Genomic DNA, 113,640 nt, shown 5'->3' on the forward strand with positions numbered 1-113,640 from the left:
GATCGGTCAGACGGCGCACCCGAACTGGATCTGCCATCCGACCAGCCTCACGGCATAGCGGACACCAACCATGAACATCGACCGGCGTGTCGACCAACCCGGCCAACGTTCATGGACAGAGCACTAGACGCCGAGGGCGGCCCCGTACGGGCCGCCGACCAAGGGCGGGGTGCCGACCGGCACCCCGCCCTTCGACATTTCCAAGGGAAGTTCTCTGTCACCTCTTCGCCAGGTTGTTTCAAGCTCAATTCCGTGGAAACATTTAACTTGAGTTTGAGGTTAGTTCTCAGCAAGAGCCCAGGAACCTGGAGGTACCAGCCATGCTGCTGACGTCGATCGACCCGTTCATGCAGGAGTTCGAGCGCCAGTTCGACCGCTTCACCCGCCGGCAGCCCGCCGTCATGCCGATGGACGGCATCCGGCGTAAGGACGAGGTCGTGCTCCGCTTCGACCTGCCCGGCATCGACCCCGGCTCCATCGAGGTGACCGTGGACCGTGGCGTCCTCACGGTCGGCGCGCGCCGCGAGGAGGAGCTCGCCGAGGACGAGCAGCTCTTCGTACGGGAGCGCACGATGGGCACCTACACCCGTCGCGTCTACCTGTCCGAGCACCTCGACGCGTCGGCGGTCGACGCCGCGTACGAGGACGGCGTCCTCGCGGTCCGCATCCCGGTGCTGGAGCAGGCCAAGCCGCGCAAGGTCGAGGTCCAGACCCGCAAGGCGCTCCGCAAGTGAGTGTGACCACCCGGGCGGGCCGCTCCTGTTGGGGCGCCCGCCCGGGTGCGTGCATGATGGGACCGCCATGTCTTCACTGCCGATCGATGACAGCCGGGCCGCGCTCTACACCGTCGGCCAGGTCGCGACGATGCTCAGCGTGCAGCAGGCGTTCCTGCGCCGCCTCGACGAGCACGAGGTCGTCCGGCCCAGCCGCTCGTCCGGGGGCCAGCGCCGCTACTCCCGCCACGAGATCACACTCGTTCAGTACGTCGTGCGGCTCGCCGACGAGGGGATGACGCTCGCCGCCATCCGCCGTGTGCTGGAGCTCGAACGCGACCTGGAGGCCGCCCACCGGCGCATCGCCGAGCTGGAGGCCGAGCTCCGCCGCCGGTGAACCTCACGCGTCGCGGCGGTTCAGCACGAGCAGGCCGCCGGCCAGGGCGGCCGCGGTCCAGGCGAGAAGGATCCCCAGCGCCGTCCACGGGCCGAAACCGCGGTAGGTGATGAACGACGGGTCCGGCTTCACGACGCGCATCATCACGAGCCCGGCCTGGTCGGGCAGGAACTGCGCGACCGTACGGACCTTGGGCAGGTTGCCAACGCCCTGGGAGTCCAGGAAGAGCAGCGGGATCAAGATCCCCAGCGAGAGCGCCGTACCGCGCAGCATCGCCGCGACCCCCATCGCGAAGACGCAGATCAGCGTCAGGTAGACGCAGGCGAACAGCACCGCGCGCAGCACCCCGGGCGCGCCCAGGGACACGCCGTGCGGGCCGAGCGCGGACTGGGCCGTGAAGAAGGTCACGAAGCCGGTGACCAGCGAGAACACCAGAGCCGTCAGCGTCCCGGCCACGACCTTGGCCCCGTAGAACATGCCCCGCCGCGGCACCGCCGTGAGTGAAAGGCGGATCGAGCCGCCGCCGTACTCCCCGGTGACGAGCAGGACGCCGAACACCACGAGCGCGATCTGTCCGATGGTCAGGCTGTAGAAGCCGGCCACGACCGGGTCGAAGTTGGCCCGCGCCTCCTGGTCCATCCGGCCGAAGCCGCCGCGCAGGGTCAGCCCGAAGAGGAGGCCGAGCCCCGCGCAGAGCGCGAAGGCCGTCAGCAGGCTCCAGACCGTGGACCGGAGCGTGCGGATCTTCACCCACTCGGCGCGCAGCGCCGCCACCACCGCGCTCATCGCGGACCCCCGGTGAGCCGCATGAAGGCATCCTCCAGCGAGGCCGGGCGGACGGTGACCTCGTGCACCACCAGCCGGTGGGCGGCGGCCAGCTCGCCGACGGCCGCGGGTTCGGCGGCCTCCGCCTCGAGCGCGCCGTCCGGCGCCTGCCGTACGGTGAGGCCGGCCGCGGTGAGGACGTCGCGCATCCGCTCCGGCTCGGGCGTGCGGATCCGTACGTGGGAGCTCGTGTTGGCGCCGATGAACTCCGCCATCGAGGTGTCGGCGAGCAGCCGGCCGCGACCGATCACGATCAGGTGGTCGGCGGTCAGCGCCATCTCGCTCATCAGGTGGCTGGAGACCAACACGGTCCGGCCCTCCGCGGCCAGCCCCTTCATCAGGTTCCGCACCCACCGGATGCCCTCGGGGTCGAGCCCGTTGACCGGCTCGTCGAGGAGCAGCACCGGCGGGTCGCCGAGCAGGGCCGCGGCGATGCCGAGCCGCTGCGCCATGCCGAGCGACAGGCCCTTCGCGCGTTTCCGCGCGGCGCCTCCCAGCCCGACCAGGTCCAGCACCTCGCGTACCCGCGTCACCGGGACGCGGTTGCTCCGGGCCAGCCACAGGAGATGGTCGGCCGCGCGGCGGCCGCGGTGCGCGCCGGTGCTCTCCAGCAGCGCGCCGACCCGGGTGAGGGGCCGCGGCAGGTGCTGGAAGGGCTCGCCGTCGATCAGAACCCCTCCGCCGGCGGGACGGTCGAGCCCGAGCATGATCCGCATCGTGGTGGACTTTCCCGCGCCGTTGGGTCCGAGGAACCCGGTCACCTGACCCGGCCGCACCGTGAAGGACAGCCCGTCGACCGCGACCGTGCCGCCGTATCTCTTTCTGAGGTCTCGTACTTCGATCACCGGATCCACGCTAGGAACCGGGCCGGTCGCGGGACAGTCGGCGAAAGTCTCCGGCTTCGTCCACTTTCGTCGATCACCCACGCCGTAGCCTGCTGGGCATGGCCCGACACCTTCTCGCCGCCGCCGTGATCGCGGCCGAGACCGCCCTGTACGCGGCCGGAGGCTCGCCGCCCGTCTGGGGCGTCGTGGCGTACGCGTCGGTGGTCACTCTGGCCGTGGCGCTGGGCTTCCGGTATCCGGTGGCCGCCTTCGCGCTGACCGTGGCGCTCGCCGTGCCGGTCGGCGGAGCGTACGTCCTGCTGCTGTGGACCGCCTACCAGGCCGGTCGCCAGGTCGTCTCGGCGCGGGGCACGGCGATCGTCGCCGGCGCGGCGACCGGCGGCCTCGGCATCCTGCTCCTCGCGCGTCCCGGCGACACTCGCGCCGTTCCCAACCTCGTCTGCGCGTACGTCGTGTTCGTCGGGCTTCCGCTGCTCGTCGGCCGCTACCTCGCCCAGCACCGGCGGCTGCTGTCGGCGCTCGACCGGCACAACCGCCGGCTGCTGAGCGAGCGCGACCTTCTCGCCGAGCGGGAGCGGCTGCGCGAACGGCTGCGGATCGCCCGTGACATGCACGACTCGCTCGGCCGCCGCCTCAGCCTCGTGTCGATCCAGGCGGCGGCGCTGGAGGTGTCGGTGCCGGCCGAGCAGCGCGTCGCCGTACGGCGGCTGGCCACGGCGGCGGGCGGCGCGCTGGACGAGTTGCACGACGTGGTCGGCGAGCTCCGCGGCCGTACGCCCGGCGTCGAGGCGATCGAGGAGGTCGTCGGAGAGTTCCGCTCGGCGGGTGTGCCGGTGACGCTGCGCCGCGCCGGGGAGCCGCAGCCGGTCACCGCGGCCGCGGGGGAGACGGCGTACCGGGCGGTCGAGGAAGGGCTGACCAACGCGGCCCGGCACGCCTCCGGCGGGGACGTCACGGTGAGCGTCGGATGGGAGCCCGAAACGCTTCTGATCGGCGTCGTCAACCGTGTCCCACACGCCTCTGGGACACGTCCCGCGAGCGCCGGCCACGGCCTGGCGGGGCTGGAGGAGCGGGTGCGGGCGGCGGGCGGCCGGCTGGAGCACGGGCCGGGCGAGGGGGAGTACCGGCTCGCCGTGACGCTGCCCGTCACCCCGGCCGAGGACGACCTTCCGGAGGCCATCGGGATCCGTACGGCGGCGCTCGGGTTCGCCACCGCCGTGCTGATGTTCGTGGTGCTGCCCGCGGGAATGCTGGTGGGGGTGGGATGAGGTGATCCGGGTCCTGCTCGCCGACGACGAGCCGCTGATCCTGGCCGGCATCCGCACCGTGCTGGAGTCGGCGGGCGACATCGAGGTCGTCGCCGAGGCCGGCGACGGCCGGGCGGCCGTGGAGGAGGCGCTCAGGCACCGCGTCGACGTGGCCCTGGTCGACATCAGCATGCCGGTGCTCGACGGCCTGAGCGCGGTCGAGGAGCTCGCGCGGCAGGCACCCGGCGTACGGGCCGTCGTGCTCACGTCCTTCGGCGTGGAGTCCAACGTCCAGCGGGCGCTGGCGAGCGGTACGGCCGGGTTCGTCCTGAAGAACTGCCGGCCCGAGGAGCTCATCCGCGCGGTACGCGCGGCCTACGAGGGCGACGCGTACCTGTCCCCCGCCGTGACCCGCATGGTCCTGGGCATGGTGACGCCCGAGCCTCGGCGGGAGGCCGCCGAGCGGCTGGCGGCCCTGACCGTACGGGAGGCGGACGTCGTGCACCTCGTAGCGGAGGGACTGTCCAACGCCGAGATCGGCCGCCGGCTGCACATGAGCGAGGCGACCATCAAGACGTACGTGAGTCGCGTCCTCGCCAAGCTCGGCTGCGTCAACCGCGTCCAGGCGGCGCTCCTGGCCCGCGACGCCGGAGGACCCCCGCCGAGGCGGCGGCCACCAGAACGATGACGGCCGCGAGGACCAGGGCGTCCCGGTAGCCGTGGTGGAGCAGGGGAGTCACGATCAGCGGGCCGGCGATCTGGCCGGCGGAGTACCCCGCCGTCAGCAGCGCGACGGAGCGGGGGAACCGCAGGTCGGTACCCGCGCCGAGCGCCAGCGTGCTGACCCCGACGAACGTGGCGCCGAACAGGGCCGCCGAGATCAGCGCCGCCGCCACCCCGCCCAGGAGGGCGGGCGTGGCGATGCCGGCCGCCTGCACGACGAGCGCGGTGACCAGGAGACCGGGACGGGACCAGCGCCGGTGCAGCCAGGCCCACAGCGCGGAGGAGGGCACGGCCGCCAGGCCGACCAGGGTCCAGGCGGCGCTCCCGATCCAGGCGGGAGCCCGCTGCTCGATCGCGGCGACCAGGAAGGTGCCCGCGATGATGTAGCCGACGCCCTCCAGCGTGTACGAGACGAACAGCGCGGCGAAGAGGCCCTTCGCCCGGCCGTCTCCGCTGTCGGCCGGCCGGGGCGCAGGCTCCGGCTCCGGCCGCAGGTTCCACGAGGCGACGGCGAGCAGGACGGTCAGCCCCGCGGCGGCCCACCACGCCGCGCGCCAGTCCGCGACGGAGCGCAGGACCAGCACCAGCAGCCCGGACAGCGCGATGCCCGCGCCGATGCCGCCGAAGGCCCAGCCCGGTAGGTGCACCGGGTGGCCGCGCAGGTGGCCGAGCACCGAGCTCACGGCGATGACGAAGATCAGCGCGCTGGCCACACCGGCGAGCAGCCGGAGCCCCAGCCACACCGCGGTCGCGTGCGTCGACGGCATGGCGGCGAGGGTCGCGACGAGGACCAGCAGCGAGCAGCGCAGGACGGCAGGGGAGCGCACCAGCCGCGGGAGGAGGATGCCGCCGAGGGCGCCGGCCAGGTAACCGACGTAGTTGGCCGTCGCCAGGCCCGCGCCCGCCCTGGCCGACAGGCCGGCCTGGGCGGTCATGAGCGGAAGGATGGGCGTGTAGACGAATCGGCCGACGCCCATGCCCGCCGCGAGCACGGCGGCGGCCCGGACGATGTGGCCCCACGGCGCGCCGGCGAGGCCGCGTGCTGGGCGCATGGGGCTCCTCCGGCGGTGGGGGACAGGGGAACGACGTCCCGCCGCGGCCGGGGTGCCGGGGCGAGACGCCGTTCGGGGGCGGCTCTCCGCCCGGGGGGTACGGGGAAGGGACGTGCCGGTCCCGCGTCTCCACAATGCAGGTTCGGTCGGCGGTCATGCCAGGACGGAATTTCTCCCTGCTGGTAGGCGCGGTCTCCCAACGACCGGCGCGACGAAAAACGGCGCTGCCCTCCGCCGCTCTGTAGAGCGGGCGGACGGGCAACGCCGTTCTCTCCTCCGGTGCCCGGCCGGCGGGGGTCGTGCGGGGGCGGCACCGGAGGAGAGATGACGCGCCGGCCGGGCGGTGGCCGACGCCGAGGAGCCGAGGGCGGGGGATGGCGCCCCCGCCCTCAGGCTCATGGCTTACTCAGCCCACGAGCTTCTTCGGGTGGTAGGCGTGGTACTGGCTGCCCGAGGCCAGGCCGTAGGTACGGGTGCGGTGGTCGGTGCCGTAGCTGCCGCGCTGCTCGTACTCCCAGTAGGAGGTGTGCTTGCTGTTCGCCCACTTCTCGAAGATGACGACGTGGCGGGTGTTGCTGGTGCCGGTCGCGTCGATGATGAGGTCGCCCTGCTTCAGCGCCGACATCTTGATCTTCGTGGTGACGCTGGACTTGGCCAGGCCGACCGTGTTCAGGCCCGGCTTGCCGAGCGCGAGGGCCATGGAGGCGTAGCCCGAGCAGTCGGTGCGGTAGCCGCCGTGCGTCTTGGACTGGCTGTACGGAACGCGCGAGGAGGTGTGGGGGTGCCAGGTCTTCGCGTTGGCGATCACCTTCGCCCGCGTGATGGTCGCGGCGGCGAGGGGCGCCACGTTGTTCTGCGAGGCGGCCTGGACCGCGACGTTGGAGGAGTCCGGCTTGGCCGAAGTGGACGTCGTGGTGGCGGCGGTGACCCCGTAGACGGCCGCGGCCGCACCGGTCAGCGCGAGGGCGCCGGCACCGACGCGAACGGCGAGTTGCGTACGCATGTGTTTCTCCATCTGATCTCGGGTGGGGATGCGGCATTCCGTCAGGTCGTCGGTATGCCGCACGGTCCGAACGATGCATAAACGTAGATAGATGCGCCGTTGTCCGCCAGAGGATCCGTTGGTCCCGGGACGGAAACATCACCCTTCAGCGGGGCGAACAGGGCATACTTCTGCGACATGGGACAACGGTGGGACAGAGGGAGGTGGCTTCTGACCAGCGCCAAAGTAGACGGTTACCCCGTCGACCGGCGGTTTCACCATAACGACTACTCCGAGTATTCGCCCCGGTCGAGATCCGTGAAATCGGGCCTCCGGGGTGCCGGGCGTGCACTACAAACGTCGCGTCGGCAAACGTGGCGAAACTGCCGAACTGGCGGCATTGGAGATGCTTTAGCGGAAAGGTAGAGAGTGAGTCGTAGTCGACAACTCAGTCCGTTGCCGGACGAACTTCCTCATGCGGTTCGCACGCTTCTGGGCGAGCTCCGCCTCCTGAAGGATCGCTCCGGCTACGATCTGCGCGCGCTCGCGAGCAAGACCCACGCCAGCCGTTCCTCCTGGGGCCGGTGGCTCTCCGGCGAGACCTGGATCCCGCGTGAGGCCGTGGCGAACATGGCCTCGCTCTGCGCGGGCGACGCCGACCATCTGAACGCCCTGTGGCAGCGTGCCGAGGACGAGCGGCGGGCACGGCAGTTCGCCGACGCGGCCGTGGTCAACGGTGCCTCCAGCCAGGTGAACGGCGAGGCCGCCACAGACGGGGCGACCCGCACGATGAGGACGGCCGGCGCCACGCTCCCCGGGGACCTGACGGCGTCCGGCGGGCAGCCGCCGGCGAAGTCACGCCGGAGTTTGATGATCTTCACGGGCATCGTGGTGGGCTGCGCCATCATCGGCGGCGCCGCGGGACTCGGCATCGGCCTGTCCCTGAGGGGCGGCCCGGCACAGGGCCCGCGTCCGTACACCCAGTGGCTGGCCAGACCCGAGGTGCTCTCGCGGCTCCAGATGTGGCACCCGCACAGCGACCAGCGGGTCCCGTACAGTCAGAGCCGCTCCTTCCAGGGGTACCGCACGGACGGCTCCGGCTACGCCTCGATGGCCCTCGGCCTCCCGACGCCGGGCCCGAACTCCCCGGACCTCGCGTCGGGTCAGTACAGCCACCGGATCACGCCCGCCGAGCTCCTGTCGGGCGACCTGATCATCAATCCGACGGGCGACGCCGGGACCCGCCAGGTCATGATCTTCGACAAGTGGCTGGACGGCGACCGCAAGAAGTACTGGGTGTACCAGCAGAGACGCGGATACGGCACCGACCACCTGGCGGTTTCCTTTCCGCTGGACGGGAGCAGTCAGTACCACGCGTACCGTCCACTCAACATCCACGACGTCGGCACACCCGGACCGCCATGACGGTAATAGCGACTATGGTCGTTTATGGAATGCCGGGTTATGCTCTCGCTGCGATCGCGAAACGCACTTCTACGACTCCGCATAGGACGTCCGTCAATGGACCGCTCCCATGCCTATCCGCACTGTGAGTCAGGAGAGATGTCAATGCCTGTTTCCCTGCGATCGCGCATCCGGGGCCGCTGGGTCGCCAAGGCTTCGGCCGCGACGATGGCCGCCGGCCTGGCCGTCGGCATGTTCGCCGGTCCCGCCTCGGCCGCGAACAACTCCTACTGGAGCACCTACTCGTCATTGTCGGCCTGCCGTGCGGAAGGCAACTACCTGGTGGCGCACCACATCGCGGTGAGCTGGGATTGCGAGCACGAGACGTCCACCTATTACTCCCTCTGGTACACGCCCGCGTAGCATTTCGGAAATTGAGCGGTCGCGGGGAAAACCGCGACCGCTCATCCGGTCGTCATGACGTTCCGGTTCTGGAAGGCGAACGGCGCGAGCCCGAGCAGGAACAGAACGGCCGACTCGGGAATGTAGTCCAGGTCGGCCGCGACGGTGGCGGTACCCGCCAGAATCAGGACCGGGGCCCACCAGGGGGCGATCCGCGCCCGTGCGGTCGCCAGCAGGACGAGCAGCCCCAGCACGCCGACGTAGAAGAACACCGGCACGACGGTGTAGACGAGCGGTGTCAGCCCGGGGACGCCCTGGATCCGTTCGCTGTAGTGGTGCTTGGCCGCCGCGTCCTCGGACAGCAGGCCGACGACGATGTCGATGCCGAACTGCACGCACGTCGCGACCAGCCCGACGGCGCCGATCGCGGCGAGGGCGTTCGCCGCGAGTCCGGGCGGGGCGAGCCGTCGCAGCCCGGCGATCACCCAGGCGAACAGGACCAGGCCGGCCAGCATCAGCGAATGCCCGAACGTCCAGCCGAATCCCGGCCCGTGCTGACCGCCCATCAGCCGGACCACGCCGTACGCGCCCATCAGGGCCGGGGCGGCGAGGTAGGAGACCTTGGTGAGGTTCATGATGACTCTCCAGGAGGAACGAGGATCGATGCCCTCATCCTCGGGACGCGGCGGCCGCCTGTGATCGCCGGTGCGGGCGATCTTCGGTACTCCCTCGCGCGGGGGAGCCGGGCCGTTCTTCTCGTCGTGGGCGTGAATGAGATCGCAATGACCGGGGCCGCTCCACGCCTCTTGGTTAAAGAGCTCACAACCACAGGCGTGTGCGGGTCGTCGCCGGGCGCGGAGCATGCTGCGATGTCTCGCGCGATGCTCACCGACGAAGAACACCTGCCGCGCTACTCGGTCGGCCAGGCGGCACAGATGCTCCGTACCCGGCCCAGGTTCCTGCACCGTCTCGACAGCTACGAGGTCGTCCGCCCCAGCCGTACGCCGGGCGGGCACCGGAGGTACTCCCGCCACGAGATAGGCCGGATCCGCCGCGTGATCCAGCTTGCCCAGGAGGGCATCACGCTCGTGGCCATCCGGCACATCGTCGTGCTGGAGAGAAGGGTCCGCGAGCTGGAGGCCCAGCGCGACGCCGCCTGGGAACGACTCACCGAACGCGACTCCCGCCAGCCCAAGATGCGAAGATCGCGCGTCCCTCCGATCTGAGGCGGTGGGTCACGGGCGTCGCTCGGCGGGGCAGAGGTCGTGCCGATGCATCCAGCGATGGGCGCGACCGTACGGGGGTCCGTGATGACGCCGTGGCCACAGCCGGTCCGACTCGGGCGCGACGGCGGACGGCCGCGTGCTCGCCGGGCGGTTGTGCGCCATGATCACGGCGTTGAAGATCGGCCCGAGCGCCGTGATGACCGCGGTGACAATGACCAGAACGGCGCCATTGACGGCGCCTTTGCACGAAGTTGAGTCGTCGGGACCAGCCATCACGCTTCCTTGTACGGATTAGGATGGCCGATGATATCCAGCCGGTCGACTCTGTCGGCTGACGAACATCCAAACGCGTGGCATTGTACGAAAGATCGGTTATGTGTTGCCCAATTCATCCGATCTCGTCGCGCGGAAGGTATGTCCGACTACACCCCCAAGGGGGATATAAGCCAATAGGCTGCCGAAGAGTAGGAAGAACGCCCAGGTGGGAGCTTTTTGGCTGTACGCCAGGCACAGGCCGATCGTGGTGGAAACCGTCGCGCCTAACGTCAGGGCGTAGAAGATGGACCCGATTGTTCGCACTCGTGAGCGGCTCGCCATGGGCTCGACTTTCTGTCTCGGGGAGTGTGGGGGATTACACCTACATGGGCGGGCTTGACTGTAGTAGTGCTGAAGATCTTTAACGGCGAAAACGGCACATGAGGATGGCTTTATGCCGTGATTCGCGTGCGATGTCGCGGTTTTCTGGCAGAGGATCAGGGCGTACGGGACGCGTAGTGGCGGCGGGCCTTCGTGCGGTTGCCGCAGCGGCGCATCGAGCACCACTGGCGGTTGCGGGCCGGGGAGCGGTCGGCGAAGCGGATGCCGCAGTCGTCCGCCGCGCACACGCGGAGCAGCTCGTTCCCCGTCAGCAGGTCGATCGCGTCCAGGGCCACCTGGCCCAGGGCGCTCGCCGCCGACCACGACGGTGGCACCGGTACGACGCGGCTCTCGTTCACCGTGATCCGGGGGCCGCGCGGCGCGTCCGCCGCCATCGCGTTCACCACCGCCGCGTCGGCCTCTTCCGGCGTCGCGAACGCCAGCGCGTCGATCGCTGCGCGCAGCCGCCGGGCGGCGTTCAGGGCGGCCTCGTCGACCGGGGCGTCCAGCAGGTCCGCCTCGCGCAGCCACCGGGCGAGGTCCTCCGGCGTGCGCAGGGTCTCCCGTGGGCCGATCACCCGGTCGCGGGCGGTGTTGAGGAGGTCGATGCTCGGCCGGCCGCCGTCCCATACCCAGTCGCCCATAACCCCATCATAGGGTTAGGGTCACTTCTAACCGTATAAGGAGGTTAGCATGCCGATCGCCATCGTCAACGGGATCCGGATGTACTACCGGCAGCAGGGTGAGGGGCCGCTCCTCGTCCTCCTGCACGGCTGGCCGCAGACCGGGCACTGCTGGCGTCACCTCGTCGGCCCGCTCAGCCGTACGCACACCGTCGTCGTCCCCGACCTGCGCGGATACGGCCGCAGCGAGATGACGCGCGACGGCCACGACAAGCGCACCAAGGCCGAGGATCTCCATCAGCTCATCCGGGCGCTCGGCCACGAGCGGGCGACCGTCGTCGGGCACGACCGCGGCGCGCGCGTGGCGCACCGGTGGGCGCTCGACCACCCCGGGGACGTCGAGCGGCTCGTCGTGATGGACATCATCCCGACCCGCGAGATGTGGCGCCGCATGGACGCGGACCTCGCCCGCGGCACCTGGCACTGGCTCTTTCACCTGCAGCCCGACCTGCCCGAACTCCTCGCCGGCGCGAACGTCGGCGCCTACCTGAGGTACCTCATCGACGCCTGGTCCCACGTGCCGCTGCCGGAGGAGGACATCGCCGAGTACGTACGCGCGTTCGAGCGGCCGGGCGCGCTGCGGGCCGGCTTCGACGACTACCGCGCGGCCTTCCCCGCGGACGCCGAGCAGGACGACGCCGACCACGGAAGGAAGATCACCATGCCGCTGCTGGCCCTGTGGGGCGAGCACAGCTTCCTCCACTCGATCGACGCGCTGGAGGTCTGGCGCGACTACGCCGAAGACGTCAGCGGCGCGATGATCGAGGGCTGCGGCCACTTCCTCGCCGAGGAGCGCCCCGAGGCCGTGCTCGGGCGCCTGGAGGCGTTCCTCGGTGAGGAGTAAGACTCACCCGACCGTACGGTGGACGTTCTCGACCTCGGACGGGCCCGGCTCGGCCTCGGCGATCCACGGGCCCGGGATCGACGGGTCGATGACGCCCTCCTCCTGCCAGGTGTAGCGGCCCTCCATGACCTTCTTGGCCAGCTTGGCGTCGAGGTCGTCCGTGTTGTTCCAGAGCTGGTCGAACAGCCGGCCGACGCGCACCTGCGCCTGCGCGCAGAAGACCTCGGCCAGTTCGCATGCCTCCGGCCGGTCGTCGGCCTTGGCGCGGACGCAGACCGCACTCATCGCGAACAGCTCGGCGCCGATGTCGACCATCCGGCCGAGGAAGCCCTGCTTGCGCTCCAGCTTTCCCTGCCAGCGCCCGGCCGCGTAGAAGATCGAGCGCGCGAGCTTGCGCGAGGTGCGCTCGACGTAGCGCAGGTGCTTGGCCAGCGCCCCGAACTCGCCGTACGCGCCGGGCCGCTGCCCGGCGCCGGTGACCAGCGTCGGCAGCCACTTGGCGTAGAAACCACCCGCCTTGCGTACGGCCGCGGCCTTCTTGGGCAGGTCGGCGTCGGGGTCGATGATGTCGCCGGCCACCGACAGGTGCGCGTCCACCGCCTCGCGGGCGATGAGCAGCCGCATGATCTCCGACGAACCCTCGAAGATCCGGTTGATGCGCATGTCGCGGGCGAGCTGCTCGACCGGCACGCCGCGCTCGCCGCGGGCGGCGAGTGACTCGGCGGTCTCGTAGCCGCGTCCGCCGCGGATCTGGACCAGCTCGTCGGCGATGAGGAAGCCCATCTCCGAGGCGTACAGCTTGGCCAGCGCCGCCTCGATCCGGATGTCGCCGCGCTCCTCGTCCGCGAGCGTGCTGGACAGGTCGAGCATCGCCTCCAGCGCGTACGACGTCGCGGCGATGAAGGAGATCTTGGACGCGACCGCCTCGTGCTCGCCGACCGGACGGCCCCACTGGACCCGTACGGCGGACCACTCGCGCGCGATCATCGTGCTCCACTTGGCCGCGCCGGCGCACATGGCAGGCAGCGAGAGGCGCCCGGTGTTCAGCGTGGTCAGGGCGATCTTCAGCCCCTGGCCCTCCTTGCCGATGCGGTTCGCGGCGGGCACGCGCACCTTGTGGAGGCGCGTGACGCCGTTCTCGATGCCGCGCAGGCCCATGAAGGCGTTGCGGTTCTCCACGGTGATGCCCTCCGCGGTCGCCTCGACGACGAACGCGGTGATGCCGCCGCGGTGCTCCTCGGACTTGGGCACGCGGGCCATGACGACGAGCAGGTCCGCGACGACGCCGTTGGTGGTCCACAGCTTGACGCCGTCGAGCACGTAGTCGTCGCCGTCCGGGACCGCGCTCGTCCGCAGCCGCGCCGGGTCCGACCCGACGTCCGGCTCGGTGAGCAGGAACGCGCTGATCTCGTTCGCGCAGCGGGGCAGGTAGGTGCGCTTCTGTTCCTCGCTGCCGAACATCTTGACCGGCTGCGGCACGCCGATGGACTGGTGGGCCGACAGCATGGCGCCGAGCGCCGGGTGCGCGGACCCGAAGAGCATCAGCGCCCGGTTGTAGTAGAGCTGGCTGAGCCCGAGGCCCCCGTACTCCTCGGGGATCTTCATCCCGAACGCGCCGAGCGCCTTCAGCCCCTTGACGACGTCATCGGGGATGCGGGAGTCGTGTTCGATGATCCGGGCGTCCACCTTGGTCTCGCAGAACTCCCGGACGCGGGAGAGGTAGTCCTCTCCCTTGCGCCGCATCTCGTCCGAGCCCTCGGGATGCGGGTGGATCAGATCCAGCCGGAAGTCGCCGAGGAAGAGCTGCTTGCCGAAACTGGGCAGTTCCCACTCCGTCTGGCGGGCCTCTTCGGCCACACGCCGGGCGGTGCGTTCATCCACGTGTGTCACGACGATCACCTCACAAGGGAAGTTACTAGTCAGTACTTACCCGTGAGTAGCAAGAGCATGCGACAAACTCCTCCCATGGATGGGAAACGGGCAGAAGCCTTCAGTGACGGCGTGTTCGCCGTGGCGATCACCCTGCTCGTGCTGGAGCTCAAGGTGCCCGGCGGCGAGGGCACGCTGCTGCACCGGCTGCTGGAGATCTGGCCGTCCTACCTCGCGTACGCGGTGAGCTTCCTGACCGTCGGCATCATGTGGCTCAACCACCACACGATGTTCGCCCACATCGTCCGGGTGACCCGGCCGGTGCTGCTGCTCAACCTGCTGCTGCTCATGGTCGTCGCGATGGTGCCGTTCCCGACGGCGGTGATCGGCGAAGAGCTGGGCGAGCACCTGCGCGGCGACGACGCCAAGACCATCACGGTCGCGTACGGCCTGCTGATGATCGTCATGTCGATGTGCTTCTCCGCGGTGTGGTGGTACGTCGTGTTCCACCCGGGGATGCTCGACGAGCGGCTGACGCCGGAGGACGTACGCCGGTCGATCCCGAAGTTCGGATTCGGGCTGTTCGGCTACGTCCTCGCCACGGTCATGGGGCTCTTCTCACCGCTGACCTCGCTCGTACTCCTTGGTGTGCTCGGGCTGTACTACGCCTTCGAGCACCTGCCCACCCCGCGGAAGCTCGATCCGGACCCCGGTGCCGGTACCGGGTGAGGACCTGAGCCTGGCCCGCCCGCCGTGCGCCGCCGCGATTGCGGCCACGATCGCCAGCCCGAGCCCCGTACCCTCACCGCCCGACGTGTGGTGGAACCGGTCGAACGCGCGGGCGGCCTCGTCCGGCGCCATCCCCGGCCCCTCGTCCGCGACCTCGATGATCATCGTGGTCGCCGTCTGGGTGAGCCGTACGAGCGCCGGGGTCCCGGCCGGAGTGTGCGCCCGTACGTTGGCCAGAAGGTTGGCCAGCACCTGCCGGATCCGGCCCTCGTCGGCCATGGCGCTCAGGTGCTCGGGCGCGTCGAGCGTCAGCGGCCGGTCCGGCTCGACCGCCGCGGCGTCGGCCACCGCGTCACGCGCCAGCGCGGCGAGGTCGACGCGCTCCATCGTCAGCGCCGAGCCCTTGTCGAGACGGGCCAGTTCGAGGAGCTCCTCGACCAGCCGGCGCATCCGCTCACTCTCGGAGGAGATCCGGCGCATCGCCTCGTCGGCGTCGACCGCGCCCTGCTCGTACAGCTCGGAGTAGCCCCGGATCGTCGTGAGCGGAGTGCGCAGCTCGTGCGAGGCGTCCGCGGCGAACTCCCGTACCTTCGCCTCCGAGCGCACCCGCGCCACGAAGGCCTGCTCGATCCGGTCGAGCATGACGTTGATCGCCCCGGCCAGCCGCCCCACCTCCGAGTCCGACACCTCCATCCGCGCGCGCAGGTCACCGCCGCTCGCGATGCCCTGCGCGGTCGTGGCCATCCGCGACACCGGGGCGAGCCCGCGCCGGATCAGCCAGCGCCCGAGCAGGGCCAGCACACCGAGGATGAACGCGCTGGTGAGCAGCTCGCTGACGATCAGCCAGGCCAGCGAGGCGCGGATCTCCCCGAGCGGCGCCACGACGATCACGACCCGCCCGCGCGGACCCAGCCGGGCGACCGCGCGCATCGAGCCCATCGCGAACGGCCGCCCGCCGGCCGCCCGGTCGAAGAAGGGGCCGGGGCCCATGCGCCGCGCCTGCTCCAGAGCGGCGGCCGGGTCGGGGTCGTCGCCGCTGACCGCGCGCACGGTCCCGTCGGGGGCCATGTTGAGGATGATGTAGCGGGCCGGGGCCACGCTGTCACCCGTCCTCGCCAGGGCCGGCTTCTTCTGTACGGCCTGGAGCTGGCCGTTCACCCGGTGCATGAGGTAGCCGCGCAGCGCCGCCGTGCTGATCAACGCCATCAGCACCATGCCGATCGCGGTGACCGCGAGCATCCCCGCCATCAGGCGGGCGTTGAGCGACCTCATGACGGCGGCCGCAGGGCGTACCCGACGCCGCGCTGCGTGTGGATGAGATCCGGCCCGATCTTGCGCCGCAGGTAGCTGACGTAGGTCTCGACGACGGGGGAGGAGGGGGAGTGGTCCCAGCCCCACACGTTCTCCAGGAGCTGGACGCGCGTCAGCACCCTCCCCGGGTTGCGCATGAGGTAGGCCAGCAGGCGGAACTCCGTCGGGGACAGCTCGATCTCCGTACCCGCCCGCCGTACGGTCCAGCGCGCCTCGTCCAGCTCGAGGTCGGCGACACGGAGGATCTCCTCGGCCGGCCCGCCCCCGGCCCGCCGCAGCACCGCGCGTACGCGGGCGACCAGTGCGTCCACCGAGAAGGGCTTGGTGACGTAGTCGTCGCCGCCGAGCGTCAGCCCGGTGACGGTGTCCGTGGGCGTGTCCCGCGCGGTGAGGAAGACGACGGGCGTCTCGTCACCGCGCTCGCGCAGCCGCCGGCACACCTCGAACCCGTCGAGGTCGGGCAGCATGACGTCGAGCACGATGAGCCGCGGGCCGTCGTCCTGCGCACGCTTCAGCGCCTCACCGCCCGTACCGGCGGTGATCACCTCGAACCCGTGGAAGCGCAGCGCGACCTGCACGAGGTCCCGGATGTTCGGCTCGTCGTCGACGACGAGTACACGTGGATTGTCCATCGGTCCCCATCATGTACGGCGCGGCGCCCCCCGGGGATTCACCGGGGGGCGCCGCGTCCGCGCGGGTCAGCTCTTGGTGGGTGCCGGCGTGGGCGACTGGGTCGCCTTGGCCGGCACCTTCTTGGGCACGATCACGGCCCTGGCGCTGTGCTTGTTGCCGGGGCCGACCGTACCGGCGATGACGACGAAGTCGTTGCCCGCCAGGTTCGTGGTCGAGGACTTCTGCCCGTCCTTCCGGACACGCGTGTTCTTGACGGTCGTCCACTGCCACACCGTGCCGTCGAGGCTGCGTACGGTCAGGGTGCCACCGCTCTTGGCGGTCACCTGCCCGCGCTGCCACGCGATCTGGACGAAGCCCTTCTTCGTACGGACCGAGGCCTCGCCGTGCACGCCGCGCTGGGCCAGCCGCCTGATGCGGGAGCGCTTCTTCTGGCCGGGCTTCTGGCTCTTGTCCGCGGCCGGCCGGCCCGCCACTTGGTCCGCCACCTGCTGCGACGCCGCCGCGAGCTCGGTGTCGCCGCCCGCGGAGGCCGGACCCGCGAGGTAGATTCCGGTGCCGACGGCTCCGACCGCGAGCGCGGACGCGCCACCGATGACCAGCTTCTTCATCTTTGATTCCTCCTGAGGTCGACGCTCCTCACTCAAGCGGACCGATTTGTGGAAGCCGATGGAGAAGTCTGGGAGTTCGATGGGAGTGCGCGTTCGTACGGGCCGTACCCGGTCTGTGGATAGACTGACGGCCGCCCGCAGCCGTAGCCGGGATCCCGACGTCGTCGACATCAGCGAGTGATCGCATGCCATCAGGCCAGAAGAATTCCGTCGCCAGCTCTCTCCTCGGTCTGCTCGGCAGCCGCCGCCGGGACACTCCGGACACGTTCGACGGCGAGCACCAGCCAGCCGCCGGCGAGGGCCAGCTGGAGAACCACCTCGGCGGTGACGAGGCGCGCAACTACCGCCAGTACGAGTACGACATGGTGGCGCCGCACGTCGGCACGTCACTGCTGGAGGTCGGCTCCGGCCTCGGCCACTTCTCCGAGCAGTTCGCCGGGCGGCTCGACTACCTCGTCGTCAGCGACAACGACGCCTACTGCGTGGAGCAGCTGACCAAGCGCTACGCCGGCAACGACGACGTCGAGGTCCTCGACCTGGCCCTGCCCGCCGAGATCAACATCCGGCGCAAGGTCGACACGGTCGTGATGATGAACGTCCTGGAGCACATCAAGGACGACGTCCAGGCCCTGAAGGACCTCGCCTCCGTGGTGGAGCCCGGCGGCCGCATCGTGATCTGGGTACCCGGTTACATGCAGCTGTACGGCGACTTCGACCGCAAGGTCGGCCACGTGACCCGCTACACGCCGAAGACCCTGGAAGCCACGGTCACGGGCGCTGGGCTGGGCATCGACGTGCTGAAGCCGATCAACTTCCTGGGCGGCATCGCCTGGTGGGCCGCCGTCCGCCGAGGCGGCGCCGGCTACCCGGACCCGAAACTGGTAAAGATCTACGACCGGACCGTGGTCCCGACGACCCGGGCGATCGAACGCTTCATCCGACCCCCGTTCGGCCAGACCGTCTTCTGCGTCGCCCGCGTCCCGGAGTAGCCGGGGCCTAGGTGAGGCGGAGGCGGTGGGCGGTGGCGGCCGCCTCGCCGCGGCTGGACACGCTCAGTTTGGCCAGGATGTTGGACACGTGCACGCTGGCGGTCTTGGCCGAGATGAACAGTTCCTCGGCGATGTCGCGGTTGCTCCGGCCGTCGGCGACCAGGCGCAGGACCTCCTGTTCCCGCGTCGTCAGGCCGAAGGCCGCGTGGCCGGTCCTGGCGCCCGCCACCGTCAGCCGCGAGCGCCGGGCCACGAGGTCGATCTCCGCGCGCAGCGGCCGGGCGCCCAGGCGGTCGGTCAGCTCGGCGGCGCGGCTCAGCGAGACGGCCGCCGACTCCCGGTCGCCCTCCGCGACCGCGGCCTCCGCCGACCTCAGCAGCGCGTACGCCAGCGGATACGGATAGCCCAGCGCGTCCCAGGCCGCGACCGCCGCGGACCATGCCGGGCGGTCCACGGCCCCCTCGGCGCGGGTGGACTCGGCGATCACGGTCAGGCGGCGAGCCGTCATGACCGGGCCGTGGGCCGGGGTCGCGTCCGCGACGGCGCGTACCTTCGCGGCCAGGGCCGCATCGCGCTGGGCGGCGCAGGCCCGCATGCCGGCGACGAGGATCGGCCACGCGTGGCGGACGTCGCGGTGGAGGTCCTGCTCGGTGATGGCGCGGCGGGTGGCGTCGACCGCGCCGGGCACGTCGCCCTCGGCCAGCCGCCACTCGATCACCAGGCTGGCCAGCGGCAGGAGCTGCTGCGGGTACGGGTCGTCGGCCGCGTACAGCGCCCGGAGCTCCTCCACGATCGCCGCCGCGACCGCGCTCTCACCACGGGCGGCGGCGATCTCGCCGCGGTTCAGCAGGTGCTGGCCGCGCAGGCCGGGCGGCGGTGAGAGCTCCGCCGCCCGCTCGAACGTCTCGACCGCGTCGTCCCAGCGGCCCAGGGAGATCTGCGCCTCGGTCAGGTTGTTGGCCGCGAAGATCCCCTTCGTACGGGCGCGGCCGAGCGACTCGGCCAAAGTGAGCGTCCGCTGGGCGACCTCGAGGGCGGCCTCGGGGTCCCCGTACGCCTCCAGGGCGTCGGCCGTGTTGACCATCGACCGCAGGACGGTGTCGCCGTCGTGAGCGTGTTCGGCCTGGGCCCGTGCGGTCTCCAGCCGGGCCATCGCGTCGGTGAACCGGCCGTCGATCGACTCGGCGATGGCGAGGTTGTTGTGGGCGTCCGCGGCGGTGCACTCGTCGTCGAACCGCTCGGCCAGCTCCAGCGTCTCCTCGCTGATCGGGCGCGCCTCGTCGTGCCGCCCGAGCAGGACCAGCGCGCGGCCCAGCGGCGCCAGCACCTCCGCCCGTACGACGGAGGCCGACGGCACCAGGCTCAGCGCCCGGCGCAGGTCATCGACGCCACCGGCACGCCCCAGGACGAACACGAGCGCGGCGCGCCGGCGGAGGAGCAGCGCGACGCGTTCGGGGTCGGTCCTCTCGTCGGTCTCGGCGAGGGCGGCGCGTACGAAGGCGAGGCCACGGTCCGGTTCGCCGCAGGCGCCGGCGGCCTGCGCGGCCCGCTGCAGCACGCTGACGTGGTCGGTACCGATCCGGGTCTCGGCGTCGGGCACCCGGTCCCACAGCTCCAGCACGCGTTCGAGCATCTGCAGCTGCTCGGCGTACGCGAACGCCGAGGCCGACTCACCGGCCGCCTTCCACGCCGCGGGCAGGGCGCGTTCGTGGTCGTGCGACTTGGCCCAGTGCATGGTGATCTCGACGGCGGGACGCCCGGCCAGGCTCAGCGACGGGTTCGCCTCCAGTGCCTCGGCGAACCGCCGGTGGGCCCGTCCGTGCTCGCCGGGCAGCAGATCGTCGTGGATCGCCTCCCAGATCAGCGCGTGCCGGAAGGCGTACGCCTCCTCGTCGGCCAGGAGGACGTTCGCGTCGACGGCCGGGCGCAGCGCCGCGGACAGCGCCGTGTCGCTCAGGCCCGCGACCTCCGACAGCACCGTGTGCCCGAAGCGGACCCCGCCGGTGCTGGCCAGGCGCAGCAGGTCCTGGGTGTCCTCGGGCAGGCGGTTCACGCCGGCGAGGACCAGGTCGCGTACGGACTGGGGCATCCCGCAGTCCGGCGTCTCGGCGGTCGCCTCGATGAGCAGCGGGATGCCGGAGCTGCGCTCGTAGACCATCGCGATGAGTGTCGCGTCCGGAGCGTGCCCGATGATGCCGGCGAGCTGCCCGGCCGTCTCGGCACGGGTCAGGCGCGGCAGGTCGAGCCGTACGACGCCCTCGATGCGTTCGAGCTCGGCGATCACCGGCCGCATCGGGTGGCCGCGGTGCAGCTCGTCGGAGCGGAACGTGATGATCACCAGTACGGCGGTGTGCCGCAGGTTGCGGAGGAGGAAGACCAGCAGGTCACGGGTCGACCGGTCGGCCCAGTGCGCGTCCTCGATGACCAGGATCAGCGGGCGGCGTTCGGCGAGGCGTTCGAGCAGGACGAGCATCTGCTCGAACAGGCGGGCCCGCGCGGTGTCCGGGTCGCGGTCGGCGGGCGCCTCGCCGAACTCCGGGAGCAGCCGGGCCAGGTCGCGGGCGCCGTCGCGGGGCATCAGGGCGGCGATCTCGGCGGCGCCGGCCTCCCGTACGAGCTGGCGCAGCGCCGCGGTGAACGGGGCGTACGGGAAACCGGCGGTGCTGAGCTCAAGGCAGCCGCCGGCCAGGACGAGCGTGTCGTCGCACACGCGGGCGGCGAACTCGTCCACGAGCCGGGTCTTGCCGCCGCCCGCCTCGCCACCGAGCAGGACGGCACCGGGGGTGCCACCCCGCGCCCGGTCACAGGCGTCGGTGAGCGTCGCCAGCTCCGCTTTGCGGCCGACGAAGGCGGGGCTCACCTCATGTGCGCGCACGCCTCCCAGCATGCCAGGCATCGCGGGTCATACCGTCCTGGTCTTCCAGGCGGTACGCGGTCGCGCGTCGCGGAACGGCCACAGCGGCCGGCGAGTGCCGTGCTCACGCACGGCGGCGGACGCCTGGGCCTCGCGGACACGCTCGTTCATCAGTGCTCGGACGATCTCGGGATGCATGGTGTCCTCCTGCTTTCTTTACGACGCCCCTTACCTTCGCCGTAAGGCGGACCCCGCCACATCCGGCGAGTGCCCTATCTCCCGCCCCGGCGCGGCCCCGGCCGCCGTAAGCACCACCTGAGTGGCTTAGGGCGAGGTTTTCTCGGGAGGTTTCGCATGTAACGTCGGCCGTCTTGCGGCCACTTCGTGGTGTATCTGTCCCCGAAGACGGGAGAGCAAGTGGACGCCGACAAGGAACGGTTCACCGCCCTTTACGACGCCCACAGGACGCGGGTGTGGGCGTACGCCGCCAGCCGGGTCGGCGGTCAGGCCGCCGACGAGGTCGTGAGCGAGACCTTCATGGTGGCGTGGCGGCGCTTCGCGGAGATGCCGTCCGCGTCGCTGCCCTGGCTCCTTGGCGTGGCCCGCAACGTCATCCGGAACTCGGCGCGGGCGCAGACGCGACGCGACTCCCTCGCCGCCGAACTCCGTACCTGGACCGAGGGTGCCGAGTCCGATGTCGCCGACGGCGTCGTCGACCGGATCACGCTGCTGCGCGCCCTCACCAGGCTGTCCGACGCCGACCGCGAGGTGCTCACGCTCGTGGCCTGGCACGGGCTGAGCGCCAAGGAGGCCGCCCGCGTCGTCGGATGCACCACCGCGGCGCTGGGGGTCCGGCTGCATCGGGCGCGTAAGCGCCTGATGGACGAGGCACGGCGTCGCCCGAGCCTTACGAAGGAAATGGAGTGGTCGTGAAGGACATCATCGAGCAGTTGGCCGAGGCCAGGCCGGACCACCTCGACGGCACGGGCCAGGTCGACCGGTCCACCCGTACGAGCGAGCTGAACCGGGCGTTCGCCCAGCCCCGGACCGCCCGGCGGCGGAGGCGCGGGCGGCTGGTCCTGCCGCTCGTGGCGGTGGGCGCGGCCGGGGCGGTCCTGATCGCGGTCTCCGACACCAGGCCCGCCCGGACCGGCCACAACGCGCCCTCGCCGCGGGCGCTCAGCGGGATCCTGCTCGCGGCCCACAACGCGGAGGCGCTGCCGACGGGTAAGTACTGGTTCGCCGACGAGGTTCTGGCGGACTCCTACGTAGTGAAGGCCAAGACCGGTGACTACGCGGTCTCCGCGTTCGGCAGTGAGGACTTCCGTTGGACCGCGTCCACGGTCGGCGGAGGCGACGGCGGCGCCAGCCGTGACCTGCCGTTCCGGCCCGTGTCCGCCGCCGACGCCGCCGCCTGGCGGCGGGCCGGCTCGCCGGCGACCCTCCGGGTCCGGGTGGACGACCACTACGACACCCTGCGTTCGGTGACCGGCCGGTGGACGACGTGGAAGTCGAAGTTGCTGGGCGGGACCTCCGACTCGTCGGGCGGACGCTTCCAGCTGGGCCTGACCGTCGAGCAGCTCGAGAAGCTGCCCACCGATCAGGAGAAGCTGGCCACGCTGCTGTTCCAGTCGAAACGCCTTTTCGGGAAAAGGCTCATGTCCTCCGGCGAGTCAGCGAGCACGAAATGGGCCCCGCTGGACCAGCTCAACCTCGTACGGGCGCTGCTCAGCGGGCCGTTGCCGCCCCGGACGCAGGCGGCCTTGATGCGGGTGCTCAAGGCACGACCCGGGATCCGGGAGATCGGTGGCGTCACCGACCCGCTCGGCCGGAAGGGCGTCGCGCTGGCCGTCGAGTTCCCCGCCGAGATCCGCGGGAGCTCGGAGAAGATGCCCTGGGGTTCCCGGCTGCAACTGGTCTTCGACGTGGAGACCGGGAAGTACCTGGGCTACCAGGAGATCCTGACCCGGCCGGGCGACAGGTACGCCTCGACGAAGCCCGGCTTCGTCATCCGCTACGACGTGACGAGCGAATCCGGCTGGACGAACACGAGGCCGACGCCACCGGCCGGGCCGCCGCGCTGAGAGCACCCGCCGTAGGGCCGCCGCGGCCCGAACCTGGTCGGCAGGGAGGCCGGTCGTGGGTACTCCCGGACCTCGCGGTCCGGTCAGACCAGGCCCATCCTGTGCGCCGTCGCGGCGGCCTCGCCCCGGCTCGTCACCTCCAGCTTGGCCAGGATGTTGGAGACGTGCACGCTGGCGGTCTTGGCCGAGATGAACAGCTCGCCGGCGATCTCGCGGTTGCTGCGGCCGTCCGCCACCAGGCGGAGCACCTCGCGCTCGCGCGGGGTCAGGCCGAGCGAGTGGCCGCCGGCCAGGCCGCCGAGCGGGACGCGGGCCCGCCGGGCGGACGCCTCGATGCGCTCCCGCAGCGGCCGGGCGCCCAGGCCGCCGGCCAGCTCGGCGGCGCGCCGCAGGCGTACGGCGGCCTCCTCGCGGTCGGCCGCGGCGCTCGCGGCCCGCCACAGCGCGTACGACAGCGGGTGCGGCTCGCTCAGGTCCTCCCAGGCGGCGGCGACCTCGTCCCATCGTGCCTGCTCGGAGATGCCTTCGGCGCGGTCGGCCTCCGCCTCGAACACGAGACGGCGCGCGAGCTGGGGCCGCCCGCGCGCGGGCATCTTCTCCGCCTCGTCGCGCAGTAGGCCCAGCAGCCGGGCCGAACGCTCGCCGGGCGCCTCGGCGCAGGCGTGCGCCGCCGCGGCGATCAGCGGCCAGCCGTACCGGGCGTTGACCGACGGATGCAGCTCGGTGACCACCTGCTCCACGACGTCGAGCGCCCCGGTGAGATCACCCTCGGCCACCCGCAGGTCGAGCCGGAGCCGTACGGAGGGGAAGAGCTCCTGGGTACGGGAGAACGTCGGTGCCAGGACGGCGTCGAGCGCGGCGGCCGCGCGTGCGGCGGCGACGAGGTCGCCGCGGTTGAGCGCGATGTCGCCGAGCGCGTAGTGGAGAGAGGCGCGGGTGAGCGGCGGCGGCGACAGCTCCAGCGCGTGTTCGGTCATCTCCAGGACCTCGTCCCAGCGGCCCAGCGCGTGCAGCGGCTCGGTCACGTTGATCGTGAGGAACGCGCCGGACGTGCGGGCCTGGCCGTGCTTGCGCGCCAGGGCGATGCCGCGCTGGGCGGTCTCGATGGCGCGTTCGTGCTCGCCGATGCTCTCCAGGACGTGGGACTCGTTGGTCGCCACGCGCAGCATCGCGGAGTCGTCGGCGCCGCGCCGGTAGACCTCGGCCGCCTCGGCCAGGAGCTCCAGGTGGCGTTCGCTGTCGGTCTCGGTGAAGTCGCAGGCGGCGATCGTGGTGAGCGCGTGCGCCTCGACCGTGGCGTCGCCGGACTCGCGGGCCACCTCCAGCGCCTCGGCGGCCAGCGCCCGCCCCTCGTCCGCGCCGTTCGGCAGCAGGTAGAGGTGCTGCGCCAGCGTGGACAGCACGCGGGCGCGGGTGACGCTGGGCGGGTCGACGGGTACGAGACGGGCGGCCTCGCGCAGGTCGTCCAGCGCCGTACGGTGGCCGAGCCGGATCTTGAGCCGGCCGCGCTGCTCGAGTACGCCTGCGGCGCACAGCGGGTCGTCGATCTCCTTGAGCGCCTCCTTGGCGAAGGCCACACCGCGCTCGGTCTCGCCCGCGAGGTCGGCGGCCTCGATCGCCTTTTCCAGCACGTCGGAGTGGCCGACGCCGAGCCGCTCGGCCGCGTCGGGCACCCGGTCCCACAGCGTGAGGACACGGTCGATCATGCGCAGCCACTCGGTGTAGGCGGTCGCCTCCTTGGCCACCTGCGCCGCCTGCCAGGCGCTGACGAGCGCCCAGGTCATGTCGTGCGCGGAGTACCAGTGGTGGGCCAGCTCGGCGGCGGCACGACCCGGCGGCACGAGCGCCGGGTCGCCCTCCAGCGCCTCGGCGAACCGCGTGTGCGTACGGGTGTGCTCGCCGGGCAGCAGGTCGCCGTGGATCGCCTCACGCATGAGCGCGTGCCGGAAGGCGTACGCCTCGCCGTCCACGACCAGGACGTTCGCCGCGACGGCGGGCCGCAGCACCCGGGTCAGCCCGGTGTCGTCCAGCCCGCTGACCGCGGCCAGCAGCGCGTGCTCGACCCGGTCGCCGCCCGCGCTGGCCACGCGGAGGATCTCCTGGGTCTCCTCGGGCAGCCGCTGCACGCTGCCCAGGATCAAGTCACGGAGCGACTCGGGAAGCTCGCAGTTGATCTCGCCGTCGCGGCCGAGCAGGGCCTCCACGAACAGCGGATTGCCCTCGCTGCGCTCGTACACCTCATCGAGGAGCCGCGCGGCGGGGTCACGCCCGAGGATGCCGCGCGCCTGCTGGGCGACGGCGCGCCGGGGGAGCCGGTCGAGGTCGAGGCGGCGCACCCAGCCGGCCCGGTCGAGCTCGGCGAGCAGCGGCCGCAGCGGATGGCTGCGGTGCAGTTCGTCGGAGCGATAGGTGACGATCACCAGCAGGCCCGGCGGCAGGTTGCGGATCATGTAGCTGAGCAGGTCGCGGGTCGATCGTTCGGCCCAGTGGGCGTCCTCGATCACCAGGACGGCGGGCGTCTCCTCGGTCAGCCGCTCGAACAGCAGCAGGACGTGGTCGAACAATCGCGTACGTGCCTCGGTGGTGGCCGCCTCGGTGTCCGGCTCGCCGAACTCCGGCAGCAGCCGGGCCAGCCCGCCGGGGTTGCCGCCGGGCAGGAGCGCCGTGACGCCGTCGACGCCGATCTCGCGCACGAGCCCGCGGAGCACCGCGCTGAACGGCGCGAACGGCAGGCCCTCGGAACTGATCTGCAGGCACCCGCCGATGAGGACCCGCAGGCCGGGCGTCTTACGCCGCGCATTGTCGAGGAACTCCCGGATCAGCCGGGTCTTGCCGACCCCCGCCTCGCCTCCGACGAGCAGCGCGGCCGGGGTGTCCCGCAGGGCGGCGTCGAGAAAAGCCAGCTCACTGGAGCGGCCGACCATGACCGCGCTGATCCCCTGCTGATTCGGCACAGGTTCAGGATGCCATCAAGGTCGGACAAAACAGACTCAATATCCTGTGCGGCATGCCGCATACGATGCCGGACCTGCCGGCGGACCTGTTCGCGTACGGCACGCTGCGGTTCCCCGACGTCCTGGAGGCGCTGCTGGGCCGGGTGCCGGAGCACTCGCCGGCCATCGCCCCGGGCTGGCGGGTCGCCGCGCTGGACGGGCGCGTGTATCCGGTGCTGGTCCCGGGCCCGGGCGCGGCGGGCGGAATCCTGATCTCCGGCCTGACGGCGGAGGAGTGGCAGGTCATCGACGCGTACGAGGACTCCTTCTATTCGCTGGAACGCGTCTCCTTGGTGGGCGGCCGCGCGGGGTGGGCGTACCTGACCCGCGACGGTACGACCGGGCTGCCGTCTGACTGGTCGCCGGACGACTTCACCCTCCGGCATCTGGACGGCTTCACCGGCGCGTGCCGGGAGTGGCGCCGCGCGTACGGCTAGCCGGGACATTCGTCCTGTCCGGCCGTGGATCGATGGCTCTGCCGCGCCGGCCGCACGAGCCGGAGACTCGGAGCCATGACTCTGCGACGGTTCCCCTTCGTCACGGCGGCGGTCTTCGGCGTCACCCTGACGGCGAACCTCCTGCTGTTCGCCGTGCACGGCCTGCTGGGACGCATGGAGCGTTCACCGGCCGGGCTGCACGGCGACTGGTGGCGTACGGTCACCGCCTTGTCCGGCCAGGACGGCGGCGTGGCCGGGACGGTGTCCAACCTGGCGTTCCTGGTCGTGATCGGCGCCATCGCCGAACAGCTCACCTCCCGGCCGCGCTGGCTGTTGTGCTACTTCGGCACGGGCCTGGTGGGGGAGTTCGCGGGTTACGGCTGGCAGCCGTACGGGGCGGGAAACTCGGTGGCGATCTGCGGCCTGGCGGGCGTCGTGGCGGTGGCGCTGTGGTCGGACGCGAAACGGGTGCCGTCGCTCGGCCCGGGCGTACTGCTGGTCTGGTGCGGCGCGCTGCTGGCGTACTTCTGGTCTCCGCTGGTCGTGCTGGGGGTGGTGGCCGGCCTGCTGACGAGAGGCCGAGCCCCGCGCTGGACGGCCGCGGCGGCATTGGCGACCGGCGTGACGTTGACGGCCGCCGAGAACCTCCACGGCGCCGCACTACTGGCCGGCCTGACCCTCGCGACCCTCCTGACCCGTCCTGCACGCGCCGGCGTCCACGGGGCCGTGCCGTCGGGTTCGGCGACTGGTCACGACCGTTCGCTTCGGCGGCTCACCTCTTTCGCCGTACTGCCCGGGATCGAGGACGACCAGCGGCCGGCGGGAGAACGGCCCGCCCGGCTCACGTCGCCGGGGTGGGTTCCGGGAGTGCGGCGACGCCGACCGCCAGCAGATTCAGTGTGATCAGTACCAGGAGGTCGTCCAACGGCAGGGGGCCGTTGGCGTCGAGGAGGGTGGTGACGCCGACGAGGATCGAGCCGCGGGACCGTGCGAGGTCGGCGGTGGACGGGGGGATCGTGATGTTCGGCCACTCATGGCGGGCCGGGGTGCCGACGGTGACGGAGATCCGTTCCCCGTCGATGCGGGCGGTGAGCTCGGGCGTCGGCGTGGTCGAGGTGAGCGTCGTGAGGCCGTGCGCGAAACCAGAGGCCCGGAAGATGTCCTGCGTGGCCATCCGCCATGCGCCGTCGTCGTCGCGGTGCAGGGGCATCGCCTCGTACGCCGGATTGACCAGGAAGAACGGCACATCGTCAGTGAGCAGAGCGGGTGCCACCTCGGCCGGCAGCGTGAAGGCCCCGGCCCGCCAGGTCAGGTGCGGCACACCGCCCGGCGACCGGTACGGCTCGTCGTGCCAGCCGGCCGGATGGCAGCGGCCGTGATGGATTAACGCGATCGCCACCGGCCCGTCGGCGTAGACCGCGAGTGCGGGGGTCTGCCATCGGCGGAACCGCCGGCCGCAGGTCTGGCAGTCCACCGGCCGTAGCTGCGTGCGCAGTTCGTTCAGAACCTTCTCGCCGAGCCGGGCACGGGTCGTCGCTTCGGTGCGGAGCCTGATCCTGATCGCCATACCGCGCTCTCCCACTCGCTCGCGACCGGACGCCGGGCCGGCGTCCGTCGGACGATAGCGGTCTGGGGTCACGGCCGGCGCGTGCGGTGAGCGGTGACCTCGGCGGCGGAGCGGGCGGCGGCCTCAGCGGTGTCGCCGGCGCCGGTCGCGAGCTTCATGCCCAGTGGCAGGAGGATCTGCTCGACGCCGTCTCCGCCGAAGTAGCCCGCGATCTCCAGCAGCACGTACCCGTGGATGGCGCTCCAGATCTGGGCCGCCGCGCGTGCCGGGTCCTCCTCGCGGGCTCGGCCGGACTCGATGATCCGGGTCACCGCCTTGACGAGGTGGGCGAACGCCGCCTCGCCCTCCGGCAGGTCGTCCGCCAGCCGGTTGCCGGCGGTGGCGGTCACGCCGAACATCAGGCGGTAGAGCTGCGGGTTCTCCACGGCGTGATCGCGATAGGCCAGGCCCAGGTCGAGCAGGTCGGCGACGGGATCGTCGCCGTGCGGCGACGACTCCAGGCGGCGGCCCAGGCGGATGAAGCCCTCCCGCGCGATCGCCCGGATCAGCTGGGGCATTCCGCCGAAGTGCGTGTAGACGGCCATGGTCGACATGCCCGACTCCGCCGCCAGCCGGCGTGCCTGCAGGCTCTCGGGGCCGGCCTCGGACAGCAGCCGGATCGCGGTCTCCAGTAGCCGGATCGCGGGTTCCTTCACTCTTGCCATTCAACCATAACAATGTTATTCCTATCCATAACAACGTTATAGGGAGGATGTCGTGCGCAATCCGTACCTTGAGGGGAACTTCGCGCCGGTCCGCCAGGAGCACACGATCACCGACCTGGACGTGACGGGGACGATCCCCGGGCATCTGGACGGCAGATACCTGCGCAACGGGCCCAATCCGGCCGCCGAGGTCGATCCCGGCGCGTACCACTGGTTCATGGGTGACGGCATGGTGCACGGCGTACGCATCCGCGACGGCCGGGCCGAGTGGTACCGCAACCGCTGGGTGCGCTCGGAGCACATCGCCGCCACCCTCGGCGAGCCGTACGACCTGCGTCCCTCGAGCGCGCCGATCCAGAGCCTGAGCGCCAACACCAATGTGATCGGCCACGCCGGCCGTACGCTCGCGCTGGTCGAGGCCGGGGCGGCCAACTACGAACTCTCCGACGAACTGGACACGGTCGGGCCGTGCGACTTCGACGGCACGATGCCCGGCGGCTTCACCGCCCATCCGCAGCGCGACCCGGAGACCGGCGAACTGCACGCCGTGTCGTACTTCTTCGGCTGGGGCGACCGCGTCCGCTACTCGGTGATCGACGCCGAGGGGCACCTGCGCCGTACGGTCGACGTCCAGGTCACCGGCAGCCCGATGATGCATGACTTCTCCCTCACCGAGTCGTATGTCGTCTTCTACGACCTGCCGGTGACGTTCGACACGGCCCCGGCCGTACGGACGAGCACGCCGCGTCTGATGCGCGGCCCGGCCCAGCTCGTCATGTCCGCGCTCATCGGAAAGATCCGCATCCCCGACCCGATCAGCGCGATCGTCGGCCGGAAGGTCCCCGGGAACAGCCAGATGCCCTACCGGTGGAACCCGGACTATCCCGCACGCATCGGCATCATGCCGCGTACGGGCGACGCTTCCGACGTGCGGTGGTACGAGGTGGAGCCGTGCTACGTCTTCCACCCGCTCAACGCGTACGAGGAGGGCGACGCGGTCGTGCTGGAGGTGGTCCGCCACGAGAGGGTCTTCGACCAGAACCTGCACGGCGCCTCCGACAGCCTGCCCACGCTGGCCCGGTGGACGGTCGAGGGCGGAAAGGTACGGGAGGAGACGCTGGACGACCGGGCCCAGGAGTTCCCGCGGATCGACGAGCGCCGGCTCGGCCGCCGGCACCGGTACGGCTACGCGGTCGGCATCGCGGACGAGGAGGGGACCCCGTCGGACGCGGTGTACCGGCATGACCTCGTACGCGGCACGACGACGGCGCGCGGCCTGGGGAAGGGCCGGGAGACCGGGGAGTTCGTCTTCGAACCCCGCTCGGCGGACGCGCCGGAGGACGACGGCGTGCTGATGGGCTTCGTGTACGACGCGGCGACCCGGCGCAGCGACCTGATGATCCTCGACGCCGCCACCCTGGAGACCGTGGCCGCCATCCACCTGCCCGACCGCGTCCCCCACGGCTTCCACGGCAACTGGATCCCCGCTTAGGCCTGTCTCGAGGGCAGCGGGACTTCGACAGGCCTTAACCGTTCCGGAGGTCGGCGACGAACTCGTCGAGGCGGTGCCCGGCCTCGCCCGGGGAGGGCAGGCACGCGGTCAGGCCCCAGGCGCGGCCGCGGGCCCAGGTCGCGTCGTCCACTCCGAGCGCGGCGCGGAAGGTCTCGCGTGCCTCGGCCGGCACGAACGTCCATGCCGCGATCAGGTCGCACGCCGGGTCGCCCACGGCCAGCGTGCCGAAGTCGATGACCGCGCTCAGCCGGCCGTCGCGCGCCAGGAGGTTGGCAGGGGCCGGGTCGCCGTGGATCCACACGGGCGGCCCGGTCCACGCCGGGGCGGCGAGCGCGGCCTCCCACACGGCCGTGACGCCCTCGGTGTCGGCGAGGCCCTCCAGTGCCGCGATCCGGGGACGGACGCGCGTCTCCACGGTCGCGGAGTCGCGTTCGTCGCCCAGGGGCACGCCGCGGAAGCCGTTGCTCCACTCCGGCGGAGGCCCGTCCGACGCGTCGATGCCCCGCAGCGCGGCGAGGAACCCGGCCAGCTCGACCGCCGCCGCACGCGGATCGGCGATGCGGTCACCCGTGGCGTTCTCTCCGTCCAGCCACCGGTGGACCGACCACGGGAACGGGTAGCCCTCGCCGGGCTCGCCCCGCGCGACCGGGACCGGGATCGGCAGGGGCAACCGCGGGGCCAGCCACGGCAGCCACCGCTGCTCCCGCGCGACCTGCCCGACCCACCGGGGCAGACGCGGCAGCCGTACGGACAGGTCCTCGCCCAGCCGGTACGTCGCGTTGTCCAGGCCGGAGGCGTCGACCGGCCGGACCGGCAGTTCCGTCCACTGGGGGAACTGCGCCGCGACCAGGCGGCGTACGAGCGCGGTGTCGATGGGCACCTCGCCTGGGCGCATGAACACTCCCTCGATGGATGGAGGGCCCATGACATCCGGCCACACCAGGAGATGTCCACTCATTTGACGACCGACATGGCTAGCCGTTATCTATATGTCTAACGGTTAGAGGTGATCACGAGTGCAAGACGTCCTGCTCGCGTTGCTGGCGAAGGAGCCCTCCCACGGCTACGAGCTGCGGGCCCGGCTCCAGGAGGCCCTGGGGCCGCTCCAAGACGCGCTCAACGCCGGCCAGGTGTACGTGACGCTGACCCGGCTGGAGCGGTCCGGCCTGGTCACCGCCGAACGCGTCGGCCAGGCCGACCGGCCGGACCGGAAGGTCTACGCGCTGACGGCGGAGGGCCAGCGGCGCGTCCAGACCTGGCTGGCCGACATGAGCTGGGCCAAGCCGGCCGACTTCCACCTCAAGCTGGTCGCCGCGGCGGCGGCCCGGCTGGCCGACCCGGTCGACGTCGTCGAGGCCCAGCGCCGCGAGCTGCTGCGCCGGCTGGCCGACGTCCAGCGCGCCGCTCTCACCGAGCCGGACGGTTCGGCGGCGGCGCTGCTGCTCGACGGCGTCGTCCTCCGCCTGGAGGCCGACCTGCGCTGGCTCGACGCCTGCGCCCGCTACTGGGATCGAAGGGGAACACCATGACAGTGCTGCGGGCCGTGGGGCTGCGCAAGGAGTACGGCCGGGGGCCGGCGCTGGTGCGCGCCGTCGACCGGTTCGACCTCGCGGTCGAGGCGGGCGAGACCGTGGCCGTCGTCGGCGCGAGCGGCTGCGGCAAGTCGACGCTGCTCAACATGCTCGGCGGGCTCGAACGGCCCAGCGGCGGCGAGGTGCACCTGGCCGGCCGGCGCCTCGACCGGATGTCGGAGACCGAGCTGACCCGGCTCCGCAGGGACGCGATCGGCTATGTCTTCCAGGCGTTCCAGCTGGTCGACGAGCTCACCGCGCGGGAGAACGTCGAGCTGCCCGCGCTGCTGGCCGGGACGCCCCGGCGCGTGGCCCGGCAGCGGGCCGCCGCGCTCCTCGAACGGGTGGGCCTGGCCGACCGCGCCGGCCACCTGCCCGCTGCGTTGTCCGGCGGGCAGCGCCAGCGCGTCGCGGTCGCCCGCGCGCTCGTCGGCCGCCCGCTCGTCGTCCTCGCCGACGAGCCCACCGGCAACCTCGACAGCGCGGCGACGACGGCCGTGCTGCGGCTGTTCGCCGCGCTGCGCTCCGAAGGGCACACCCTCGTGATCGTCAGCCACGACTCCCGCGTCGCCGCGACGGCCGACCGGGTCCTGACCATGCGCGACGGCATGCTCGTCGGCCAGACCCGGCTGAGCGGCGGCGGCGGTCTCGGGGCCCTCGCCGGGATGGAGGGCTGATGGGCGTCCTGGGTCTGGTGGCCCGCCTCGCCCTCCGCGACCTGCGGCGTCGCCGTACGGAGGCGGTCCTGCTGCTCGTCGCCATCGCCGCGACGACGACCACGCTGACCGTCGGCCTGGCCGTACGCGGCGTGACCGAACGCCCCTGGGATCGTACGCGCGCCGCCACGGCGGGCCCGGACGCGGTGGCGACCTCCGGGCGTACGGCTCCGCTGGCGGCCCTGGCCCACGCGCCCGGCGTGACCGGAACGGCCGGGCCGTACCCCGCGCTGTCCACCGATCTGCGGGTGCGCGGCGTCCGGGTCCAGGCCTCCGTGCAGGGCCGGGACGCCGCCGAGGGCGCGGTCGACCGGCCGCAGATCACCGGCGGGACCTGGGTACGACGCGGCGGCGCCGTCTTCGAGCGGGCCTTCGCCCGGGCGCTGGGCGTACGGCCGGGCGAGGAGGTCGTGCTGGCGGGCCACCGGTTCCGCGTGGCCGGCATCGCGATCACCTCCGCCCACGTGCCGTACCCCTCCAGCACCCCCGGCCTCATCTGGACGACGCGGGCCGACCTGCCCCGTCTCGGCCGGCCGACGTCGCAGGTCATGCCGCTGAGGCTCGCCGACCCCGCCGCCGCGCCGTCCTTCGCCGCCGCGCACCCCGGCGTGCGTTCGTGGCAGGACATGGGCACGTACGCCACCGCCGAGCTGCGCCTGGTGAACGGCGCGCTGCTGACCGGCACCTGGGCGCTCGCGCTGCTCGCCGTGGCCTGTGTGGCCGTTCTCGTCGGCGGACGCCTCGCCGACCAGACGCGGCGGGTCGGCCTGCTCAAGGCGGTGGGCGCGACGCCGCGCTTCGTCGCCGTGGTCCTGCTCGCCGAGCACGTGGCCCTCGCCCTGGCCGCGACGGCGTGCGGCCTGGTCGCGGGGTGGGCGCTCGCGCCATGGCTCGTACGGCCGAGCAGCGGCCTGCTCGCCGCGGGCCGTCCCTCGGTGAGCCTCGCGTCGGCGCTGCTGGTCGCGCTCGTCGCGGTGGGGGTGGTGTGCGCCGCGACGCTGTTTCCCGCGGTCCGGGGCGCGCGGACCAGCACCGTACGGGCGCTGTCCGGCCCGGCGAGGCCGCCCCGGCGCTCGCCGGCGTTGATCGCGCTGTCGGCGAGCCTGCCGGTGCCGTTCCTGCTGGGCGTACGGCTGGCGGCCCGCCGTCCGCGCCGGTCGGCCCTGGCGATGGTGAGCCTGGCCATCACCGTGGCGATGGTCGTCGCGGCGATCGCGATGCACGGCGACCTCACGCGCAAGGACGCGACGGCGAGCGGCCCGGACTTCGTGCCCGGCGTCCGCAATCCGGTGACCGAGCAACTGGGCCAGGTCGTGTTCGTCCTGACGGTGGCGCTGCTGATCCTCGCGGCCGTGAACGCCGTCCTCATCGCCTGGTCGACCTCGCTCGACGCACGGCGCCTCACCGGCCTGGCCCGGGCGCTCGGCGCGACCCCGCGCCAGGTCACGGCGGGCCTGTCGGCGGCGCAACTCCTTCCCGCCACCGGTGCGGCGGTCCTGGGCATCCCGCTGGGACTGCTGGTCTACGCCGCCGCGCGCGCGGCCGGCGGTGCGTCGGGGACCGCCGTGACCCCGTACGGCGAGCTACCGGCCGTCATCCCGGGAACGTTGCTGGTCGTGGCCCTCCTGACCGCCCTGCCGATCCGCGCCGTCTGCCGGCGGCCGATCGTGGAGGTCCTGAGCGCCGACTGACATGAGTTCGGTCAAGAGGGCGCGGACCCGGCGGTCGATCTCGTCGCGGATGACGCGGACCTCCTCGACGGGGCGACCGGCCGGGTCGTCCAGCGCCCAGTCGAGATGGCGCCTGCCGGGAGAGACCGGGCAGACGTCGCCGCAGCCCATCGTGATGACGACGTCGGCGGTCCGCACGGCCTCGGTGGTCAGCGGCTTGGGGAACTCCCGGCGCAGGTCGAGGCCGAGTTCGCCCATCGCGGCGACGACGGCCGGGTTGAGGGTCGCGGCCGGGTCGGAGCCCGCGGAACGGACCCGTACGCGGCCGGCGGCGTGGTGGTCCAGCAGGGCGGCGGCCATCTGCGAACGGCCGGCGTTGTGCACGCAGACGAACAGGACCTCGGGCGTGGTCACGCGGTGACCAGGCCCGCGCCGGGGCCGAGGATCGCCGAGAGGCGGCTCAGCGCGGTCGGCTCGATCCAGTAGTAGACCCACGTGCCGCGTCGTTCGGAGTCGATCAGGCCGGCCTGCTTGAGCACCTTCAGGTGGTGGCTGATGGTCGGCGCGGTCAGCGCGAAGGCGCCGGTCAGGTCGCACACGCACGCCTCGCCGCCCTCGTGGCAGCCGATCATCGACAGCAGCCGCAGCCGTACCGGGTCCGCGAGCGCCTTGAACAGGGGTGCGAGCTCTTCCGCCTCGGCCGCGTCCAGCGGCCGGGCGGCGAGCGGGGCGCAGCAGCCGCCTTGATTCGACATACCTCTAATTTGACACCTGTCTATGCGGGAGCGCAAACTGGACTTACTTAGAAGTTCATCTAAGCAAGGAGGGTTTCATGTCGCGTGTCCAGCTCGCTCTGCGCGTCGCCGACCTGGAGGGCTCGATCGCCTTCTACGCCGGACTCTTCGGCGCCGAGCCCGCCAAGCGCCGCCCGGGGTACGCCAACTTCGCCATCGCCGAACCGCCGCTGAAGCTCGTCCTCATCGAGGGCGAGGCGGGCGAGGCGACCCGCATGGACCACCTCGGCGTCGAGGTCGAGGACTCCGGCCAGGTCACGGCCGCCACCCGGCGCCTCCAGGACGCGGGCCTGGCGACCTTCGAGGAGAACGACACGTCCTGCTGTTACGCCCTCCAGGACAAGGTCTGGGTCCACGGGCCGGGCCGGGAGCCCTGGGAGGTCTACACGGTGAAGGCCGACGCCGGCACGCTGGAGAGCGCCGACGGCTCCCGCTGCTGCGCGACGCCGGGCTGACCTCTCGCTCGCTGGCCGGGTACGGCCAGGCGGACGATCTTCGCGCGGGCCGGCTGCGAGGAGTGTTTGAGTAGCGGTTCCCCGAGAAAGGGGGACCGATGCCCAGTGTTCGCGCGTACATCAAGAAGGACGGAACCCGGGTCAGGGGCTACTGGAGGAAAAGTCCCTCCAAGCTGCTGGGGGTGGCGGTGAGCGTCGTCGTCGGGGCGGGCGCCTTCGCGAGCTCCGGCCCGTCGACACCCGCCCGGGCGAAACCGGCGAATCCGCCGAGCCGTGGCCGTTCGCCGAAGGTCACGGTCCCGGCCGACGCGCAGGCCGGCTTCAAGCAGGCCGAGGCCAGACTCTCGGCCAGAGGCTTCACGACCAGGCCCGAAACGAAGCTCGACACCGACTGCGCCGCGAAATCCTACGGCAGGGTGCACGACTTCTTCGTGGCCAATCCGTGTAAGTGGCTGGCGCGCGCGTACCTGCAGATCGGCGACTCCGAGGTGCTGGTCGCCATCTCCTGGGTCGGGATGCCCACCGAGGAGATGGCGGCGGCCTACAAACGGCTGGTCGACACGCCCGGCGCCGGCAACGTCACCGAGCTTTCCCGTGAGAAGAAGCTCTATCGGAAGATCGATTATGCGGGAAGTGCCCATTCGTCCGGCATTGACGGCACCGCGGTGTGGAACGTTCAAGTGAAGCCGGTCTTCCCGCGTCCGAACACCCTGGTCGCCACGATTCTCACCGACTCGCGGCAGTAGTTTCGTACGTGTGTCAAACCGCACCGAGGTCTCTTCGGCGCGCGGTTATCGTCGCCTTCTCGACGCCGATTTATAGACGGGGAACGGCGATGACGAATGTGCGCGGGTATTTCAGGAAGGACGGAACCTGGGTAAGGGCCCACCAGCGGAGCGCGCCACGCCGGATCGGCCTGGCCGCGACCGCGACCTTCACCGCCGGCGGAATCGCCGTGGTGGCGGTGACCTTACCGCCGGGCGGCCATGCACCGAAGCAGGCGCGTGTCCAGGCGATCCCCGCCGTGGCCGAGGCCGGCTTCAGGCGGTCGGAGACGACGCTCGCGGCCGCCGGATATCGGACCGTTCTGGCGAAGAAACTCGACACCGAATGCGCGGCGAACTCCTACGGAAGGGTACGCGCGTTCTTCAGACGCCACCCGTGCGACTGGCTGGCTCGCGCGTACCTTCAGATAGGCGAGTCGGAGATACTCGTCGCCATTTCCTGGGTGGGCATGCCGAGCGCGTCACTGGCGGGAGAGTACAAGCATCTGATCGACACGCCGGGCGCCGGCGGCGTCACCGAACTCTCCCGTGCCGTCAAGCTGTACCGATACCTCGACTACGCGAGCAGCGCCCACACTTCGGGCAACGGCGGCACCGCCGTGTGGAACGTCCAGGTAAGGCCGGTCTACCCAAGACCCCCCGCCGAGATCACCAAGGTCCTCCTCGCCGCCCGGCAGTAACCCGGTCCGACGGTGATGCTGATGCGACGCCCCAGGCGTGGGACATCACATGGAGGCGGTCGTTCGGCTCTTCTTCCAGATTGCGGATCCATCCAGTCGGCCGGCCCGCCTTGTCCTGGACGAAGCGGGGCGACCGCGGTGTCGATCAAAAGCCCGGCCGATGGTGGCTGTTCGGTCCCGAACGAACGTCGAACACCCAGGTCGGGCATGGCGTTGACGACGCCTTCGGTGAGGGTGACGCTGACCGGGTAGGGCCGGGTCGAACGCTGGGCCGGCCGGCGGGGCCTCTGGAGGTGCTTGAGGTGCGGTTCGCGATCTTTTACGAGCACCAGTTGCCGCGGCCGTGGGACGACGGGGCCGAGCAGCGGCTCTACCAGGACGCCCTCGAGCAGGTGGAGATCGCCGACCGGGCCGGGTTCGACTACGTCTGGGAGGTCGAGCACCACTTCCTGGAGGAGTACTCCCACTCCAGCGCTCCCGAGGTCTTCCTCGCCGCCGCCTCGCAGCGGACGAAGCGCATCCGGCTCGGCCACGGCATCGTCCAGGTTCCGCCGCCCGTCAACCATCCCGCCCGGGTCGCCGAACGTATCGCGGCGCTCGACCTCGTCTCCGGCGGCCGGGTCGACCTCGGCACCGGAGAGGCCAGTTCGATGGCCGAGCTCGGCGGGTTCGGGGTCCCGCGCGGGCGGAAACGCGCCATGTGGCAGGACGCCATGGACGCGCTCACCCGCATGTTCGTCGAGGAGCCCTTCGCCGGCTGGGACTCGGAATACCTCCGGATGCCGCCGCGCAATGTCATCCCCAAAACGGTGCAGAAACCGCATCCGCCCCTCTGGGTCGCCTGTTCCCGGCGCGAGACGATCCATTTCGCCGCCCGCAACGGGATCGGCGCGCTGTCGTTCTCCTTCACCGAGCCCGAGGACGCCGGCGTCTGGGTGGATGAGTACTACCGGCTGCTCGCCTCCGAGGAGTGCGTGCCGGCCGGGTTCGCGGTCAACCCCAACGTCGCGGTCGTGCTGCCGATGATGTGCCACGAGGACGAGGCCACCGCGATCGAGCGGGGCATCGACGGGGCGCACTTCTTCGGGTTCGCGCTCGCGCACTACTACGGCACCTCGCCGCACGAGCCGGGGCGTACGGACGTCTGGGCCGACTTCGTGCGCCGAAGGGAGGAGAACGGCTTCTCGCGCGAGATCGTGAGCGCCGACGACGCGCCGCTCGGCGTACGGATCATGCAGCGGGGGCTCGGGTCGCTGCGCGGGGCGATCGGCACGCCGGACCAGGTCGCCGAGCTCGTACGGCGGTACGAGGCGGCCGGCGTCGACCAGGTCATCTTCGTCATGCAGGCCGGCCCGAACCTCCACGAGCACATCTGCGAGAGCCTCGAACTCGTCGGCGAGCAGGTCATCCCGCGCTTCGCCGAAGGACGCGAGGAACGCGAGAAGGCCAAGGCCGAGCGGCTCGCGCCCGCCGTCGAGGCGGCTCTCGCCCGGCGGAGCCCGGCCCGGCCGCCCGTCCCGTACCTCATCGACGAGACGGCCGAACTCGCCCGCGCCGGCCGCCGCAGTACGGGCGTCAGAGCGCTCGGGCGGCGTACGTTCGCGCGGCTCGTCGCGGGGCGCGGCGACGCGGAGCTCGAACGCCGGTTCGGCCCGGCGGCCCAGCGCGTCTTCTTCACCGCGATGGCCCGTGCCTTCGACGCGGAGGCGGCCATGGGGTTCGAGGGCGAGATCGAGATCCGGTTGCGCCGCGTGAGCGAGGAGACCGCGTGGACGTTCCGGATCGAGGCCAAGAAGGCGCGGGTACGGGCCGGTGCGGCCGGCGACCCGGTGGTGAGCGTCCGGACCGGCGCGGCGGACTTCCTGCGGCTCGTGGCCGGTGAGGCGCAGCCGCCGGCGCTCGCGCTCGACGGGCGGCTGGACGTCGCCGGCGACCTCGCGATGGCGCCCCGGATCGGCGAGATGTTCGGCGGCCCCTCGCCGTACTGATGCGTCAGATATCGACACAGAGTCACCGAGACAGTCGAATTCGTAAATTTCGTCCGTAATCCTTAAATGCTTTGCCAACCGTTCACGCCATAGCGGCGTCAGGTTCATATGGCGCTCGGCGATGGAGCCGGGCGTGAATTCGGGGCAATGGAGGACAACGGATGCGAAAGTCGCTGCTCACCGTCGGCCTTGCGGCAGTGGTACTCGCCGCCGGATCGGCATCTGCCACCGCGGAGAGCCAACCGGGCTGGCGGGTAACGTACGTGAGCCCCGACACCGGATACGACGATTTCGGTCTCTACGACGTCGCGGCCACCGGCCCGCAGGACGCCTGGGCGGTCGGATCGCGGCAGCAGGGCGCCGGCGCCACCGGTGCGCTCGAGCACTGGAACGGCCAGGGCTGGTCCGACGTGACCGTCCCGGGCAGCACGGGCTCGTTCAACCACGTCGACGGCTCGTCGCCGAACAACGTCTGGGTGACGGGTGCCACCTACAACGGCGCCCAGATGGCATGGCACTGGAACGGCACGACCTGGACGTCCACCCCCCTCGGTGCGTTCAACGCCGCGGACGTCGCCGTCATCGGCCCGAACAACGCCTGGGCCGTCGGCAACGCCGACGAGGGGTCCGACACCGGCACGGCGCGCCACTGGAACGGCACGACCTGGCAGACCGTCCCGATGCCCTTCGTCGCCCGGCGCATCGCCGCCGCCTCCGCGAGGGACATCTGGGCGGTCGGTGAGAACGCCGACCAGCCGCTCGCCGAGCACTGGGACGGCACGGCGTGGACGTCCGTGGAGCTCCCGCAGGTGCCCATCCCGGATGGCCAGAGCGGTTTCGCCTACTTCAACGACATCGTCGCGAACTCCTCCACCAACGTCTGGGCGGTCGGCCGGCTCTACTACGGCAGCGGCGGCGAGGAGCTCAAGGCCGAGGAGTCCGAGCACAACCAGGCCGTGCTCATGCACTGGAACGGCAAGAAGTGGAAGCTGCAGCTCGGCCCCGACGGCGACTTCGCGCTGAGCGCGAGCCCGGACGGCGCGGGCGGCATCTGGTACTCCACCTTCGAGCACACCTTCGTGCACCTCGCGAAGGGCGGCGCCACCACGACCGAGCCCGTGGCGAAGACGTCCGACGGCCGCCAGGCGCCCAGCATCCGGCAGCTCGCCGGAGTTCCGGGCACGTCGACCGTCCTGGCCGTCGGAGAGGTCGCGCCCGCGCCGGGCGACGACGAGTCCTGGGACGCGCTCATCGAGCAGTACCACTGATCCCCCGAAAGGAATCCTGAATGCGAAAATCGATCACCGGGCTCACGGCGGCGGCCGCCGTGACCGCGCTGCTCGCCGCGGTGAGCCACGCGGACGCGGCCGGCCTGCCCGCCGCGGCCGCAGCGGGCGACTGGAGCGTCGCCCAGACCAACACCCTGGCGGGCGAGGACGGGATCAAGCAGATCACCGTCGCGCCGACCGGCAGCACGTGGGCGGCCGGCTACCAGGCCTCGGGCGGCAAGAGCGTCCCGCTCGTCCAGCACCTGCTGAGCGGCAAGTGGACCACGGTGAAGAGCCCGAGCAGCACGCTCGGCGAGGTCAGCGCGCTGTCCGCCTCCTCCAGCAAGAGCGTCTGGGCGTTCGGCACGACCGACCCGGGCACCTTCGCGGCGCGCTGGAACGGCACCGCGTGGACCCGTAGCACCATGTCGACCGGGCACTACTTCATCCAGGACGCGAGCGCCCTCAGCGCCTCCAACGTCTGGGCGGTCGGCGGGGACCAGACGAAGAACTCCTTCCACTGGACGGGCAAGGCCTGGAAGAAGGTCGCCCTTCCGGCGCCCGCGCGGGCGATCGCCGGCGTCTCCACCAACCACGTCTACGCGGCCGGCACGTACAAGAGCCAGCCGGCCGTCATGCACTGGACCGGGACGGCGTGGAAGCTCGCCGCCACCCCGAAGCTCAAGCTGCCGAACGCGGACGCCGTCGGTGTGCTCAACGACATCTACGCGCCCTCGCTCGGCGACGTGTGGGCGGCCGGCGGGTGGGACTGGAGCTGCGGCGAGGACGGTGACGACGTCTGCAACCAGCCGTTCCTGCTGCACTGGAACGGCAAGGCGTGGTCCTCGACGACCTTCGACCAGGGCTACGGGGCCTTCTCGAAGGTCACCGGTGACGGTTCCGGCGGCCTGTGGCTCCTCCGTGGCGGCTGGAACCCCCAGCTCGTGCACATCTCGGGCGAGTCGGTCACGAGCGTGGCGGCGCCGCGCCCGTCCGGGCACGACATCAGCATCACCGCCCTGGCCCTCCAGGCCTCGACCGTCTGGGCGGGCGGCGTCGCCTTCCCCGAGGGCGACCCGGACGACCCGACCGGGAACGGCCTGTACCTCCGTACCGGCTGATTTCCCACAACCTGCCAAAACAGGCCCGGTGCGCTCGTACCGGGCCTGTTTTGTGCCCAGGCGTCCCATGAGCGATGCTGTGAGCGTGTCAACGGAGACTCTTACCGGCGCCGCCGAGCTGCGCCGCTTCCTGCACGGCCTGCCGGGCGTCGACCAGGTGGGCGCCGAGGAGCGGGCCGCACGCCTCGCCACCAGGTCGATCAAGAAGTCGGCCAAGGCGGAGGCGATCGACCTCGCCATCGCGATGGTCGACCTGACGACGCTCGAAGGCGCCGACACCCCCGGCAAGGTCCGCGCGCTCTGCGCGAAGGCGATCCATCCCGACCCGGCCGACGCGAGCGTGCCCAAGGTGGCCGCGATCTGCGTCTACTCCGACCTCGTCGCCGAGGCCGTACGCGCGCTGGAGGGCAGCGGCGTCGGCGTGGCGAGCGTCGCGACGTCCTTCCCGTCGGGGCGGGCGCCGCTGGACGCCAAGCTCGCCGACACCCGCCGCGCGGTCGAGGACGGCGCGGCCGAGATCGACATGGTGATCGACCGGGGCGCCTTCCTCTCCGGCGACTACGCCAAGGTCCACGACGAGATCGTCGCGATCAAGGCCGAGTGCGGCGAGGCCCACCTGAAAGTGATCCTGGAGACCGGCGAGCTGGTCACCTACGACAACGTACGCCGGGCGTCCTGGCTGGCAATGATGGCCGGCGCCGACTTCATCAAGACCTCGACCGGCAAGGTCAGCCCGGCCGCGACGCTCCCGGTCACACTCGTGATGCTGGAGGCCGTACGCGACTTCCGCTCCCGTACGGGCCGCCAGGTCGGGGTCAAGCCGGCGGGCGGCATCCGGACGACCAAGGACGCGATCAAGTACCTCGTGCTGGTCAACGAGACCGCGGGGCCCGACTGGCTGACGCCGGAGTGGTTCCGCCTGGGGGCCTCCTCCCTCCTCAACGACCTGCTGATGCAGCGTCGCAAGCTCGCGACCGGTGTGTACTCCGGTCCCGACTACTTCACCCTCGACTAAGGGAGCCCGGAGATGTTCGAGTACGCTCCCGCGCCCGAGTCGCGCGACATCGTCGACATCAAGGCCTCCTACGGCCTGTTCATCGACGGCGAGTTCGTCGACGCCGACTCGTCCTTCAAGACGGTCGACCCGGCCAGCGAGGAGGTCCTCGCCGAGATCGCCGAGGCCGACGCGACCGACGTCGACCGGGCCGTCACCGCCGCCCGGAAGGCCTACGAGAGCGTCTGGTCCCAGCTCCCGGCCACCGAGCGCGCCAAGTACCTCTTCCGGATCGCCCGGATCATCCAGGAACGCTCGCGTGAGCTGGCGGTCCTGGAGTCGATCGACAACGGCAAGCCGATCCGCGAGTCGCGCGACGTCGACATCCCCCTCGTCGCGGCGCACTTCTTCTACTACGCGGGCTGGGCGGACAAGCTGGAGTTCGCCGTCCGCGACCCCCGGCCCATCGGCGTGGCCGCCCAGGTCATCCCGTGGAACTTTCCGCTGCTCATGCTGGCCTGGAAGATCGCGCCGGCGCTCGCCTGCGGCAACACCGTCGTGCTCAAGCCCGCCGAGACGACGCCGCTGACCGCGCTGGCGTTCGCGGAGATCTGCCGCCAGGCCGACCTGCCGCCCGGCGTCGTCAACATCGTCACCGGCGCGGGGGAGACCGGCCGCGCCCTCGTCGAGCACGAGGGCGTCGACAAGGTCGCCTTCACCGGCTCGACCGACGTCGGCCGCCAGATCGCGCGGTCCGTCGCCGGTACGGCGAAGCGGCTCACGCTCGAACTCGGCGGCAAGGCCGCCAACGTGATCTTCGACGACGCCCCGGTCGACCAGGCCGTCGAGGGCATCGTGAACGGCATCTTCTTCAACCAGGGCCACGTCTGCTGCGCCGGGTCGCGGCTCCTCGTGCAGGAGTCGATCGCCGAGGAGCTCCTCGACCGCCTCAAGACCCGCATGGCGACGTTGCGGGTCGGCGACCCCCTCGACAAGAACACCGACATCGGCGCGATCAACTCGGCCGCGCAGCTCGAGAAGATCCGGACGCTGTCGGCGGCCGGTGAGGAGGAGGGCGCGACCCGCTGGTCGCCGCCCTGCGAGCTGCCCGACCGCGGCTTCTGGTTCGCCCCGACCATCTTCACGGGAGTGGCGCAGTCCCACCGCATCGCGCGGGAGGAGATCTTCGGCCCGGTCCTTTCGGTGCTGACCTTCCGCACGCCGCAGGAGGCCGTGGAGAAGGCCAACAACACGCCGTACGGGCTGTCGGCGGGGGTGTGGACCGAAAAGGGCTCACGCATCCTGTGGATGGCGGAGCGGCTGCGCGCCGGGGTGGTGTGGGCGAACACCTTCAACAAGTTCGACCCGGCCTCGCCGTTCGGCGGGTACAAGGAGTCCGGCTTCGGCCGTGAGGGCGGACGGCACGGACTGGAGGCCTACCTGCGATGAGCGACCGGCTGAGCGTACGAAAGACCTACAAGCTGTACATCGGCGGAGCTTTCCCGCGATCGGAATCCGGTAGGTCCTACACCGTGGACGACGCAAAGGGCAACTTCCTCGCCAACGCCTCCCGCGCCTCGCGCAAGGACGTACGGGACGCGGTGGTGGCGGCACGCAAGGCGCAGTCCGGCTGGGCGGGCCGCACCCCGTACAACCGGGGACAGATCCTCTATCGCGTCGCGGAGATGCTGGAGGGGCGCCACGACCAGTTCACCGACGAGCTGCGCGGCACCGGCCTGTCCAAGGCCGCCGCGCGCGCCGAGGTGGACGCCGCCGTCGACCGCTGGGTCTGGTACGCCGGGTGGGCGGACAAGATCGCGCAGGTCACGGGGTCGGCCAACCCCGTCTCGGGGCCGTTCTTCAACTTCTCCACGCCCGAGCCGAGCGGCGTCATCGGGATCCTCGCGCCCGACGGCCCGCTGCTGGGACTGGTGTCGGTGCTCGCCCCCGCGATCGTCTGCGGCAACACCGCCGTGCTCGTCGCCGCCGAGCCGTCGCCGCTGCCCGCCATCACGCTCGGCGAGGTGCTCGCCACGTCCGACCTGCCGGGCGGCGTCGTCAACATCCTCACCGGGCACCGCGCCGAGCTGGCGCCGTGGCTCGCCTCGCACATGGACGTGAACGGGCTCGACCTCACCGGCCTCGCCGGGCTCGACGGCGACCTCGCGACCGAGTGCGAACGGGCGGCGGCGGAGAACCTCAAACGCGTGCTGCGACCGGCGGAAGAGGACTGGACCGCGGGGCCGGGCATCGATCGGATGACCACATTCCTGGAAACAAAGACCGTCTGGCACCCGGTCGGCGTGTAGATCTTCGCCATTTGTGGAATAGATCCACCCGAAGCTGATCGACACGGGGGGATGGATCAGTGCCCACTAATACATTGACGCGTTCGACCGCCCGCCGTACAACGGCGAGCACGAGCCGTGCGAAGTCCGGCACGGCGAAGAAGACCGCGAACGCGAAGAAGACGACCAGCGGCACGGCGCGTAAGACCGCGTCCAAGCCGGCCAAATCAACGACACGGTCCGCGTCGAAGTCGACCCGGTCCACGACGGCCGGCAAGTCGTCGGTCACTCCGGCCGCAGCGGCGACGCGGGTGTCGTCGGCGGCGACCAAGGTGTCGTCCGCGGCGACCAAGATGACCGACGCGGCGAGCAAGGCGACCACCTCGGCGCAGGCGATGAACACCGCGATGAAGACGATGAACACCGCGACCAAGGCGCTCGCGACCGCGGCCGAGGCGCTCACCAAGGCGGCCAAGACCATCTCGGCCATCAAACCGCCGGCGGCCGCCGCGGCCAAGCCCGCCACGTCCGCCCGCCGCACCACGGCGCGCAAGACGACCGCGGCGGGCAAGACCGCCAAGTCGAAGACCACGGCGGCGGCCAAGAAGACCACGTCCACGGCAAGGACCACCGCGAAGAAGACCACGGCCAAGGCGAGCACGGCGGCGAAGAAGGCGACGTCCAAACCGAGGGCGTCCAAGCCGAAGGCGGCCCAGACGGCGTCCACCGGGAGCAGCACCACCGTCGCCCGGCCGTCGTCGTCGGACAGCGGCTCCGGGGGATTCCTGAACGGTCTGGTCGGCAGCCGCAGCCCGCTGTAGGTCGTTTCCGTCGCAGGCCGGGTCCACCGTGGACGGGACCCGGTCGGCCCGGGAGCGAGCAGGGGGTGGTGAGAGAGGCGAGCCGATCTTCAGAGCTCCGGCGGCGGTGTGCGGCGCACGGGGAGAAGCTGTCACACTGTCGTCTTGAGGTGATCTGAAGATGCAGGACAGCGAGATATACGGGCGGATCAACAACCTGGTGGACGAGGAGCACACGCTCCGCGAACGCCTGCAGAAGGGCGCTCTGACCGCCGACGAGGAGCACCAGCGGCTCAGGAGCCTCGAAGAGGAGCTCGACCAGTGCTGGGACCTCCTGCGGCAGCGGCGGGCCCGTCGCGAGGTCGGGGAGAACCCCGACGACGCCGCGTCCCGTCCGCCGGGTGAGGTCGAGGGCTACCTTCAGTAACCGATCGGCCAGGTGTGCACGGGAGCGTTGGTGTGCATGTGCTCGATGTAGCGCTGCACCATCAGCCGTAGCGCCTCAGGCCGCTCGCCGCCCAGGGAGCGCACCGTCCTGGTCTGCCACGCGGCGCCGTTCTGCCCGGCCAGGCACCGCTGCTCGATGATGCCGAGCAGCCGGTCCCGTACGACTCCGTCGACGCCCCACCGGTCCAGCCCGGCGGCGGCCTTGGGCAGCAGCCATCTCAGCACCAGCTCGGTCACCGGCAGCTCGCCGACGCCGGGCCAGTAGACCATGGCGGTGATCCCGTGGCGCGCGCCGTTGCGCAGGTTGGCGGCGGCGAGGGGGAATGACATGTCGTGCCACGGGGCCGGCCGTTCGTCGGCCAGGGCGCGGACGAGGCCGTAGTAGAACGCGCCGTTCGCCATGGTGTCGGCGACGGTGGGCCCGGCGGGCAGCACGCGGTTCTCCACCCGGAGATGCGGCTGACCCTGGGCGATGTCGTAGACGGGTCGGTTCCAGCGGTAGATCGTGCCATTGTGAAGCGTCAGCTCCGCCAGGCCGGGCACCTCGCCGCGCGCGATCTGATCCAGGGGCTCGGCCTCGTCGAAGACCGGCAGGAGCGAGGAGTAGTAGCGGCTGTTCTCCTCGAACAGGTCCAGGACCGAGGTGATCCAGCGCTCGCCGAACCACACGCGCGGCCGTACGCCCTGCTCCCTGAGCTCTCGCGTACGCGTGTCGGTGGCCTGCTCGAACAGCGGTATCCGGGTCTCGGCCCACAGCTCGCGGCCGAGCAGGAACGGCGAGTTGGCGGCGAGCGCGGCCTGGACGCCGGCGATCATCTGCGCGGCGTTCCAGTAAGCGCCGAAGTCTCGCGGGCCGACCTGGAGGTGGTACTGCACGCTCGTGCACGCCGCCTCCGGCGAGATGCTGTCCGCGAAGATCCGCAGGTGCTCCTCGCCCTCGATGTCCAGGTGGAACACCTCGCCCCGCGCCGCCAGGATCTGCTCGTTCAGCAGGCGGTAGCGGGGGTTGGCGGACAGCGCCGCCTCATTCACGTCGGTCTCCCGCAGCGTCGGCAGGATGCCGACCAGCATGAGCCGGGCGTCGTGCCGCCGCGCACGCGCGTCGGCGTGGTTGAGGGCGTCGCGTACGGTCTGCTCGAGCGCGCCGAGCGACTTGGCCGCCAGCGGGAACGGCGGGAGGTTCACCTCGATGTTGAACTGCGCCAGCTCCGTGGACCACAGATCATCGTCGATGGCGTCCAGGACGGCCGCGTTCCGCATGGCGGGAAGCCCCGCGTCGTCGACGAGGTTGAGCTCGATCTCCATCCCCATACTTGGCGTTTCCGCTGCGAATCGGTCCTCTCGCAGCATCGCTGCGAACGCCTCCAGGCAGCGCTGCACCTTTTCGCGATACCGTCGCCGGTCCTCCATGGAGACGGTGATCGCCGATACGTCCCTGCCCATACGCGCCTCCGGGATGTTGCTCTCACAGTGGCACGAATACCCGTAAATCTCCTAGGTCAAGACGGTGAGGATCGCCTCTCGGTCCGCAGCGGCGGCTTCGGCGAGTTTTATGTGGCTGTTGTGGCATTCTTTCAGCGCACCGGAAATTGTTGCCGCCTGCCGGGCCAGCCGGTCTTTGTCCAGTTCCGCAGCCGTTCGCGCCTTCTTGCGGTCGACGAAAAGCTTGATCCAGATACCGGCGCCCACGGCGATCATCAAACCGGCCAGAACGGCGAGCAGCGGCAGCCCGGCGGCGATCGTGAGCACCAGCACCACGACGCCCACGGTCCCCACCGCCATCCCGAGCCGCTCCCCGGCCGGGCTGATCGCCGCGTCGCGGTCGATCTTCGCCTGGGCCTCCGCCAGCGCCGGCGCGCCGTTCGGCCCGACTCGCAGGGGATGGCCGGACAGGCGCAGGTCGAGCTCGTCCGGCGGCCGTACGCTCGCCCGCCGGGCCAGGCCGTCCGCGATCGAGGAGAGCCAGCGTCCGCCGACCTTGGCGGCCAGGGCGCGCGGGCCGGGCGCGGACCGCTCGAACATGTCGCCGCGCAGGAGCGCGAGCGTCTCTCCGGCCGGGGCGTCCCAGGCCGGGGGCCGCTCGGTGCCGCCGGTCTCGATGATCTGCCGCAGCTCGCGGGCGCGGGCGACCAGGGTCTGCTCCTCGGGCGCGCCCTCGTCGACGAGGGTGTTCAGCAGACCGGAGAAGTCCGAGGCCGGCGCGGCGTCGAAGGGCTGCAGCGCCGCCTCCACCCGGGTCCGCAACATCGTGAGCCGCGTGGCCATCAGCGGCGGCTCGGTCAGCGCCTTCTCGTTCTGCAGCTCGCGGGGCAGGGACGCACGCTTCTTGCCTCCGGAGACCGCCTGCCGCCAGTTGGCGCGCTGCTGCTCACCGGCCTCGGCGGGCATCTCGTCGAGGAGTTCGGTCAGCCGGCGCTGGATGTGCTCGCGGCCGGGCTCCCCGAACGCGCCGTCGGCGCAGGCGATCCAGAGCTGCCGCTGCACGGCGGTGACCGTGGTGCCGAGGGCGGGCAGCGAGCGGGACAGCCAGGGCACCGCTTCGGCGTAGCGGCCGGCCGCCGCGAGGCCGAGCGTGAGGAAAAGCGTCGTACGGTCCTCGTCGCGCTCGATCGCCTCCGAGGTGAACTTCTCGGCCACCACGTCGCCGCGTACGAGGGCGGACAGGGCCTCGGCGGCCGGCTTCAGCCAGTAGCCGGGGCAGTCGTCCAGGCCGAGCGGCGGCGGGTCGGTGGCGCCCTGCGCGAGCCCCATGAGGAGGCGCCGCGTGCGGTGGCGTACGGCCGCCTCCCGGTCGAAGACGGCCAGCTCCAGCCTGATGTCCGACAGCTCGACGAAGGCGTCGAAGGACCGGGCCAGCCGGTCGAGCCGCCGCTCCAGCGTGCCCTGGACCTGGGACAACCTCGACTGCAGCGCCCGCGACCGCGACGCGGCGTAGCCGTAGGCGGCGTCGACCTCGCCCTGCAGCTCCCTGATCCGGCGGTTCTGCCGGTAGTCGGTCCACCAGTCGTCGCTCACGGCCCCTCCTTCGTGGGGAGGCCGAGCCTGGCGATTCGCTCGCGCACCTGCCCTCCCTCGCGTCGTCGTGGGACAACCGTCCCGGTTTATGCGACGCGAGAGGTGCTACATGCGTTCCGGAGTGATGACGCCCAGAAGGTCGAGTCCCTTGCTCAGGGTGCGCAGGGTCAGGGCGCACAGCGCGAGCCGGGACGTGCGGGTGTCCTCGTCCGGCGCCTTGAGCACCGGGCAGTTCTCGTAGAACGTGGTGTAGGCCGAGGCGAGGTCGAACAGGTAGGCGCACAGCCGGTGCGGCTCGGCGGCCTCCGCCGCCGTGGCCAGCGCGGCGCCGAAGCCGAGCAGGTGCAGGGCCAGCGCGCGCTCGGCGGTGTGCTCGACGGAGATCGGGCCGATGGCGTCCTCCGGCGCGACGCCGCCCTTGCGGAAGATCGAGCGGATCCGCGCGGTGGCGTACTGGAGGTACGGGCCGGTGTTGCCCCGGAAGGAGATCATCCGGTCGAAGTCGAAGACGTACTCGCTGTCGCGCGCCACCGACAGGTCGGCGTACTTGACCGCGCCGATGCCGACCGCCTCGACCACCTCGCGCCGGGCGACCTCGTCGAACGGCTCGTCGTGCGGCACGTCGTCGAAGGCCGCGCCGGCCCGCTCGACGGCCTCGTCCAGCAGCTCGGTCAGTTTGATCGACTTGCCGCTGCGGGTCCGGAAGATCTTGCCGTCGGAGCCGAGGACGTTGCCGATCTGGGCGTGCTCGGCGCGTACGCCGTCCGGCAGCCAGCCCGCCATCCGCGCCACCGCGAACAGCATCTGGAAGTGCAGCGCCTGCTGCGAACCGACGACGTAGATCATCCGGTCGACGGTCAGCTTGTCCACGCGGTAGCGGATCGTGGCCAGGTCGGAGCTGGAGTAGTTGTAGCCGCCGTCGCTCTTGCGGATGATCATCGGCAGCGGGTCGCCGTCGCGGCCGGTGAACCCGGGTGGGAAGGCGCACAGCGCGCCGTCGCTGATGGTCGCGACGCCGCTCGCGGCGAGCTCGTCGGCGGTCTCGGCGAGCATGTCGTTGTAGAAGCTCTCACCGCGGATGTCGTCGTCGGTGAGCGTGACCCCGAGCCGCCGGTAGATCGTGTTGAGGTAGACCTTCGACAGGTCGACCAGACGCTCCCAGTGGCGCATCGTCTCGGGGTCGCCGGCCTGCAGGCTCACGACCCGCCGCCGCGCCCGCTCGGCGAACGTCTCGTCGCCGTCGAACTTGGCCCGCGCCGCCTGGTAGAAGGCGTTCGGGTCGGTCTCCAGCAGCAGCGCCTCGGGGGAGTCCTCGCCGACGTCGAGCAGGTGCTCGATCAGCATGCCGTAGGGCGTGCCCCAGTCGCCGAGGTGGTTGTCGCGTACGACGTTGTGGCCGAGGAACTCCAGGACCCGCGCGACCGCGTCCCCGACGATCGTCGTGCGCAGGTGGCCGACGTGCATCTCCTTGGCCACGTTGGGCGAGGAGTACTCGACGACGGTCGTCTGCGGCGCCGCGGTGGGCTCGACGGACAGCCGCTCGTCGCCGTGCATGATCTGCGCCTGCCCGGCGATCCACTCGTCGCGCAGGGTCACGTTGATGAAGCCGGGCCCGCTGATCTCCACCTTCTCGCACATGTCGGCGACGTCGAGCCGCTCGACGATCTCCGCCGCGAGGTCGCGCGGCTTTCGGCCGAGCTTCTTGGCCAGCGGCAACGCCACGTTGGCCTGGAAGTCGGCGAACTGCGACGGCCGGATCACCGGATCGGCGTCGGGCTCCCCGAAGGCCGCACCGAGGGCGGCCTGGAACCGGGCGGAGAGAACATGTTGCGGGTCGGACATGAAGATCCTCATGACGGCGTGTGGCAGCTCACGCTGCGAAGTCCCTCAAAGCCTATCGGCGGAACCCCGCGACCCCGACCGAATATCGTTCACCTCGCGGGTCATCGCCTCCCCGCGGGCATGGCGGCGGTGTCGAGCGTGACCTCGACCGGCGCGGGCAGCGCGAGCCGCCCACCGGCCGGGATCGGGGTCGCCTGCCGGTAGTCCCCGTCACCCGGCTCGGCGAACAGCGTGAGCGACGGCGTGCCGGCGCGTGCCTCCTCTTCTACGTACGGTTCCGTTCTGATAACGGAGCGTGCGCAGGGGGTCTGACAGGACTACGGGCGCCTGCCGACGACGGAGAAGGTCATGCCGGCTCGCTGGAGGCGGGGCAGGAGGGCGTCGCCCATCGCCTCGGCCGTGGTGACCTGGCCCGCCGTCTTCGGCAGGTCGTCGTAGGCCAGGGACATCGCCGACTCCGCCAGCATCTTCGCCGTCTCGTCATAGCCCGGGTCGCCGCCGGTGACCTTGGTGACCACCTTCTCGCCGCCCGCCTCGCCGGCGAAGTGCACGCTGAACCAGCTCTTCGCCCGCCGCTCGGACGACGGGCCCTCGCCCGGCTGGATGCGGCCCAGCAGCCAGTTGCGCACCGGCGGCACCTGGGCCGCGGTCACCAGGCCCGCCGCCCCGGCGGCCAGGCCGGCCGCCGACGGCAGGTGCTTCACCGCGACGAAGTGGCTGTAGGAGAAGTCCGGCCCGTACGACGGCAGGGCGACGGCCGAGCGCCGGACGACGTCCGGGTCGATGGTGGGCAGCGGCAGGGCCCAGGCGCCGAGGCCGGCGTTGCGGTGCGGGCGGCCCTGCACCGCGCGGGCGCGGCGTCCCTCCAGCGGGGGCTCGGCCCGGCGCCGCCGGCGATGGGCCCGCATCGTCTCCCGGCCGCGGGAGAACGCGGTGAGCGCGGACCGGTACGTGCCGCCGGAGACCGTGGCGCTCACGCGGACGTACCCGCTGACGTGCACGGGCACGTCCGCGGGCAGCCGCTGGACCGTGAAGTAGACCCCCAGGTCGTGAGGGATCGAGTCGAACCCGCAGGCGTGCACGAGGCGCGCGCCGGTCTCGACGGCGCGCGCGTGGTGCTTCAGGTACATCAGGTCCACGAACTCCGGCTCACCGGTCAGGTCGGCGTAGTGCGTACCGGCCTCGGCGCAGGCGGCCACGAGCGGCTCGCCGTAGTCGATGTACGGGCCGACCGTCGTGGCGACGACGCGCGTCGACTCGGCCAGTTCGCGCAGGGAGCCGGCGTCGGTCACGTCGGCCCGCAGCAGCGGCACGTCGAAGCCGAGCCGGTCGCGTACCGCCTCGAGCCGCTCCAGGTTGCGGCCTGCCAGGGCCCAGCGGCCGTCCGCCGGCATGTTGGCGGCCAGATAGTCCGCGGTGAGCCCGCCGGTGAATCCGGTCGCGCCCAGCAGCACGATGTCGAATGACCGCTCCATGGAGTCCTCCCGGATCGTTACCGGTGAGTTAACTTAGAGCCTTGAGACGGCCCGGGTCACGTACGGCGACTCACAATCTCATCACGGCACGCTCAGCGCGGGTCCTCACGGCGGGGGAGCCGGTGCGGGCGTGTCGCCGCGATGCCCTCGCCGATCTGGTCGATGATCCGGCTGTCCGCCAGGTCGCGGGCCAGGACGCAGGCCGCCGACACGCCGGGCGCCCGCGAGGCGCCGTGGGCGATCACGACCGTGCCGTTGAGGCCCAGGAGCACACCGCCGCCGTACGTCTCAGAGTCCAGCCGGTCCCGCAGCACCCGCAGGCGCCGCCGCTGGAGCAGCGCGCCGAACTTGGCGGTACGGCTTGCGGTGACCGCGTCCCGCATCTCGGCGACCACGAGGCGTACGGCCCCCTCGACCGTCTTGAGCGCGACGTTTCCGGTGAAACCGTCCGTCACCACGACGTCCACCTTGCCGGTGAGCAGGTCGGAACCCTCGATGTTCCCGGCGAACCGGACGCCCTCCACGTCACCGCTCAGCAGCTCGTGCGCCCGGCGGGTCAGCTTGTCGCCCTTGCCCGCCTCCTCGCCGATGGTCAGCAGCCCGACCTGCGGCGCGTCGACGCCGAGCCGGATGCGGGCGTACGCCGTGCCGAGCATCGCGAACTGCACCAGCATCTCCGGCTTGGCGTCAGCCGTGGCGCCGGCGTCCAGCAGGACGGTCGGCCGGGGCCGCGTCGGGAGAACGACGGCGATCGCGGGCCTCGCGACGCCGGGCTGCCCGCGAAGCCGCAGCCGGGACGTCGCGACCACGCCGCCGGTCGACCCGGCCGAGACCAGCGCGGACGCGTGGCCCCGGCGGATCACCCGGCACGCGACGGCCACCGACGAACGCGGCCGGCGCAGGCCCGCGAGCGCGCCCTCGTCCATCCCGACGACGTCCTCGGCGTTGACGATCGGGATCTCGCCGAGGGCCTCGTGGTCGGCCAGGAGGTCGCGGAGCCTCGGCGCCTGGCCGACGAGGATGGGCCGTACGCCGTGCTCGCGGGCGGCCAGGACCGTGCCGGCCACCACCTCCTCCGGCGCGTTGTCCCCGCCCATCGCGTCCACGACGATGCGCTTGCTCTGAGTTTCGGTCCGCTGGCTCACACGGCGGCCCGGTCCGGCGGCTCGAACTCGCATGCGCGAAACGTACCGTGATGATCGGCGGGCGCGTTCACCGGTCGCGGTCCTGGCAGCCCCGGCCCAGGCAGTGGGTGCGGACGATCTCACGGCCGCTCACCGTGATCACGAACTCCTGGCGCGGGTGCGCGGAAGCGGCGTCGGAGGCCACGGCGTCCACCCGTACGGGCTCCTCGTGAGCCGTGTGGCCGAGGCACTGGACCCGTACGACGGACATGGTGTCGGCGGACAGCGTCCGGCAGCGCATGCCCCGCTTGATCGTGTAGCCGAGCCCGCGCATCTCCTCGGTCGCCCCGCGGGCGGTCGCGTTGCGGAGCGAGCTCTCGGAGACCTTGCGCACCGGGTCGGTGCACCCCGCGACGGCGAGGAGCACCAGGAACAGGAGCAGGAGACGCTTCACAGGCCGTCCACCGCCTCGGCGACGACCTCGGGCCGGTCGATCTGCACCATGTGACCGGTACGGGGGAGCACGATCTGCCGCCCGTACGGGCTGAGCGCGGCGAGCTGGGCGTGAACGCGCTCCCAGCCCGGCCCGGCGTCGCCCAGCGCCGTGATCACCCGGAGCGGTACGGGGGGAAACGCGGTGGATGAGCGCAGGGCGAGCAGATCGGCGGCGAACTGCCGGTAGGTGGCGTGCTCGGCGAGGATCGCGCCGAGCACGTGCGGCTGCGTGTAGACGGCGCGGGCGTACGCGGGCGGTGCCGTGTCGCCGCGCTCGGTCATGCGCCGCATCACCATGCCGCGGATGCGGGGGCCGAAGCGGGGGAGCCCGGTCACCCCGGCGGCCCACCCGGCGATCCCGGCGGCCGACGCGAGCCGGCCCAGCCGGCGGGCGTGCCGCGGCTCGTCCGGCTCGGCGCTGGGGTCGACCAGCACCAGACCGTGGACCAGCCCGGGGTGGAGCCGGGCGAACGCCTCGGCGTGGAACCCGGCGATGGAGTGCGCCAGCACGGTCACCGGCGGCCCGGCCCAGCGGGCGAGCGCGGCCAGGCGGTCCGCCTCGTCCCGGAGCCCGGCGGTCCGGCGTACGGGCGGGCTTCCGCCGAGCCCGGGCCGGTCGAAGGTGACGACGCGATGCCGGTCGCGCAGAAGCTCGGTCACCGGGATCCAGTCGAACCACGCGCCGCCGGCCCCGGAGCTGACCAGGACGGTAGGCGAGCCGGCTCCTTCGTCGACGACGTAGAGGCGATCGCCGCCGACGTCGGCGAGCTCGCCCGGAAACTTCGCGTTCACGTCCGCGCGGCCTTCTCCCAGGCGCCGTCGTCCGGCCCGTTACGCCGTTCCGGCCGCAACCCGGGGCCCACGGTCCACCGGGCCGGCACGGTGCGGGCCGGCGACCCGGCCCGGTGAGCGCGCCGCCGGTCGGCGCGGAGCTGCGCGGCGATGACGAACAGCCAGATCGAGATCATGGCCACCTGGGCCCGCTCGACCACGCCGAGCAGGACGCCGGCGTACATCAGGGGCAGCGTCGCCACGGCCGTCACGGTCTCGATCACCAGCAGCAGCCAGCTCCACCGAGCGATCACCGGCCAGCGGCGGTCGCGGCGGGACGCGATGGTCAGCGCGATGAGGCTGATGATCCCGGCCGTCACCACGCACACGCTCGTCACGCTGTGGAACTGGTGGGCGAACGACACCTTGCCGGCGCGCTCCCGCAGGGCGCAGGTCGTGTCGGAGTTCGGCGCGCAGTCCATGGCGAACAGCGAGTCGGCGATCGAGAACGCGCCGAACACGACGAGCGCCAGCCAGCCCGCCAGCGCGCAGCCCCGCGGGCGCACCGACCGCAGCACGGCGGTCACGACCACGATCGTCAGCAGGCCCGAGACGAAGTCGCCGGCGGCGAAGAGATAGTGGAGCGGCTGGTCGCTCGCCGACAGCTCACTGACGTAGCCGTTCACCGGGTCGAGGCCGGGGTTGAGGGGGAACTGCAGCACCCACGAGGCGTAGGTGACCCCCGCGAGGGCGGCAAGCCACCACGCGAATGCCGGCACCGTCCCCGGCTCGCGCGAACCCCCGTTCGAGCGCACAGTCATCCAGGCCCCCCAAGGTCCAAGCATAGGTACCCCGGGGGGCCGGGGGCGACCGCGTCAGCGCCGTGACCTGCTCCGACGTCAGGCGGTACGGGGCGTCAGAAGCCTTGGAAGATCTTCGTGAAGACTCCGGCGTCCTCGTCCAGGCCGCTGCAGGTGTCGCTCGTGACGTTGGTGTCCGACGTGCAGGGCGCGTCACGGGTGAGCGACCACATCGAGAGCCGTCCGAGGCCGTGGGCGGCGGCCCACGCGACCACCTGCCGGGCGTCGGAGGGGCGGAACTGCGCCCCGACGCCCGCCACGCCGATCACCGGTGTGAGGCCCATGCGCTGCCACACCTCGGCGTCGCTCTGGCGGTAGAGCCGCTGGAGCTGGCCGTGCGCGACGGTCGCCGAGGCGGTCACCGACTGCCCGGCGCCGTCCGCGGGGACGAGGTTGACGAGCGAGACCTGGAGGCCGGCCGCGGCGGCCGAGCGCAGCGCGTCCAGGCCGGCCGCCGACAGGCCGGACCCGTGCAGCGGCAGCGTGATCGACAGCGGCAGGGCGTGGTCCTTCTGGAGCCGCGCCAGGGCCTCCGTACGGCGCTGGGCGGACGCGGTGTCGGACAGCGCGGCCTCGGTCAGGTAGAAGTCGAGCCCGGCGGGGTCGGTGGCGTCCACGGCCTTGCGGTACTGCTCGACCAGGTCGTCGACGCTGTCGCAGTCCTGCGCGAGCTCGACGCCGTGCGGGCCGCCGAAGGACACGACGACCTTGCCGGGCACGTTCTTGACTCGCTTGACGGCGAACGACGCGTCGACCGGGGACATGCCGCCCCAGGCGGCCGAGCAGCCGCCGCCCGCCGCGACGAAGCCCATCGTGTAGTCCTTCACGCCCTTGGGAAGCGTGAGGGGCGGCCAGGTGAGCACGTCGGCGTAGGGCGCGAACGCGATGCGCGGTCCGGACGAGGCCGAGGGCGACGCGGACGGAGTGGGCGTACGGGGAGCCGGCGCCGAGGGCGAGGCGGACGCCCCCGCGGGGGCGTGCGACCCGGCCTTCACCGCCGTGCCGGGCCGTGCGTCGTCCCGGGGTCTGGAGGGGCCGGCCGTGAGCCCTCCGGAGTCGCCGGTGGCGGCGTACACCACGGCTCCACCGGTCAGCGGGACCAGCAGGCCGGCCGAGACCAGCGCGACGCGGCGACCGGCTCGGCTGCGATGGCGCCTCTGTTGGGGTCGCCCTTGCCGTTTGCGGTGTTTACCCACGATCTCTCCACGTGGGGCGGCAGCGTCACAGTGGGGCCAGAGTGACATCTGTCGCGTAGCGGGACTTGTCCTTACAGAGTATGTCGCAGAACTCTTACAAAGATCTTGTCTGCGGCGCGTGTCGAGCTGACACTTCCGGGCGCTCTGTGACGTTGAGGGGTCAGTGCCCCGCGCGTACGCGTATCGATAAGCACCCACGCGGGTATCAGATTCGTAAGAAACGGGAGATTCAGGGTTCAATGGGGTGGGGAGCGTAGCGGCGCCGCGAGCTGCGGCGCCGTAGCCGACTGTGAAGGAGTGACACGACCTGACAGCGACCGTCCGTACGCCTGCCTGGGCGAGTGCGGCGCGTCGCACGCCTTCCCTCGAGTCAAAGGAGCAACAACACGTGACCTTGGTCAATGACGCGGTGCCGGCCGCCGTGCGACCCACCGGCCGCCGATTCCGCGCCTACACGGCGAAACACCTGGACGAGCTCACCGCTCGCGCCGGGTTGACCGCCGAGCAGCGCCTGGGCACCAGGGCCGTCGCCACGGTGCTGCCCTTTCGGACGAACAGCTACGTCCTCGACGAGCTGATTGACTGGTCCGCGGCCCCTGACGATCCGATCTACCGGCTCGTCTTCCCCCAAGAGGACATGCTGCCCGCCGATGACGTGGCGCGGCTGTCCGACCTCCTGCGCCGAGACGCCCCCAAGGCGGACATCGAGGCGGTCGCGCACGAGGTGCGCATGAAGCTCAACCCCCACCCGGCCGGTCAGCTGCAGCTCAACATCCCGAGCTTCCACGAGGAGCCGATGCCGGGAGTGCAGCACAAGTACCACGAGACCGTGCTGTTCTTCCCCAAGCAGGGACAGACCTGCCACGCGTACTGCACGTACTGCTTCCGCTGGGCGCAGTTCGTGGGCGAGCCCGACCTCAAGATGGCCGCCGACGACATCGAGCGCCTGAAGAAGTACCTCGCCGGTCACCCCGAGGTGACCAGCATCCTGTTCACCGGCGGAGACCCGATGATCATGGGCGAGTCGGTGCTGCGCCGCTATATCGAGCCGCTGCTCGAGGTCGAGCAGATCGAGTCCATCCGCATCGGCACCAAGGCGCTGGCGTACTGGCCGCAGCGCTGGGTGACCGACCCGGACGCGGACGACACCCTGCGGCTGTTCGAGCGGGTCGCCGAGTCGGGCAAGTCGCTCGCGTTCATGGCCCACTTCACTCACCCGCGTGAGCTGGAGCCGGCGATGGTCGGCGAGGCGGTGCGCCGCATCCGCGACACGGGCGCCGTCATCCGCACCCAGGCGCCGCTGATCCGTACGATCAACGACTCCCCGGAGATCTGGGAGACGATGTGGCGCAAGCAGCTACGCATGGGCATGGTGCCCTACTACATGTTCGTGGAGCGTGACACGGGACCGCAGGACTACTTCGCGGTGACGCTCGCCCATGCTTACGAGGTCTTCCGCGACGCGTACAAGAACGTCTCCGGTCTGTGCCGTACGGTCCGCGGTCCCTCCATGTCCGCGACGCCGGGCAAGGTCTGCGTCGACGGCGTGGTCGAGGTCGGCGGCGAAAAGCTCTTCGTCCTGCACTTCATCCAGTGCCGTGACCCGGAGTTCGTGAACAAGCCCTTCTTCGCCAAGTACGACCCCGAGGCCGTCTGGCTGACGGACCTCAAGCCGGCGCTCGGCGCGGAGCGGTTCCCCTTCCAGGGGATCGTCCTCGGCGGCGACACCTCGGCGCACGATCTGGCGGCGACCGGTCCGTCCGTGTGACCTTCGTATCGGCCGGGCCTCGCGCCGACCGATAGCGGACTCGAAGCGGAACGATTGCGCCGTGCTCCATCATGAGAATGGCCTGGGTCGGTGTGTGAACGGCGGCCCGGGTCCTGATGTGGCGGCGGCAGGCGTTCCCGGGGGTCCGGAGGTGACCAACGGGGCCGGGACCCGGCCGGCGCGTCGCATGGTTCCGCGGGGTGCGCCGACGGGACCGAGGTTTCGGGGCCGTGCTCAGCGATGAGTACGGCCCCGAAAACATTTCTCAGCTCTCGTACTCTGGGACGATCTGCGCCCGGGCCAGCGTGTGCGCGGTGACGTTGAAGCCCACGACCGCCGGCGCGGTGTCGTCGGGCAGCCCCAGCGACTCGGTGTCGAGGGCGTGCACCGTGAAGACGTAGCGGTGCGGGACACCGGGTGGCGGCGCCGCCCCGCCGAACTCCTTGTTGCCGTAGTCGTTGCGGGCGTGCAGGGCGCCCTTCGGCAGCCCTGTGAAGTCACCGCCGCCGGCGCCGGAGGGGAGTTCGGTCACCGACGCCGGGACGTCGTACAGCACCCAGTGCCAGAAACCGCTGCCGGTGGGCGCGTCGGGGTCGTAGCAGGTGACGGCGAAGCTCTTGGTCTCGGCGGGAAAGTCACTCCAGCTCAGCTGGGGTGAGACGTTGTCGCCGCTGAACCCCCAGTCGTTGAAGACGTGGGCGTTGGAGAGACGCTCGCCGTCCGTGACGTCGTCGCTGGTCACGGTGAAGGAGGGAACCGGGGGGAGAAAGTCGTGCGGAAGGGGTGGCCTGCCGGCCATGCCAACCTCCTGAGATCGCGGGTGGTCCACGGCGCCCGGCCGCATGAAACGGGCCCGGTGGCCCGGTCGCCGGGCGCCTCTCCCTAAGTCCTATCAGGAGTCCGGCTGATCCCTGTTCGTCCCTGCCGCAAGAACCGCCACGAACCAGTCGAGGACCAGGCCGCACACGACCGCGAGGGGGATCGCCACGAACACCGCGCCGGTCTGCACCGACCGCCAGAGCATCGGGTCGCCGTCGCCCAGCCGCGCCGGCAGGCCGGTGCTCACCGGCATCCGGGAGCCCGACCACACGAACGTCAGCGCGTACGTGAACTCCCCGGCGGCCAGCGTGAACGTCAGCACCACCACCGCGGCGATCCCCGGCAGGGCCAGCGGCGCGACGACGCGCAGGAAGGCGCCGAGACGGCTGTGCCCGTCCACCATCGCCTGCTCTTCGAGGTCCACCGGCACCGCGCGCAGGAACCCGGCGAGCAGCCACACCGACACCGGCACGGTCACCGTCGGGTAGACCAGGACCAGCGACCAGAAGGAGTCGGCCAGGCCCAGCGTCGCCACGATGCGCGACAGCGACAGGAACAGCAGCGGCGAGGGCACCAGGGCCACGAGCAGGATCGCGAGCGCGGCCGGGCGCCCCCACGCGCGGTTCAGCCGGGACAGCGCGTACGCCGCCGGCAGTGCCAGCACCAGCGTGACCACCACGACGAGCCCGCCGACGACCAGGGTGTTCACGACGAGGGTCGCGAACGGCGTCGAGTGGAACAGCAGCCGTACGTGCTCGGTGGTCGGGCCCGGACGTTCCCGCGGCGAGTCGCTCGCGTCGTGCTCGAACGCCGTGACCAGGCCCCACAGGAAGGGCGCCGCGCACAGCAGCGCCGCGCCCGCCGCGGCGGAGTAGACGACCACGCGGGCCAGCGCGTGCTGCGCCGCCGCCATCCGCCGCTGCCGCCCCATCTCCCGCGCCGCCGTACGGGCGGCCATGCCGTTCACGATCGGGCGTCCATGCGCCGTACGATCCGCAAGATCACGATCACGCCCGCGAGGAACAGCGGGAACAGGAACAGGGCGATCGCCGCGCCGTTGCCGATGTCGCCGCGCTCGACGCCGCGCAGGTAGGCCAGTGCCGGCAGCACCTGCGTGGCGTCGCCGGGCCCGCCGCCGGTCAGCACGCGCACCACGGCCATGTCCGCGAACGTCATGGCCGCGGTGAACACCGCCGCCACGGCCGTCACCGGCAACGTCAGCGGCACGGTCACGCCGAAGACGCGCCGCCAGAAGCCCGCGCCGTCGAGCCGCGCGGCGTCCCACACCTCGCGCGGGATCGCGGTCAGCCCGGCCATCACGATGACCGCCGCGAGCGGCGTCATCCGCCAGACGTGCACGGCGACGACCGAGGCCGTCGCCAGAGACGTACGGCCGAGCGGCGACTCGCCGCCGTGCAGCAGCGACGTCTCCCGCAGGAGCCGGTCCACCGGGGAGCCCGCCGAGCCGAGCAGCCACCGCCACGAGATCGCCGACAGCGCGACGGGCGTCGTCCACGGCAGCAGGACCAGCACCCGGACCGTACGGCGATGGCGGAAGTCGGCCAGCAGCAGGTTGGCCAGCACCGTGCCGAGCACCACGACCAAGACGACCGCGATGCCCGTCAGCGCGAGCGTGTCGGCGAGCGAGCGCCAGAACACGTGGTCGCCGAAGACCGCGCGGAAGTTGCGCAGCCCGGCGAAGCGGTACGACGGCGCGTCGCTGGTCGAACGCGAGAACGCGAACGCCACCGTCAGGCCGAACGGCGCCACCACCAGCGCGGTCAGGTAGACGATCGAGGGCAGCAGGAACGCCCAGGCCAAGAAGCCCTCGCGGTCGGCCAGGCGGGTCTTGTGCCCGGCGCGCCGCCCGGTGGCCGCCACGCCCCTCAGCCGCCGATCCGCACGGGCGCCGCGCGGGTGCCGTACTCCGCGTCGAAGAACCGCAGCCGGTCGGTCGGCACCGCGAACTCGTGCGTCTCCCCGACCGCCAGCGGCGTGATGACCGTCGCGGGCAGCCGGGCGATCACGCGCGTCTCCTGGCCGATCCTGGTGACGGAACCGTAGATGTGCCGGTCGCCCGACAGGTACTCCATCCGCTCGACCCGCAGCGGCATCGTGACCCGCGACTCGTACGCGACGTTCTCCTCCGGCAGCAGGTGCTCGGGGCGGAAGCCGACGAGCCGGTCGCCGCGCTGGACGAGGTTCATCGGCGGCGACCCGACGAACGTCGCGACGAACGTGTCGGCCGGTTCGTCGTAGATGTCGCGTGGGGTGCCGACCTGGCGCAGCCGGCCGGCGTCCAGCACGGCCACGCGGTCGCCGAGCCCCATGGCCTCTTCCTGGTCGTGCGTCACGTAGATCGTCGAGGTGCCGATCTGCCGCTGGAAGCGCTTGAGCTCGTCGCGGGTCGTGACGCGCAGCTTGGCGTCCAGGCCGGACAGCGGCTCGTCGAGCAGGAACACCGCAGGCTCGCGTACGAGCGCGCGGGCCAGGGCGACCCGCTGGCGTTCGCCGCCGGACAGCTGCCGCGGCCGGCGGCTCAGCAGGTCGGGGATGTCGAGCAGGTCGGCCGCCCACTTGACCTTGCGTTCGCGCAGGTGGCGTGGGACGTGCTCGGCCTTCAGCGGAAACTCGATGTTGCTGCGGACGGTCTTGTGCGGATAGAGGGCGTAGGACTGCAGCACCATCGCGACGCGGCGGATCCTCGGCGGCAGCCCGTTCACGAGCTGGCCGTCGATGAACACCTCGCCCTGGGTGGGCCGGTCCAGGCCGGCGATGGTGCGCAGCAGGGTCGTCTTGCCGCAGCCCGACGGGCCGAGCAACACGAGGAACTCCCCGTGGCCGGAGGTCAGGTCCACGCCGTCGAGAGCGCGGACGCGGGAGCGTTGGTACACCTTGACGAGACCTCGGGCCTCAACGGCCTTCGTGGCCGCTGCCGCCTCGTCGCGGCGCCTCAAGGACGGCTCGCCCGCCGGCCGAGCCGGCCACTGTGTTCGCCGGGCTGTGCGCCGGGCCGTTCGGTGCTCGGTCCCAACCCCCCGCCTTCCCCGGAAGAGGTGTCTCCTCTGAAAGTAGATCGCCGGGGGGCGCTGATCCAGGGGCAGTTCGCCGAAGCCGCGCGCGAGACGGTTTTCTCGTCCCAATCATGTTATTTACGTGATCGGCACGCTACAGTCCGTCATCGTGTTGACGTTGAGGAGAGCCCCCATGCGCCGAGTCACCGCCCTCGCGGCCGGCGCGGCCGCCTTCGCGGGCGCGCTGATCGCCGCCCCGGGCGCCGGCGGTGCCACGCTGCCGGCCGCCGTACGACGGCAGCCGTCCACCTCGGTCGTGTTCAACGTCCCCTCCGGATCGGTGGAGGAGCAGAACGCCATCGCCTCTCACATCGACGCGCTGGCCGCCGGGACGCCGCGCGGGGCGCTGATCCGCATCGCGGTCTACCGGTTCACCTCGCCGGCGTTCGCGCAGACCCTGCTCGACGCGAGCGAACGCGGGGTCCGCATCCAACTGGTGCTCGACGCGAGCGCCCGGCACAGCGCGACGTACCGCAGGCTCGCCGCCGCCCTCGGCACCGTCCGCGGCGGCTCGTCGTGGGTGACCGCCTGCAACCGGGGCTGCGTCGGCGACCGGCTCATGCACGACAAGTTCTTCCTGTTCTCCCGCACCGGGTCCGAGAGCGACGTCATCGTGCAGTCGTCGGCCAACCTCACCACGACCAACCGGGTCAACGCCTGGAACAACGCGGTGACGTTCAGCGACGCGCGGCTCTACCGGGCGTACGGCCGCTACTTCGCCGCGCTGGCCGCCCGGCGTCACTACGCCTACCACGCGACCCGCAGCGGCCACCGCACGCTCTCCACCTTCCCGCGCGCCGGCCGGACGCAGAAGAGCGACACGCTCTACACGCAGCTCGGCCACGTCGGCTGTGCCGCCCGTACATCGGTGCACGTGACGGCGTTCTCACTCACCCGCGCCGGCGTCGCCCGGCGGCTGTGGTCGCTCGCCCACCAGGGCTGCGACGTACGGGTGATCTACACCAACCTGGGAAAGGGCGCCCGGAGGATCCTCCGGCGGAAGGGCGGGCCGCGGATGCTGAGCAGCCACTACAGCTACTTCGACCTGTCGGCCGGCGATGAGGTGGAGGCCTACGTGCACTCCAAGTACGTCGCGATCGGTGGCACATACGCCGGGCACGGCCGGCGGCTGGTCATCACCGGCAGCCCGAACTACACCGTGTCCGGGCTGCGTCACAACGACGAGGCGACGCTCGCGATCGAGGACGCGAGCGTCTACGGGGCGTACGAGAGCAACTTTCTCCGGCTGTGGCGCACCGTGGCGAACCGCCTGCCGCTGGGTGGCCACGTGCCGGAGAAGTGACTCACATCTACTTGCCGGTCGCCTCGATGTAGGCGTCGACCACCGCGTCGGTCTCGCCGTCCATCACGAGCGTGCCCTCGTCGATCCACAGAACCCGGTTGCACATCTCCTTGATGGAGTCGAGCTGGTGGGCTACGAGGAAGACCGCGCCCGCCTCGGCGCGCAGCTCGTCGATCTTCTTGGCGCTCTTGCGGCGGAACTTCGCGTCGCCGGTGGCCAGCGCCTCGTCGATGAGCAGCACGTCGTGGGACTTGGACGCGGCGATCGCGAACCGCAGCCGCGAGCCCATGCCGGAGGAGTAGGCCCGCATGGGGAGCTGGATGAAGCCCTCCTTGAGCCCGGCGAACTTAACGATCTCGTCGTACTTCTTCTTGACCTCTTCGGGCGTCATGCCCATGGCCAGGCAGCCGAGGACGATGTTGCGCTCGCCGGTGAGGTCGTTCATCAGCGCGGCGTTCACGCCGAGCAGCGACGGCTGCCCGGAGGTGTAGACGCCGCCGCTCTCCGGCGGGAGCAGGCCGGCGATCGCCTTGAGCAGCGTCGACTTGCCCGAGCCGTTGGTGCCGATGACGCCGATCGCGTCGCCCTTGTAGGCGACGAAGGACAGGCCGCGGATCGCGTGCACGACCTTCATCGTCGGGCGGTGCTCGCGGCGGAGCACGCGCATGAAGGCGGTGGCGGCGTTGCCCTTGCCGCCGGCGCCGAACACGCGGTACTTGATGTGCAGGTCGTCGACGACCACGATCGGGTCGCGGCTCCGGTCGATGGCCACCCGCGGGGCTGCGCCCTCGGACACCTTGTACTTCTCCTGGACGGCGTCAGCCACGGCCGTACCTCTCCTCGGCGCGGAAGAAGAACCAGAACCCTACGAGGAACATCACGATCGACCAGCCGATGCCGTAGTACCACAGGTGCATGGTCGGCTCGTTGAGCGTCTGGTGGACGTAGTCGCGGTAGCTGCCCAGCAGCGCGAGGCGCGACAGCTCGACGAAGACGTACGCCGGGTTGGCCTCAAGTATGTGCCCGATCCACGGGTGGTCGTGGATCTTGGACGACTTCATCAGGCCGGACAGGCTGTAGATGATGCCGGAGAAGTAGAGCCAGGTCCGCAGGATGAAGGGGAGTAGCTGCTGGATGTCGCGGTTGAACGCGCCGATCCGGGCGAGTGCGAGGCTGATCCCGACGTTGAAGGTCAGCTGCATGATCAGGACCGGGATGAGCAGGAGCCAGCTGAGCGTCAGCGGCTCACCGAAGCCCAGCACGATGGCGAACAGCACGACCATCGAGATCAGCAGCTGCTGCAGCTCGATGATGGTGTACGCCAGCGGCAGGCTGGCCCGCGGGAAGTGCAGGGCCCGGATCAGCGACAGGTTGTCGCCGACCGACTTGGCGCCGGAGTTGACCGATCGCTGGGTGAACGTGAAGAGGAAGACCCCGGTCACCAGGAACGGGATGAACGTGTTGTGCGGCAGTCCGCGGCTCGTGTTGAGCAGCAGTCCGAAGATCAGGTAGTAGACCGCGGCGTTGAGCAGCGGTGTGAGGACCTGCCAGACCTGGCCCAGCCGCGACTCGGTGTACATCGCGATGTTCTTGGCCGACGCGAACGCCCAGATGAAGTGGCGGCGCTGCCAGAGCTGACGGATGTACGAGCCCATTGGGGGGCGGGCGGCGCTCTGCTTGAGCCCGAATCCGGCGGCGAACTCGGCCAGCGAAGGATGCCCGTTCACAAGAGGGGGCTCCGCGATCGCATGTGCCGATCCGCCACCCGAGGCTCCGAGCCGTTCCGGGTGACTCATGCGGATGAGCTTATTGCAGACACAGGCCCTCCATCGACGTTCGGTCAGATGCATGGCAAAGATGTGATCTTCGGCGTGATCCGGGACGGAAAGGGGATAGAGCGCCGATACCGCGCCTCTCGGACGTCGACGCACCGCTGACCTTGCCGAACTCGCGGACATATCTTGACGTTCACGGGGGATACAGCCCCGCATGCCCCTGTTGCAACGAGCGAGTCGGATCGACCAGCGCGCCTTCGACGCGGTGGCCGCGGCCCGGCTGACCGGTTTCGAGTACGTTCTCCCTCGCCTGTCCCGTGCGGCCGACCACTCCGTGCTGTGGTTCGGCATCGCCGGCGGTCTCGCCGTGACCAGGCAGCCGAGACTGCGCCGCGCCGCGATGCGCGGGGTGTTCGCCCTCGCGCTCGCGAGCCCGATCGCCAACCTCGCCGGCAAGCAGATGTTCCGCCGCGGCCGTCCGCTGATCGAGCTGACCGGCCTGCCGACGAGCGTCGGCCGGGGAACCCTCATCCCGTCCGCGCGCGTGCGGTGGCGGCTGCCGACCTCCCCGTCGTTCCCCTCCGGGCACTCGGCGGCCGCCGCGGCCTTCACCGGCGCGCTGGCGATGGAGGCGCCCAAGTCCGTCACGCTGCCGGTGGCGGCGGCCGCGGCCGGCGTGGCCTTCTCCCGCGTCTACACCGGCGCGCACTATCCGGGCGACGTGCTGGCCGGCCTGGCGCTCGGCGCGGTGGCGGCGGTCACCACGCGGGCGCTCTGGCCCACCCGTCCCGCGCCCGCGCCGGGCGTGTGGTCGATGCCGTCCGAGGCCGTCGCCGGCACCACGTCCGACGGCGCCGGCGTCGTCGTGGTGATCAACCAGGACGCGGGCCGCGGCGACGTCAGCGACACGCTGCGCGCCGAACTGCCCGCGGCGGAGATCGTCGAGGCGGAGGGCGACCTGAGCAAGGTCATGCGCGAGGCCGCGGACCGCGCGACGGTGCTCGGGGTCTGCGGCGGCGACGGCACGGTCAACGCCGGCGCCGAGGTCGCCGTCGAGCGCAACCTGCCGCTGCTGGTGATCCCCGGCGGCACGCTCAACCACTTCTCCCGCGCGATCGGCCTGGAGACCGTCAAGGACGCGATCGTGGCGTACCGCTCGGGCGGCGTCGTACGCGTCGACGTGGCGCGTGCCGGGGACCGGCTGTTCCTCAACACGGCGAGCTTCGGCGCGTACACCGAGCTGGTCGACATGCGGACCAAGATGGAGGCCCGGATCGGCAAGTGGCCCGCGCTGGCGGTCTCGGCCGTACGAGTGCTGCGGCACACCGAGCCGACCGAGGTCACGGTCGAGGGCCGGCGGCTGCGCGTGTGGTTCGCCTTCCTCGGCAACTGCCGCTACGGCTCGTACGGCGTCGCCCCGACCTGGCGCCGTCACCTCGCCGACGGCCTGATCGACGTCCGGCTGATCGGCGCCAAGCGGCACATCAGCAAGACCCGCGCGGTCGCCGCGCTGCTCGTCGGGCACCTCCACCTGATGCCCGACTACAAGGCGTGGCGCGCCACCGACCTACGGGTGGAGGGCGCCGATGGCTCGCTGCGGTTCGCCTCCGACGGGGAGATCGGCACGGTCGAGGGCCCGATCGAGATCACCAAGGGCCGCGCCGCGCTGGCCGTGTTCGGCCCCGCGCGCCTCGCCGAGCCCAGCCGCAGGCCGCTTCCCGAGCCGGCCGCCGAGGCGCCCGACATCTAGGCCAAGCGCCTGCTGGAGCCTCTGACCAGGCTCGATGCTCGTCTGAGGGTTGGTCGTGGCCCGGGTCGGGTACGGCCGCTCACAGGGGGGCCGCGCGGCGGCCGCTCTACGGAAGGTGGAGCATTCCGGCGCTCCGATCGCGAGGGAGGACTGGGCGACGTCCGGAGACGCCAGCGCGCGGGGTGCCTGAACGGGCTACGCGAAAGGTGAGGTCTATGCATCGCGAGAGCGACAAGCAGGGTCCGGTCCGCGACGAATACCGGCGTAAGGAGACCGAAAACCTGAGCAGAAACGGGATCGACCGCACGAGTGACGGGGACGCTTCGCCAGAGCGCCCGAGAACGGCACCGCGCGGCATGTCGCCCGCCGACGTAGCGCGCCGGGCAACGCTGACACGGCATCTGCCGCCGAGCGAGTTCCCCGCCGACCGGGCGCGCCTGCTGACCCACCTGCGGTCCCACCGGGCCCCCGAATCGGTCATCGACGCCGTATCCGGCCTGCCGGAAGGCCGGCAGTTCCACACCCTCGGCGAGGTCGTACGGGCCATCGGCCTGCTCACCGACCACTGACGCATCAGTCAGGGGGACGACGCCCCGGCGGCCGCGCTGTCGCCGGGGCTCTCGCGCGGGTAGCGTGGCGGACATGGCGCTGACCGGCGGTTCGTTCGAACTCGGCCCGGCCTCGGGCCGCCTCCTGCTCCGCACGGGCCGCAGCGGCCTCGGCCGCCGCGCGGGTCACGACCTGACCCTGGAGGCCGCCCGCTGGTCCGCGCAGGTCTCCGCCGACCTCGCCGAGCCGGCCGGCTCCTCGGTGACGGCCGAGATCGAGGCCGGTTCCCTGGAGGTCAGGGAGGGCACCGGCGGCGTGCTGCCGCTGACCGACCACGACCGATCCGAGATCGTGAAGAACATCCGCGGCAAGGTCCTGCACACCTCCGCGCATCCGGCGATCACGTTCCGCTCCACGAGCGTCGAGGGCACCCCGGAGTCGTTCACCGTCGAGGGCGACCTGACGATCATGGGCGTCACGCGACCGGTCACCGTCAGGGGCCGGGTGACGGGCGACCGCCTGACCGGCGGCACGACCGTCGTCCAGTCACGCTGGGGCATCAAGCCGTACTCCGCGATGTTCGGCCAGCTCCGCGTCGCCGACCCGATCGAGATCGAGTTCGACCTCACGATCCCCTAGCGCGGGCGTTCGACGCGGGTCTCGTCCCAGACGGGCTCGGGGGACTCATAGACCCTTCCGTCGCCGCCGAAGACCAGGAAGCGGTCGAACGAGCGGGCGAACCAGCGGTCGTGGGTGACCGCGAGCACCGTGCCCTCATACGCCTCCAGGCCCTGCTGCAGCGCCTCCGCGCTGGCCAGGTCGAGGTTGTCGGTCGGCTCGTCGAGCAGCAGCAGGGTGCAGCCGCTGAGTTCGAGCAGCAGGATCTGCAGCCGCGCCTGCTGGCCGCCGGACAGCGTCTCGAACGGCTGGTCGCCGCAGTACTGCAGCTCGTAGCGGGCCAGCGCCGCCATCGCCTCGTTGCGCAGCCGCGCGTGCTCGGTCATCAAGATCTCGGCCGGGGTGCGGTCGCGCAGCTCCGGGCGGGCGTGGGTCTGGGCGAACAGGCCGGGCACCACGCGGGCGCCCAGCCGGGCCACGCCCGTGTGCGCGACGTCCTCGCCGGCGAGCAGCCGCAGGTAGTGGCTCTTGCCCGAGCCGTTCGAGCCGAGCACGGCCACCCGCTCGCCGTACCAGATCTCGCTGTCGAAGGGCCGCATCAGCCCGGTGAGCTCCAGCGCCTCGCAGATCACCGCGCGCTTGCCCGTACGGCCGCCGCGCAGGCGCATCTTGAGGTTCTGGTCGCGTGGCGGGACCTCCGGAGGACCGGCCTCCTCGAACCTCCGCAGCCGCGTCTGGGCCGCCTGGTAGCGGGAGGCCATGTCGGAGTTGTACTTGGCCTTCTGCTTGAGCATCAGGACGAGGGCCTTGATCTTGGCGTGCTCCTCGTCCCAGCGGCGGCGCAGCTCCTCCAGGCGCTCGTTGCGCTCGCGCCGGGCCTGGGCGTAGCCGGCGAAGCCGCCGCCGTGCACCCAGACGCCCCCGGACTCGACCGTGACGATCTGCCGCGCGGCGCGGGCCAGCAGCTCGCGGTCGTGCGAGACCAGCAGCACCGTCTTGGGCGTCTCGCGCAGCCGCTCCTCCAGCCACAGCTTGCCCGGGACGTCGAGGTAGTTGTCCGGCTCGTCGAGCAGCAGCACCTGGTCGGTGCCGCGGAACAGCGCCTCCAGGACGAGACGCTTCTGCTCGCCACCGGACAGCGTCTTCACGTCGCGCCAGCGGGCACGGTCGTACGGCGTGCCGAGGGCCGCCACACAACAGGCGTCCCAGAGCACCTCGGCGTCGTACCCACCGGCGTCGCCCCAGTCCGCCAAGGCCTTCGCGTAGCGCATCTGGGTGGGCTCGTCGTCACGCTCCATCATGGCGAGCTCGGTCTGCTCCAGCGCCCCGGCCGCGTCGCGTACGCGCTGCGGCGCGGTGGTCACGAGCAGGTCGTGGACGGTCGACTCGTCGCGGATGTTGCCGATGAACTGCCGCATCACGCCCAGGCCGCCGCTGCGCGTCACCGAGCCGCTCTGGGGCTCGAGGTCGCCGGCGACCAGGCGGAGCAGTGTCGTCTTGCCGGCGCCGTTCGGCCCGACCAGCGCGGCCACGGTGCCGTCGGCGACACGGAACGAGGCGTCGGACAGCAGCACCCGTCCGTCGGGAAGGGTGTGATCAAGATGCGCGACTTCGACGTGGCCCACGTTCGTCAAGTCTGGGCCATCGGCGGACCCGGCCCAACCGCTTTTCCGCTCAGCCGCGCTTGCCGAGGGTGTTCCAGCGGGACGGCGGCCAGATGATCACGAAGGCGCGGCCGATCACGTCGTCGACCGGGACCGTGCCGTTTCCGCCGTCCTGCAGGTGGAAACGGGAGTCCGCGGAGTCCGCGCGGTGGTCGCCCATGACCCACAGGCGGCCGGGCGGCACCTTGATCGGACCGAACGGCCGGTGGTCGTCCTCGAAGATGTACGGCTCGTCCAGCGGATGCCCGTCGACGATCACGCGGCCCTGGGCGTCGCAACACCTCACGGTCTGACCGCCGACCGCGATCACCCGCTTGACCAGGTCCTTCTCGCTCGCCTGCGGCAGGCCGAACGCCCCGCCGACCCAGTTGAGCGCGCGCCGGACGGGGTTCGTCGGCTTGGCGAACTGCGCCTCGGGCTCCCACGACGGCGGCGCGCGGAACACCACGATGTCGCCGGGCCGCGGGTCGTGCAGCCGGTAGCCGATCTTCTCCACGAGGATGCGGTCCCCGGTACACCCGGCGCAGCCGTGGAGCGTGCGCTCCATCGACTCGGACGGGATGAAGAAGGCCTGGACCAGGAAGGTCTTGATCAGCAGCGACAGCACGAGTGCGACGCCGATGAGAATGGGCAGCTCACGGAGGAAGGAACGGTTCCGTTTCTTCTCCGGGGCCTCCTTCTCGGACCTCTCAGTGGCTTCCGGCTGAGGGTCCTTCTGGGGTTCCGCCTCGGGCGTGGACTCGTCTGGCACGTCCCGTACGGTAGACCGCCCGGTCGTGTGAGTGACATAAGGGGGCTCGCGGAGGCGCGTCGTCCCCACGCGGTGCCGGGGGCCGGTACGCTCGGCTGCGTGAGTCGGGAAGGTGTCACTCCTCAGTCTGAAGACTTCTCCGCCTGGTACAACGAGGTCGTCATCCAGGCCGAGCTCGTCGATCGTGGCCCGGTGCGCGGCACCATGGTCATCCGGCCGTACGGCTACCGCATGTGGGAGCTGCTGCAGGCCGACCTCGACGGGCGCATCAAGGAGGGCGGGCACGACAACGCCTGCTTCCCGATGTTCATCCCGGAGTCCTACTTCAAGCGCGAGGCCGAGCACGTCGAGGGCTTCTCGCCCGAGCTGGCCGTCGTGACGGTCGCCGGGGGCAAGGAGCTCGAGGAGCCGCTGGTCGTACGGCCCACCTCCGAGACGGTCATCGGCGAGTACATGGCCAAGTGGATCGACTCGCACCGCGACCTGCCGCTGCTGCTCAACCAGTGGGCCAACGTCGTACGGTGGGAGCTGCGGCCGCGCATGTTCCTGCGCACCACCGAGTTCCTCTGGCAGGAGGGCCACACCGCCCACGCCGACGAGGACGACGCGATGCGCGAGACCATGTGGGCGCTCGACGCCTACGCGGGCCTGGCGCGCGAGCTGGCGGCGATCCCGGTCATCGAGGGGGAGAAGACCCCCAGTGAGCGGTTCGCCGGCGCGGTGCGCACCTACACGATCGAGGGCATGATGCGCGACGGCCGGGCGCTGCAGTCCGGCACCTCGCACTACCTCGGCACCAACTTCGCCAAGGTCTTCGAGATCCAGTACCAGGACGAGGGCGGCAAGCTCGTCCACGCCCACACCACGTCCTGGGGCCTGAGCACCCGCATGATCGGCGGCGTGATCATGACTCACGGCGACGACAAGGGCCTCGTCCTGCCGCCGCGCATCGCGCCGTACCAGGTCGTGGTCGTCCCGATCGGCCGCGGTGACGCCGCGGAGCGTACGATCCCGGCCGCACGCGAGCTGGCCGCCACGCTCAAGAAGGCCGGCATCAGGGTGCACGTCGACGACAAGCGCCCGCAGCTCTCGCCCGGCTTCAAGTTCAACGACTGGGAGATGCGCGGCGTCCCGGTCCGGCTCGAGCTCGGCCCGCGCGACCTCGACGGCGGCGTCGTCACCCTGGCCCGCCGCCTCGGCGACCAGGGCAAGGAACAGGTGCCGCTCGACCGGGTGGCCGAGGTGCTCCCGGGCATCCTGGAGGACTTCCAGGCCTTCCTGTACGACCGGGCGACGCGCTTCCGCGACGAGCGCATCGCCACGGTCGAGAGCTGGGACGCCTTCCCCGGGCAGGTCTCGACCGGCTGGGCACGGGTGTTCCACTGCGGCCGCACCGACTGCGAGGACGCGATCAAGGCCGACACGGCCGCGACGCCGCGCTGCATCCCGAGCGAGGCACCGGACGAGACCGGCGCCTGCTTCCGCTGCGGCGAGCCGTCCGCCTACGGACGACGCATCCTCTTCGGCCGCTCCTACTAGGCCCTGAGAACTTCTGAGAGAATCTTTTTAGGGCGATGCTCCACTTCGACCACCCCAGGCCCGAGCCGTGGGGTGTACCGCGGCGGGCGATGCAGGGGCGGATGCCCTTGGCCGGGACCAGCCGACGATGTTCGTCGTGGTCATAGGCCCGGTCGACGGATTCGGCCGCGCCACACCAACCCTCCACCCAAGATCATTGTTAGGAGTTCTCAGGGCCCCCGGCGGGCGGGCGGTAGGCAAGCCGTCCCTGCCGGGCCTTCCTGCGGGTCAGCAGCGGCTGCAGGAACCACGCCCACAGGCTCAGGAGCACCACGCCCGTGGCCGTCGTGGCCGCCAGCCATGAGGAGAAGTAGCCGCGCGCGGCGACCGCCACCGCGCTGGCCATCGAGACGGTCAGCGCGATCGCGCCGGAGATCTCGTAGCGGTTCGAGCGGCTGATCACCACGTCCTTGCGGCCCGAGTGGAACAGGACCCGGTGCTGGGCGGCGGGTGCGATGAAGCAGATCGAGGCGATCGCCGCCGCGACCAGCGAGACGTAGTACACCCAGCGGCCGGCGTGGCCGACGCGGCCGAAGCCGTTGGAGAACGGCAGCGTCAGCAGGAAGGCGAACAGGAACTGGACTCCGGCCGTAACGACGCGAAGACCCTGGAGCAGCTCGATGAGTTCCCGGTCGAGACGCTGTTTCGGCGTCTCGTCGCGTTCGGGTCCCACGGCTGCTCCCGGGTCTTCGGTGTCGTCCCGGGTGAGGCGGGGGGTCAGCTCGCGACGGCGAGCTCGGTCAGCTCCTCCTCCGGCATGGTCTCCTCCGGCGCGGGCTCGGGGGCGGGGCGCACGGAGTCATAGACCTTGAGGGTCTCGTTTGCGATCCGTTCCCAGGAGTAGCGGGCGCGAACCCGATCGGCGCCGCCGATCCCGAGGGCGGCCAGGTGGGTCCGCTCGGCCAGCAGGCCGCGGATGCGGTGGGCGAGCTCGACCGGACGCCCGGGCCGGACGTAGACCCCGGTGACATCGTCGATCACCGTGTCGAGGTGGCCGCCGATGGCCGTGACGACGACCGGCGTCCCGCAGGCCATCGACTCGACCGGCACCCGGCCGAAGGACCCGTACGAGGGCAGGCTCACCGTCAGGTCCGCCGACCGCAGCAGGCCGGGGACGTCGGCCGAGTCGACCCGGCCGAGGAAGGTGACCCGGTCCTCGACGCCGGCCTCCTTGGCGGCGATGCGCAGGCGGTGGATCTCCTCGTCGCCGTCCAGCTCGGCCTTCGGCGGGCCGCCCGCGACGACCAGCTCTGCCTCGGGGATGCGGGCCAGCGCCTCGATGACCGTGGTCACGCCGTGCCCGGCGAGCCGGCGCGACAGCATGACGATGCGCGGCGACTCGGCGCGGGGGAGCAGCAAACGGCCCTGCGGGCTGAACCTGTCGCTGTCCACGCCGGAGGGTACGGCGGCGATGTGCGGCCGGGCGACGCCGATGCGAGCGAGCTCGGCGCTCTCGCTCTCGGTGGTGGCGATCAGGGCGGAGACACCGCGCCCGATGGCCCGCTCCATCCGCAGCCGGGCCGGGGACGCGCCGCCCTCGGCGCGGGCCTGCAGGGACGCGAGGCCGTGGAAGCTCTGTACGACGGGGATGTCCAGGCCGTCGGCGGCCGACAGCGTGGCCAGGCCGCTCAGCCAGTGGTGCGCGTGGATCACGTCAGGGCGCTTGTCGGCCAGGCGCTTGGCCAGCCGGTCGGCGAACTCCTTGATGTGGGGGAGAACCTCCTGCTCCGACATCGGCACGGCGTTGCCGGCGGAGATGGACTCGACGTACACGCGGGGCGCGAGGCGGACGCGCTCGCCGGAACCGAGGCCGTCCCGGCGCGTGTAGACGGTGACCCGATGTCCCTTGCGGCCCAGTTCGCGGGCGAGCTCGGCGATGTGAACGCGGAGGCTCTCGTTGGAGGCTCCGGTGGCGACCGGGCTGACGTGTACGGAGACCATGGCTATGTTCATTGCGGTTACTCCTGGATATCCCTGGGGTGGGGGCTCATGTGCGCGGTCGTACGGGTCCCGGCAGGGACCTCGGCGCGACCGCGGCGGAGATATGAGCGCGTGCTCTCGCGACCGAATTGCGAGGGCGTGCGCCCCGCCGCCGGACGAGCGTCCGGTGTGGCGGTGAAGGAGGAGACGACGTGCGTCAGTCGCGTTCTGGCGGAACAACTGAAAAGACGCATGCACACCCCTCCGGAAGTTGAGAGCGGGCATGCCGCTCTCCCGAGGTGTGCCTGCGTCTTAGGCACAATCGCTTACTCTTCCTCTTACCTGCCCAAGGGGTTCCTAAACATGATCGCGAAAAAACTTTCCGGGACGGTCAGCCGGTCACGCGCAGGGCGAGCATCGACACGTCATCGCGCAGGTCACCGTCGCAGAACTCCAGCAGCGCCTGTTCGACCGCCCGGGTCAGATCGCCGACGGGCCGGTCGGCGTGGGCGGCGAGGATCTCGATGAGGCGCTCGTGCCCGAACCTCACCCGCGCGGCGTCGGACACCTCGGGCACGCCGTCGGAGTAGAGGAAGAGCGTGTCGCCGGGGTCCAGGTCGAGCCGCTCGACGCCGACGCCGAAGTCGTCCTCGAAGAGCCCCATCGGGATGCCGCCGCCGCTCGTCGTACGGATCAGGCCGTCGCGGCGGATCAGGATCGCGGGCGGATGGCCGGCGCTGGCGACCGTCAGCGTCAGGCCCTCCTCGCGCGGTTCCAGGTAGGCCATCACCGCGGTGACGAAGCGCTCCTCGTCGATGAGCGCCTCGTTCATCATCGACATGACCTCGGCGGGCTTGGGGTGCCAGCGGGAGAGCAGCCGGATGCCGTGCTTGGCCGCCGCGGTGACCGCGGCGGCGTCCTCGCCCTTGCCACAGACGTCGCCGAGGACCAGGCCCCAGCCAGAGCCGGTGGTGAAGACCTCATAGAAGTCGCCGCCGAAGCCGGCGTCGCGGGTCGCCGGGTGGTGGCGGCCGGCCACCTCGGCGCCGGGGATCTCCGGCAGCTCGCGCGGCAGCAGGCCCGCCCGCAGCCGCTCGGCCACCATCGACCGGCGCCGGTAACGCCGTCCCGCCCGGATGACCAGGGCGAGGTTGCGGGCGAGGCGCTCGACCAGCCCGAGGTCCATCAGGTCGAACGGCCCCTGCTCACCGGACACGGTCAGCGTCAGGGTGCCGTGGCGCCGCTCGCCGTCGTCCAGCGGCACGCACATCAGGGAGGACGCCTCGATGAGCCCGCACACCGGAGGCCCGGCCGGGCTGGTGCCGAGCGCGCTGAGATCGTCGAGGTGGGCCTGGAGCACGGACCGGCCGGACCGGTGGACCGAGGCGGGCACCGTGTCGGGTGCGGGGTCGAGGTCCTCGAGCATGTGGGCGACCTCGCTGCTGCGCAGGTCGTCCGGGCCGATCACCACGTGCCGGAGCAGGCGCTCGTCGGTCTCCAGGTCGATGAAGACCCAGTCGGCCAGCTCGGTGGCGAGCAGCCGCGCGCAGCGGCGTACGGCGACGGACTCGGTGAAGGACTCGTCGTCCAGCAGCACGCCGGTGGCGGTGGCCAGGACGTCCATGCGGTGCACCACGGTGGCGACGGCGTCGTCGGTCGCGGTGACCTGCTGGGGGAGGTCCTGGGCGGCGGGTTCGCGGGTCGAGGGTGCGGTGGCCGCGACCACGAGAGGCTCCGGCTCTCCGGTGACCCAGATGCGGGCGAACGTCACGTCCACCTCGACCGGGCCGTGCCCGGACAGCAGCCGTACGCGGGAGCGCCGCCGGCGGCCCGAGTGGAACACCCCGGCCACGTGGGAGCCCACCGTGGCCCGCGTCGCCAGGTCGCAGAACATCGGGAACGGCTTGCCGGTGAGGTAGCCGGCCGATGATCCGAGCAGCGCGCCGGCCTGCCGGTTGACCCGGCGTACGGTGCCGTCGCGCTCCAGCAGGAACAGCGGCACCGGGGCGTCCTGGAAGACCGTGCGCAACAGCCGTCGCTCCCCGTCGGCCGCGTCGTTCCGGGCCCGGGTGGAGGTCTGGTCGGTGCCGGTGGCCCGCAGCACCGCCACGGCGCGCTCGAGGTCGGCCAGAGCGGCTTCCAGCAGCGCTCCGCGGTCGGCGCCGGGCAACAGGGCCGCGCTGCGCAGCTCTCCGGCCCGCGACTCCAGCTCGGCGGTTTCGGGGCGCAGTGCCTCAGGGCGAAGAGGCTCGTGCTCTTGCTGGTCGGGAATGCTGCCCTCCGGCTGCGGGGTGGATCGCCTCGGATGCGATCCTGGTCGGCTGTGCGTACTCTAACCGGCCGCCGGAGGACCCGGCGAGGACCTGACTACCGGTGATCGAGACCTTCCGCGCGGTGTCCGGAGACGATGCGCTGGGCGATGGCCGTGAGCTTGACGTGACGGGTCTGGGAGATCCGCTTCAGCTCGTTGAACGCGGTCTCGGCGTCACACCCCATGGCGTGCATCAAGACGCCCTTGGCCTGGTCGACGATGGAGCGGGCCTCGACCGCCTGGCGGAGCTGGGTGGCGGTGCGGTGGGCGTCCTCGTACATGCGGGTGTTGGAGACCGCGGCCCCGCCCTGCGCGGCCAGCAGCGAGCCCAGGCTGAGCTCGTCCCGGTCGAGCGCGCCGGGCACGGCGCCGTACACCGTCAGCGTCACGATCATCGGGCCGGCGCGGTGGACGGTGTCGGCGAAGCAGCGCACGCCGCGCTGGAGGGCGAGGGGCGTGTAGTCGGGCCAGCGCGTCTCGGCGAGGGTGTCGTCGCAGAAGGCCGGGACCTCGCTGCGCGCCACCTCGATCATGGGCCCGGCGCGGCGGGCGCACTGGATCTCACTGAGATAGGCCAGGTCGGGGTGGGTGCCGGCCTGGTCGAGCGGCTCGGAGATGTCTCCCGCGCTCCAGCGGACCGCCGTGGCGCCGGCGCATCCCTGGACGGTATGGGTGGCCAGCTCGGTGACCCGCCGCAGCGCGGCCGTCGCCGAGGCCTCGTGCACCAGGCCGAGCCGGGCGACGTGTGCCGCGAGCTCGCTGCTGATCTGCGGTTGGTACCCCACGAGTGTCACGGTAGCCGCTGTTCAGAGCTTTGGGGGTATCCATCCGGCACCGGTGAGAGCCGTGGGCTCGTCTCGGTCGGAGGTCAGATCCCCGATCGAGACGACGCCCACGAGCCGGCCGTCCTCGACGACGGGCAGACGCCGGACGGCACGGTCGAGCATGAGCCGCAGCGCGGTGTCGGTGCCGTCGTCCGGGCCGACCGTCACGATGCCCGCGCTGCAGACGTCGGCGAGGCGCGTGCCGGTGAGGTCCCGTCCTTCGGCCACCGCGCGCACGACGATGTCACGGTCGGTCAGCAGACCGCACAGCATGCCGTCCTGGGTGATCAGCACACCACCGATCTCCTGGTCGCGCATGAGCCGTGCCGCTTCGGTAAGCGGAGCGTCCAGGGGCAGGGTGATGGGCTCTGGCTTCATGACTTCGCGAACCTGTCGCGCCATTGCCGGCTCCCTCCGCCCTGACATGCGCCGCCTACCCAAGCGAGCGGGTCTTATTCCGAAGACTCTTCCGCGACCTCTGTCAGAAGTCGAAGACCGAGCCCGTCTTGTCGCGCATGACGCAGCTGTTCGGGAACTTCTCGGTGAAGCGGAGCGCCTGGCCCTGCCACTGGCCCTGCGCGGTCACGGTCACCGGCGAATAGATCATGAAGCAGGCGCGTGGGTTGGCCGCGGCCGGCATCTCCGCCAGCCGGCCGCCGGCCCTGGCGACGTCGGCGCAGGCCTCGGCCGCCTTCGGGTGCGTGCCGCCCGCCGGCTCACACTGCAGCGTCACCGTGCGCACCGGCCCGTTGCCGGCGCTGGTGTGGAGCACCAGGCGTGAGGCCTGCGGGATCGGGTTGACGGCGCTGAAGTACGCGGCCGGCATGGTACGGCCGGCCTTGCGGCTCAGCGTCTGGTTGGTGCTCCGGTCGTTGAGCGGACGGCCCTGCCGGCCCTGGCGGACCGGCCGGATCGGCCGGATCGGGCGGCCCGGACGGGCCACGACGCGCCGCGGCGGCATCGCGTTGGGCTGTGCCGCGGCGTTCTGCTGTGCCGCGCCCGGCTGCGCCGCGTTCGGCGGCGCTCCGTTCTGTGCTCCCGCGTTCGGTGCCGCCGCGCCCGGGGCCTCCGGTGCGCCGACGTCCGGCGCGTTGTTGCCCGGTGCCTCGGGCTGTTGCTGGGCGGAGCCCTGCAGCTCGGCGGCCTCCTTCAGAGCCTCGGCGGCCTCCGGCGGAAGCGCCGGGTCGTCGGCGTCGGCGAACCCGGTGTCGGCCCCCGTGCCCGGCCGTGAGGCCGGCCTGTTGCGCATGGGCATGGCCGGACGGCCGTGGGCGCCGGTCGCCCCGTGGGCGCCGGTCGCGGCGGGCGCGTGCTGCTCGTCGCCGCCGCCGTCCGCGTCCACCTTCACGTCGTTCTCAGGCGGGCGGCCCGGCCGGTTGCGCATGCCGCCCACCCTGCCGTGCATCGGGTGCCGGGCGTGGACGCCGTGCGCGGCCCGTGAATGACCGCTTGCCGCGGGCGGAGGCGCGGGCTTGCCGTAAGCAGCGTCGACCGCGTGCACCGGAAGCACGGCAGGAATTGCCGCGGCTATAGATGTCGCCAATATTCGTCGCATGTCGTTTTTTCCCCCCGAAAAAGACCGCCTGTTTCGGCGGAGTCTCAGTCGCATACTGTAGCGCATCGATCTCTCACGGTAATCGTGAAGCTGTGCTGTTTGTGGAGGCCAGAGGGCCTGTACGTCGATAAGATCGGGAACGAATCCCTACCCTCAGCCCGCTGCGCGCCGAGAGGAGCACGGTGTCCGAGCACGACTGGCAGACCGCCGTGCTTGCCGAGCTCGGCGTCCCGCGAACTGGGCTGGTAACACCCGATTCGACCGGTGCGTCCGCCCCCACGGCCGGGCACGCGGCCCCGCATCCGGAAGAGCTTCGCGAGCCGCCGCCGGCGCCGCGTCAGCCGCCGGCCACCCTCATCGACGAGCCTTCCCGGCCGGACGAGAAATTGTCCGTACGACCCGCTCCCACGCAGTGGGACGGGCCGAAGGCCGAAAGTGAACAATGGGGCGTCGCGCATTCGCGTACGGAAAGGCCGGCGGCCGCTTCCGCGAGCGCCGAGCCGTCGGCCGCGCCGGCACGTCCCGGGTTTCCCCAGCAGGCGCCGCCCGCCACGTGGAGCCCTCCACCGTGGGAGACGTCCCCGCCCGACGAGCGGACGCCGCCCCGGCCGGAGGTGCCCCAGGAGGAGGCGGCCCCCAACCAGGCGGCGGCCTGGGAGCTCGCCTCACAGACCTCCTGGGGACTGGTCGCCCAGGCGCCGTGGGGCACCGAGCCCCCGCCGGAGGACGAGGCCCCGCAGGGGCAATGGGAACGGTCCGACGCGGAGGCGTGGACGCCGGAGAGCACGAGAGGGCACCAGCCGTCCGCGCAGCCGGCCCCGGAGGACCTCGTCCGCCGCTCCACGCACGGCGACCGCCTCGTACGCCGGGTGGGACGCGGCGTGCGCCGCGCGGTGGGCACCGGCGCGGCGCACGAGATACGCAAGGCCGCCGACGTCGGGAGCCTCCTCGGCCGCCCGGTCTCCTCCTGCCGGCAGATCGCCGTCACCAGCATCCGCGGCGGCGCGGGCAAGACGACGGTGGCCGGGCTGACCGCCACCGTGATCTCGCAGTACCGCCAGGACCGCGTCCTCGCGGTGGACGCCGACTCCGGGCTCGGTTCGCTGCCGTTGCGCCTCGGTGTACGGGCCGAGCGCTCGCTGCACGACCTGACCGCGGCGAACCCCCGCAGCTTCGAGGAGACCACGCCCTTCCTCAGCCGCACGGGGGACGGACTCTGGGTCCTGTCGGGCACCGCGGGCGGCCACATCACCCATGAGCTGGACCTCGACGCCTTCAAGGCGGCGGCGGGGCGGATGACCCGCTACTTCTCCGCCCTCGTGATCGACTGCGGGGCCGGCCTGCTGCCGGAGCTGCAGCGCGGCATCCTCGGCGACGCGCACGCCCAGGTCATGGTGACCCCGGGCACGGTCGACGGGGCGCTCAGCGCGCAGGGCGCCCTCGAGTGGCAGGCGCGCAACGGCTTCCAGCACCTGCTGACCCGTACGGTGGTCGCGTTCGTGACGCACACCCCCCACGTCGACGCCGATCTGACCCGCGCGGCGCAACTGCTCAGCGGCGGCGGGATGCCCGTGGTGCACATGCCCTACGACCGGCACCTCGCCACCGGAACGGCGATAGAGTCCGCGCGGATCGGCCAGGAGACGAGAGCGGCGGCGATACGTGTCGCGCTGGAGGCGTTCGCCCGGGCGACCAGCGTCTGACAACGACCGAAACGAGGAGGTCCGCGGCTTTGACCAGCGACATCGTCGCCCTGGTGCGTAACGAGCCGGATATTTCCACGGTCGTCGAGGGCATGATCGCCTTTGGTGAGTCGCTGCGCGTTCGCGAGGCCGGCACCGGCGGGCTCCACCTCTACGATCTCGACGGCCGGCTCGCGGTCTCGATCGAGGCGCCGGAGCTCGTACGCGTCCCCGGCGAGGTCGAGCGCCTGCTGGGCCCGCAGATGGCGGGCAAGGTGCGCCTGCCGACCTGGTGGGTGGAGGTACGCGCGGCCGCCGGCGTACCCGAGGCCCGGCGCATCGCACGCAGGTTCGCCGACGACATCGTGCACTGGCAGGGCGGCGCGGTGTGGCCGCCGCCCCCCGAGGAGGCGCCGTGAGTCATCCGGCCGCCGACGCGCTGACCTCCAAGGCGATGGTGGTGCTGCAAGACCGCCCGGTGGTGCCGTTCACCACCTGGCTCGCCGAGGGACTGCGGCTGTGCAGCGAGACCCGGCGCGGCCTCCAGGTCGTCACACCGGCCGAGTCGCGCATCACGATGCCGCTGCGGCTCGTCCTGACCGGGCCGAACAGCCGCTGGGTCGTCCGCGCCGACGGCGGCTACTACGACGGTCTCACCGGCGTGCCCCTGCTGTGGGACGGCGCGGCCTTCGTCGTCGATCCCGCCGCGCGGGCGTACGCGCCGGGGTACACCAAGCCGCCGAACGTCCCGATCGGCGCCCAGCTCACCGTCACCCTCCGCGTACGGCACACGGCGGAGTCCGTGATCGGGGGAGCGGCCGACCACATCTGCCGGTCGCTGACCGGCGAGCCGCCGGGCGGGTGGGGCACCTCCGAGCCCGCCACCGGGGTGTGGCGCGTCGAGGACCTCGCCGAGATGTTCGGGTCACGGGTCTCGGCCGCGGTCTGGCTCACCGTCGTGGGCGGAGGCGAGGGCGGCCCCCCGGTCGTCGGCACGATGCTGCTGTCCGAGGTGGACGGGGCCGCCGAGGAGGCGGTGACGCTGGTGATCGGCTACACCGATCCGCAGGAGGCGCCGATCGCGGCGCTGCCGGCCGCCGTCGGAACGCTCGCCGCGGCCTTTCCGCTGATCTCGTGCTTCGCCCAGCTCAGCCCGGGCAACACCGACCTCACCACGGGGCCACGGTGGGTGGGGCCGGCCGGGCCCGTCGGCCTGGCCGTGAGCGGCTCCGCGCCGGGGCCGCCCGGGGTGCCCGGGCAGCAGATCGGCGAAACGCGGTCGCCGACGATGTGGTACTCCCTCGGCGACGGCCGCAGGCAGGACGCCTGGCAGCGCTACGAGCAGCTCACCGGCTACCTGCGGGCGCAGGCGTCCTGAGGATCGGTCAGGCCGCGCGTACGACGCTGACGCGCGGGGCGTACTCCCGCAGTTGCTCGCGCAGCTGGCGGCGGCCGCGGTGCAGCCGGGACATCACCGTGCCGATGGGCGTGCCCATCATCGTGGCGATCTCCTTGTAGGGGTAGCCCTCGATGTCGGCGAGGTAGACGGCCGTACGGAACTCCGGGGCGAGCGCCCGCAGGGCCCGTACGACGTCGGAGTCGGGGAGCCGGTCGAGTGCCTCGTGCTCGGCCGAACGCAGCCCCGTCGAGGTGTGCGACTCGGCGCGGGCGAGCTGCCAGTCCTCGATCTCCTCGGTACCGGCCCGCTGGGGCTCACGCTGCTTCTTGCGGTAGGTGTTGATGAAGTTGTTGGTGAGGATGCGGTGCATCCACGCCTTGAGGTTCGTGCCTTCCTCGAACTGGTGGAAGTTCACGTAGGCCTTGGCGAGGGTCTCCTGGACGAGGTCCTCGGCGTCTGTGGGGTTGCGCGTCATGCGTACCGCGCTGGCGTACAGCGGGTCGATGAGCGGCCTGACGTCGCGTTCGTAGCGCTCGTCATCGTGGCGGCCCGCTGTGGGTGCCGCAGTGGTCATTCTCGCTCCGTAGGGTGCTGAGCTGGGCGAGGGGGCCGGATCGCGCCGGGTTTGGGGGCCGGGCTGGGCATCACTCTGGGTGCGGAGCAGCACTCCGCTGACTGCCGGCTTCTTCGCCCAAGAGGAAAATCGGACAATGGTGCCCGCCAGGGGCCCGGACGCGGGCTGGCTGGAAGGCACTTGACGGTCTTGCGCCTTACCGATGCACAACCGGATGCGCAGCGCTTACCGCGAGCCATGAGTCTAACGCGAGAACGCCACGGTGAAAAGTGGTTTTGGTCACGATCTGTGGTGATCCGACTCGCGGGCCAATACCGGTCCTTCCGGGATAAAGCCTACGTGACCTGGTGAGACTTGAAAAGACTTGGCACGGTTGAGTGGTCAGTGACAGGTGGGGCGATCACGCGCGGTAGGCATCAGTGGGGCCGGGCCCGGCGGGGGTGGTGGCCCATCATGACGACGCGCACGATCTCCTCGGCGTACACGGCGGGGTCGGCCGGCATGCCCGTCGTCTCGGCCATCGCCTGGGGCGGGGTCAGCAGGCGGACGAAGGCGTAGTGGTGGCATGCGCCGATGAGGGTCGCGGCGAGGAACGGAGGGCGGGCGTACGTGGCCAGCCGCCCGGTCCGCTGCTCGGCCTCCAGATAGCCGACCACCGCGGCATGCCCGAACACCGCCCCGGCGGCACTTCCCGTCCCGGGGCTGCTTCCCGCGCCGGCGAGACCTCCCGTGCTGGCGGCGCTTCCCGTTCCGGCGGCACCTCCCACGCCGGCGGCTGCCGCACCATGCCCGCCCTGCGCGGGACCGCCGGCACCGGGTGCCTGGTCGGTGGGGGTTTCTGTGGAGACTTCCACGCCCCGCCTGTGGCCGAGCCAGTCGCGTAGGGCGGGGTCGCCCAGGGCCGGGCCGGTGAGGGGGAGCAGGTCCGTGAAGAAGGCGATCTCGGCCTCGGCCAGCTCGGCGAGGTTGCCGTCGACCGTGCCCTCGCCCACGCGCCCCGCCAGGCGTACGAGTGCCTCGTGGAGTCCGTCCGTGACCGAGGCCAGGGACGCCGCGATGAGCTCGCTCTTGTTCGCGAAGTGGTTGTAGATGCTGCCCTCGGCCACCCCGGCCGCGCGGGCGATCTCCCTGGTCGTGGTGCCGGTGAGGCCGCGGTCTCGCATCACCGAGACGGCCGCCGCCAGGATCCGGTCGCGCATCGAGTCCCGCATGGTCCTCCACCTGGACTTTCGCCGCGAACGCTACCACGAAGCCCCTGAGTGAGCGTTCACTCAGAAAAAAGTCCGGCCGAACGCGCAATCCAAACCGGGGTTCCGACAAATACCAGGTGAACCCCGAAAACCGACCGGATCGAGGAACGCCCGCGATGTACCCGGAACTCCGCGACAAGGTCGTGCTCATCACCGGCGGCTCACACGGGATCGGCGCCGGCACCGCTCGCGCGTTCGCCGCCGAGGGAGCCGACGTCGCCGTCGTCGGCCGGGACCGCCTCGCCCTCGACCTGGTCACCGCCGAGACCGGAGGAGTCGGGATCGTCGCCGACGTCACGCGCCCGGACCACCTCGAGAGCGCGCGGGCGCGTGCGGAGGAGGACCTCGGCCCGGTCGACATCCTGTGCGCGTTCGCCGGGATGAGCGTCAAGGAGTGGCACGGCGCCGTCGGCGGCAACCTCACCGCGACGTTCCTGACGCTGAAGGAGTTCCTGCCCGGCATGCGGAAGCGCCGTACGGGATCGATCATCACGATGTCGTCCTCGGCCGGGCGGCGACCCTCCGGCCTGCCCGCAGGCGGCCCCGAGGGCACCACGGTCGCCCGCGACGCCGCGAAGGCGGACGTGCAGGCCCTCACAATGCACGTCGCGGCCGAGGTCGCCTCCGACGGCGTACGGGTCAACTGCCTCGCACCCGGCGCGAGACACCCCGAGCGCACCGACCGGCTCGAGGCCATGGCGGCCACCCATCCACTCGGCCGGACGGTCCACGTCCCCGATGTCGCCGGGGCCACCCTGTACCTTGCCTCCGGCCGGTCGTCGTGGCCGACCGGGCTCATTCTCGACGTGGCCGGGGGCCGCACGATGCTCTGAGCTCGCGGAGATGCCCGTACGGCTCTGGCGGCATGCCCTGTTCTGCCCGCTCACGCCCATTGATGCGATCGTTGACGGAAACAGCAGCGAATCAGCCCGGCGATCTGTAGCGTCACCCTCACAGCGGGTGCGGGGGGCCGTGCACAGCGCTCGTCCGGGGAGGTGTTCTTCGTTGGTGAAACGTCAACACGCCACCGCGCGAGCGGCAGGCACCGGTTCACCACGGCTGCTCGACGAACACCTGCTCGGGCTCGCCCCGATGGCCGTGATCCTGATCAACGACTTCGGCCACGTCACCCATTGGAACAACACGGCCAACGACATCTTCGGGTTAGCCCACGAGGACGCCGTCGGACACCCCCTGCGCACACTCCTGCGGCTGCCCCAGGAGCACCGGGACGCGTTCGAACCCGGAGGCTCCCGCATCCGGCACGTATGGACCGGCATCTTCCACGTCCCGCGCGCGGACGACAGTGAGACCAACGAGATCGCCTGGTGGGTCTATCCGCTGACGGGCCCGGACCGCGTCCGCATCCTCGTGATCGCCGCCGACGCCCATCGGCTGCGCGACGGAGGTCCCGGCCTGGCCCTGGGCGAGGTCGTCGTCTCCGCGCCGTCCCAGACGTCGCTGACAACCGAGAGCGGCGTGCAGGTGCTGCGCGTCGAGCCGACGCTCCTGACGGTGAGAGGGCCCGACGCGGTCATGCTCGACCGGCGGCTCACCGAGATGCTCCCGGCCATGCCGCCCGGCGCCGCCGAGCCCATCGTCCGGCAGATCCTCGACCGCGGCTATCCGGCGGTCAACGTCAGCGTCACCGCGCGGCTCCCGTTCGCGGCCTATCTCGGCCCGCCGCCGAAGGAACAGCTGATCCGCGAGGTCGAGGAGCCGCCGGGCGAGCCCGTACGCGTGCGCTCCATCGACCGTTCCGCCGCCAAGGAACGGCTCGACTTCCTCAACGAGGCCGGATCCCGGATCGTCGACACCCTCGATCCGGTGCAGACCGCCGCCGCGCTGTGCACCGCGCTGGTGCCCAGGTTCGCCGACTTCGCCGACGTACAGCTCCTCAAGTCGATCGTCTCCGACGAGGAGCTGCCGCCGCTGACGCCGGACGAGTCGCCCACCGCCGTACGCGTGGCCGTGAGCCACGACGACGCGTACGGCCAGTGGGACACGCTGGCCCCGCGCGGAGAGACGCTGCGGCTGCCGGCCAACACCCCGTTCACCCAGAGCCTCATGACGGGCCGGAGCGTCAACGTCCCGCGAATCGGCGAGAGGTTCGCCCGCCGGGTGTCGGACCGCTTCGCCGACGACCGCGACCTGCGGCCCCTCCTGCAGGGCCGGGCACTGCTCGTCTCACCGCTGATCGCGCGCGGCACCGGGCTGGGCAACCTCACCCTGCTGCGCCGCTCCGACCGTCCGCCCTTCGACGAGGCCGACGTCAGGATGATCGAGGAGCTGTGCCGGCGTACGGCCCTCTACGTCGACAACGGCCGGCTCTACCGCCGCGAGAGCCGGGCCGCAGCCGAGCTGCAGAAGACCATGCTGCCCGACGCGCCGCCCGTCGTCGCCGGGGCGCAGATCTGCTACCGCTACGTCCCGGCCAACGAGGCCGTACGCGTCGGAGGCGACTGGTTCGACGCGATCCCGCTGCCGGGCGGCCGTCTCGCCCTGGTCGTGGGCGACGTCATGGGCCACGGGCTGACCTCCGCGGCGATCATGGGCCAGTTCCGGACCGCCGTACGCACCCTCGCCGCCCAGGACCTGCCGCCGGGCCAGTTACTTCGCCAGCTCGACGACCTCGCCCGCAGGCTCGGCGACGACTACATCGCCACCTGCATCTACGTCGTGTACGACCCGGTGGCGCGGCGGTGCGAGATCGCCAACGCGGGCCACCTGCCGCCGGTGCTGGTCTCACCGTTCGGCGACAGCGAGCTTCTGGACGTGCCGTCGGGCGCGCCGATCGGCGTCGGCGGCGTCGCCTTCGAGACCGCCGTGTTCGACGTCGAGGACGAGAGCCAGTTCGTGCTGTGCACCGACGGCCTCGTGGAGCGGCGCGGCCAGGCGATCGACGTGGGCCTCGCCGAGCTGCGGGAATACCTCAGCGGCCCACCACAGCCGCTGGAGCGGGTGTGCGAGACCTTGATCGAGGGCTTCGGCGCGACCGGCCGGCGCGACGACGACATCGCGCTGCTCGCGGTGCGCTTCAAGGGCATCCCGAAGGACGACGTGGTGAGCTGGACGCTGGAGGCCCTTCCGATCCACGTCCGCTACGCGCGGGAGCTGGCGAAGGAGACCCTGGCGACGTGGGGCCTGACCGGCCTCTCCGAGACGGTCGAGCTCATGGTCAGCGAACTCGTCACCAACGCCGTATGCCACGGCGCCGGCGACATCGGCCTCCGGCTGATCCGGACGGCGTCGCTGCTGTGCGAGGTCCGCGACGACGGGTACGACCTGCCCAACCTGCGCGGCACGGACCTGAACGCCGAGAACGGCCGGGGCCTCCAGCTCGTCACCGCCCTCGCCGAACGCTGGGGCGCCCAGCGCACCCCGACCGGCAAGGTCGTCTGGTTCGAGCAAACTCTCTAGGGCATGACTTTTGAGCGTTCGTTGTAGGTGCCGGTGAACTCCTGGCCCGAAAGGGCCTGGATCTCGCGCATGATCTCGTCCACCAGGGCCCGCCGGCCTCTCGCCGGGGGCATGTCGGCGAAGGACTTGTAGTCGATCGGCTTGCCGAACGTCACTCCGGGGCGGACGATGCGCGGCAGCCGGGCGCCGACCGGCATGATCCGCTGGGTGTCGCGGACCGCCACCGGGACGATGTTGACGTTGGCGTTGAGCGCCAGCCAGCCCACACCCGTGTGCCCGCGGTACAACCGGCCGTCCTCCGAGCGGGTGCCCTCGGGGTAGATCGCGAAGGCGTTGCCCTCGTCGAGGGTCTGCAGCGCGACGTCCAGCGCGGCGACCGCGGCGCGCTGTTCCGTACGCGGCACCGGGATGTGGCCCATCGCGCTGAGGAACGCGCCCAGCACGCTGGCCAGGCCGTGGCCCTCGAAGTATTCGGCCTTGGCCAGGAACGTGACGCGGCGGGGTACGACGAGCGGGATCAGCACGCTGTCCACGAACGACAGATGATTGCTGGCGAGGATGACCGGACCGTCGGCCGGTACGTTCTCCAAACCCGCCACCACCGGCCGGAACACGATCCGGAGCAGCGGGCGGACGACTCTGTACATGAATGCGTACAGCAACTGTGCCTCCCTGAACTCTCCGTAACCTTAGACCTTGAGAGCTGGAGAGGTCGTCGTTGGTTTCGTCTAGAGCTCGTACTGGTACTGCCGAGTCTTACGCAACGGCCGGAACCCGAGCCGCTCGTTGACCGCGAGCATGTGCTCGTTGTCCTCGGCGTTGTCGGTCTCGATCTCCCCGACGGCCGGCCATTCGGCGCGCAGCCAGTCGAGCATCGCCGCCTTGACCCACAGGCCCAGCCCGTTGCCCCGGTGGCCGGGGACCACCGCGGTGTCGTACTGGATCGCCCGGGTGCCGTCCCCGACCGGGATGACCAGCTCGGTGAAGCCGGCGATCTCGTCGCGGTGCAGCGCCGCGACGGTCAGGAGGGTGTCGCCGCGCTTCTCGACGACCTCGGCCATGTCCCGTACGCGGTCGGTGTCCCAGGTGGTCGTGCCGTAGTCCATGTCGCCGGTCGGCATGTCGCCCATGGCCGACTTGGCGGTCGCGAACGTCTGCGCGAACTCGCTGGGGACGACGCCCAGCCAGCGGGTCAGGCGGTAGTCCGGATGCTCGGCGTGGACGATCTCCGTGGGGTCGCCGGCGTCGTGCACGTTGAGCAGCAGCAGGCTGAGGGAGAGGACGCACGTGAAGCCCCGGGCCTCCAGGAACGCCATGCCGGGGGTGTCGGAGGACGCCTCGACGACGATGCTGCGCCGCTTTTCCTCCCGCGCCGCCTCGGCGATCGTCTCCAGCAGGAGCGTCCCCACGCCCCGCCGCCGGTGGTCCGGATGGACATCGAGGCAGAACTGGCCGAGATGGGAGCGCCCGGTGCCGTCGAACAACCGGAGCCGCGCGACCCCGGTCACCTCGTCGCCCCGCTTGGCCACCCACAGACGGTGATGGCTCTCCAGGCCCACCGTCGACAGGTCGCCGTGCACGTGGTCGAGCGTCGGCGCCGGCTCGCCGGGAAGATCGTGGGCCATCGAGGCGGCGAGTACGTCGCGCCATGCGGCGACGTCGCTATCCGAGACTTCGTGCAGTCTTTGAACCCTGTCCAAGGAGGCTCCTCGAATGGTTGGCTCGCCTTCCTATGGACCGTACGCGCCACGGCGGTGACACGTCTGTCATTCGAGGCAGCCGCCCAGCGGCGAACCTGTGGGTTTGTCCGAATATGAACCAGACTTCAGTCGTATTCGATCACGATTCGTCGGGCAGGGACCGCTCGGTCGCGAGCACCTTCCGCAAGACCGCCTGTCGGCGATATCCCATTCGTTCGACATGGAACGGGACCGACAGCGGACTAACCAGATCGGTGTCCGTGACCGCGACGACCGCTCCCTGTGACCGCCCCCACTCTTCGGCTGCCTCCATCAGGGCTGTGCCCACACCCCGGTGCCGGTAACCCTCCGTCACCGTGAGGAGGTTCACCACGAGCCGCGTACGGCCGAGGTCGCGCTGGAGCTGCCGGTGCGCGTCATACGATCCGCGCCTCGATCATCCCGGCCGGCACCCCGTCCTCCTCGGCGACGAGCCACCGGGTGTCGGCCGTACACGGCTCGCGGACGGCCTCCTCGAACCACTCGGCGAGCCCGTCGGCGTCGGGTATCCGGACCACCTCAGGGTCGGTCGCGGCGTAGTGACGGCCGGCGTCCGGCCAGGCCCGCGCGCAGCCCTCGCCGTCGCCGGGCCGTACGCCACGGATCATCGTCCGGGACAGGAGAGCGTGTGGAGCAGGCCGATCAGCGTCGCCCCGCTCACGATCTTTCCCTCGGCGATGAGCGTTCGGACCTGGTCGAGGGGGATCCACTCGATCCGATCCGCCTCGGTGATGTCGGTCGGCGGCCCGACGTGCTCGGCCCCGTCGGCGCGGAAGAGGTGGTGACGCGAGTCGACCGAGCCGCTGGAGGGCTGTGAGACGAGGATCGGCCGCAGCGGGCCCGGCCGCCACCCGGTCTCCTCCTCGGTCTCGCGGACCGCGGCCTCGGCGGGCGACTCGCCCTCCTCGATCCGGCCGGCCGGGATCTCCCAGCCCCAGGTGTCGGTGACGTGCCGGTGCCGCCACATCAGCAGCACCCGGTCACGGTCGTCCACGACCACGACGGCCGCCACGGGCCGCGCCATCCGTACGACATGCTGCTCGAACCGCCTGCCGTCCGGTAGCTCGACGTCGACCAGTTCGAGGCTCAGCCACGAGCTCTCGTAGATCGGCCGTGTTCCGTGGATCAGCCATTCCATCCGGCGACTCCCTTAGTAGGTTTCTCCGCAGACCGTACGGGGCCATCGCCGCCTTCGTCGCCGCATACACGGCCCAGGCCTACGACCCTGTCTCATATGTCACATCCGGCCTACTTTCGCCTCATCCGGCCATGGAGCCGCATCCCGGTCCGTTGAGGAGTTTCCTTGCCTGGAGTTCCCGACCATGACCCGGGGAGTCCTGGCGATGGCAAAACGAACCCGAAGGTGGGTGTGGTGGACCGGCATCGCCGCAGTGGGCGCGCTCGCCCTGTACGCCGGCACGTGGCGGATGTGGGCCCTGACGGTCCTCACGTGGTCCATGTACGAGCTGTGCTTCTGCCCGACCGTCTGCAGCGTCACCGCCGGGGAGGGCAGAGCGTGCCACAAGGACGCCCGTGGCCGCCTGTACGCCTGCAGGGCCGTCCCAGGTCACCAGCAGATCAAGACGGAGGCCCTGTGGCGGCTGACCGGAAACCCGTTCGCCCGCCTGCGGCCGACGTACGGCGACGGCGGCGGGTCACCCGCACACAGAAGGGCGCCCGCGCCCTCCGGTGAACACGGGTCCGTCGAGCCGAACCAGCGCCTGATGGCCTACCTCGCCGCCCTCGCCCTGGTGGTCGTCGTCGTCCAGACCGTCGTCGGGTTCGCCATGACGTGACGGGTGACCGGCGTCACAGGTGTTGTGTCTTCCATCCGGCGTTCGTGTGGCCCGCTCCCCGGAACATGTTCGTCAACAGGGCGGAGGAAACCATGCACGAATCACCTGTCGAACCGGATGACGAACAGCTCGTCGAAGAGCTGGCGGCCATTCGCGGCGAGCTATTCCGCGTGGACAACAAGTCGGGGACGCTCCTGACCCTGGCCGGCGCCGGATTCGCGTTGGTCGCGGCGGAGGAGCCGCAGCGGGGGCCGCTGACCGGTGGCCTGCTGGCGGCGGGCCTGCTGATCGCGGGTGTGGCGATGCTGCAACTGCTGTTCGTGGTCCGCCCGCGGCTGGGGCCGGCATGGGCCCGCAGGCTCGAAGGAGACCCGGTCGGCGCCCCGGCGGGACTCCGCGCGTGGCGGCGCAGCGAGCTGGCCGCGCTCTCGCGGATCGTCGTGGCCAAATACCGGATGCTGCGGGTCGCCGCGAGCCTCCTGATGTGCGCCCTGGCCTTGATGGTCGGTGCCCAGCTCGCGACGCTTCTGTGAGATGACCCCGACGTTGGGACGGATGATGACCTTGGGTGATCATGGTCGGATGGACGGCCTCGCGTCGATCGTGTCGCCGCAGGTCTGGGCGCGCATCATCGCGGCCGGTACACCGAAGACGTTCGAGCCGGGAGCGACGTTGCTCTTCGAAGGCGGCCGGGCCGACCGCGTCCTGGGCCTCCTGTCGGGCCGTGTCAAGGTGAGCCGCGTCGAACCCGACGGACGATCGCTGGTCCTGGCCGTACGCGGACCCGGCGAGCTGCTGGGCGAGATGGGACTGCTCGGCCAGGCCGAGCGATCCGCGACGGTCACGGCCATCGACGAGTGCCGTACCCAGGTGATTCACGCGGAGCGGTTCCTCGCTCTCGTCCAGGAGCTGGGCCTGGCCCAGGAGCTCCTGCGCCACGCCTTCCAGCGGCTGCGCCAGACCGAGCGGTTCTACGCGCAGCTCGCGGGCGCCCCCGCGGGGGCGCGTGTGGCGCGAGGGTTGCTCTGGCTGGCCGTCCCGGCGTCGACCTCCGATGGGTCCCGGGCGGACGGTCACCTCGACATCGGACTCGACCAGCGGGAGTTCGGCCAGGCGGTCCGCCTCTCGCGGGCGAGCGTCGCCGCCGAGCTCGGGCGTCTCCGGGCGGAAGGCATCGTGGTGACGCGCCGAGGCCGCATCGTCATCCAGGACACGGCGCGGCTGCGCGAGCTGGCCGCGGAGTAAGAAGTCGCGTCGGCGGCGCAGGCGGTCGTCATGAGCAGGTGCGCGAGGCGGCCGGGGAGGTCGCCGACGCCCACGGCCGTACGCTGCGGGCGGATGTGCCGCCGGAGGCGTGGGTCGCCTCCGGCAGCCCGGATCCGGAACGATTCAGCGACGGGAGCCCGCCTCGTGGCCGTGGTGCGTGATCCGGTCGACGTGGCGGCGAGGCCGCGCGGGGTCAGGGCAGCAGTTCCTGGACGGCGGTCTTCAGGCCGGCGATGGCCGCGCGGTAGAAGCGGGGGCCGTAGGACACGCGTGCCACGCCGAGTTCGCGGAGGGTGGACAGGCTCAGCTCCTCACCGGTGTTGCCGTTGACCGGGCCGGGGAGTTCGGCGAGGAGGGTGGCGAGGTCGCCCCTGCGGCGTACGCCGATCGGGTAGAGGCAGTCGGCGCCGGCGTCGCGGTAGAGCCGGCCGCGTCTGACCGTCTCGGCGATCCGGTCCGGCTCCGCGATCCCGCCGGCGGGCAGGAAGGCGTCGATGCGGGCGTTGACGACGATCGGGACCCCGGCGTCGTCCGCGGCGGAGCGGACCTCCGCGAGCCACTGGGCGTGCGCGCCGGCCTCGGCCAGGCCGCCCGCGCGGTGGTCGGTGTCCTCCAGGTTGCAGCCGACCGCGCCGATGTCCAGCAACCGGTCCACGAGTTCACGCGGCCGCATGCCGTACCCCGCCTCGGCGTCCACCGTTACCGGGACCGCCACCGCCCGCGCGACCCGCCCGGCGGCGGCGAACATCTCCTGCCACGGCGCGCCCTCACCGTCGGGGTGGCCGAGCATCGCCGAGATGGCGGCACTGGCGGTCGCGACCGCGGGAAACCCCGCTTCGGCCACGACCGCCGCACTGGCCGCGTCCCACACGTTCGGCAGCACGAGCATCTCCACGCCATGGAGCGCGCGAAACCTCTCGGCCTGCGTCTTCAGATCCGTCATCGAACGTTCTCCTTTGATTCCGTCTCGTACGGAAGGACACCGGGCCCGCCGCGAAGTGGTCGGACCGGCTATCGGAACTTTCAGTGTCCTCCGTCTTGGCCAAGCTCCGGCGTGCCCAACATCTAGTAGTGGTGAACCTCAGCGGCTACTACATGTATGGTTCTCGATGTTGCTGGTGCACCTGCGCCTCGTGTGGCAGGTGTCGTAAGAGGGAACCCGGTGTGAGTCCGGGACTGCCCCGCAGCGGTGAGCAGGAACGACCGCCGTCAACGGCACTGGGCCTCCGGGTCTGGGAAGCGACGGCCAGTAGGACACGCCCGGCTAGGCGTGGTGCCCGCGAGTCCGAAGACCTGCCAGCGACCCGTGCGCGTGAGCGTGCGGTCGTCCAGGCCTCGCGGGAGGGCCGGCGGCGGGGGCTCCGTGTTCTCCGTGCGCTTTCCCGTGCAGGCGAAGCTCCCGAGGGAGAGAGCACGTGACACAACAGCTCATCGCGCCACCCACGAGCAGCGCCGAGACCGAGGTCGAGCGGGCCTGCGCCGGGTTGCCGGACGTAGATCCGGGACGGCTGGCCGGCGACCTGCCCGAGGCCGTACGGCAGGCCGCGGCGCTGGTGGTCGCCGAACCCGCCTACTCCACGGTCGCGGCGCGGCTGCTGGCCCGACTGATCGCGGAAGAGGCCGGGCCGGCGACGTTCGCCGAGGCCGTCGCGGAGGCGTACGCGCAAGGGCTGCTCAACGAGGAGACCGCCGCGTTCGTCGCCCGTAACGCCGACGCGCTGAACGCCCTGGTCGACCACGACGCCGACGACCGGTTCACCTACTTCGGGCTGCGTACGGTCCTTGACCGCTACCTGCTGCGGCACCCGGCGACGCGCCGCGCGCTCGAACGTCCGCAGTACTTCTTCCTGCGCGTCGCGTGCGGGCTGGCCGAGACGGTCGCCGAGGCCGCCGAGCTGTACGGCCTGATGTCCCGGCTCGCGTACCTGCCCAGCTCACCGACCTTGTTCAACTCCGGCGCCGCCCGCCCGCAGCTGTCCTCCTGCTTCCTGCTGGACTCGCCGCGCGACGAGCTGGAGGCGATCTACGAGCGGTACGGTCAGGTCGCACGGCTCAGCAAGTACGCGGGCGGCATCGGGATCTCCTGGACCCGCGTACGCAGCCGGGGGTCGCTGATCAAGGGCACGAACGGGCACTCCAACGGCATCGTGCCGTGGCTGCGCACGCTGGACGCGAGCGTCGCGGCGGTCAACCAGGGCGGACGGCGCAAGGGCGCGGCCTGCGTCTACCTCGAACCCTGGCACGCCGACGTCGAGGAGTTCCTCGAACTGCGCGACAACACCGGCGAGGACGCGCGGCGTACGCACAACCTCAACCTGGCCAACTGGGTACCGGATGAGTTCATGCGCCGCGTCGAGACCGACGCCACCTGGTCGCTGTTCGACCCCAAGCAGGTGCCCGAGCTGGCCGACCTGTGGGGCGAGGAGTTCGACGCCGCCTACCGCCGGGCCGAGGCCGACGGGCGGTTCGTACGGCAGATCCCGGCGCGGCAGCTGTACGGCGCGATGATGCGCACGCTGGCCCAGACCGGCAACGGCTGGATGACGTTCAAGGACGCCGCCAACCGCGCCTGCAACCAGACCGCCGAGCCCGGGAACATGGTGCACCTGTCGAACCTGTGCACCGAGATCCTGGAGGTCACCGAGGACGCCGAGACCGCGGTGTGCAACCTCGGTTCGATCAACCTTGCCGCGCACGTGACCGGTGGCGACCTCGACTGGACGGCGTTGCGCGCGACGGCCCGTACGGCGGTGCGGTTCCTGGACCGTACGATCGATCGCGGTTTCTACCCCACGCCGGAGGCGGCCAAGGCGAACCGGCGCTGGCGGCCGGTCGGCCTGGGCGTGATGGGCCTGGCCGACGTCTTCTTCAAGCTGCGGCTGTCGTTCGACTCGCCCGAGGCCCTGGAGCTGTCCACGCGCATCGCCGAGGAGATCGCGCTGGCGGCGTACGGGGAGTCGGCCTCGCTCGCCGCCGCGTACGGCACGCACCCGGCCTACGATCAGACCCGTACGGCCCGCGGCGTCCTGCACCCGGACCACTGGCCGGACGCCGAGCCGCGCCACCGCGACGAGTGGGAGGCGCTGCGCACCCGGATCGCCAAGGTCGGGCTGCGTAACTCCCTGCTGGTCGCGATCGCGCCGACCGCGACCATCGCCTCGATCGCCGGCTGCTTCGAGTGCATCGAGCCGCAGGTGTCCAACGTCTTCAAGCGCGAGACGCTGTCGGGGGAGTTCCTGCAGATCAACACCTACCTCGTCGCCGATCTGAAAGAGCGCGGGCTGTGGACGCCACGCGTACGGGATGCGATCAAACGCGCCGACGGCTCGGTGCAGGAGGTCGGCGAGCTCCCCGCCGACCTGCGCGCGCTCTACCGTACGGCGTGGGAACTGCCGCAGAAGGCGCTGATCGACCTGGCCGCGGCGCGGACCCCGTACATCGACCAGTCCCAGTCGCTGAACCTGTTCATGGCCGACCCGACCATCGGGAAGCTGTCCTCGATGTACGCCTACGCGTGGCGCTCAGGCCTCAAGACGACCTACTACCTGCGTTCGCGCCCGGCCACCCGGATCACCCAGACCACCGTCGCGCCGGCCGCCGAGGCCGTGGCGTGCTCCCTGGAGAACCCCGAGACCTGCGAGGCGTGTCAATGAGTGAGTGGAGCGAGCGAATCGCCAACACAGTGTCCCAGGCCACCTCCCCGACGAAGGAGGGCTCATGAGTCTGCTCGACCCGGGGATGGATCTGACGCTGCGGCCGATGCGCTATCCGGACTTCTACGACCGGTTCCGCGCCGCGATCCGCAACACCTGGACGGTGGAGGAGGTCGACCTGCACTCCGACCTCGCCGACCTGGCCCGCCTCACGCCCGAGGAGGTGCACCTGGTCAACCGCCTGGTCGCCTTCTTCGCCACCGGCGACACGATCGTGGCCAACAACCTGGTGCTGAATCTGTACACCCACCTCAACGCGCCCGAGGCGCGGCTGTACCTGTCCCGGCAGCTGTACGAGGAAGCCGTCCACGTGCAGTTCTACCTGACCCTGCTCGACACCTATCTCCCCGACCACGACGAGCGGGTCAAGGCGTTCGCCGCAGTGGAGAACATCCCCTCCATCCGAGACAAGGCGGAGTTCTGTTTCCGCTGGATCGACTCTCTCGGCGACCTGACCGAGCTGCGTACGAGGGCCGACCGGCGGGCGTTCCTGCTCAACCTGATCTGCTTCGCCGCCTGCATCGAGGGCCTGTTCTTCTACGGCGCGTTCGCGTACGTCTACTGGCTGCGCTCTCGCGGCCTGCTCAACGGCCTCGCGAGCGGCACCAACTGGGTCTTCCGCGACGAGTCGATGCACATGGAGTTCGCCTTCAGCGTCGTGGACACCGTACGCGCCGAGGAGCCGGGCCTGTTCGACGACGAGCTCACCCGGCAGGTCTTCGCGATGCTGGAGGAGGCCGTCGCGGCCGAACTCGCCTTCGCCCGCGACCTGTGCGGCGACGGCCTGCCCGGCATGACCGCCACCGACATGCGCGCCTACCTGGAGAACGTCGCCGACCAGCGCCTCGCGCGCCTCGGACTGCCCATGAGGTACGGCACCGCGAACCCGTTCGCGTTCATGGAACTCCAGGACGTCCAGGAGCTGTCCAACTTCTTCGAACGCCGCGTCTCGGCCTATCAGGTCGCGGTCGAGGGAAAGGTCAGCCTCGACGAGGCCTTCTGAGAGGGAGAGGGCCCCGAGCGTGAAGCCCGGGGCCCACCTGCCACAGAATGCCGCCGAGCGGTGGTATCCGAACCCGCCTCCGCACCCGAATGCGTATCCGGACCCGGGTGGGTATCCGCTACCGACGAAACTGTTCGTGCAGTGATTCTGGGTGGCCTGGTTCGCGCCGTCCGCGCCGGCCAGCGCCGGAACCGCCACGAGCAGGGCGGGTGTTCTTTCTCAGGGGGAGCGGTAAAACCGGCTTGGCGTGGTGCCGAAGGCGTGACGGAACGCCTCGATGAAGGCGCTCGATCCGCCGTATCCGCACTCGGCGGCCGTGCGCGTGACCGACATGCCGGTCGCGAGCAGCGTCAAGGAGTGGTGCAGCCGTAGCTGGCCGCGCCACTGCGGGAACGTCATCCCGGTCTGCTCACGGAACAGGCGGCTCAGCGTCCGCTCGGAGGCGCCGACCGTGCGGCCGAACTCCGGGCGTGCACCTGACGCTGTTCGCGGCCTTCCTCGTCTCGCGGTCAGCCCGTGACACTACGAGGGGGCGAACGCGGCGATGCCGTCGAGGATCACCGCGAGCTTGCGCGCGAACCAGTCGGCGGGCGGGCCCTGGACGACGTGGGTCAGCGCGTCCCGCAGGCGCGGGTCCACGTCCGGCAGTGCGTCTTCGAGCATCGCGCGCCGTAGCTCGGCCGTCCGCTCGATGTCGCCGACCGCGTCGCCCTGGCGCTGACCGGCCGTGAAGAACATGAGGACCTGCTCGTGCACGAGGTCGTGGGCGAGGATCGCCTCCTCGGCGCCGAAGCCCAGGTCGAGCAGGGCGGTCACGGCGCGGTGGCTCACCGCGCCGTAGGCGGCGGAGTCGATGCGCAGCGAGCCGATCTGCGTCGCGAGGCCGGGGTTCGCGTCGAGGAGCCGGAACGTCGCCCACGTGTGCTCGTTCAGGACGTTCCGCCAGTCGCCCTCGGGCTCGGGCCACGACGCCTCGGCCACGGCGAGGTCCACCGCGGCGGTGATGAGCTCGTCGCGGTTGGCGAAGTAGCGGTAGAGCGTCGAGTGCTTGATGCCGAGGTGCTCGGCGACGGCCGTCATGGTGATGGCGCCGAAGCCGACGCCGATCGCCGCGCGCACGATCGACTGCCGGTCGACCAGCGGAGGGCGGCCGAGGCGAGGGGTCCGCGGTCGGCCGGGGGTTGGGCGGTTCGATCCAGCGGCCCGGTTCATGCCGCCATTCTCCCGCACCCGGCCGGTCCCCATCGCGCCGCCGACGTGGGGGGACGGTTAGCGACAGTATGTTGCTAATAAGGTTGGTTAGGCATACCTTAGTTCTGCCTGGGCCGGCCACCCCAGCCGCCCCGCCGACCTTCCCCCTATTCCAATCAACGGGAGTGCTCATGCCCTCGATCCAGGAGGAACTGCGCAGGCGGACCCGCCAGTCGCGGCCTCAGGTACGATTCCGCACCGCGCAGGTGGTGCGGAACGTCGTCCTCACGCCGCGCCTGCGGCGCGTCACGATCGCGAGCGATGACCTGGACGGCTGCGACTACGGCCTGCCCGCCGACGCGTGGAAGTTCATGCTCCCGCCGCCCGGCCGCAGGCGCCCGGACCTGCCGACGATCGGCCCCGACGGGATGCCCTCCTTCGCGGAGGGCGCGGTGCCGCCGATCCCGCGCGCATACACCGTCCGCCGCTTCGACCCGGAGACGCGTGAGCTGGACATCGACGTCCTCATGCACGGATCGGGGCCGGGCCCGGCCTGGGCGGCGGCCGTGGAACCCGGGGACGAGGTCGGCCTCGCCGGGCCCCGCCACGAGTTCTTCGCCGCACCCGAGGCCGGCTGGCACCTGCTGGTCGGCGACGACAGCGCGCTGCCGGCGATCGCGACGATCCTGGAGTCCTTCGCCGAGGACACCCGGGTGATCGCCTTCATCGAGGTCGAGGACCAGGGCGACGTGCTGGACCTCGCGGCACCACGCGACGCCGAGATCGTCTGGCTGACCCGCGACGGCGCCGAGCCGACGGACAGCGGGCTGCTGGAGAAGGCCGTACGCGGGCTGAACCGCCCCTTCGACGGGGCGCAGGCGTGGGTGGGCGCCGAGGCCGGGGTCGTCCGTGCCGTACGCCGCCACCTGCTGGACGAACGCGGCCTGGCGCGCCCGTCGCTCAAGGCGGCGGCGTACTGGAAGGCCGGACGGACCAGCGACGAGCGCGACCAGGAAGTGATGACCGCCTTCCAGACCGCGCTCGCGGAAGGAGCGGACCCGGACGACCCGGCCGTCACCCTCCAGGCGGACCTCGCTTAGGGCGCTGAGCCGGAAGGCGCGCGGCTCAGCGCCTTCCGGTCCACCTTGCCGATCGCCGTCAGGGGGAGTGACTGGATGAAGCACAGCCGATCCGGGACCTTGTACGCGGCGAGGCCCAGTCCGCGCAGATACTCCCCGAGCCCCGCCAGGTCCGGCCGCTCGGCTCCGGGCGCCGCGACGACGTACGCGCGGGTCCGCTCACCCAGGACGGCGTCGGGCTCGCCGGTGACGGCCACCTCCCGGATCGCCGGGTGCGCGGCCAGGTGCTCCTCGACCTCCTCCACTGGGATCTTGTCCCCGGCGCGGTTGACGACGTCGGTGACCCGTCCCTCCACCACGAGATGGCCGCTGTCCAGCACGCGGACGAGGTCCCCGGTGCGGTACCAGCCCTCGACGAAGGCGCGGGCGTTGTGTTCGGGCGCGCGGTAGTACCCGCGCAGGGTGTACGGCCCGCGGGTGAGCAGCTGACCGGTGGCGCCGGCCGGCACGTCGCGGCCGTCCTCGTCCACGACGCGGATCTCATCATCCGGCGACAGGGGCCGGCCCTGGGTGCCCAGCACGAGGTCCTCGGGATCGTCGAGCCGGGTGTAGTTCAACAGTCCCTCCGCCATGCCGAACACCTGCTGCAACGCGCAGCCGAGCTCGGGGCGCACGCGGGCGGCGGTGCGCGGGTCGAGCCGCGCACCGCCGACCTGGAGCAGCCGGAGGCTGGACAGGTCCTCGGGCAGCCAGGACACCGCCTCCAGCCACAGCCGTACGAGAGAGGGCACGAGCGCGGTCGCGGTGACGCCCTCCTCCGCGATGAGCGGGAGCGTCTCGGCGGGGCTGGGATCGGAGGCGAGCACGACGGTCCCGCCGGCGGCGAGCGTGCCGAGCACCCCCGGGCAGGCGAGCGCGAAGTTGTGCGCGGCGGGAAGCGCGGCCAGATAGACCGTACGAGAGTCGAACCCGCACACGTCGGCGCTGGCCCGCACGTTGTAGGCGTAGTCGTCGTGGGTGCGCGGGATGAGCTTCGGCCGCCCCGTGGTGCCGCCGGAGAGCAGGAACAGGGCGACGTCGCCGGCGGCCACGGAGGGAAGCGGCCGGTCCCGCTCGCCCAGCGCCTCGACGTCGGCGAACGCGACGAACTCCCGGGCGTCGCCGGCGCAGAGCACGTGGCGCAGCTTCACGCCCGGCCGCGCGGCGACGGTCCGCGCCAGCTCCCGGTGGTCGAAGCCGAGATGCCGGTCGGGGATGAGGTACGCGGCGGCCTCGGTGAACTCGCACAGGTACGCGATCTCCTGTTCCCGGTGCGAGGGCAGCGCGTACACGGGCAGCACGCCGGTCCGCAGCAGCGCGTACGTCGCCACGACGAACTCCGTGACGTTGGGCAGGTGCACGACCACGCGGTCGCCCGGTGCCAGCCCGAGTTCGAGCAGGCCGCGGGCGAACCGGTCGACGCGCGCGTCGAGCCCGGCGTACGTCAGCCGCTCCGTGTCGTCGACCAGCGCGACGCTCGTGCCGCGGTCTCCGGCGGAGCGGCGGAGCGCCTCGCCGAGCGGTTCGCCGCGCCAGTGGCCGGCGCGGCGGTACCGCCCGGCCTCCTCGGCCGGCCAGGGGGTGCATCCGGGCAGCATGGAAGGGTCCTCCTCGATGCGGGGGCGGGGGCGGGGACGGGCGGCTCAGCGGCCGGGGACGAGGTACGGCGCGACGCTGGTGAGCTTCTCGCAGGTCTCGCGGTACTCCCGCTCGGGCGAGGAGGCCCCGACGATGCCCGCGCCCGCCCGCAGCCACGTGCGTCCGCCCTGGGTGTAGACGGTGCGCAGCACGAGCGCCGCGTCCAGGTCGCCGTCGCCGGTCGCGCGCAGCACGGCGCCGGAGTACAGGCCGCGTGGGCCCGGCTCGCCGGCCGTGATGACGTCGTACGCCGCCTGCTTGGGGATGCCGGAGGCGGTCACCGCCGGGAAGAGGACGGCCAGCGCGTCCCACATGGTCCGGTCGGCGCGCAGCCGTCCGCGTACGCGGGACCCGAGGTGGTGCACGCTGCCGCGTTCCTTCAGCGCCATGAACTCGCCGACCGTGACGGTCCCCGGCGCGCACAGGCCGCGCAGCTCGGTGTCGGCGAGCTTGACCGAGATGGCGTGTTCGTAGACCTCTTTCGGGTCCGTGAGCAGCTCGGCGCGGTTGCGCCCGTCGGCGTGGGGATCGCGCCGCCGCGCGCGCGTGCCCGCCAGCGGCTGCGAGGTGACCCAGCCATCGGCCGACACCTCGGCGACCGTCTCGGGGCTGAACCCGGCGGCGCGCAGGCCCGGCAGGTCGAGGAGGAACGAGCGGGCGGGCGTGTTGGCCCGGCGCCCGGCGAGGTACGTGCCGGGGAAGTCGAGGGGGAAGGGCACCTCCACGCGGCGGGACAGGATCACCTTCTCCAGCTCCCCGGCCTGGATCCGCTCGACGGCCGCGGCCACCGCGTCCAGGTACGGCGTGCGGTCGCCGGCCTCGACGTCCAGCGGCCGCGTGCTCACCTCCACGGGCCCGCGGGCGGTGGCCGCGAGGGCGAGCACCCGCTCGATCAGGCCCGCGTCGGTGGCCCGTACGTCGAGGACGCCCGTGTCGATCTCCGCCTCCAGGAGCGGGACGAAGAGCTGGGCGAGCGGGCCGTCGTACTCGTGGTTCGCGAGCGCGCTCTCGAACGCCACCCAGCCGTACGCGTGCCAGCCCGGCAGGGGCGTGTCGCGCATGGCGCGGCCCAGCTCGCGTACGGGGTGCTCCCCGGTACGCGCGGCGTCCCGCCCGAGCCCGTTCCAGGTCGTCCGCACCACGGACGGGCCGACCGTCACCGAGCCGAGGACGCCGCCGGCGAACCACCAGCGGCCCGCCTGCTCGTAGACGACGTACTGGTCGAACAGGCCGGAGCGGGCGAGCCGGACCGCGAGCGCGGCGGGGTCGTACGTGCCGGCCGCCCGGGTGCGGAGATGGCGGGGTGCGTCGGCTCGGGGGAGCGTTACGGCGGGGACGTCGGTCGTCACGGAAACCGTCCTTGGGCGTCGTCGGCGCACGAGGGGGAGGGGGGTGATGCGATCGAAGTAAGGTTAGCCTTGCCTAACTTGATGAAGCCTAGCTAGGATCCGGCAATGTGTCCATATTCATTCCGGCTCAGGTAATCAGCACCGAGACGGAGACTGTTGTTCGCTGTTCGTCCCGCCCTTCGACGGAGGTTCGGTGAGACCGATACCCGCCCAAGCCGATTCCGGAGATATTTCGTTCGACATCGAGGTTCTCCGGGGTGAAATAGCCCAGGTGCTCGACGTCACATCCGGTGAAATCGAGGACGACGCGAACCTCGTCACACTCGGTCTTGACTCGGTGAAGATGATGGCCATGTCCGCGCGGCTGCGCCGGTACGGCGTGCGCCTGAGGTTCGCGCACATGGTCGAGCAGCCGACCGTCGCCGGCTGGTGGCGCCTCACCTCGGGGGCCTGACGGTGGCCGCGAACGGCGACGCGGCGGACTGGGTCCGGTCCGTCCGTGCCGGTTCCGGCGAGGCGCGCCGGCTCGTCTGCTTCCCGCACGCCGGCGGCGGCGCGAGCTTCTACCGGCCGTTCGCCGACGGCTTCCCGCCCGACGTGGACGTCAGGGTCGTCCAGTACCCGGGGCGGGAGACCCGCGCCGGCGAGCCGCTCGTGGGCGACATGGGCACGCTCGCCGACCGTACGGCCGAGGCGGTGGCGCCCCTGGTGGACCGGCCCACGGCGTTCTTCGGCCACAGCATGGGCGCCTCGGTGGCGTATGAGGTGGTCAGGCGGCTGGAGGCCGCCGGGTCGCGCCGGCCGGACCTGCTGTTCCTCTCGGCCCGGCAGGCGCCCGGGGGCCGGCGGGAGAGCCGCGCGCACGAGCTCGGCGACGAGGGGTTCGCCGCGGTCCTGCGGACCACCGGCGGGACCCCGTCGCTCCTGCTCGACAACCCGGAGATGCGGGACTACCTCCTGCCCATCATCCGCAACGACTACCGGCTGATCGAGACGTACCGGCCCGCGCCGGGACCGCGGCTGCGGACCGGCATCGTCGCCATCGCCGCCGAGGCGGACGCGACGGTGGCGCCCGCGGAGGTCGACGGCTGGGGCGCGGCCACCTCGGGCGGATTCGCGCGGGCCGACTTTCCCGGCGATCACTTCTATCTGCTGGAGCAGGCGCCGAAACTCGTCGCCGCGATACTCGGCCATCTGCGATGGGACTCCTCTTTCGGCACCTGAAAACGGCGCCGCGAAGTCGCGCGAAACACCTCGTCAACCGTCAGTGAGCGCAGCGTTCTCTTTCGCCTGCCACAAATTCGCCGAAGAAAGGCGGAACGAGTGTCCAACAAACTACCGTTCTCCTATGACGGGCCGCCCACCGTGGCCGTCATCGGAATGGCGGTCCGGCTGCCGGGAGCGGCGACGCCGGAGGCGTTCTGGAACAACCTGCGGGCCGGGGTGGAATCGGTCAGCACCTTCTCCGACGCCGACCTGCTCACCGCGGGCGCCCCCCTCGACGACCCGGGCCTCGTACGGACCCGGCCGGTGCTGGAGGACCCGGAGCTGTTCGACGCCGCGTTCTTCGGCTACAGCCCCGGCGAGGCCGCCACGATCGACCCGCAGCACCGGGTGTTCCTGGAGTGCGCGTGGGAGGCGCTGGAGACGGCCGGGCACGACCCGCGCGCCGACGCCGACCTGGCCGTCAGCGTCTACGCGGGCGTCGGCCCGGACACCTACTTCCTGCACCACCTGCACCCGCGGGGCGGCGGCGCGCTGCAGAACCTCCTGGGCAACAGCGGCGACTTCCTCGCCGCGCGGGTCTCCTACCAGCTCGACCTGACCGGGCCCAGCGTCAACGTGCAGGCCGGCTGCTCGACGTCGCTGGTCGCCGTGCACCTCGCGGTGCAGAGCCTGCTCGGCGGAGAGTCCGACGTCGCGCTCGCCGGCGGCGCCACGATCTACTTCCCGCAGCGCGGCGGCTACGTCTACCGCGAGGGCGGCGTGAACTCCCCGGACGGCCACTGCCGCGCGTTCGACGCCCGCGCCGGCGGCACGACACCCGGAGACGGCGTCGTCGTCCTGGCGCTGCGCCGGCTGTCCGACGCGGTCGAGGCGGGCGACCCCATCCTCGGGCTGATCCGCGGCACGGCGATCAACAACGACGGCGGGCGCAAGGCCGGGTTCACCGCGCCGGCCGTGGAACCCCAGGTCGACGCGGTGACCGAGGCGCTCGCCGTCGCGCGGGTCGCGCCGGAGGACGTCGACTATGTCGAGGCCCACGGGACCGGCACGCGCATGGGCGACGCCCTGGAGATCACCGCGCTCGCCGAGGGGTACGCCGGCGCGCCGGCCGGCGAGTGCCGGATCGGCACCGCCAAGCCCAACGTCGGCGACACGTGGGCGGCGGCCGGTGCGGTCGGCCTGGCCAAGGTGCTGCTGGCGTTCGAGCACGAGGAACTGCCGCCGACGATCAACTGCACCGAGCCGAACCCCGCCATCGACTTCGCCGCGACGCCCTTCCGCCTGAACACCGAGCCGAGCGAGTGGAAGCGCGGCGACCGCCCGCGCCGCGCCACGGTGCACACCTTCGGCATGGGCGGCACGAACGCCCACGTGGTCCTGGAAGAGCCGCCGGTCCTCGCGCGGCGGACCGGCGGCGAGCGCGGCGAATGGGACGTGCTCCCGCTCTCGGCCCGCAGCGCGGCGGCGCTGAGCGCCTCGGCCGGCCGCCTCGCGGACCACCTGGAGGCACGGCCCGGCCTGCCGCTCGCGGACGTCGCGCACACGCTGCGCGCCGGCCGTACGCCGTTCGCGCACCGCGCGGCCGTCCTGGCCCGCGACATTCCCGCCGCCGTACGCGCCCTGCGGTCCGTCGCCGGCTCCGCGCCGGGCACGGAGGGCGAGGGCTGGCGGGTCGTCACGGCGGCGTCCGCGGAGGGTCCGCTTCCGGCGCGGCGTTGGCTCGACGGTGACGACGCGCCCTGGCCCGCGCCGCGCGAGGACGTACGGCGGGTGCCGCTCCCCGCCTACCCGTTCGAGCGGCGGCGCCACTGGGTCGAGCCGCCCTCCGCCGCGACCCTACCCGCCTCCCCGCAGTCCGGCGCCGCGGCGCACCCGAGGCCCGAGCTCGACGTCCCGTACGAGCCCCCGGCCGACGGCCTGGAGGTGCTCACCGCACGGATCTGGGGCGAGGTCCTCGGCATCGAGGGCATCGGCCTGCACGACGGCTTCTTCGACCTCGGCGGGAACTCCCTGCTGGCCGCGCGGGTCATCGCCCACCTGCGCGCGACCCTGCCCATCGCCCTCGACCTCACCGACCTGCTCGGCGACCCGCCGACCGTGGCCGGGCAGGCCGACCGCGTCGCGCGGCGGCTCTACGACAAGCTCGGCGCCCTTTCCGACGAGGAGGCCGCCGCCCTCGCGGCCGAGCTCGGCTGACCCCCCTTCAACCGCAAGCCGGAGGAGAACCCGCCATGGCCGTCGACCCGACGCCGCCCAAGGCCGACCCGTCACGCCGACCGTCCCCGCCCCCCGAACTCTCCGACGCGAAACGGCTCCTGCTCGACCGGTGGCTGTCCGGCGGCCCGGCCGTGACGATCCCGCGCCGGGAGGACGGCGGACCGGTCGAGGCCACCTACGCCCAGCGCCGGATGTGGATGCACGCCCGGCTGCACCCGGACAGCGCCGCGTACAACATCGGCGTCGCGACGCGACTCACCGGTGTGCTCGACGAGGACGCGCTGCGGCGGTCCCTCGCCGCGCTCCTGAGCCGGCACGAGTCGCTGCGCACGACATTCAAGGAGGTCGACGGGCGGCCGTACCAGGTGGTCGCGCCGGGCGCCGGCCTGCCGCTGACAATCGAGGAAGGCATGGCGGAGGGCCCCTGGCGGTCCCGCCTGGACACCGAGCCGTTCGACCTCGAACACGGCCCGCTCGTACGCTTCGGCCTGCTGCGCGTCGCCCCCGGCGAGCACGTGCTGATGACCGTCGTCCACCACGCCGTCGCCGACGGGCTCTCACTCGACCTGCTGCTGCGCGAGCTCCGCGAGCTGTACACGGCGTTCGCCGCCGGCCGGCCGAGCCCGCTGCGGCCGCTCGCGATCCGCTACACCGACTACGCCCAGTGGCAGGCGGGCGCCCGGTACGACGAGCACCTGGGGTACTGGCGCCGCGCGTTCCGCGACGAGCCGCCGCGCCTCGAACTTCCCGCCGACCGCACGCGCCCGCCCGTACCGACCTACCGCGGCGTCTCCCACCGGTTCACGCTGGAGGAGCACGTCTGGGCGGCGCTGCGGAAGCTGGCCCGGCGGCACGAGGCGACGTCCTACACGACGGTCCTCAGCGTCTTCGCCGCCCTGCTGCACCGCTACACCGGTGAAAGCCGCGTCGCCGTGGGCGCCGTGACGCACGGCCGTGAGCTGCCCGAGCTCGAAGGGCTCGTCGGCTGCTTCGCCGACACCGTCGTGCTCCCGCTCGACCTGGACGGCGACCTGCCCGTCGGAGAGCTGGTCGACCGCGTCCGCGGCACCTGCCGGGAGGCGTTCGCGCACCAGGACGTGCCGTTCGAGGTGCTGGCGTCGGAGCTGCGCTGGGACCGCTCGGCGGCGGCCCTGCCGCAGGTGCTCGCGGTGATGCAGAGCCCGCCGGAGGCCGCCGCGATGGGCGGGCTGCGCGCCGAGCCCATCGAGCCGGACGTCGACTCCGCCCGCTTCGACCTGGTCCTGAACTGCTGGGAGACCGGCGGGAGGCTGGAGGGCGCGGTCACCGGGAGCGCGGACCTGTTCGACCGGTCCACGGTCGAGCGCATCGCCTCGCACCTGGTCCGCATGCTCACGGCGGCGGCCGAGGGCGAGGACGTGCCGGTCGGCGCGCTGCCGGTGCTGCCGGACGGCGAGGAGTACCTCCTGCTCCACCGCTGGGGCCGCCCCGTCGAGGGCGACGACCCCCTCACCGACCGCGACCTCGCCACGCTGGTCGCCGACGCCGCGCGACGCGACCCGGACGCGGTCGCCGTCGAGTGCGGGGAGACCTCTCTCACCTACCGGGAGCTCGAGGCGCGTGCGGACGCGCTGGGCCGCCACCTGCGGGACCTCGGAGTCGGTCCCGAGGTGCTCGTCGGCGTTCTCATGGAGCGCTCGGCGGAGCAGGTGGTGGCGTTGCTCGCGGTGCTGAAGACCGGCGGGGCGTTCGTGCCCCTGGAGTCCACCTGGCCGCCCACGCGCGTCCGCGAGGTCGCCGGGCGCGCGGGCCTGCGGGTGGTCCTGAGCGACGACGCCCAGGCCGGCACCGCGCTGGCCGGCACCGGTGTCCAGGTCGTACGGGAACCGGCCGAGGCCGGAGGAGACGAGCTCCCCGGCACCCGGGGCCGGGACATGGAGGACCTCGCGTACGTCATCCACACCTCCGGGTCGACCGGCGCCCCCAAGGGGGTGATGATCCGCCAGCAGGCGATCTGCAACCGCATGCTGTGGCAGATCGGCAAGCTGTCGCTGGGCCCGGACGACGCCGTGCTGTACAAGGCGCCGCTGGGCTTCGACATCTCCGTCAACGAGATCTTCCTGCCGCTCGTGGCCGGCGCGCGCCTCGTCGTCGCCGAGCCCGGGCACGACGGCGACATCGACCGGCTCCTCACCACGATCGAGCGGCACAGGGTGACGTTCCTCTACATCGTCGCCTCGATGCTCGACGTCCTCCTCGAACGCGACGACGCCGCCGGGCGGGCCCGGTCGCTGCGCCACGTGTGGTGCGGCGGCGAGGCGCTGACCGGCGAGCTGTACGAGCGCTTCCGCGCGGCGTTCGGCGCGAGGATGTACCACGGCTACGGCCCGGCGGAGGCGACGATCGGCGTGAGCTGCCGGGTCTTCGAACCGGGTGAGCCGGGCGGGCGCATCTCCATCGGCCGGCCGAACCCGGGTGCCCGCCTGTACATTCTCGACGGCGCGGCGCGGCCCGTGCCGATCGGCGTCCCGGGCGAGCTCCACGTCGCCGGGCTGCCGCTGGCCCGCGGATACCTCAATGACCCGGTGCGTACGGCCGAGAGCTTCCTGCCCGACCCGTACTCCGACGAACCCGACGGGCGGATGTACCGCACCGGCGACCTCGCGCGGTTCCGGCCCGACGGCGAGATCGAGTTCCTGGGGCGCACGGACGACCAGGTGAAGATCCGGGGGTTCCGCGTCGAGCCGGGGGAGATCGCCGCGACCCTGGCCCGGCACCCGGACGTCCGGCAGGCGGTCGTGCTCCCCCGCCCCCGCGTGGGCGGCGGCCAGGAGCTCGCCGCGTACTGCGCCGTCGTCGTGGACCGTACGGACGCGGCCGTGCTGGAGGGCGGTGGCCTGCGGACGTGGCTGGAGGATCTGCTGCCGGAGTACATGGTGCCGCGGGTGTTCGTCGCGCTGCCGGAGCTCCCGCTGACGACGGCGGGGAAGGTGGACCGGCGCGCCCTGGCCGCCCTCCCGGACCCCGAGTCGTACGGGACCGAGGGCGGCGAGGCCTACACCGCGCCCGCCGAGGGGCTGGAGGAGGGCATCGCGCGGATCTGGGCCGAGGTGCTGGAGACCGAGCGCGTCGGTGCGCAGGACCACTTCTTCGACCTCGGCGGCCACTCGCTGCTGCTCGTCCGCGTGCAGACGCTGATGCGGCAGCGGCTCGGCCGTGAGGTGCCCCTGCTCGACCTGTTCACCCACGCGACCGTGGCCCGGCTGGCCGCGCACCTGCGACGCGCCGCCGACGCTCCGGCGGCCGGGCCGGCCGCGGAGCGGGCCCGCGCCCGCGCGCTGCGCGGACGCGAGTCGCTGGCCCGCCGCCGCGGCCGGCGCGGACCGGCCATGAAGGAGGATTCGTGACCGCCCACGACCTGTTCCCGCTGACCGACACGCAGCAGGCGTACCTCGTCGGCCGCGGCGACCTGTACGAGCTCGGCAACGTCAGCACCCACGCGTACCTGGAGCTGGAAGGCCCCCTGGACGCCGGCCGCTTCGTGCTGGCCTGGCGGCGTCTGGTCGACCGGCACGCCATGCTGCGGGCCGTCGTCGCCCCCGAGGGACAGCGGGTGCTGCCCGAGGTCCCGGACCCGCCCATCGAGATCGTCGACCTGCGCGGCGAGGCCGAGCCCGGCGACGCTCTGGCCGCGGTGCGGGAGCGCCTCTCCCACGAGGTACGGCCCGCCGGGAGCTGGCCGCTCTTCTCCGTCGTGGTGTGCCTGCTGGGCGACGGGGTGTGCCGGGTCCACGTCGGGTTCGACGGCCTGACCGTCGACTGGGCGAGCTGGCACGTGATGTACCGCGACCTGTCGGCGTACTACGAGGACCCCGACGCCGCGCTCCCTCCGATCACCGAGTCCTTCCGCGACCATGTCCTGGCCGCCGAGTCCGGCCCGGACGAGGAGGACACCGCGTACTGGCGTGAGCGGCTGGCGACCCTGCCGGACGCCCCGGCGCTGCCACTGGCCCGCGACCCCGCCACCGTGGCGCGTCCGCGGTTCACGCGCCGGGAGACCCACCTCGACGCCCCGACCTGGGGCCGGCTGAAGGAACGGGCGGCGGGGCACGGGATCACCCCGACCGGCGCGCTCCTCGCGGCGTACGCGGAGGTGCTCGGGCGCTGGGGCGGCGGCGAGCGGTTCACCCTCAACGTGCCGAGCATGAACCGCGACCCGCTGCGGCCGGCGACCAGCGAACTGGTCGGGGAGTTCGCCTCGTTCATCCTGGTCGAGGCCGACCTGCGGCCGGACACGTTCCGCGAGCGCGCCAAGCTGCTCCAGCGCGACCTGCTGGAGGGGCTGGAGCACCGGGAGTTCGGCGGCGTGCGCCTGCTGCGCGAGCTCGCCCGCGTCCGGGGCGGCGGCGAGCCCGCGCGCATGCCGGTGGTGCTGACCAGCACGCTCGCGATGACGGGGAAGGAACCCCACCTGCTCGAACGCGCCCTCACCCACGTCTACGGCATCACCCAGACCCCGCAGGTGCACCTGGACGCGCAGGTGGAGGAGCGCCGGGGCGCGCTCGCGTGCAACTGGGACGCCGTCGAGGAGCTCTTCCCGTCCGGCCTGCTCGACGTCATGTTCACGGCGTGGACCGGCCTGCTCACCCTGCTCGCCGGCGACGACGCGGCCTGGGGACTGGACGACCTGGACCTGCTGCCCGCCGCGCAGGCCGAGCGCCGTGACGCGGCCCAGGGGCCGGTCCGGCCGATCCCGGACGAGCCGGTCCACGAGGCGTTCCTCCGGCAGGCCGCCGCGCGTCCCGGCGCGCCGGCGGTCATCAGCCCCGCCGGCGGGACGCTCACGTACGGCGCGCTGCTGCGGCGCGCGGCCCGGCTCTCGCGGCTGCTGGACGTGGAGAAGGGCGCGCGGGTCGCGCTGCTGCTGGACAAGGGCGAGGACCAGGTCGTCGCCGCCTTCGCGGTCCTGATGGCCGGTGGCGCGTATGTGCCGCTCGACCCCGAGACCCCGGCCGTGCGGCTGCGGTCGATGCTGGCGGCGGCGGACGTGTCCGTCGTGGTCGCGCACGGCTCTCTCGCCCCGCCGCCCGGCCCGTGGCGGACCCAGCGCGTTGACCGCGGCGAGGACGGCCCGTCCGGCGTGCCACGGGTCGAGGTAGGGGCGGACGACCTCGCGTACGTGCTGTTCACGTCCGGGTCGAGCGGCGCGCCCAAGGGCGTGCTGATCGAGCACCGGGGCGTGGTGAACTGCCTGCTTGAGACGGCCGAGCGGTTCGAGGTCGGGCCCGGCGACCGGTGCCTGGGGCTGACCGCGCTGCACCACGACATGTCGCTGTTCGACGTCTTCGGCGTCCTCGGCGCCGGCGGGACGCTCGTGCTGCCCGACGCCTCGCGCCGTACCGACCCGGACCACTGGCGCGACCTGATGACCCGCCACGGGGTCACGGTGTGGAACTCGGTGCCCGCGATGATGGAGATGCTGCTCGACGGCCCCAAAGATGGGCTCGCCGGGCTCCGTCTCGCCTTCCTCGGCGGCGACTGGATCCCGCTCGACGTCGCACGGGAGTTCGCCCGCCGCGCGCCCGGCGCGACGCTGGTCTCGGTCGGCGGCCCGACCGAGACCACGCTGTGGAACATCTGGTACCCCGTCACGCGCCTCGACCCTTCGTGGCACGGCATCCCGTACGGCTCGCCGATCGCCAACACGCGCTACCACGTGCTCGACGAGCGGATGCGCGACCGCCCGGACGGCGTGACCGGCGAGATGTACTGCGCGGGGGCCGGTCTCGCCCGCGGCTACCTGACCGGGCCGGAGACAGCGGCGGCCTTCGTGACCCATCCGCGCACCGGGGAGCGGCTGTTCCGCACCGGGGACCTCGGCCGGTACCGGCCCGACGGGCTGATCGAGTTCGTCGGCCGCCGCGACCAGCAGGTGCAGGTACGAGGGCGGCGGATCGAACCCGCCGAGGTGGAGGCGGCACTCCTCTCCCATCCGGCGCTCACGGCCGCGGCCGTCGTGCCGGTGCACCGCGACGACGGGCGGCCGGGGCACCGAGGGCTGGCCGCGCACGTCGTCGGCTCCGCCTCCCCGGACGAGCTGCGCGCCTACCTGGCCGAACGGCTGCCCGCCTACCTCGTCCCGGGCCGGTTCACCGCGCACGAGCGGCTGCCGCTGACCCGCAACGGCAAGGTCGACCGGCCGGCCCTCGCGGCGGCACCGCCGCCCGCCCGCGTCCCCCGTGCCGCGACCGGCGAGCACGGCGACCCGCTGAGCGAGCTTCTGGCCTCGGTGTGGGCGGAGGCGCTCGGCGTCGAGGGGGTGAGCTCGGAGGACAACTTCTTCGAGCTCGGCGGAGACTCGCTCGCCGGCGCCCGCATCCTCGTCCGCCTGCGTGAGGTGTTCCCCGACGAGGAGCTCTCGCCGCGCGCCCTGCTCGCCACCTCCGACGTCGTCGCCATGGCCCACGCGCTGGTGGCCAAGGAGAGCGTGCCGGGCCGCATGGCCGAGATCGCCGCCATCCACCTGCGCGTCGCCCGGCTCACCGACGACGAGGTGGCGGCCCAGCTCGCCGGAGAGGCGCCATGACCCCGCAGGGAGACGCCGAGGCCCGGCGGCGCGAGCTGCTCCGCCGCACCCTGGCCCGGCAGGGGCTGCCGACCGGCCCGGCGCGGCCGGAGGCACCGGCGGGGCCGCGTTACCCGGCCCCGCTGTCGTCGGCGCAGCGCCGCATGTGGTTCCTGCACCGCCTCGACCCGGCCGACCCGGCCTACCACCTGACGATCGGGATGCGGCTCACCGGCGAGCTGGACTCGGGCGCGCTGCGCGACGCGTTCGCGACGGTGGCGCGGCGCCACGACATCCTGCGCACGGTCTACCGGGAGGAGCCCGACGGGTCGGCCGTCCAGGTCCTCGCCCCGGCCGGGGCCGCCATCCCCTTCACCGTCTCCGCCGACGTGCGGACCTGGGCGAAGGAACCCTTCGACCTCACGCGCGACCTCCCGCTCCGGTTGCTGCTGGTCCGGACCGCGCCGCAGGAGCACCTGCTCTACCTCACGATCCACCACATCGCCTGCGACGACCTGTCGTGGGAGATCCTCCTGCGCGACGTCTCCCGCGCCTACCGGGGCGAGGAGACGCCGCCGCACGCCGCGCAGTACGCGGACTACGCCCGGTGGGAGACGGACCACGGCGGGCCGATGGAGGAGGCGCGGGCGTACTGGCGGCGTGAGCTCGCCGCCGGCGCCGGGCCGGCCTGGATCGGGCGGCTCGCCGACCAGCCCAGGCCCGCCCGGCCGCCCGCCGGAGGGATACGGCGGCGGTGCGCCGTGCCGGCCCGGGCCGCCGAGGGGGTGCGCCGCATCGCCCGCGAGGAGCACGCTTCGCCGTACATGGTGCTGCTCGCGGTGGCGGGACGCCTGCTGCACGGCTTCGGCGTCACCGGCCGCGTCCCCTTCGGGACGCCCGTCGTACGGCGGCCCCGGCCCGAGTTCGAGCCGCTGGCGGGCAACTTCGGCAACGTCATCGTCCTGCCCGTCGACGTCGGCTCGCCGGAGGCCGGCTTCCGTGAGCTCGTCCGGCACGTACGGGCCGTGTGCACCGAGGCGTACGCGCACCAGGACGTGCCCTTCGAGACGGTCGTGGAGGACGTACGGCGGGCCGGTGGCGACCCGCGCCTGTTCGACGTGATGTTCTCCCACCGCTCCGGCCTGCTGCGCGGCATGGACCTGCCCGGGGTCCGCTGCGCCGAACACCCCGCCGATGTCGGTACCGCCCGTTTCGACCTCGTCCTGGAGGCCGCCGACGACGCGACCGGCGGTGCCGGGATGACCGTCACGGTGACCGCACGTGACGACATGTTCACGGCCACGACCACGCAACGCATCGCCGACCGGTTCGCGCACCTGATCGAGGAGATCGCGTCGCGCCCAGACTCGCGTCCAGAAGGGACAGCGCCCATGTCCGTCCCCACATCCGACCCCGCGTCCGACTACGACCCCGACCTCGACATCGCGATCGTCGCTCTGGAGGGCCGCTTCCCCGGCGCCCCGACCCTGGACCGCTTCTGGGACAACCTGACGGCGGGCCGCGAGGCGGCCGTGCCGTTCGGCGACGAGGACTACCTCGCGGCCGGTCACGACCCGGCGGCGCTCGGCGACCCGAGCCTGGTCAAGGTCGAGGCGACGGTGGAGGGCAT

Annotated in this window: 105 protein-coding genes, 1 pseudogene and 1 riboswitch (1 of these 107 only partly in view); of the genes and pseudogenes, 52 read left to right on the plus strand and 54 right to left on the minus strand. The window is 71.8% G+C overall.

Features of this window, described 5'->3' with window-relative positions; all coding sequences use genetic code 11:
• Positions 1 to 320: 320 nt before the first annotated feature.
• Together QWU11_RS29170 and QWU11_RS29175 are read left to right on the plus strand one after the other, a co-directional pair.
• The gene (locus tag QWU11_RS29170) at positions 321 to 734 is read left to right on the plus strand and encodes an Hsp20/alpha crystallin family protein (RefSeq protein WP_290117654.1); all 414 of its coding nucleotides are present in this window, start codon (positions 321 to 323) and stop codon (positions 732 to 734) included.
• 67 nt (positions 735 to 801) lie between these two features.
• On the plus strand, positions 802 to 1,110 hold the full coding sequence (locus tag QWU11_RS29175; protein ID WP_290117655.1) for a MerR family transcriptional regulator: 309 nt from the start codon (positions 802 to 804) through the stop codon (positions 1,108 to 1,110).
• A 3-nt stretch (positions 1,111 to 1,113) separates the two neighbouring features.
• Here the strand turns inward: QWU11_RS29175 and QWU11_RS29180 are convergent, their stop codons facing one another.
• On the minus strand, positions 1,114 to 1,896 hold the full coding sequence (locus QWU11_RS29180; protein WP_290117656.1) for an ABC transporter permease: 783 nt from the start codon (positions 1,894 to 1,896) through the stop codon (positions 1,114 to 1,116).
• On the minus strand, positions 1,893 to 2,780 hold the full coding sequence (locus tag QWU11_RS29185; RefSeq protein WP_290117657.1) for an ATP-binding cassette domain-containing protein: 888 nt from the start codon (positions 2,778 to 2,780) through the stop codon (positions 1,893 to 1,895). The genes QWU11_RS29180 and QWU11_RS29185 overlap by 4 nt, the downstream gene beginning before the upstream one ends.
• 98 nt (positions 2,781 to 2,878) lie before the next feature.
• Here QWU11_RS29185 and QWU11_RS29190 point away from each other — a divergent pair, with 98 nt between their 5' ends.
• The gene (locus QWU11_RS29190; protein ID WP_290117658.1) at positions 2,879 to 4,048 is read left to right on the plus strand and encodes a histidine kinase; all 1,170 of its coding nucleotides are present in this window, start codon (positions 2,879 to 2,881) and stop codon (positions 4,046 to 4,048) included.
• Position 4,049: 1 nt separating this feature from the next.
• Positions 4,050 to 4,715 carry a response regulator transcription factor gene (locus QWU11_RS29195; RefSeq protein ID WP_290117659.1) on the plus strand — a complete coding sequence of 222 codons (666 nt, stop codon included), beginning with the start codon at positions 4,050 to 4,052 and terminating at the stop codon, positions 4,713 to 4,715.
• Here QWU11_RS29195 and QWU11_RS29200 read toward each other — a convergent pair.
• Both QWU11_RS29200 and QWU11_RS29205 read right to left on the minus strand, forming a co-directional pair.
• The gene (locus tag QWU11_RS29200; protein ID WP_290117660.1) at positions 4,639 to 5,802 is read right to left on the minus strand and encodes a YbfB/YjiJ family MFS transporter; all 1,164 of its coding nucleotides are present in this window, start codon (positions 5,800 to 5,802) and stop codon (positions 4,639 to 4,641) included. The two genes, QWU11_RS29195 and QWU11_RS29200, sit on opposite strands and share 77 nt — an antisense overlap.
• A 406-nt stretch (positions 5,803 to 6,208) precedes the next feature.
• The gene (locus QWU11_RS29205) at positions 6,209 to 6,805 is read right to left on the minus strand and encodes an NlpC/P60 family protein (RefSeq protein WP_290117661.1); all 597 of its coding nucleotides are present in this window, start codon (positions 6,803 to 6,805) and stop codon (positions 6,209 to 6,211) included.
• A gap of 435 nt (positions 6,806 to 7,240) precedes the next feature.
• Here QWU11_RS29205 and QWU11_RS29210 point away from each other — a divergent pair, with 435 nt between their 5' ends.
• A complete protein-coding gene (locus tag QWU11_RS29210) occupies positions 7,241 to 8,209 on the plus strand; it encodes a helix-turn-helix transcriptional regulator (protein WP_290117662.1) in 969 nt (322 codons plus the stop codon).
• Between the two features lie 144 nt (positions 8,210 to 8,353).
• A complete protein-coding gene (locus QWU11_RS29215) occupies positions 8,354 to 8,611 on the plus strand; it encodes a hypothetical protein (RefSeq protein WP_290117663.1) in 258 nt (85 codons plus the stop codon).
• Positions 8,612 to 8,652: 41 nt separating this feature from the next.
• Here the strand turns inward: QWU11_RS29215 and QWU11_RS29220 are convergent, their stop codons facing one another.
• The gene (locus QWU11_RS29220; protein ID WP_290117664.1) at positions 8,653 to 9,225 is read right to left on the minus strand and encodes a hypothetical protein; all 573 of its coding nucleotides are present in this window, start codon (positions 9,223 to 9,225) and stop codon (positions 8,653 to 8,655) included.
• A 234-nt stretch (positions 9,226 to 9,459) separates the two neighbouring features.
• Between QWU11_RS29220 and QWU11_RS29225 the strand changes: the two genes are divergently transcribed.
• On the plus strand, positions 9,460 to 9,816 hold the full coding sequence (locus QWU11_RS29225) for a MerR family transcriptional regulator (protein WP_290117665.1): 357 nt from the start codon (positions 9,460 to 9,462) through the stop codon (positions 9,814 to 9,816).
• Positions 9,817 to 10,568: 752 nt separating this feature from the next.
• Here QWU11_RS29225 and QWU11_RS29230 read toward each other — a convergent pair.
• Positions 10,569 to 11,096, minus strand: a complete 528-nt coding sequence (locus QWU11_RS29230) for an ABATE domain-containing protein (RefSeq protein WP_290117666.1) — start codon at positions 11,094 to 11,096, stop codon at positions 10,569 to 10,571.
• A gap of 49 nt (positions 11,097 to 11,145) precedes the next feature.
• On the opposite strand from QWU11_RS29230, the gene QWU11_RS29235 reads away from it, so the two are divergent.
• The gene (locus tag QWU11_RS29235; protein WP_290117667.1) at positions 11,146 to 11,979 is read left to right on the plus strand and encodes an alpha/beta hydrolase; all 834 of its coding nucleotides are present in this window, start codon (positions 11,146 to 11,148) and stop codon (positions 11,977 to 11,979) included.
• Between the two features lie 3 nt (positions 11,980 to 11,982).
• Here QWU11_RS29235 and QWU11_RS29240 read toward each other — a convergent pair whose 3' ends face one another.
• Positions 11,983 to 13,869: an acyl-CoA dehydrogenase family protein gene (locus tag QWU11_RS29240; RefSeq protein ID WP_290117668.1), complete on the minus strand. Its 1,887-nt coding sequence runs from the start codon at positions 13,867 to 13,869 to the stop codon at positions 11,983 to 11,985.
• A gap of 75 nt (positions 13,870 to 13,944) precedes the next feature.
• Here QWU11_RS29240 and QWU11_RS29245 point away from each other — a divergent pair, with 75 nt between their 5' ends.
• A complete protein-coding gene (locus QWU11_RS29245; protein WP_290117669.1) occupies positions 13,945 to 14,577 on the plus strand; it encodes a TMEM175 family protein in 633 nt (210 codons plus the stop codon).
• On the opposite strand, the gene QWU11_RS29250 is transcribed toward QWU11_RS29245, so the two are convergent.
• From QWU11_RS29250 to QWU11_RS29260, 3 genes are all read right to left on the minus strand, one after another.
• Positions 14,467 to 15,849, minus strand: a complete 1,383-nt coding sequence (locus tag QWU11_RS29250; protein ID WP_290117670.1) for a HAMP domain-containing sensor histidine kinase — start codon at positions 15,847 to 15,849, stop codon at positions 14,467 to 14,469. The genes QWU11_RS29245 and QWU11_RS29250 overlap by 111 nt on opposite strands.
• The gene (locus QWU11_RS29255; RefSeq protein WP_290117671.1) at positions 15,846 to 16,520 is read right to left on the minus strand and encodes a response regulator transcription factor; all 675 of its coding nucleotides are present in this window, start codon (positions 16,518 to 16,520) and stop codon (positions 15,846 to 15,848) included. The genes QWU11_RS29250 and QWU11_RS29255 overlap by 4 nt, the downstream gene beginning before the upstream one ends.
• 66 nt (positions 16,521 to 16,586) lie before the next feature.
• Positions 16,587 to 17,129 carry a hypothetical protein gene (locus tag QWU11_RS29260; RefSeq protein WP_290117672.1) on the minus strand — a complete coding sequence of 181 codons (543 nt, stop codon included), beginning with the start codon at positions 17,127 to 17,129 and terminating at the stop codon, positions 16,587 to 16,589.
• Positions 17,130 to 17,314: 185 nt separating this feature from the next.
• Between QWU11_RS29260 and QWU11_RS29265 the strand changes: the two genes are divergently transcribed.
• Positions 17,315 to 18,118: a methyltransferase domain-containing protein gene (locus QWU11_RS29265; RefSeq protein ID WP_290117673.1), complete on the plus strand. Its 804-nt coding sequence runs from the start codon at positions 17,315 to 17,317 to the stop codon at positions 18,116 to 18,118.
• A 7-nt stretch (positions 18,119 to 18,125) separates the two neighbouring features.
• On the opposite strand, the gene QWU11_RS29270 is transcribed toward QWU11_RS29265, so the two are convergent.
• Both QWU11_RS29270 and QWU11_RS29275 read right to left on the minus strand, forming a co-directional pair.
• Positions 18,126 to 20,993: a helix-turn-helix transcriptional regulator gene (locus QWU11_RS29270; RefSeq protein WP_290117674.1), complete on the minus strand. Its 2,868-nt coding sequence runs from the start codon at positions 20,991 to 20,993 to the stop codon at positions 18,126 to 18,128.
• A 27-nt stretch (positions 20,994 to 21,020) separates the two neighbouring features.
• Complete coding sequence (locus QWU11_RS29275) at positions 21,021 to 21,170, minus strand: hypothetical protein (RefSeq protein ID WP_290117675.1); 150 nt, start codon at positions 21,168 to 21,170, stop codon at positions 21,021 to 21,023.
• 219 nt (positions 21,171 to 21,389) lie between these two features.
• Here QWU11_RS29275 and QWU11_RS29280 point away from each other — a divergent pair, with 219 nt between their 5' ends.
• Positions 21,390 to 21,905: a sigma-70 family RNA polymerase sigma factor gene (locus QWU11_RS29280; protein WP_290117676.1), complete on the plus strand. Its 516-nt coding sequence runs from the start codon at positions 21,390 to 21,392 to the stop codon at positions 21,903 to 21,905.
• Entirely contained in the window at positions 21,902 to 23,056 is a 1,155-nt protein-coding gene (locus QWU11_RS29285; protein ID WP_290117677.1) for a CU044_5270 family protein, read from the plus strand. Before QWU11_RS29280 ends, QWU11_RS29285 begins: the two co-directional genes overlap by 4 nt.
• An 83-nt stretch (positions 23,057 to 23,139) precedes the next feature.
• On the opposite strand, the gene QWU11_RS29290 is transcribed toward QWU11_RS29285, so the two are convergent.
• Complete coding sequence (locus tag QWU11_RS29290; RefSeq protein WP_290117678.1) at positions 23,140 to 26,010, minus strand: helix-turn-helix transcriptional regulator; 2,871 nt, start codon at positions 26,008 to 26,010, stop codon at positions 23,140 to 23,142.
• A gap of 53 nt (positions 26,011 to 26,063) precedes the next feature.
• On the opposite strand from QWU11_RS29290, the gene QWU11_RS29295 reads away from it, so the two are divergent.
• Together QWU11_RS29295 and QWU11_RS29300 are read left to right on the plus strand one after the other, a co-directional pair.
• A complete protein-coding gene (locus tag QWU11_RS29295) occupies positions 26,064 to 26,486 on the plus strand; it encodes a gamma-glutamylcyclotransferase family protein (RefSeq protein ID WP_290117679.1) in 423 nt (140 codons plus the stop codon).
• Between the two features lie 75 nt (positions 26,487 to 26,561).
• Complete coding sequence (locus QWU11_RS29300; protein WP_290117680.1) at positions 26,562 to 27,389, plus strand: rhomboid family intramembrane serine protease; 828 nt, start codon at positions 26,562 to 26,564, stop codon at positions 27,387 to 27,389.
• On the opposite strand, the gene QWU11_RS29305 is transcribed toward QWU11_RS29300, so the two are convergent.
• Positions 27,328 to 28,053 carry a hypothetical protein gene (locus QWU11_RS29305; protein WP_290117681.1) on the minus strand — a complete coding sequence of 242 codons (726 nt, stop codon included), beginning with the start codon at positions 28,051 to 28,053 and terminating at the stop codon, positions 27,328 to 27,330. The genes QWU11_RS29300 and QWU11_RS29305 overlap by 62 nt on opposite strands.
• Positions 28,054 to 28,121: 68 nt before the next feature.
• Complete coding sequence (locus QWU11_RS29310) at positions 28,122 to 28,757, minus strand: TetR/AcrR family transcriptional regulator (protein WP_290117682.1); 636 nt, start codon at positions 28,755 to 28,757, stop codon at positions 28,122 to 28,124.
• Between the two features lie 52 nt (positions 28,758 to 28,809).
• Between QWU11_RS29310 and QWU11_RS29315 the strand changes: the two genes are divergently transcribed.
• The gene (locus tag QWU11_RS29315; RefSeq protein WP_290117683.1) at positions 28,810 to 30,249 is read left to right on the plus strand and encodes a carotenoid oxygenase family protein; all 1,440 of its coding nucleotides are present in this window, start codon (positions 28,810 to 28,812) and stop codon (positions 30,247 to 30,249) included.
• 34 nt (positions 30,250 to 30,283) lie between these two features.
• Here the strand turns inward: QWU11_RS29315 and QWU11_RS29320 are convergent, their stop codons facing one another.
• Positions 30,284 to 31,165 (minus strand): aminoglycoside phosphotransferase family protein, encoded by an 882-nt coding sequence (locus tag QWU11_RS29320; protein ID WP_290117684.1) that lies wholly within the window; start codon positions 31,163 to 31,165, stop codon positions 30,284 to 30,286.
• Between the two features lie 121 nt (positions 31,166 to 31,286).
• Between QWU11_RS29320 and QWU11_RS29325 the strand changes: the two genes are divergently transcribed.
• Genes QWU11_RS29325 through QWU11_RS29335 form a run of 3 tightly spaced genes read left to right on the plus strand, consistent with a single transcriptional unit; the run spans position 31,287 to position 34,248 of the window.
• Positions 31,287 to 31,799, plus strand: coding sequence for a PadR family transcriptional regulator (locus tag QWU11_RS29325; RefSeq protein ID WP_290117685.1), 513 nt, complete (start codon positions 31,287 to 31,289; stop codon positions 31,797 to 31,799).
• A complete protein-coding gene (locus QWU11_RS29330) occupies positions 31,796 to 32,518 on the plus strand; it encodes an ABC transporter ATP-binding protein (RefSeq protein WP_290117686.1) in 723 nt (240 codons plus the stop codon). The genes QWU11_RS29325 and QWU11_RS29330 overlap by 4 nt, the downstream gene beginning before the upstream one ends.
• Positions 32,518 to 34,248: an ABC transporter permease gene (locus QWU11_RS29335; RefSeq protein ID WP_290117687.1), complete on the plus strand. Its 1,731-nt coding sequence runs from the start codon at positions 32,518 to 32,520 to the stop codon at positions 34,246 to 34,248. The genes QWU11_RS29330 and QWU11_RS29335 overlap by 1 nt, the downstream gene beginning before the upstream one ends.
• Here QWU11_RS29335 and QWU11_RS29340 read toward each other — a convergent pair.
• Both QWU11_RS29340 and QWU11_RS29345 read right to left on the minus strand, forming a co-directional pair.
• Complete coding sequence (locus tag QWU11_RS29340) at positions 34,141 to 34,641, minus strand: hypothetical protein (RefSeq protein ID WP_290117688.1); 501 nt, start codon at positions 34,639 to 34,641, stop codon at positions 34,141 to 34,143. The genes QWU11_RS29335 and QWU11_RS29340 overlap by 108 nt on opposite strands.
• On the minus strand, positions 34,638 to 34,982 hold the full coding sequence (locus QWU11_RS29345; protein WP_290117689.1) for a metalloregulator ArsR/SmtB family transcription factor: 345 nt from the start codon (positions 34,980 to 34,982) through the stop codon (positions 34,638 to 34,640). Before QWU11_RS29345 ends, QWU11_RS29340 begins: the two co-directional genes overlap by 4 nt.
• A gap of 77 nt (positions 34,983 to 35,059) precedes the next feature.
• On the opposite strand from QWU11_RS29345, the gene QWU11_RS29350 reads away from it, so the two are divergent.
• The 11 genes from QWU11_RS29350 to QWU11_RS29400 all read left to right on the plus strand — a co-directional run bounded on the left by QWU11_RS29350 (position 35,060) and on the right by QWU11_RS29400 (position 45,827).
• Entirely contained in the window at positions 35,060 to 35,476 is a 417-nt protein-coding gene (locus QWU11_RS29350) for an ArsI/CadI family heavy metal resistance metalloenzyme (RefSeq protein ID WP_290117690.1), read from the plus strand.
• A gap of 188 nt (positions 35,477 to 35,664) precedes the next feature.
• Entirely contained in the window at positions 35,665 to 36,222 is a 558-nt protein-coding gene (locus QWU11_RS29355; RefSeq protein ID WP_290117691.1) for a hypothetical protein, read from the plus strand.
• Positions 36,223 to 36,311: 89 nt separating this feature from the next.
• Positions 36,312 to 36,941: a hypothetical protein gene (locus QWU11_RS29360; RefSeq protein WP_290117692.1), complete on the plus strand. Its 630-nt coding sequence runs from the start codon at positions 36,312 to 36,314 to the stop codon at positions 36,939 to 36,941.
• A 302-nt stretch (positions 36,942 to 37,243) separates the two neighbouring features.
• Positions 37,244 to 38,929, plus strand: coding sequence for an LLM class flavin-dependent oxidoreductase (locus QWU11_RS29365; protein ID WP_290117693.1), 1,686 nt, complete (start codon positions 37,244 to 37,246; stop codon positions 38,927 to 38,929).
• Positions 38,930 to 39,192: 263 nt separating this feature from the next.
• Positions 39,193 to 40,197 carry a hypothetical protein gene (locus QWU11_RS29370; protein WP_290117694.1) on the plus strand — a complete coding sequence of 335 codons (1,005 nt, stop codon included), beginning with the start codon at positions 39,193 to 39,195 and terminating at the stop codon, positions 40,195 to 40,197.
• Positions 40,198 to 40,217: 20 nt separating this feature from the next.
• Positions 40,218 to 41,318: a hypothetical protein gene (locus QWU11_RS29375; RefSeq protein ID WP_290117695.1), complete on the plus strand. Its 1,101-nt coding sequence runs from the start codon at positions 40,218 to 40,220 to the stop codon at positions 41,316 to 41,318.
• 67 nt (positions 41,319 to 41,385) lie between these two features.
• Positions 41,386 to 42,333 carry a deoxyribose-phosphate aldolase gene (gene deoC / locus QWU11_RS29380; RefSeq protein WP_290117696.1) on the plus strand — a complete coding sequence of 316 codons (948 nt, stop codon included), beginning with the start codon at positions 41,386 to 41,388 and terminating at the stop codon, positions 42,331 to 42,333.
• Between the two features lie 12 nt (positions 42,334 to 42,345).
• Positions 42,346 to 43,761, plus strand: a complete 1,416-nt coding sequence (locus QWU11_RS29385; protein ID WP_290117697.1) for an aldehyde dehydrogenase family protein — start codon at positions 42,346 to 42,348, stop codon at positions 43,759 to 43,761.
• Positions 43,758 to 44,621, plus strand: coding sequence for an aldehyde dehydrogenase family protein (locus QWU11_RS29390; RefSeq protein WP_290117698.1), 864 nt, complete (start codon positions 43,758 to 43,760; stop codon positions 44,619 to 44,621). The genes QWU11_RS29385 and QWU11_RS29390 overlap by 4 nt, the downstream gene beginning before the upstream one ends.
• A 74-nt stretch (positions 44,622 to 44,695) precedes the next feature.
• The gene (locus QWU11_RS29395) at positions 44,696 to 45,421 is read left to right on the plus strand and encodes a hypothetical protein (RefSeq protein ID WP_290117699.1); all 726 of its coding nucleotides are present in this window, start codon (positions 44,696 to 44,698) and stop codon (positions 45,419 to 45,421) included.
• 160 nt (positions 45,422 to 45,581) lie between these two features.
• Complete coding sequence (locus tag QWU11_RS29400; protein WP_290117700.1) at positions 45,582 to 45,827, plus strand: DUF2630 family protein; 246 nt, start codon at positions 45,582 to 45,584, stop codon at positions 45,825 to 45,827.
• On the opposite strand, the gene QWU11_RS29405 is transcribed toward QWU11_RS29400, so the two are convergent.
• The 9 genes from QWU11_RS29405 to QWU11_RS29445 all read right to left on the minus strand — a co-directional run bounded on the left by QWU11_RS29405 (position 45,821) and on the right by QWU11_RS29445 (position 56,505).
• Positions 45,821 to 47,152 carry a glutamate-cysteine ligase family protein gene (locus tag QWU11_RS29405; RefSeq protein ID WP_290117701.1) on the minus strand — a complete coding sequence of 444 codons (1,332 nt, stop codon included), beginning with the start codon at positions 47,150 to 47,152 and terminating at the stop codon, positions 45,821 to 45,823. The genes QWU11_RS29400 and QWU11_RS29405 overlap by 7 nt on opposite strands.
• A 189-nt stretch (positions 47,153 to 47,341) precedes the next feature.
• A complete protein-coding gene (locus QWU11_RS29410) occupies positions 47,342 to 48,862 on the minus strand; it encodes a hypothetical protein (protein ID WP_290117702.1) in 1,521 nt (506 codons plus the stop codon).
• Between the two features lie 105 nt (positions 48,863 to 48,967).
• Positions 48,968 to 50,704 (minus strand): arginine--tRNA ligase, encoded by a 1,737-nt coding sequence (gene argS / locus QWU11_RS29415; protein ID WP_290117703.1) that lies wholly within the window; start codon positions 50,702 to 50,704, stop codon positions 48,968 to 48,970.
• Positions 50,705 to 51,021: 317 nt separating this feature from the next.
• Positions 51,022 to 52,179, minus strand: coding sequence for a saccharopine dehydrogenase NADP-binding domain-containing protein (locus tag QWU11_RS29420; RefSeq protein WP_290117704.1), 1,158 nt, complete (start codon positions 52,177 to 52,179; stop codon positions 51,022 to 51,024).
• Between the two features lie 92 nt (positions 52,180 to 52,271).
• Positions 52,272 to 53,357: a phosphate acyltransferase PlsX gene (gene plsX / locus QWU11_RS29425; RefSeq protein WP_290117705.1), complete on the minus strand. Its 1,086-nt coding sequence runs from the start codon at positions 53,355 to 53,357 to the stop codon at positions 52,272 to 52,274.
• Between the two features lie 34 nt (positions 53,358 to 53,391).
• A complete protein-coding gene (locus QWU11_RS29430) occupies positions 53,392 to 53,757 on the minus strand; it encodes a hypothetical protein (RefSeq protein ID WP_290117706.1) in 366 nt (121 codons plus the stop codon).
• Positions 53,754 to 54,590: an alpha/beta hydrolase gene (locus QWU11_RS29435; protein WP_290117707.1), complete on the minus strand. Its 837-nt coding sequence runs from the start codon at positions 54,588 to 54,590 to the stop codon at positions 53,754 to 53,756. The genes QWU11_RS29430 and QWU11_RS29435 overlap by 4 nt, the downstream gene beginning before the upstream one ends.
• Positions 54,587 to 55,390, minus strand: coding sequence for a DUF998 domain-containing protein (locus QWU11_RS29440; RefSeq protein WP_290117708.1), 804 nt, complete (start codon positions 55,388 to 55,390; stop codon positions 54,587 to 54,589). The genes QWU11_RS29435 and QWU11_RS29440 overlap by 4 nt, the downstream gene beginning before the upstream one ends.
• Positions 55,391 to 55,485: 95 nt before the next feature.
• Positions 55,486 to 56,505, minus strand: coding sequence for a hypothetical protein (locus QWU11_RS29445; RefSeq protein ID WP_290117709.1), 1,020 nt, complete (start codon positions 56,503 to 56,505; stop codon positions 55,486 to 55,488).
• Positions 56,506 to 57,013: 508 nt separating this feature from the next.
• On the opposite strand from QWU11_RS29445, the gene QWU11_RS29450 reads away from it, so the two are divergent.
• Complete coding sequence (locus QWU11_RS29450; RefSeq protein ID WP_290117710.1) at positions 57,014 to 58,393, plus strand: lysine 2,3-aminomutase; 1,380 nt, start codon at positions 57,014 to 57,016, stop codon at positions 58,391 to 58,393.
• 265 nt (positions 58,394 to 58,658) lie between these two features.
• Here QWU11_RS29450 and QWU11_RS29455 read toward each other — a convergent pair whose 3' ends face one another.
• From QWU11_RS29455 to QWU11_RS29470, 4 genes are all read right to left on the minus strand, one after another.
• The gene (locus QWU11_RS29455) at positions 58,659 to 59,192 is read right to left on the minus strand and encodes a YbhB/YbcL family Raf kinase inhibitor-like protein (protein ID WP_290117711.1); all 534 of its coding nucleotides are present in this window, start codon (positions 59,190 to 59,192) and stop codon (positions 58,659 to 58,661) included.
• Positions 59,193 to 59,285: 93 nt separating this feature from the next.
• Entirely contained in the window at positions 59,286 to 60,170 is an 885-nt protein-coding gene (locus tag QWU11_RS29460) for a carbohydrate ABC transporter permease (RefSeq protein WP_290117812.1), read from the minus strand.
• Positions 60,171 to 60,175: 5 nt separating this feature from the next.
• Positions 60,176 to 61,093 (minus strand): sugar ABC transporter permease, encoded by a 918-nt coding sequence (locus QWU11_RS29465; RefSeq protein ID WP_290117712.1) that lies wholly within the window; start codon positions 61,091 to 61,093, stop codon positions 60,176 to 60,178.
• 5 nt (positions 61,094 to 61,098) lie between these two features.
• Positions 61,099 to 62,106, minus strand: coding sequence for an ABC transporter ATP-binding protein (locus QWU11_RS29470; RefSeq protein WP_290117713.1), 1,008 nt, complete (start codon positions 62,104 to 62,106; stop codon positions 61,099 to 61,101).
• A gap of 313 nt (positions 62,107 to 62,419) precedes the next feature.
• On the opposite strand from QWU11_RS29470, the gene QWU11_RS29475 reads away from it, so the two are divergent.
• A complete protein-coding gene (locus QWU11_RS29475; protein WP_290117714.1) occupies positions 62,420 to 63,589 on the plus strand; it encodes a phospholipase D-like domain-containing protein in 1,170 nt (389 codons plus the stop codon).
• Between the two features lie 7 nt (positions 63,590 to 63,596).
• Here QWU11_RS29475 and QWU11_RS29480 read toward each other — a convergent pair whose 3' ends face one another.
• Both QWU11_RS29480 and QWU11_RS29485 read right to left on the minus strand, forming a co-directional pair.
• The gene (locus tag QWU11_RS29480) at positions 63,597 to 64,385 is read right to left on the minus strand and encodes an ABC transporter ATP-binding protein (RefSeq protein ID WP_290117813.1); all 789 of its coding nucleotides are present in this window, start codon (positions 64,383 to 64,385) and stop codon (positions 63,597 to 63,599) included.
• A 22-nt stretch (positions 64,386 to 64,407) separates the two neighbouring features.
• Entirely contained in the window at positions 64,408 to 65,385 is a 978-nt protein-coding gene (locus tag QWU11_RS29485) for an ABC transporter permease (protein ID WP_290117715.1), read from the minus strand.
• 202 nt (positions 65,386 to 65,587) lie between these two features.
• On the opposite strand from QWU11_RS29485, the gene QWU11_RS29490 reads away from it, so the two are divergent.
• The 3 genes from QWU11_RS29490 (at position 65,588) to QWU11_RS29500 (ending at position 68,302) form a co-directional block, all read left to right on the plus strand.
• Positions 65,588 to 67,114 carry a bifunctional phosphatase PAP2/diacylglycerol kinase family protein gene (locus tag QWU11_RS29490; protein WP_290117716.1) on the plus strand — a complete coding sequence of 509 codons (1,527 nt, stop codon included), beginning with the start codon at positions 65,588 to 65,590 and terminating at the stop codon, positions 67,112 to 67,114.
• A gap of 215 nt (positions 67,115 to 67,329) precedes the next feature.
• Positions 67,330 to 67,683, plus strand: coding sequence for a DUF2795 domain-containing protein (locus QWU11_RS29495; RefSeq protein ID WP_290117717.1), 354 nt, complete (start codon positions 67,330 to 67,332; stop codon positions 67,681 to 67,683).
• A gap of 73 nt (positions 67,684 to 67,756) precedes the next feature.
• The gene (locus tag QWU11_RS29500) at positions 67,757 to 68,302 is read left to right on the plus strand and encodes a YceI family protein (RefSeq protein ID WP_290117718.1); all 546 of its coding nucleotides are present in this window, start codon (positions 67,757 to 67,759) and stop codon (positions 68,300 to 68,302) included.
• Here the strand turns inward: QWU11_RS29500 and QWU11_RS29505 are convergent.
• Both QWU11_RS29505 and lepB read right to left on the minus strand, forming a co-directional pair.
• A complete protein-coding gene (locus QWU11_RS29505) occupies positions 68,299 to 69,906 on the minus strand; it encodes an ATP-binding cassette domain-containing protein (RefSeq protein WP_290117719.1) in 1,608 nt (535 codons plus the stop codon). The genes QWU11_RS29500 and QWU11_RS29505 overlap by 4 nt on opposite strands.
• Positions 69,907 to 69,955: 49 nt before the next feature.
• The gene (gene lepB / locus QWU11_RS29510) at positions 69,956 to 70,696 is read right to left on the minus strand and encodes a signal peptidase I (protein WP_290117720.1); all 741 of its coding nucleotides are present in this window, start codon (positions 70,694 to 70,696) and stop codon (positions 69,956 to 69,958) included.
• Between the two features lie 99 nt (positions 70,697 to 70,795).
• Here lepB and proS point away from each other — a divergent pair, with 99 nt between their 5' ends.
• Positions 70,796 to 72,235 (plus strand): proline--tRNA ligase, encoded by a 1,440-nt coding sequence (gene proS, locus QWU11_RS29515; protein ID WP_290117721.1) that lies wholly within the window; start codon positions 70,796 to 70,798, stop codon positions 72,233 to 72,235.
• 34 nt (positions 72,236 to 72,269) lie between these two features.
• Here the strand turns inward: proS and QWU11_RS29520 are convergent.
• From QWU11_RS29520 to QWU11_RS29550, 7 genes and pseudogenes are all read right to left on the minus strand, one after another.
• Positions 72,270 to 72,389: pseudogene (locus QWU11_RS29520) on the minus strand (IS5/IS1182 family transposase); the annotation flags it as partial.
• A gap of 45 nt (positions 72,390 to 72,434) precedes the next feature.
• Positions 72,435 to 72,947, minus strand: coding sequence for a DUF6328 family protein (locus QWU11_RS29525; protein WP_290117722.1), 513 nt, complete (start codon positions 72,945 to 72,947; stop codon positions 72,435 to 72,437).
• Between the two features lie 44 nt (positions 72,948 to 72,991).
• A complete protein-coding gene (locus QWU11_RS29530; RefSeq protein ID WP_290117723.1) occupies positions 72,992 to 74,227 on the minus strand; it encodes a glycosyltransferase in 1,236 nt (411 codons plus the stop codon).
• Positions 74,228 to 74,585: 358 nt separating this feature from the next.
• Positions 74,586 to 76,364 carry a SpoIIE family protein phosphatase gene (locus QWU11_RS29535; RefSeq protein WP_290117724.1) on the minus strand — a complete coding sequence of 593 codons (1,779 nt, stop codon included), beginning with the start codon at positions 76,362 to 76,364 and terminating at the stop codon, positions 74,586 to 74,588.
• 197 nt (positions 76,365 to 76,561) lie between these two features.
• Positions 76,562 to 77,290, minus strand: a complete 729-nt coding sequence (locus QWU11_RS29540) for a GAF and ANTAR domain-containing protein (protein ID WP_290117725.1) — start codon at positions 77,288 to 77,290, stop codon at positions 76,562 to 76,564.
• A gap of 21 nt (positions 77,291 to 77,311) precedes the next feature.
• A complete protein-coding gene (locus tag QWU11_RS29545; RefSeq protein WP_290117726.1) occupies positions 77,312 to 77,707 on the minus strand; it encodes a CBS domain-containing protein in 396 nt (131 codons plus the stop codon).
• A 103-nt stretch (positions 77,708 to 77,810) separates the two neighbouring features.
• Entirely contained in the window at positions 77,811 to 78,713 is a 903-nt protein-coding gene (locus QWU11_RS29550; RefSeq protein WP_290117727.1) for an SSI family serine proteinase inhibitor, read from the minus strand.
• Positions 78,714 to 79,066: 353 nt separating this feature from the next.
• On the opposite strand from QWU11_RS29550, the gene QWU11_RS29555 reads away from it, so the two are divergent.
• Genes QWU11_RS29555 through QWU11_RS29565 form a run of 3 tightly spaced genes read left to right on the plus strand, consistent with a single transcriptional unit; the run spans position 79,067 to position 81,944 of the window.
• Positions 79,067 to 80,587: a hypothetical protein gene (locus tag QWU11_RS29555; protein ID WP_290117728.1), complete on the plus strand. Its 1,521-nt coding sequence runs from the start codon at positions 79,067 to 79,069 to the stop codon at positions 80,585 to 80,587.
• Positions 80,588 to 80,616: 29 nt separating this feature from the next.
• Positions 80,617 to 80,985, plus strand: a complete 369-nt coding sequence (locus tag QWU11_RS29560) for a hypothetical protein (RefSeq protein WP_290117729.1) — start codon at positions 80,617 to 80,619, stop codon at positions 80,983 to 80,985.
• A complete protein-coding gene (locus QWU11_RS29565; protein WP_290117730.1) occupies positions 80,982 to 81,944 on the plus strand; it encodes a DUF6177 family protein in 963 nt (320 codons plus the stop codon). The genes QWU11_RS29560 and QWU11_RS29565 overlap by 4 nt, the downstream gene beginning before the upstream one ends.
• 7 nt (positions 81,945 to 81,951) lie before the next feature.
• On the opposite strand, the gene QWU11_RS29570 is transcribed toward QWU11_RS29565, so the two are convergent.
• Positions 81,952 to 82,539, minus strand: coding sequence for a sigma-70 family RNA polymerase sigma factor (locus QWU11_RS29570; protein ID WP_290117731.1), 588 nt, complete (start codon positions 82,537 to 82,539; stop codon positions 81,952 to 81,954).
• A gap of 416 nt (positions 82,540 to 82,955) precedes the next feature.
• Complete coding sequence (locus QWU11_RS29575) at positions 82,956 to 83,750, minus strand: helix-turn-helix domain-containing protein (protein ID WP_290117732.1); 795 nt, start codon at positions 83,748 to 83,750, stop codon at positions 82,956 to 82,958.
• A gap of 155 nt (positions 83,751 to 83,905) precedes the next feature.
• Here QWU11_RS29575 and QWU11_RS29580 point away from each other — a divergent pair, with 155 nt between their 5' ends.
• Together QWU11_RS29580 and QWU11_RS29585 are read left to right on the plus strand one after the other, a co-directional pair.
• Positions 83,906 to 84,622, plus strand: coding sequence for an SDR family oxidoreductase (locus tag QWU11_RS29580; protein WP_290117733.1), 717 nt, complete (start codon positions 83,906 to 83,908; stop codon positions 84,620 to 84,622).
• 175 nt (positions 84,623 to 84,797) lie between these two features.
• On the plus strand, positions 84,798 to 87,209 hold the full coding sequence (locus tag QWU11_RS29585; protein ID WP_290117734.1) for a SpoIIE family protein phosphatase: 2,412 nt from the start codon (positions 84,798 to 84,800) through the stop codon (positions 87,207 to 87,209).
• Here QWU11_RS29585 and QWU11_RS29590 read toward each other — a convergent pair.
• The 5 genes from QWU11_RS29590 to QWU11_RS29605 all read right to left on the minus strand — a co-directional run bounded on the left by QWU11_RS29590 (position 87,206) and on the right by QWU11_RS29605 (position 90,086).
• A complete protein-coding gene (locus tag QWU11_RS29590; RefSeq protein ID WP_290117735.1) occupies positions 87,206 to 87,856 on the minus strand; it encodes a lysophospholipid acyltransferase family protein in 651 nt (216 codons plus the stop codon). The two genes, QWU11_RS29585 and QWU11_RS29590, sit on opposite strands and share 4 nt — an antisense overlap.
• A gap of 81 nt (positions 87,857 to 87,937) precedes the next feature.
• A complete protein-coding gene (locus tag QWU11_RS29595) occupies positions 87,938 to 88,909 on the minus strand; it encodes a GNAT family N-acetyltransferase (RefSeq protein WP_290117736.1) in 972 nt (323 codons plus the stop codon).
• Positions 88,910 to 89,048: 139 nt separating this feature from the next.
• Complete coding sequence (locus QWU11_RS47480; RefSeq protein WP_354670916.1) at positions 89,049 to 89,282, minus strand: GNAT family N-acetyltransferase; 234 nt, start codon at positions 89,280 to 89,282, stop codon at positions 89,049 to 89,051.
• Positions 89,283 to 89,325: 43 nt separating this feature from the next.
• Positions 89,326 to 89,556, minus strand: a complete 231-nt coding sequence (locus tag QWU11_RS29600; protein WP_290117737.1) for a hypothetical protein — start codon at positions 89,554 to 89,556, stop codon at positions 89,326 to 89,328.
• A complete protein-coding gene (locus tag QWU11_RS29605) occupies positions 89,553 to 90,086 on the minus strand; it encodes an NUDIX hydrolase (protein ID WP_290117738.1) in 534 nt (177 codons plus the stop codon). The genes QWU11_RS29600 and QWU11_RS29605 overlap by 4 nt, the downstream gene beginning before the upstream one ends.
• Positions 90,087 to 90,291: 205 nt before the next feature.
• Between QWU11_RS29605 and QWU11_RS29610 the strand changes: the two genes are divergently transcribed.
• From QWU11_RS29610 to QWU11_RS29620, 3 genes are all read left to right on the plus strand, one after another.
• Entirely contained in the window at positions 90,292 to 90,744 is a 453-nt protein-coding gene (locus QWU11_RS29610; RefSeq protein WP_290117739.1) for a hypothetical protein, read from the plus strand.
• Positions 90,745 to 90,836: 92 nt separating this feature from the next.
• The gene (locus QWU11_RS29615; RefSeq protein ID WP_290117740.1) at positions 90,837 to 91,277 is read left to right on the plus strand and encodes a hypothetical protein; all 441 of its coding nucleotides are present in this window, start codon (positions 90,837 to 90,839) and stop codon (positions 91,275 to 91,277) included.
• A 49-nt stretch (positions 91,278 to 91,326) separates the two neighbouring features.
• Entirely contained in the window at positions 91,327 to 91,989 is a 663-nt protein-coding gene (locus QWU11_RS29620) for a Crp/Fnr family transcriptional regulator (protein WP_290117741.1), read from the plus strand.
• 214 nt (positions 91,990 to 92,203) lie between these two features.
• Here QWU11_RS29620 and QWU11_RS29625 read toward each other — a convergent pair whose 3' ends face one another.
• Positions 92,204 to 92,953 carry an isocitrate lyase/phosphoenolpyruvate mutase family protein gene (locus QWU11_RS29625; protein WP_290117742.1) on the minus strand — a complete coding sequence of 250 codons (750 nt, stop codon included), beginning with the start codon at positions 92,951 to 92,953 and terminating at the stop codon, positions 92,204 to 92,206.
• 156 nt (positions 92,954 to 93,109) lie between these two features.
• Positions 93,110 to 93,326: riboswitch (cobalamin riboswitch) on the plus strand.
• A gap of 99 nt (positions 93,327 to 93,425) precedes the next feature.
• Between QWU11_RS29625 and QWU11_RS29630 the strand changes: the two genes are divergently transcribed.
• Together QWU11_RS29630 and QWU11_RS29635 are read left to right on the plus strand one after the other, a co-directional pair.
• The gene (locus QWU11_RS29630; protein WP_290117743.1) at positions 93,426 to 95,663 is read left to right on the plus strand and encodes a ribonucleoside-diphosphate reductase subunit alpha; all 2,238 of its coding nucleotides are present in this window, start codon (positions 93,426 to 93,428) and stop codon (positions 95,661 to 95,663) included.
• 64 nt (positions 95,664 to 95,727) lie between these two features.
• Positions 95,728 to 96,726, plus strand: coding sequence for a ribonucleotide-diphosphate reductase subunit beta (locus QWU11_RS29635; RefSeq protein WP_290117744.1), 999 nt, complete (start codon positions 95,728 to 95,730; stop codon positions 96,724 to 96,726).
• 219 nt (positions 96,727 to 96,945) lie between these two features.
• On the opposite strand, the gene QWU11_RS29640 is transcribed toward QWU11_RS29635, so the two are convergent.
• Together QWU11_RS29640 and QWU11_RS29645 are read right to left on the minus strand one after the other, a co-directional pair.
• Complete coding sequence (locus QWU11_RS29640) at positions 96,946 to 97,239, minus strand: AraC family transcriptional regulator (RefSeq protein ID WP_290117814.1); 294 nt, start codon at positions 97,237 to 97,239, stop codon at positions 96,946 to 96,948.
• Between the two features lie 9 nt (positions 97,240 to 97,248).
• Positions 97,249 to 97,938, minus strand: a complete 690-nt coding sequence (locus QWU11_RS29645; protein ID WP_290117745.1) for a TetR/AcrR family transcriptional regulator — start codon at positions 97,936 to 97,938, stop codon at positions 97,249 to 97,251.
• 170 nt (positions 97,939 to 98,108) lie between these two features.
• Here QWU11_RS29645 and QWU11_RS29650 point away from each other — a divergent pair, with 170 nt between their 5' ends.
• Positions 98,109 to 99,017, plus strand: coding sequence for a siderophore-interacting protein (locus tag QWU11_RS29650; RefSeq protein ID WP_290117746.1), 909 nt, complete (start codon positions 98,109 to 98,111; stop codon positions 99,015 to 99,017).
• Here the strand turns inward: QWU11_RS29650 and QWU11_RS29655 are convergent.
• Both QWU11_RS29655 and QWU11_RS29660 read right to left on the minus strand, forming a co-directional pair.
• Complete coding sequence (locus QWU11_RS29655; RefSeq protein ID WP_290117747.1) at positions 99,014 to 100,633, minus strand: AMP-binding protein; 1,620 nt, start codon at positions 100,631 to 100,633, stop codon at positions 99,014 to 99,016. The two genes, QWU11_RS29650 and QWU11_RS29655, sit on opposite strands and share 4 nt — an antisense overlap.
• 45 nt (positions 100,634 to 100,678) lie before the next feature.
• Positions 100,679 to 102,022 (minus strand): salicylate synthase, encoded by a 1,344-nt coding sequence (locus QWU11_RS29660; RefSeq protein WP_290117748.1) that lies wholly within the window; start codon positions 102,020 to 102,022, stop codon positions 100,679 to 100,681.
• A gap of 193 nt (positions 102,023 to 102,215) precedes the next feature.
• Here QWU11_RS29660 and QWU11_RS29665 point away from each other — a divergent pair, with 193 nt between their 5' ends.
• The 6 genes from QWU11_RS29665 to QWU11_RS29690 form a co-directional block, all read left to right on the plus strand.
• Positions 102,216 to 102,476, plus strand: a complete 261-nt coding sequence (locus QWU11_RS29665) for a phosphopantetheine-binding protein (protein ID WP_290117749.1) — start codon at positions 102,216 to 102,218, stop codon at positions 102,474 to 102,476.
• Positions 102,452 to 103,246: an alpha/beta fold hydrolase gene (locus QWU11_RS29670; protein ID WP_290117750.1), complete on the plus strand. Its 795-nt coding sequence runs from the start codon at positions 102,452 to 102,454 to the stop codon at positions 103,244 to 103,246. Before QWU11_RS29665 ends, QWU11_RS29670 begins: the two co-directional genes overlap by 25 nt.
• 99 nt (positions 103,247 to 103,345) lie before the next feature.
• Positions 103,346 to 105,445 (plus strand): beta-ketoacyl synthase N-terminal-like domain-containing protein, encoded by a 2,100-nt coding sequence (locus tag QWU11_RS29675; protein WP_290117751.1) that lies wholly within the window; start codon positions 103,346 to 103,348, stop codon positions 105,443 to 105,445.
• 35 nt (positions 105,446 to 105,480) lie between these two features.
• A complete protein-coding gene (locus tag QWU11_RS29680; protein ID WP_290117752.1) occupies positions 105,481 to 108,852 on the plus strand; it encodes an amino acid adenylation domain-containing protein in 3,372 nt (1,123 codons plus the stop codon).
• Positions 108,849 to 112,031, plus strand: a complete 3,183-nt coding sequence (locus QWU11_RS29685; protein ID WP_290117753.1) for an amino acid adenylation domain-containing protein — start codon at positions 108,849 to 108,851, stop codon at positions 112,029 to 112,031. Before QWU11_RS29680 ends, QWU11_RS29685 begins: the two co-directional genes overlap by 4 nt.
• Positions 112,028 to 113,640, plus strand: partial view of a type I polyketide synthase gene (locus QWU11_RS29690; protein WP_290117754.1) — the beginning only. 4,132 nt of this gene lie beyond the right edge of the window; the window shows 1,613 of its 5,745 coding nt (coding positions 1-1,613); its start codon is at positions 112,028 to 112,030; its stop codon lies off the right edge, out of view. The genes QWU11_RS29685 and QWU11_RS29690 overlap by 4 nt, the downstream gene beginning before the upstream one ends.

The organism is Actinomadura sp. DC4, from assembly GCF_030406325.1.
Lineage (GTDB): Bacteria > Actinomycetota > Actinomycetes > Streptosporangiales > Streptosporangiaceae > Actinoallomurus.

Bases quoted from the DNA above. Each gene is read 5' to 3' on its own strand.
- QWU11_RS29650 (WP_290117746.1), top strand. From the start codon at position 98,109: ATGCCCTCGATCCAGGAGGAACTGCGCAGGCGGACCCGCCAGTCGCGG.
- QWU11_RS29400 (WP_290117700.1), top strand. From the start codon at position 45,582: ATGCAGGACAGCGAGATATACGGGCGGATCAACAACCTGGTGGACGAG.
- QWU11_RS29295 (WP_290117679.1), top strand. From the start codon at position 26,064: ATGCCGCATACGATGCCGGACCTGCCGGCGGACCTGTTCGCGTACGGC.
- QWU11_RS29405 (WP_290117701.1), bottom strand. From the start codon at position 47,152: ATGGAGATCGAGCTCAACCTCGTCGACGACGCGGGGCTTCCCGCCATG.
- QWU11_RS29580 (WP_290117733.1), top strand. From the start codon at position 83,906: ATGTACCCGGAACTCCGCGACAAGGTCGTGCTCATCACCGGCGGCTCA.
- QWU11_RS29190 (WP_290117658.1), top strand. From the start codon at position 2,879: ATGGCCCGACACCTTCTCGCCGCCGCCGTGATCGCGGCCGAGACCGCC.
- QWU11_RS29455 (WP_290117711.1), bottom strand. From the start codon at position 59,192: ATGGCCGGCAGGCCACCCCTTCCGCACGACTTTCTCCCCCCGGTTCCC.
- QWU11_RS29420 (WP_290117704.1), bottom strand. From the start codon at position 52,179: ATGGAGCGGTCATTCGACATCGTGCTGCTGGGCGCGACCGGATTCACC.
- QWU11_RS29170 (WP_290117654.1), top strand. From the start codon at position 321: ATGCTGCTGACGTCGATCGACCCGTTCATGCAGGAGTTCGAGCGCCAG.
- QWU11_RS29360 (WP_290117692.1), top strand. From the start codon at position 36,312: ATGACGAATGTGCGCGGGTATTTCAGGAAGGACGGAACCTGGGTAAGG.
- plsX (WP_290117705.1), bottom strand. From the start codon at position 53,357: ATGCGAGTTCGAGCCGCCGGACCGGGCCGCCGTGTGAGCCAGCGGACC.
- QWU11_RS29680 (WP_290117752.1), top strand. From the start codon at position 105,481: ATGGCCGTCGACCCGACGCCGCCCAAGGCCGACCCGTCACGCCGACCG.
- QWU11_RS29375 (WP_290117695.1), top strand. From the start codon at position 40,218: ATGCGAAAATCGATCACCGGGCTCACGGCGGCGGCCGCCGTGACCGCG.
- QWU11_RS29390 (WP_290117698.1), top strand. From the start codon at position 43,758: ATGAGCGACCGGCTGAGCGTACGAAAGACCTACAAGCTGTACATCGGC.
- QWU11_RS29500 (WP_290117718.1), top strand. From the start codon at position 67,757: ATGGCGCTGACCGGCGGTTCGTTCGAACTCGGCCCGGCCTCGGGCCGC.
- QWU11_RS29215 (WP_290117663.1), top strand. From the start codon at position 8,354: ATGCCTGTTTCCCTGCGATCGCGCATCCGGGGCCGCTGGGTCGCCAAG.
- QWU11_RS29275 (WP_290117675.1), bottom strand. From the start codon at position 21,170: ATGCATCCCGAGATCGTCCGAGCACTGATGAACGAGCGTGTCCGCGAG.
- QWU11_RS29610 (WP_290117739.1), top strand. From the start codon at position 90,292: ATGGCAAAACGAACCCGAAGGTGGGTGTGGTGGACCGGCATCGCCGCA.
- QWU11_RS29645 (WP_290117745.1), bottom strand. From the start codon at position 97,938: ATGAACCGGGCCGCTGGATCGAACCGCCCAACCCCCGGCCGACCGCGG.
- QWU11_RS29495 (WP_290117717.1), top strand. From the start codon at position 67,330: ATGCATCGCGAGAGCGACAAGCAGGGTCCGGTCCGCGACGAATACCGG.
- QWU11_RS29230 (WP_290117666.1), bottom strand. From the start codon at position 11,096: ATGGGCGACTGGGTATGGGACGGCGGCCGGCCGAGCATCGACCTCCTC.
- QWU11_RS29460 (WP_290117812.1), bottom strand. From the start codon at position 60,170: ATGGCCGCCCGTACGGCGGCGCGGGAGATGGGGCGGCAGCGGCGGATG.
- QWU11_RS29330 (WP_290117686.1), top strand. From the start codon at position 31,796: ATGACAGTGCTGCGGGCCGTGGGGCTGCGCAAGGAGTACGGCCGGGGG.
- QWU11_RS29175 (WP_290117655.1), top strand. From the start codon at position 802: ATGTCTTCACTGCCGATCGATGACAGCCGGGCCGCGCTCTACACCGTC.
- QWU11_RS29485 (WP_290117715.1), bottom strand. From the start codon at position 65,385: ATGAGTCACCCGGAACGGCTCGGAGCCTCGGGTGGCGGATCGGCACAT.
- QWU11_RS29245 (WP_290117669.1), top strand. From the start codon at position 13,945: ATGGATGGGAAACGGGCAGAAGCCTTCAGTGACGGCGTGTTCGCCGTG.
- QWU11_RS29385 (WP_290117697.1), top strand. From the start codon at position 42,346: ATGTTCGAGTACGCTCCCGCGCCCGAGTCGCGCGACATCGTCGACATC.
- QWU11_RS29200 (WP_290117660.1), bottom strand. From the start codon at position 5,802: ATGCGCCCAGCACGCGGCCTCGCCGGCGCGCCGTGGGGCCACATCGTC.
- QWU11_RS29220 (WP_290117664.1), bottom strand. From the start codon at position 9,225: ATGAACCTCACCAAGGTCTCCTACCTCGCCGCCCCGGCCCTGATGGGC.
- QWU11_RS29655 (WP_290117747.1), bottom strand. From the start codon at position 100,633: ATGCTGCCCGGATGCACCCCCTGGCCGGCCGAGGAGGCCGGGCGGTAC.
- QWU11_RS29320 (WP_290117684.1), bottom strand. From the start codon at position 31,165: ATGCGCCCAGGCGAGGTGCCCATCGACACCGCGCTCGTACGCCGCCTG.
- QWU11_RS29530 (WP_290117723.1), bottom strand. From the start codon at position 74,227: ATGAACATAGCCATGGTCTCCGTACACGTCAGCCCGGTCGCCACCGGA.
- QWU11_RS29620 (WP_290117741.1), top strand. From the start codon at position 91,327: ATGGACGGCCTCGCGTCGATCGTGTCGCCGCAGGTCTGGGCGCGCATC.
- QWU11_RS29250 (WP_290117670.1), bottom strand. From the start codon at position 15,849: ATGAGGTCGCTCAACGCCCGCCTGATGGCGGGGATGCTCGCGGTCACC.
- QWU11_RS29265 (WP_290117673.1), top strand. From the start codon at position 17,315: ATGCCATCAGGCCAGAAGAATTCCGTCGCCAGCTCTCTCCTCGGTCTG.
- QWU11_RS29235 (WP_290117667.1), top strand. From the start codon at position 11,146: ATGCCGATCGCCATCGTCAACGGGATCCGGATGTACTACCGGCAGCAG.
- QWU11_RS29550 (WP_290117727.1), bottom strand. From the start codon at position 78,713: ATGCGCAACCGGCCGGGCCGCCCGCCTGAGAACGACGTGAAGGTGGAC.
- QWU11_RS29615 (WP_290117740.1), top strand. From the start codon at position 90,837: ATGCACGAATCACCTGTCGAACCGGATGACGAACAGCTCGTCGAAGAG.
- QWU11_RS29570 (WP_290117731.1), bottom strand. From the start codon at position 82,539: ATGACCACTGCGGCACCCACAGCGGGCCGCCACGATGACGAGCGCTAC.
- QWU11_RS29260 (WP_290117672.1), bottom strand. From the start codon at position 17,129: ATGAAGAAGCTGGTCATCGGTGGCGCGTCCGCGCTCGCGGTCGGAGCC.
- QWU11_RS29310 (WP_290117682.1), bottom strand. From the start codon at position 28,757: ATGGCAAGAGTGAAGGAACCCGCGATCCGGCTACTGGAGACCGCGATC.
- QWU11_RS29440 (WP_290117708.1), bottom strand. From the start codon at position 55,390: ATGACTGTGCGCTCGAACGGGGGTTCGCGCGAGCCGGGGACGGTGCCG.
- QWU11_RS29475 (WP_290117714.1), top strand. From the start codon at position 62,420: ATGCGCCGAGTCACCGCCCTCGCGGCCGGCGCGGCCGCCTTCGCGGGC.
- QWU11_RS29180 (WP_290117656.1), bottom strand. From the start codon at position 1,896: ATGAGCGCGGTGGTGGCGGCGCTGCGCGCCGAGTGGGTGAAGATCCGC.
- QWU11_RS29335 (WP_290117687.1), top strand. From the start codon at position 32,518: ATGGGCGTCCTGGGTCTGGTGGCCCGCCTCGCCCTCCGCGACCTGCGG.
- QWU11_RS29305 (WP_290117681.1), bottom strand. From the start codon at position 28,053: ATGGCGATCAGGATCAGGCTCCGCACCGAAGCGACGACCCGTGCCCGG.
- QWU11_RS29605 (WP_290117738.1), bottom strand. From the start codon at position 90,086: ATGGAATGGCTGATCCACGGAACACGGCCGATCTACGAGAGCTCGTGG.
- QWU11_RS29600 (WP_290117737.1), bottom strand. From the start codon at position 89,556: ATGATCCGTGGCGTACGGCCCGGCGACGGCGAGGGCTGCGCGCGGGCC.
- QWU11_RS29300 (WP_290117680.1), top strand. From the start codon at position 26,562: ATGACTCTGCGACGGTTCCCCTTCGTCACGGCGGCGGTCTTCGGCGTC.
- QWU11_RS29590 (WP_290117735.1), bottom strand. From the start codon at position 87,856: ATGTACAGAGTCGTCCGCCCGCTGCTCCGGATCGTGTTCCGGCCGGTG.
- QWU11_RS29545 (WP_290117726.1), bottom strand. From the start codon at position 77,707: ATGAAGCCAGAGCCCATCACCCTGCCCCTGGACGCTCCGCTTACCGAA.
- QWU11_RS29255 (WP_290117671.1), bottom strand. From the start codon at position 16,520: ATGGACAATCCACGTGTACTCGTCGTCGACGACGAGCCGAACATCCGG.
- QWU11_RS29345 (WP_290117689.1), bottom strand. From the start codon at position 34,982: ATGTCGAATCAAGGCGGCTGCTGCGCCCCGCTCGCCGCCCGGCCGCTG.
- QWU11_RS29635 (WP_290117744.1), top strand. From the start codon at position 95,728: ATGAGTCTGCTCGACCCGGGGATGGATCTGACGCTGCGGCCGATGCGC.
- QWU11_RS29350 (WP_290117690.1), top strand. From the start codon at position 35,060: ATGTCGCGTGTCCAGCTCGCTCTGCGCGTCGCCGACCTGGAGGGCTCG.
- QWU11_RS29225 (WP_290117665.1), top strand. From the start codon at position 9,460: ATGTCTCGCGCGATGCTCACCGACGAAGAACACCTGCCGCGCTACTCG.
- argS (WP_290117703.1), bottom strand. From the start codon at position 50,704: ATGTCCGACCCGCAACATGTTCTCTCCGCCCGGTTCCAGGCCGCCCTC.
- QWU11_RS29575 (WP_290117732.1), bottom strand. From the start codon at position 83,750: ATGCGGGACTCGATGCGCGACCGGATCCTGGCGGCGGCCGTCTCGGTG.
- deoC (WP_290117696.1), top strand. From the start codon at position 41,386: ATGAGCGATGCTGTGAGCGTGTCAACGGAGACTCTTACCGGCGCCGCC.
- QWU11_RS29205 (WP_290117661.1), bottom strand. From the start codon at position 6,805: ATGCGTACGCAACTCGCCGTTCGCGTCGGTGCCGGCGCCCTCGCGCTG.
- QWU11_RS29625 (WP_290117742.1), bottom strand. From the start codon at position 92,953: ATGACGGATCTGAAGACGCAGGCCGAGAGGTTTCGCGCGCTCCATGGC.